The 113,897-nt window shown below is 59.3% G+C and carries 105 protein-coding genes, 1 tRNA gene and 1 riboswitch; of the genes, 58 read left to right on the top strand and 48 right to left on the bottom strand.

Annotated elements, in window-relative coordinates; genetic code table 11:
* Window positions 1-221 precede the first annotated feature (221 nt).
* Window positions 222-1,571, top strand: coding sequence for an MFS transporter (locus CKW17_RS06170; protein ID WP_095119186.1), 1,350 nt, complete (start codon window positions 222-224; stop codon window positions 1,569-1,571).
* Between the two features lie 179 nt (window positions 1,572-1,750).
* On the opposite strand, the gene rapA is transcribed toward CKW17_RS06170, so the two are convergent.
* A complete protein-coding gene (rapA, locus tag CKW17_RS06165; protein WP_095119185.1) occupies window positions 1,751-4,597 on the bottom strand; it encodes an RNA polymerase-associated protein RapA in 2,847 nt (948 codons plus the stop codon).
* Between the two features lie 253 nt (window positions 4,598-4,850).
* Here rapA and CKW17_RS06160 point away from each other — a divergent pair, with 253 nt between their 5' ends.
* The 3 genes from CKW17_RS06160 to ccoM all read left to right on the top strand — a co-directional run bounded on the left by CKW17_RS06160 (window position 4,851) and on the right by ccoM (window position 5,710).
* Window positions 4,851-5,192, top strand: a complete 342-nt coding sequence (locus CKW17_RS06160; protein ID WP_077571425.1) for an aspartate-semialdehyde dehydrogenase — start codon at window positions 4,851-4,853, stop codon at window positions 5,190-5,192.
* A gap of 97 nt (window positions 5,193-5,289) precedes the next feature.
* On the top strand, window positions 5,290-5,451 hold the full coding sequence (locus CKW17_RS30320; protein WP_095119184.1) for a hypothetical protein: 162 nt from the start codon (window positions 5,290-5,292) through the stop codon (window positions 5,449-5,451).
* Window positions 5,452-5,596: 145 nt separating this feature from the next.
* On the top strand, window positions 5,597-5,710 hold the full coding sequence (gene ccoM, locus CKW17_RS30665; protein WP_003222396.1) for a cytochrome c oxidase subunit CcoM: 114 nt from the start codon (window positions 5,597-5,599) through the stop codon (window positions 5,708-5,710).
* Window positions 5,711-6,927: 1,217 nt separating this feature from the next.
* On the opposite strand, the gene CKW17_RS06145 is transcribed toward ccoM, so the two are convergent.
* Both CKW17_RS06145 and CKW17_RS06140 read right to left on the bottom strand, forming a co-directional pair.
* On the bottom strand, window positions 6,928-8,403 hold the full coding sequence (locus CKW17_RS06145) for an inorganic phosphate transporter (protein ID WP_016982821.1): 1,476 nt from the start codon (window positions 8,401-8,403) through the stop codon (window positions 6,928-6,930).
* Window positions 8,404-8,777: 374 nt separating this feature from the next.
* A complete protein-coding gene (locus CKW17_RS06140; RefSeq protein WP_008080067.1) occupies window positions 8,778-8,978 on the bottom strand; it encodes a hypothetical protein in 201 nt (66 codons plus the stop codon).
* Window positions 8,979-9,631: 653 nt separating this feature from the next.
* Here CKW17_RS06140 and pcaR point away from each other — a divergent pair.
* From pcaR to pcaC, 11 genes are all read left to right on the top strand, one after another.
* The gene (gene pcaR / locus CKW17_RS06135) at window positions 9,632-10,474 is read left to right on the top strand and encodes a pca regulon transcriptional regulator PcaR (protein ID WP_007917109.1); all 843 of its coding nucleotides are present in this window, start codon (window positions 9,632-9,634) and stop codon (window positions 10,472-10,474) included.
* Between the two features lie 294 nt (window positions 10,475-10,768).
* Window positions 10,769-12,115 carry an MFS transporter gene (locus CKW17_RS06130; RefSeq protein ID WP_095119182.1) on the top strand — a complete coding sequence of 449 codons (1,347 nt, stop codon included), beginning with the start codon at window positions 10,769-10,771 and terminating at the stop codon, window positions 12,113-12,115.
* 256 nt (window positions 12,116-12,371) lie between these two features.
* Entirely contained in the window at window positions 12,372-13,229 is an 858-nt protein-coding gene (locus tag CKW17_RS06125) for a CoA transferase subunit A (protein WP_064393052.1), read from the top strand.
* On the top strand, window positions 13,229-14,008 hold the full coding sequence (locus CKW17_RS06120) for a CoA-transferase subunit beta (RefSeq protein ID WP_095049151.1): 780 nt from the start codon (window positions 13,229-13,231) through the stop codon (window positions 14,006-14,008). The genes CKW17_RS06125 and CKW17_RS06120 overlap by 1 nt, the downstream gene beginning before the upstream one ends.
* Window positions 14,005-15,210, top strand: a complete 1,206-nt coding sequence (pcaF, locus tag CKW17_RS06115; protein ID WP_176470044.1) for a 3-oxoadipyl-CoA thiolase — start codon at window positions 14,005-14,007, stop codon at window positions 15,208-15,210. The genes CKW17_RS06120 and pcaF overlap by 4 nt, the downstream gene beginning before the upstream one ends.
* 36 nt (window positions 15,211-15,246) lie before the next feature.
* Window positions 15,247-15,951: a protocatechuate 3,4-dioxygenase subunit beta gene (gene pcaH / locus CKW17_RS06110; RefSeq protein WP_095119180.1), complete on the top strand. Its 705-nt coding sequence runs from the start codon at window positions 15,247-15,249 to the stop codon at window positions 15,949-15,951.
* 1 nt (window position 15,952) lies between these two features.
* Window positions 15,953-16,519: a protocatechuate 3,4-dioxygenase subunit alpha gene (gene pcaG, locus CKW17_RS06105; RefSeq protein WP_095119179.1), complete on the top strand. Its 567-nt coding sequence runs from the start codon at window positions 15,953-15,955 to the stop codon at window positions 16,517-16,519.
* A gap of 197 nt (window positions 16,520-16,716) precedes the next feature.
* Window positions 16,717-18,012: an MFS family transporter gene (locus CKW17_RS06100; protein WP_095119178.1), complete on the top strand. Its 1,296-nt coding sequence runs from the start codon at window positions 16,717-16,719 to the stop codon at window positions 18,010-18,012.
* Between the two features lie 46 nt (window positions 18,013-18,058).
* A complete protein-coding gene (locus CKW17_RS06095; RefSeq protein ID WP_095119177.1) occupies window positions 18,059-19,423 on the top strand; it encodes a 3-carboxy-cis,cis-muconate cycloisomerase in 1,365 nt (454 codons plus the stop codon).
* A gap of 12 nt (window positions 19,424-19,435) precedes the next feature.
* Complete coding sequence (gene pcaD / locus CKW17_RS06090) at window positions 19,436-20,224, top strand: 3-oxoadipate enol-lactonase (protein WP_095119176.1); 789 nt, start codon at window positions 19,436-19,438, stop codon at window positions 20,222-20,224.
* A 13-nt stretch (window positions 20,225-20,237) separates the two neighbouring features.
* Window positions 20,238-20,630, top strand: coding sequence for a 4-carboxymuconolactone decarboxylase (gene pcaC / locus CKW17_RS06085; RefSeq protein WP_007917093.1), 393 nt, complete (start codon window positions 20,238-20,240; stop codon window positions 20,628-20,630).
* Between the two features lie 106 nt (window positions 20,631-20,736).
* On the opposite strand, the gene CKW17_RS06080 is transcribed toward pcaC, so the two are convergent.
* The 5 genes from CKW17_RS06080 to emhA all read right to left on the bottom strand — a co-directional run bounded on the left by CKW17_RS06080 (window position 20,737) and on the right by emhA (window position 29,212).
* Window positions 20,737-21,540, bottom strand: coding sequence for a methyltransferase domain-containing protein (locus CKW17_RS06080; RefSeq protein WP_095119175.1), 804 nt, complete (start codon window positions 21,538-21,540; stop codon window positions 20,737-20,739).
* A gap of 266 nt (window positions 21,541-21,806) precedes the next feature.
* A complete protein-coding gene (locus CKW17_RS06075; RefSeq protein WP_095119174.1) occupies window positions 21,807-23,066 on the bottom strand; it encodes an OprD family porin in 1,260 nt (419 codons plus the stop codon).
* Between the two features lie 378 nt (window positions 23,067-23,444).
* On the bottom strand, window positions 23,445-24,905 hold the full coding sequence (gene emhC, locus CKW17_RS06070) for an efflux RND transporter outer membrane subunit EmhC (RefSeq protein WP_095119173.1): 1,461 nt from the start codon (window positions 24,903-24,905) through the stop codon (window positions 23,445-23,447).
* Window positions 24,902-28,051 carry an efflux RND transporter permease subunit EmhB gene (gene emhB / locus CKW17_RS06065; protein WP_016982808.1) on the bottom strand — a complete coding sequence of 1,050 codons (3,150 nt, stop codon included), beginning with the start codon at window positions 28,049-28,051 and terminating at the stop codon, window positions 24,902-24,904. The genes emhC and emhB overlap by 4 nt, the downstream gene beginning before the upstream one ends.
* Window positions 28,052-28,054: 3 nt before the next feature.
* Window positions 28,055-29,212, bottom strand: coding sequence for an efflux RND transporter periplasmic adaptor subunit EmhA (gene emhA / locus CKW17_RS06060; RefSeq protein WP_095119172.1), 1,158 nt, complete (start codon window positions 29,210-29,212; stop codon window positions 28,055-28,057).
* Window positions 29,213-29,478: 266 nt separating this feature from the next.
* On the opposite strand from emhA, the gene emhR reads away from it, so the two are divergent.
* Window positions 29,479-30,111: an efflux system transcriptional repressor EmhR gene (gene emhR / locus CKW17_RS06055; RefSeq protein WP_016982806.1), complete on the top strand. Its 633-nt coding sequence runs from the start codon at window positions 29,479-29,481 to the stop codon at window positions 30,109-30,111.
* 480 nt (window positions 30,112-30,591) lie between these two features.
* On the opposite strand, the gene CKW17_RS06050 is transcribed toward emhR, so the two are convergent.
* From CKW17_RS06050 to CKW17_RS06040, 3 genes are read right to left on the bottom strand one after another with little or no spacing between them, the layout of a single operon-like run.
* On the bottom strand, window positions 30,592-31,641 hold the full coding sequence (locus CKW17_RS06050; RefSeq protein ID WP_095119171.1) for an alkene reductase: 1,050 nt from the start codon (window positions 31,639-31,641) through the stop codon (window positions 30,592-30,594).
* A gap of 28 nt (window positions 31,642-31,669) precedes the next feature.
* The gene (locus tag CKW17_RS06045; RefSeq protein WP_095119170.1) at window positions 31,670-32,836 is read right to left on the bottom strand and encodes an MFS transporter; all 1,167 of its coding nucleotides are present in this window, start codon (window positions 32,834-32,836) and stop codon (window positions 31,670-31,672) included.
* Between the two features lie 34 nt (window positions 32,837-32,870).
* On the bottom strand, window positions 32,871-33,173 hold the full coding sequence (locus CKW17_RS06040) for a helix-turn-helix transcriptional regulator (RefSeq protein WP_007917068.1): 303 nt from the start codon (window positions 33,171-33,173) through the stop codon (window positions 32,871-32,873).
* Window positions 33,174-33,343: 170 nt separating this feature from the next.
* On the opposite strand from CKW17_RS06040, the gene CKW17_RS06035 reads away from it, so the two are divergent.
* A complete protein-coding gene (locus tag CKW17_RS06035; RefSeq protein ID WP_095119169.1) occupies window positions 33,344-33,928 on the top strand; it encodes an ACP phosphodiesterase in 585 nt (194 codons plus the stop codon).
* Between the two features lie 103 nt (window positions 33,929-34,031).
* Here the strand turns inward: CKW17_RS06035 and CKW17_RS06030 are convergent, their stop codons facing one another.
* Window positions 34,032-34,826, bottom strand: a complete 795-nt coding sequence (locus tag CKW17_RS06030) for a 1-acyl-sn-glycerol-3-phosphate acyltransferase (protein ID WP_016982802.1) — start codon at window positions 34,824-34,826, stop codon at window positions 34,032-34,034.
* Window positions 34,826-35,581, bottom strand: a complete 756-nt coding sequence (olsB, locus tag CKW17_RS06025; protein WP_016982801.1) for an L-ornithine N(alpha)-acyltransferase — start codon at window positions 35,579-35,581, stop codon at window positions 34,826-34,828. The genes CKW17_RS06030 and olsB overlap by 1 nt, the downstream gene beginning before the upstream one ends.
* Window positions 35,582-35,734: 153 nt before the next feature.
* Between olsB and CKW17_RS06020 the strand changes: the two genes are divergently transcribed.
* From CKW17_RS06020 to CKW17_RS06000, 5 genes are all read left to right on the top strand, one after another.
* Entirely contained in the window at window positions 35,735-36,613 is an 879-nt protein-coding gene (locus CKW17_RS06020) for an acyl-CoA dehydrogenase family protein (protein ID WP_095119168.1), read from the top strand.
* Window positions 36,614-36,779: 166 nt separating this feature from the next.
* The gene (locus CKW17_RS06015) at window positions 36,780-37,853 is read left to right on the top strand and encodes a serine hydrolase (protein WP_095119167.1); all 1,074 of its coding nucleotides are present in this window, start codon (window positions 36,780-36,782) and stop codon (window positions 37,851-37,853) included.
* Window positions 37,850-38,146, top strand: a complete 297-nt coding sequence (locus CKW17_RS06010; protein ID WP_095119166.1) for an amidase — start codon at window positions 37,850-37,852, stop codon at window positions 38,144-38,146. The genes CKW17_RS06015 and CKW17_RS06010 overlap by 4 nt, the downstream gene beginning before the upstream one ends.
* A 143-nt stretch (window positions 38,147-38,289) precedes the next feature.
* Window positions 38,290-38,880 (top strand): YceI family protein, encoded by a 591-nt coding sequence (locus tag CKW17_RS06005; protein ID WP_095119165.1) that lies wholly within the window; start codon window positions 38,290-38,292, stop codon window positions 38,878-38,880.
* A 1-nt stretch (window position 38,881) separates the two neighbouring features.
* Window positions 38,882-40,039 carry a phosphatidylserine/phosphatidylglycerophosphate/cardiolipin synthase family protein gene (locus CKW17_RS06000; protein WP_095119164.1) on the top strand — a complete coding sequence of 386 codons (1,158 nt, stop codon included), beginning with the start codon at window positions 38,882-38,884 and terminating at the stop codon, window positions 40,037-40,039.
* A gap of 140 nt (window positions 40,040-40,179) precedes the next feature.
* Here CKW17_RS06000 and bglX read toward each other — a convergent pair whose 3' ends face one another.
* A complete protein-coding gene (gene bglX / locus CKW17_RS05995; protein WP_095119163.1) occupies window positions 40,180-42,471 on the bottom strand; it encodes a beta-glucosidase BglX in 2,292 nt (763 codons plus the stop codon).
* A 261-nt stretch (window positions 42,472-42,732) separates the two neighbouring features.
* Between bglX and CKW17_RS05990 the strand changes: the two genes are divergently transcribed.
* The 4 genes from CKW17_RS05990 (at window position 42,733) to CKW17_RS05975 (ending at window position 46,310) form a co-directional block, all read left to right on the top strand.
* Entirely contained in the window at window positions 42,733-43,341 is a 609-nt protein-coding gene (locus tag CKW17_RS05990) for a LemA family protein (RefSeq protein WP_095119162.1), read from the top strand.
* A 13-nt stretch (window positions 43,342-43,354) separates the two neighbouring features.
* Window positions 43,355-44,107 (top strand): YgcG family protein, encoded by a 753-nt coding sequence (locus CKW17_RS05985; protein ID WP_095119161.1) that lies wholly within the window; start codon window positions 43,355-43,357, stop codon window positions 44,105-44,107.
* A gap of 33 nt (window positions 44,108-44,140) precedes the next feature.
* Window positions 44,141-44,758: a TPM domain-containing protein gene (locus CKW17_RS05980; protein ID WP_038358258.1), complete on the top strand. Its 618-nt coding sequence runs from the start codon at window positions 44,141-44,143 to the stop codon at window positions 44,756-44,758.
* Window positions 44,759-45,092: 334 nt separating this feature from the next.
* Window positions 45,093-46,310 (top strand): SAM-dependent methyltransferase, encoded by a 1,218-nt coding sequence (locus CKW17_RS05975; RefSeq protein WP_095119160.1) that lies wholly within the window; start codon window positions 45,093-45,095, stop codon window positions 46,308-46,310.
* A gap of 66 nt (window positions 46,311-46,376) precedes the next feature.
* Here the strand turns inward: CKW17_RS05975 and CKW17_RS05970 are convergent, their stop codons facing one another.
* Window positions 46,377-47,282 (bottom strand): DMT family transporter, encoded by a 906-nt coding sequence (locus CKW17_RS05970; RefSeq protein WP_095119159.1) that lies wholly within the window; start codon window positions 47,280-47,282, stop codon window positions 46,377-46,379.
* A 276-nt stretch (window positions 47,283-47,558) separates the two neighbouring features.
* Between CKW17_RS05970 and CKW17_RS05965 the strand changes: the two genes are divergently transcribed.
* From CKW17_RS05965 to CKW17_RS05955, 3 genes are all read left to right on the top strand, one after another.
* Entirely contained in the window at window positions 47,559-48,140 is a 582-nt protein-coding gene (locus CKW17_RS05965; RefSeq protein ID WP_095119158.1) for a DJ-1/PfpI family protein, read from the top strand.
* A 13-nt stretch (window positions 48,141-48,153) separates the two neighbouring features.
* Entirely contained in the window at window positions 48,154-48,459 is a 306-nt protein-coding gene (locus CKW17_RS05960) for a ribbon-helix-helix domain-containing protein (RefSeq protein WP_095119157.1), read from the top strand.
* 183 nt (window positions 48,460-48,642) lie between these two features.
* Window positions 48,643-48,987: a YegP family protein gene (locus CKW17_RS05955; protein WP_095119156.1), complete on the top strand. Its 345-nt coding sequence runs from the start codon at window positions 48,643-48,645 to the stop codon at window positions 48,985-48,987.
* A 129-nt stretch (window positions 48,988-49,116) separates the two neighbouring features.
* Here CKW17_RS05955 and CKW17_RS05950 read toward each other — a convergent pair whose 3' ends face one another.
* Both CKW17_RS05950 and CKW17_RS05945 read right to left on the bottom strand, forming a co-directional pair.
* Window positions 49,117-49,998 (bottom strand): dihydrodipicolinate synthase family protein, encoded by an 882-nt coding sequence (locus CKW17_RS05950; RefSeq protein WP_095119155.1) that lies wholly within the window; start codon window positions 49,996-49,998, stop codon window positions 49,117-49,119.
* Window positions 49,999-50,020: 22 nt separating this feature from the next.
* Complete coding sequence (locus CKW17_RS05945) at window positions 50,021-50,803, bottom strand: aldolase (protein ID WP_095119154.1); 783 nt, start codon at window positions 50,801-50,803, stop codon at window positions 50,021-50,023.
* Window positions 50,804-50,909: 106 nt separating this feature from the next.
* Between CKW17_RS05945 and CKW17_RS05940 the strand changes: the two genes are divergently transcribed.
* Window positions 50,910-51,452, top strand: a complete 543-nt coding sequence (locus CKW17_RS05940) for a helix-turn-helix domain-containing protein (RefSeq protein ID WP_095119153.1) — start codon at window positions 50,910-50,912, stop codon at window positions 51,450-51,452.
* 97 nt (window positions 51,453-51,549) lie between these two features.
* Here the strand turns inward: CKW17_RS05940 and CKW17_RS05935 are convergent, their stop codons facing one another.
* Window positions 51,550-52,569 carry a DUF4917 family protein gene (locus CKW17_RS05935; RefSeq protein ID WP_095119152.1) on the bottom strand — a complete coding sequence of 340 codons (1,020 nt, stop codon included), beginning with the start codon at window positions 52,567-52,569 and terminating at the stop codon, window positions 51,550-51,552.
* 157 nt (window positions 52,570-52,726) lie between these two features.
* Here CKW17_RS05935 and yiaY point away from each other — a divergent pair, with 157 nt between their 5' ends.
* The 11 genes from yiaY to CKW17_RS05880 all read left to right on the top strand — a co-directional run bounded on the left by yiaY (window position 52,727) and on the right by CKW17_RS05880 (window position 62,584).
* Window positions 52,727-53,875, top strand: a complete 1,149-nt coding sequence (gene yiaY / locus CKW17_RS05930) for an L-threonine dehydrogenase (protein WP_095119151.1) — start codon at window positions 52,727-52,729, stop codon at window positions 53,873-53,875.
* A gap of 68 nt (window positions 53,876-53,943) precedes the next feature.
* Complete coding sequence (locus tag CKW17_RS05925; protein ID WP_095119150.1) at window positions 53,944-54,855, top strand: LysR family transcriptional regulator; 912 nt, start codon at window positions 53,944-53,946, stop codon at window positions 54,853-54,855.
* Between the two features lie 249 nt (window positions 54,856-55,104).
* On the top strand, window positions 55,105-56,298 hold the full coding sequence (locus CKW17_RS05920; RefSeq protein ID WP_095119149.1) for a CaiB/BaiF CoA-transferase family protein: 1,194 nt from the start codon (window positions 55,105-55,107) through the stop codon (window positions 56,296-56,298).
* Complete coding sequence (locus tag CKW17_RS05915; protein WP_095119148.1) at window positions 56,295-57,221, top strand: hydroxymethylglutaryl-CoA lyase; 927 nt, start codon at window positions 56,295-56,297, stop codon at window positions 57,219-57,221. The genes CKW17_RS05920 and CKW17_RS05915 overlap by 4 nt, the downstream gene beginning before the upstream one ends.
* A 172-nt stretch (window positions 57,222-57,393) precedes the next feature.
* Window positions 57,394-58,725 (top strand): MFS transporter, encoded by a 1,332-nt coding sequence (locus tag CKW17_RS05910; protein ID WP_095119147.1) that lies wholly within the window; start codon window positions 57,394-57,396, stop codon window positions 58,723-58,725.
* Between the two features lie 350 nt (window positions 58,726-59,075).
* Complete coding sequence (locus tag CKW17_RS05905; RefSeq protein ID WP_095119146.1) at window positions 59,076-59,810, top strand: hypothetical protein; 735 nt, start codon at window positions 59,076-59,078, stop codon at window positions 59,808-59,810.
* 29 nt (window positions 59,811-59,839) lie between these two features.
* On the top strand, window positions 59,840-60,568 hold the full coding sequence (locus tag CKW17_RS05900) for a hypothetical protein (RefSeq protein ID WP_095119145.1): 729 nt from the start codon (window positions 59,840-59,842) through the stop codon (window positions 60,566-60,568).
* Between the two features lie 4 nt (window positions 60,569-60,572).
* Window positions 60,573-60,989 carry a fosfomycin resistance glutathione transferase gene (gene fos, locus CKW17_RS05895; protein ID WP_095119144.1) on the top strand — a complete coding sequence of 139 codons (417 nt, stop codon included), beginning with the start codon at window positions 60,573-60,575 and terminating at the stop codon, window positions 60,987-60,989.
* Between the two features lie 60 nt (window positions 60,990-61,049).
* The gene (locus CKW17_RS05890) at window positions 61,050-61,688 is read left to right on the top strand and encodes a LysE family translocator (protein WP_095119143.1); all 639 of its coding nucleotides are present in this window, start codon (window positions 61,050-61,052) and stop codon (window positions 61,686-61,688) included.
* Between the two features lie 160 nt (window positions 61,689-61,848).
* The gene (locus tag CKW17_RS05885) at window positions 61,849-62,004 is read left to right on the top strand and encodes a KGG domain-containing protein (RefSeq protein WP_007911485.1); all 156 of its coding nucleotides are present in this window, start codon (window positions 61,849-61,851) and stop codon (window positions 62,002-62,004) included.
* A 76-nt stretch (window positions 62,005-62,080) separates the two neighbouring features.
* Window positions 62,081-62,584, top strand: a complete 504-nt coding sequence (locus tag CKW17_RS05880; RefSeq protein ID WP_095119142.1) for a DUF4142 domain-containing protein — start codon at window positions 62,081-62,083, stop codon at window positions 62,582-62,584.
* 87 nt (window positions 62,585-62,671) lie between these two features.
* Here the strand turns inward: CKW17_RS05880 and CKW17_RS05875 are convergent, their stop codons facing one another.
* The 3 genes from CKW17_RS05875 to CKW17_RS05865 all read right to left on the bottom strand — a co-directional run bounded on the left by CKW17_RS05875 (window position 62,672) and on the right by CKW17_RS05865 (window position 64,369).
* Window positions 62,672-63,082 (bottom strand): low affinity iron permease family protein, encoded by a 411-nt coding sequence (locus CKW17_RS05875; protein ID WP_095119141.1) that lies wholly within the window; start codon window positions 63,080-63,082, stop codon window positions 62,672-62,674.
* Window positions 63,083-63,203: 121 nt separating this feature from the next.
* Window positions 63,204-63,740 (bottom strand): AidA/PixA family protein, encoded by a 537-nt coding sequence (locus CKW17_RS05870; protein ID WP_095119140.1) that lies wholly within the window; start codon window positions 63,738-63,740, stop codon window positions 63,204-63,206.
* A 125-nt stretch (window positions 63,741-63,865) separates the two neighbouring features.
* Window positions 63,866-64,369 carry an inclusion body family protein gene (locus CKW17_RS05865; RefSeq protein ID WP_007911481.1) on the bottom strand — a complete coding sequence of 168 codons (504 nt, stop codon included), beginning with the start codon at window positions 64,367-64,369 and terminating at the stop codon, window positions 63,866-63,868.
* A 377-nt stretch (window positions 64,370-64,746) separates the two neighbouring features.
* On the opposite strand from CKW17_RS05865, the gene tam reads away from it, so the two are divergent.
* Entirely contained in the window at window positions 64,747-65,517 is a 771-nt protein-coding gene (tam, locus tag CKW17_RS05860; RefSeq protein WP_095119139.1) for a trans-aconitate 2-methyltransferase, read from the top strand.
* Window positions 65,518-65,680: 163 nt separating this feature from the next.
* Here the strand turns inward: tam and CKW17_RS05855 are convergent, their stop codons facing one another.
* Window positions 65,681-66,409, bottom strand: coding sequence for a bifunctional 2-polyprenyl-6-hydroxyphenol methylase/3-demethylubiquinol 3-O-methyltransferase UbiG (locus tag CKW17_RS05855; protein ID WP_095119138.1), 729 nt, complete (start codon window positions 66,407-66,409; stop codon window positions 65,681-65,683).
* A 572-nt stretch (window positions 66,410-66,981) separates the two neighbouring features.
* On the opposite strand from CKW17_RS05855, the gene CKW17_RS05850 reads away from it, so the two are divergent.
* Complete coding sequence (locus CKW17_RS05850; protein WP_095119137.1) at window positions 66,982-67,344, top strand: DUF6124 family protein; 363 nt, start codon at window positions 66,982-66,984, stop codon at window positions 67,342-67,344.
* Between the two features lie 76 nt (window positions 67,345-67,420).
* On the opposite strand, the gene CKW17_RS05845 is transcribed toward CKW17_RS05850, so the two are convergent.
* From CKW17_RS05845 to CKW17_RS05830, 4 genes are all read right to left on the bottom strand, one after another.
* Window positions 67,421-68,680, bottom strand: coding sequence for a type II toxin-antitoxin system HipA family toxin (locus CKW17_RS05845; protein WP_095119136.1), 1,260 nt, complete (start codon window positions 68,678-68,680; stop codon window positions 67,421-67,423).
* Entirely contained in the window at window positions 68,673-68,990 is a 318-nt protein-coding gene (locus CKW17_RS05840; protein WP_095119135.1) for a helix-turn-helix domain-containing protein, read from the bottom strand. Before CKW17_RS05840 ends, CKW17_RS05845 begins: the two co-directional genes overlap by 8 nt.
* 144 nt (window positions 68,991-69,134) lie before the next feature.
* Window positions 69,135-69,542, bottom strand: a complete 408-nt coding sequence (locus CKW17_RS05835; RefSeq protein ID WP_095119134.1) for a type II toxin-antitoxin system HicB family antitoxin — start codon at window positions 69,540-69,542, stop codon at window positions 69,135-69,137.
* A gap of 36 nt (window positions 69,543-69,578) precedes the next feature.
* Entirely contained in the window at window positions 69,579-69,758 is a 180-nt protein-coding gene (locus tag CKW17_RS05830) for a type II toxin-antitoxin system HicA family toxin (protein ID WP_095049193.1), read from the bottom strand.
* A gap of 365 nt (window positions 69,759-70,123) precedes the next feature.
* On the opposite strand from CKW17_RS05830, the gene CKW17_RS05825 reads away from it, so the two are divergent.
* Window positions 70,124-70,735, top strand: a complete 612-nt coding sequence (locus tag CKW17_RS05825) for a BRCT domain-containing protein (protein WP_095119133.1) — start codon at window positions 70,124-70,126, stop codon at window positions 70,733-70,735.
* A gap of 360 nt (window positions 70,736-71,095) precedes the next feature.
* Here the strand turns inward: CKW17_RS05825 and CKW17_RS05820 are convergent.
* From CKW17_RS05820 to CKW17_RS05765, 12 genes are all read right to left on the bottom strand, one after another.
* Window positions 71,096-71,169, bottom strand: a tRNA-Gly gene (locus CKW17_RS05820).
* A gap of 158 nt (window positions 71,170-71,327) precedes the next feature.
* Window positions 71,328-72,212, bottom strand: coding sequence for an alpha/beta fold hydrolase (locus CKW17_RS05815; RefSeq protein ID WP_064119706.1), 885 nt, complete (start codon window positions 72,210-72,212; stop codon window positions 71,328-71,330).
* 316 nt (window positions 72,213-72,528) lie between these two features.
* Window positions 72,529-73,221 carry a pseudouridine synthase gene (locus CKW17_RS05810; RefSeq protein ID WP_095119132.1) on the bottom strand — a complete coding sequence of 231 codons (693 nt, stop codon included), beginning with the start codon at window positions 73,219-73,221 and terminating at the stop codon, window positions 72,529-72,531.
* Between the two features lie 33 nt (window positions 73,222-73,254).
* The gene (locus tag CKW17_RS05805; RefSeq protein ID WP_064119704.1) at window positions 73,255-73,485 is read right to left on the bottom strand and encodes a cysteine-rich CWC family protein; all 231 of its coding nucleotides are present in this window, start codon (window positions 73,483-73,485) and stop codon (window positions 73,255-73,257) included.
* The gene (locus CKW17_RS05800) at window positions 73,478-74,965 is read right to left on the bottom strand and encodes a sensor domain-containing diguanylate cyclase (protein ID WP_095119131.1); all 1,488 of its coding nucleotides are present in this window, start codon (window positions 74,963-74,965) and stop codon (window positions 73,478-73,480) included. Before CKW17_RS05800 ends, CKW17_RS05805 begins: the two co-directional genes overlap by 8 nt.
* 281 nt (window positions 74,966-75,246) lie before the next feature.
* A complete protein-coding gene (atzF, locus tag CKW17_RS05795; RefSeq protein ID WP_095119130.1) occupies window positions 75,247-77,019 on the bottom strand; it encodes an allophanate hydrolase in 1,773 nt (590 codons plus the stop codon).
* A 24-nt stretch (window positions 77,020-77,043) separates the two neighbouring features.
* Entirely contained in the window at window positions 77,044-80,676 is a 3,633-nt protein-coding gene (gene uca, locus CKW17_RS05790) for an urea carboxylase (RefSeq protein WP_095119129.1), read from the bottom strand.
* 278 nt (window positions 80,677-80,954) lie between these two features.
* Entirely contained in the window at window positions 80,955-81,596 is a 642-nt protein-coding gene (locus CKW17_RS05785; RefSeq protein ID WP_095119128.1) for an urea amidolyase associated protein UAAP2, read from the bottom strand.
* A gap of 11 nt (window positions 81,597-81,607) precedes the next feature.
* A complete protein-coding gene (locus tag CKW17_RS05780; protein WP_095119127.1) occupies window positions 81,608-82,333 on the bottom strand; it encodes an urea amidolyase associated protein UAAP1 in 726 nt (241 codons plus the stop codon).
* A 25-nt stretch (window positions 82,334-82,358) separates the two neighbouring features.
* A complete protein-coding gene (locus CKW17_RS05775; protein ID WP_095119126.1) occupies window positions 82,359-83,147 on the bottom strand; it encodes an ABC transporter ATP-binding protein in 789 nt (262 codons plus the stop codon).
* Window positions 83,144-83,959, bottom strand: a complete 816-nt coding sequence (locus tag CKW17_RS05770; RefSeq protein ID WP_038358319.1) for an ABC transporter permease — start codon at window positions 83,957-83,959, stop codon at window positions 83,144-83,146. Before CKW17_RS05770 ends, CKW17_RS05775 begins: the two co-directional genes overlap by 4 nt.
* 18 nt (window positions 83,960-83,977) lie before the next feature.
* Window positions 83,978-85,045 (bottom strand): putative urea ABC transporter substrate-binding protein, encoded by a 1,068-nt coding sequence (locus tag CKW17_RS05765; protein WP_095119125.1) that lies wholly within the window; start codon window positions 85,043-85,045, stop codon window positions 83,978-83,980.
* A 63-nt stretch (window positions 85,046-85,108) separates the two neighbouring features.
* A riboswitch (guanidine-I (ykkC/yxkD leader) is annotated at window positions 85,109-85,209 on the bottom strand.
* A 184-nt stretch (window positions 85,210-85,393) separates the two neighbouring features.
* Here CKW17_RS05765 and CKW17_RS29675 point away from each other — a divergent pair.
* The 5 genes from CKW17_RS29675 (at window position 85,394) to CKW17_RS30660 (ending at window position 93,901) form a co-directional block, all read left to right on the top strand.
* Window positions 85,394-85,594 (top strand): hypothetical protein, encoded by a 201-nt coding sequence (locus CKW17_RS29675; RefSeq protein WP_141234553.1) that lies wholly within the window; start codon window positions 85,394-85,396, stop codon window positions 85,592-85,594.
* 57 nt (window positions 85,595-85,651) lie between these two features.
* Window positions 85,652-86,059, top strand: a complete 408-nt coding sequence (locus tag CKW17_RS05760; RefSeq protein ID WP_064388490.1) for a hypothetical protein — start codon at window positions 85,652-85,654, stop codon at window positions 86,057-86,059.
* Between the two features lie 195 nt (window positions 86,060-86,254).
* Window positions 86,255-87,499 carry a glycosyltransferase family 4 protein gene (locus CKW17_RS05755; protein ID WP_095119124.1) on the top strand — a complete coding sequence of 415 codons (1,245 nt, stop codon included), beginning with the start codon at window positions 86,255-86,257 and terminating at the stop codon, window positions 87,497-87,499.
* A 1-nt stretch (window position 87,500) separates the two neighbouring features.
* On the top strand, window positions 87,501-88,355 hold the full coding sequence (locus CKW17_RS05750; RefSeq protein WP_095119123.1) for a hypothetical protein: 855 nt from the start codon (window positions 87,501-87,503) through the stop codon (window positions 88,353-88,355).
* A 2-nt stretch (window positions 88,356-88,357) separates the two neighbouring features.
* Window positions 88,358-93,901, top strand: a complete 5,544-nt coding sequence (locus CKW17_RS30660; protein ID WP_095119122.1) for a calcium-binding protein — start codon at window positions 88,358-88,360, stop codon at window positions 93,899-93,901.
* Window positions 93,902-93,969: 68 nt separating this feature from the next.
* Here CKW17_RS30660 and CKW17_RS05740 read toward each other — a convergent pair whose 3' ends face one another.
* Complete coding sequence (locus CKW17_RS05740; protein WP_095119121.1) at window positions 93,970-95,082, bottom strand: enoyl-CoA hydratase/isomerase family protein; 1,113 nt, start codon at window positions 95,080-95,082, stop codon at window positions 93,970-93,972.
* Window positions 95,083-95,214: 132 nt separating this feature from the next.
* On the opposite strand from CKW17_RS05740, the gene ung reads away from it, so the two are divergent.
* Window positions 95,215-95,907 (top strand): uracil-DNA glycosylase, encoded by a 693-nt coding sequence (gene ung / locus CKW17_RS05735; RefSeq protein WP_026000577.1) that lies wholly within the window; start codon window positions 95,215-95,217, stop codon window positions 95,905-95,907.
* An 85-nt stretch (window positions 95,908-95,992) separates the two neighbouring features.
* Here ung and CKW17_RS05730 read toward each other — a convergent pair whose 3' ends face one another.
* Genes CKW17_RS05730 through CKW17_RS05710 form a run of 5 tightly spaced genes read right to left on the bottom strand, consistent with a single transcriptional unit; the run spans window position 95,993 to window position 101,374 of the window.
* Window positions 95,993-97,027, bottom strand: coding sequence for an AbrB family transcriptional regulator (locus tag CKW17_RS05730; RefSeq protein ID WP_095119120.1), 1,035 nt, complete (start codon window positions 97,025-97,027; stop codon window positions 95,993-95,995).
* Window positions 97,020-98,534 (bottom strand): tripartite tricarboxylate transporter permease, encoded by a 1,515-nt coding sequence (locus tag CKW17_RS05725; RefSeq protein ID WP_007911435.1) that lies wholly within the window; start codon window positions 98,532-98,534, stop codon window positions 97,020-97,022. The genes CKW17_RS05730 and CKW17_RS05725 overlap by 8 nt, the downstream gene beginning before the upstream one ends.
* Before the next feature lies 1 nt (window position 98,535).
* Window positions 98,536-98,994, bottom strand: a complete 459-nt coding sequence (locus CKW17_RS05720; protein WP_095119119.1) for a tripartite tricarboxylate transporter TctB family protein — start codon at window positions 98,992-98,994, stop codon at window positions 98,536-98,538.
* Between the two features lie 56 nt (window positions 98,995-99,050).
* Window positions 99,051-100,028 carry a tripartite tricarboxylate transporter substrate binding protein gene (locus CKW17_RS05715; protein WP_095119118.1) on the bottom strand — a complete coding sequence of 326 codons (978 nt, stop codon included), beginning with the start codon at window positions 100,026-100,028 and terminating at the stop codon, window positions 99,051-99,053.
* A 53-nt stretch (window positions 100,029-100,081) separates the two neighbouring features.
* Window positions 100,082-101,374: an OprD family porin gene (locus CKW17_RS05710; protein WP_095119117.1), complete on the bottom strand. Its 1,293-nt coding sequence runs from the start codon at window positions 101,372-101,374 to the stop codon at window positions 100,082-100,084.
* Between the two features lie 236 nt (window positions 101,375-101,610).
* Between CKW17_RS05710 and CKW17_RS05705 the strand changes: the two genes are divergently transcribed.
* A complete protein-coding gene (locus CKW17_RS05705) occupies window positions 101,611-102,282 on the top strand; it encodes a response regulator (RefSeq protein ID WP_007911422.1) in 672 nt (223 codons plus the stop codon).
* Window positions 102,275-103,660, top strand: coding sequence for a sensor histidine kinase (locus CKW17_RS05700; RefSeq protein ID WP_095119116.1), 1,386 nt, complete (start codon window positions 102,275-102,277; stop codon window positions 103,658-103,660). The genes CKW17_RS05705 and CKW17_RS05700 overlap by 8 nt, the downstream gene beginning before the upstream one ends.
* Window positions 103,661-103,767: 107 nt before the next feature.
* Here the strand turns inward: CKW17_RS05700 and CKW17_RS05695 are convergent, their stop codons facing one another.
* On the bottom strand, window positions 103,768-104,589 hold the full coding sequence (locus CKW17_RS05695; protein ID WP_016984704.1) for an HDOD domain-containing protein: 822 nt from the start codon (window positions 104,587-104,589) through the stop codon (window positions 103,768-103,770).
* Window positions 104,590-104,624: 35 nt separating this feature from the next.
* Window positions 104,625-105,566 (bottom strand): folate-binding protein YgfZ, encoded by a 942-nt coding sequence (locus CKW17_RS05690; RefSeq protein WP_095119115.1) that lies wholly within the window; start codon window positions 105,564-105,566, stop codon window positions 104,625-104,627.
* Window positions 105,567-105,716: 150 nt separating this feature from the next.
* Here CKW17_RS05690 and CKW17_RS05685 point away from each other — a divergent pair, with 150 nt between their 5' ends.
* Window positions 105,717-105,971, top strand: coding sequence for a succinate dehydrogenase assembly factor 2 (locus CKW17_RS05685; protein WP_007911418.1), 255 nt, complete (start codon window positions 105,717-105,719; stop codon window positions 105,969-105,971).
* On the top strand, window positions 105,955-106,407 hold the full coding sequence (locus CKW17_RS05680) for a protein YgfX (RefSeq protein ID WP_095119114.1): 453 nt from the start codon (window positions 105,955-105,957) through the stop codon (window positions 106,405-106,407). Before CKW17_RS05685 ends, CKW17_RS05680 begins: the two co-directional genes overlap by 17 nt.
* On the opposite strand, the gene nadB is transcribed toward CKW17_RS05680, so the two are convergent.
* Window positions 106,376-107,992, bottom strand: coding sequence for an L-aspartate oxidase (gene nadB, locus CKW17_RS05675; protein WP_095119113.1), 1,617 nt, complete (start codon window positions 107,990-107,992; stop codon window positions 106,376-106,378). The genes CKW17_RS05680 and nadB overlap by 32 nt on opposite strands.
* Window positions 107,993-108,549: 557 nt before the next feature.
* Here nadB and rpoE point away from each other — a divergent pair.
* The 4 genes from rpoE (at window position 108,550) to CKW17_RS05655 (ending at window position 112,367) form a co-directional block, all read left to right on the top strand.
* The gene (gene rpoE / locus CKW17_RS05670) at window positions 108,550-109,131 is read left to right on the top strand and encodes an RNA polymerase sigma factor RpoE (RefSeq protein WP_003172477.1); all 582 of its coding nucleotides are present in this window, start codon (window positions 108,550-108,552) and stop codon (window positions 109,129-109,131) included.
* A gap of 30 nt (window positions 109,132-109,161) precedes the next feature.
* Window positions 109,162-109,749: a sigma-E factor negative regulatory protein gene (locus CKW17_RS05665; RefSeq protein WP_007911408.1), complete on the top strand. Its 588-nt coding sequence runs from the start codon at window positions 109,162-109,164 to the stop codon at window positions 109,747-109,749.
* An 8-nt stretch (window positions 109,750-109,757) separates the two neighbouring features.
* Entirely contained in the window at window positions 109,758-110,723 is a 966-nt protein-coding gene (locus tag CKW17_RS05660) for a MucB/RseB C-terminal domain-containing protein (RefSeq protein WP_095119112.1), read from the top strand.
* A 210-nt stretch (window positions 110,724-110,933) separates the two neighbouring features.
* A complete protein-coding gene (locus CKW17_RS05655) occupies window positions 110,934-112,367 on the top strand; it encodes a DegQ family serine endoprotease (RefSeq protein WP_095119111.1) in 1,434 nt (477 codons plus the stop codon).
* A gap of 81 nt (window positions 112,368-112,448) precedes the next feature.
* Here CKW17_RS05655 and CKW17_RS05650 read toward each other — a convergent pair whose 3' ends face one another.
* Window positions 112,449-113,882: a M48 family metalloprotease gene (locus CKW17_RS05650; protein WP_095119110.1), complete on the bottom strand. Its 1,434-nt coding sequence runs from the start codon at window positions 113,880-113,882 to the stop codon at window positions 112,449-112,451.
* Window positions 113,883-113,897: the final 15 nt, after the last annotated feature.

Genomic DNA, 113,897 nt, shown 5'->3' with positions numbered 1-113,897 from the left:
GGGGGGCGCGAAACTATTTTTTTGTGGCAAGGTTTTGCCGCAAAAGCCCCGGTTTTCGGGGGATTGCAGGCTTATCAAGGGCTTACGTTTCGTTACAGTGCCATGGGCCGATATCAGGCAGACGAATGATCACAGACAGCCTCGGCGCGGCTGACTAGATTGCAGGTTCCGGGCTCGGATGCGTTGGCAGTGAAGCCCCATAACAATAAAGAGACGGACCCATGCAGAACTCGACCCAAGCGGCGAATGCCTGGCGCATTCTGTTCCTGCTGTTCCTCGCCAACCTGTTCAACTTCTTCGACCGCACCATTCCGGCGATCATCATCGAGCCGATCCGCATGGAATGGCACCTCAGCGACTTTCAACTGGGCATCGTCGGTACCGCATTCACCATCGTTTATGCCATTGCCGGCCTGCCCTTGGGGCGCATGGCCGATACCGGTTCGCGCAGCAAACTGATGGGCTGGGGCCTTGCGACGTGGAGTGCGCTGACGGCGGTCAACGGTCTGGTCGGCAGTTTCTGGAGCTTCCTGATCGTGCGCATGGGCATCGGCATCGGCGAAGCCAGTTATGCGCCAGCGGCCAACTCATTGATCGGTGACTTGTTTCCGGCGCATCGTCGGGCGCGGGCGATGGGCATTTTCATGCTCGGTCTGCCGCTGGGCCTGTTGCTGGCTTTCTTCACCATCGGCTGGATGGTCAAGGCTTTCGACAGCTGGCGCGCGCCGTTCTTTATTGCGGCGGTGCCGGGTCTGCTTCTGGCGGTCTTCATGTTCTTTATCAAAGAGCCGAAGCGCGGGGCGGCGGAAACCGTGCAGGTTTCGCAAGAGAAAGTCGACAAGCCGATCCGGCGCATCCTCGCGGTGCCGACTTTTCTTTGGCTGGTGATGGCCGGGTTGTGTTTCAACTTCGCGACGTATGCCTGCAACTCGTTTCTGGTGCCGATGCTGCAGCGCTACTTCCTGATGCCGTTGCAGGAAGCGGCGGTGGCCACCGGGGTTATTGTTGGCGTGACCGGGCTGGTCGGGTTGACGCTGGGAGGCTGGATTGCTGACAAGATTCACCAGCGCGTGGCCAACGGGCGGTTGTTGTTCGCCGCGTTCAGTCTGATTATTTCGACGTTGTGCACGGCGTGGGCGTTGCATTCGGGGCGGATCGAGATTGGTGTGTTTGTCGCGGTGTTCAGTGTTGGTTGGCTGTTTGCCTACAACTTCTACACCTGCGTTTACACGGCGATTCAGGATGTGGTCGAACCACGTTTGCGGGCGACGGCGATGGCGTTGTTCTTTGCGGGGTTGTATCTGCTGGGCGGTGGTTTGGGGCCGGTGGTAGTCGGTGGCTTGTCCGATCATTTTGCGCATACCGCGATGGCGGCGGCCGGGGCTGAGCAGATGACTGAAGCGTTCAAAGCAGTCGGGCTGCATGATGCGATGTACCTGATTCCGGTGGCGCTGTTTTTGACCATGGTGTTTCTGTTTTTGGCGGCGCGGTGTTTTGTGCGGGATGCGCAGCGGATGAAAGAGGGGTTGGTTGCGGTGGTTGAGCCAGAAGTGGCTGCGGCGACGGCATGATGATCGTTCCCACGCTCTGCGTGGGAACGCAGCCCGGGACGCTCTGCGTCCCTTTCCGGAGCTGGAACGCGGAGCGTCCCCTGAGGCATTCCCACGCAGAGCGTGGGAACGATCTACGGCAAACAAAAAAGGCCCGCATCGCTGCGGGCCTTCTTGTTTTCAGCGATGGGGCAGGGCGATTAACCCGCCACCAACACCCGAATCGCTTCCAGACGCAATGCCGCTTTATCCAGCATCGCCAGACCCTGCTCACGCTGTTGGCGCAATGCATCCAGTTCGCTGTCACGCACAGTCGGGTTGACCGCTTGCAACGCGGTCAGGCGCGCCAGTTCTTCGTCGGTGTCGGCCGCCAGACGGCGACGGGCCTCGGCCACGCGCTCGGCGTGACGCGGGGCGATCTTGTCTTCACCGGCGTTGATCCGTGGCGTCAGCTGATCGCGCTGGGCCTGGATGAACTTGTTGGCGCTGGCGCGTGGCACGCTTTCCAGTTGATCGTTCAGCGTTTCGAACGAGACGCGTGGCGACAGATCGTTGCCATTGGCATCGAGCAGGCAGCGCAGAGCAGCTGGCGGCAGGTAACGGCCCAGTTGCAGCGAACGCGGCGCCACCACTTCGCTGACATACAGCAGCTCAAGCAGCACGGTGCCCGGTTTCAACGCCTTGTTCTTGATCAGCGCGACGGCGGTGTTGCCCATCGAACCGGACAGCACCAGGTCCATGCCGCCCTGCACCATCGGGTGTTCCCAGGTGATGAACTGCATGTCTTCGCGCGACAGCGCCTGATTGCGGTCGTAGGTGATGGTCACGCCTTCGTCGTCGCCCAGCGGGAAGCTGGCGTCGAGCATCTTCTCGCTCGGCTTGAGGATCAGGGCGTTTTCCGAATGGTCTTCGCTGTCGATGCCGAACGCGTCGAACAGGGTTTCCATGTAGATCGGCAGGGCGAACTGATCGTCTTGCTCAAGGATGTCTTCGACCAGCGCTTCACCTTCGCCAGCGCCGCCCGAGTTCAGCTCCAGCAGACGGTCACGGCCGGTGTGCAGCTCGGCTTCCAGACGCTCGCGCTCGCTGCGCGCTTCGTCGATCAGCGCTTGCCACTCGCTGTCGTCGGCTTCTTCGAGCAACGGTAGCAGGCGCGGGCCGAACTGATGCTGCAAGGCGTTGCCGGTCGGGCAGGTGTTGAGGAACGCGTTCAGCGCTTCGTGGTACCACTGGAACAGGCGCTCTTGCGGGCTGGTTTCCAGGTACGGCACGTGCAGTTCGATGATGTGCTTCTGGCCGATCCGGTCGAGACGACCGATACGCTGCTCAAGTAGATCCGGGTGCGACGGCAGATCGAACAGCACCAAGTGGTGAGCGAACTGGAAGTTGCGACCTTCACTGCCGATTTCCGAGCAGATCAGCACTTGTGCGCCGAATTCTTCGTCGGCGAAGTACGCGGCGGCGCGGTCACGCTCAAGGATGTTCATGCCTTCATGGAACACCGTGGCCGGGATGCCGGAACGCACGCGCAGGGCGTCTTCCAGGTCCATCGCGGTTTCGGCGTGGGCGCAGATCACCAGCACTTTGGTGCGCTTGAGCATTTTCAGCTGATCGATCAGCCATTCGACGCGCGGGTCGAATTTCCACCAGCGCTCTTCTTCGCTGGCGTCCGGTTGCGCCTGGAAGCTGACTTCCGGGTACAGCTCGGCGTGTTCGCCGAGCGGCAGTTCGAGGTATTCGTCCGGGCACGGCAGCGGGTACGGGTGCAGTTTGCGCTCCGGGAAACCCTGCACGGCGGCGCGGGTGTTACGGAACAGCACGCGGCCGGTGCCGTGACGGTCAAGCAGTTCACGCACGAGACGCGCGCTGGCTTCAGTGTCGCCATCGTTGACCGCGGTCAGCAGCGCTTCGCCTTCGTTGCCGAGGAAACCCTGAATGGTTTTGTGCGCTTTGGCCGAGAGACGGCCCTTGTCGAGCAATTCCTGAACGGCTTCGGCCACCGGGCGATAGTTGTCGCTCTCGGCGCGGAACGCGGCCAGGTCATGGAAACGGTTTGGATCGAGCAGACGCAGGCGAGCGAAGTGGCTGTCCTGACCGAGTTGTTCCGGGGTGGCGGTAAGCAGCAGCACGCCCGGAATGACTTCGGCGAGTTGCTCGACCAGCGAGTATTCGGCGCTGGCCTTTTCTTCGTGCCAGACCAAGTGGTGCGCTTCGTCGACCACCAGCAGATCCCAACCGGCGGCGAACAGTGCGTCTTGCGCCTTCTCGTCGTCGACCAGCCACTCCAGCGCGACCAGCGCCAGTTGGGTGTCTTCGAACGGGTTGGCGGCATCGCTTTCGATGAAGCGTTCTTCGTCGAACAGCGCGACCTGCAGGTTGAAGCGGCGGCGCATCTCCACCAGCCACTGGTGCTGAAGGTTTTCCGGGACGAGGATCAGCACGCGGTTGGCGCGGCCCGAGAGCAGTTGGCGATGGATCACCAGACCGGCTTCGATGGTTTTACCCAGACCCACTTCGTCCGCCAGCAATACGCGCGGCGCAATGCGGTCGGCAACTTCACGGGCGATGTGCAATTGGTGCGCGATCGGTTGCGCACGCACGCCGCCCAGGCCCCAGAGCGATGATTGCAGCTGGCGGCTGGTGTGTTCGAGGGTGTTGTAACGCAGCGAGAACCACGCCAGCGGGTCGATCTGCCCGGCGAACAGACGGTCGCTGGCCAGACGGAACTGAATAAAGTTCGACAGCTGGGTTTCCGGCAGGGTGACGGCTTCGTTCTGCCCATTGAGACCGTGATAAACCATCAGCCCGTCGACATCGTCGACTTGCTGCACAGTCATCTTCCAGCCTTCGAAGTGGGTGATGCTGTCGCCCGGCGAGAATCGCACGCGGGTCAGGGGCGCATTCCGTAGCGCGTACTGGCGGGTTTCGCCAGTGGCCGGGTAAAGCACGGTCAACAAGCGGCCGTCCTGTGCCAGAACGGTGCCTAAACCAAGCTCTGCTTCGCTGTCACTGATCCAGCGTTGCCCCGGTTGATACTGCTGCGCCATGCTGCCTGACTCCCACCTTGAAAAAGCGGGCTATCTTAACGGAATGCGCCCGTGAGGCCAAAGGAATACTGGGGTAGGAGCTGCCGAAGGCTGCGATCTTTTGATCTTGGGGAACACTTGGAATCGGTGTTGTCCCATTAAAAGATCGCAGCCTTCGGCAGCTCCTACAGTGCCAACCCGGTCACAAGTTTGCGACCGACGGCTCAAGGCGCCTTTGCCGCAGCCGATAGCCTGCTGACAGGAGACCCTTTATATGTTGCCACCGATGCTCCCCCTGAGCGCTGTGCCGATCACTTCCCAGCAGGATCCGATCCGCCAGCGGCCGGACATTCCTCCGGTGGTGCCGGTGCAGGAAAGCTCCAACGAAAGCACGATCGATCTGCAAAAACGCGATCCGGAAGAGGATCGATTGCTGGCGCGCGAAGAACAGCGTCGCCAGCAAGAACGTGATCGCCGTCGTCGCGAAGCCGATGAAGATCCGGAAGAACACCTGGCCATACCCGGTACCGAGTTGAACGCCGACAACACCGTGCCGGTGGTGCCGCTGATGGAAGATCAGCCGCGTCAGGGTTTGTGGGTCGATATCGAGATCTGATCTTCGGCTGGTCAGCGCTGGTGTGACGTTGCATTATTGACGCGGTCCTGCCGGTGATGTGGCAGTTGTGATCCTTTACTGCGATGTACTGAACGCCATGAGCCAAGACGACAAACTGATCGACCTCAGCACTGAGCGCGCCAAGCGGGTGCATGACATAAAAGAGAAGCGCCTGAACGAAGTGCGCCAGGCTTTCGAGCAGGCGATGCCGTTGGGAAAAGCCAGGAAAAAGTCGAAAAACAAGCCGAAAAAGCGTTGATCTGCCCCTGCATCCTTTGATGCAGGTCATTTAATTCCCCTCCTTTATCTCCCTTCCTTGCTGGTATTGATCCCGGTCAATTTGTGCGCCTGTGTGTTTGGTAACTTAGGTCCATCGCAGCAGAGCAGGGGCCAGGAGGCCAGTCATGTTTTTCGATAACGTGGTGTTTGCCGGGGTCCTGACTGTAGGGCTGATGGTTCTGTTTTTTGCAGGGTTTGGATTTTTTATCTGGAAGGATGCGAATAAGCGCAAGAAGTGATTCTTCTGGATTGATGGGCACGCAAGGCATTTTGGGGCGACTTCGGTTGCCCCTTTTTTTTTGACTTGGCGGCCTTTGGGCCGACCATGTTGTGGGTATTTGGTGTGTATATCCGTTTCTTCGGTAATGGCGGATTAGGGTTTCGCCCTGACGGCGACTCACTTTTTTGACAAACGCCTCAAAAAAGTAAGCAAAAAAACGCTTGCTCCTACGTGCGGCCCGCTCGCTGGGGCTCGGGGTTCCTTCGCTGCGGGATCGATCCGGGCGCAGCGTCTCCGGTTTGCTTCGCTGCACCTACTCCCGCTGTGTTTGGCTGCGCCAAACGGTCGCTGCGCTCCCACCCCCGGATCAATCCCTCCACTCAGCCTTCCGACGTCGCCCGTGGATCAAGATCAAAAGCTGCAGCCGAGCTAACGCTCATCCTGTTGAGTGGTGAGGAGCACAGCTTGGTCGGCTTTGGATTTGTGGTGGATTTGCCCCTCACCCCAGCCCTCTCCCGAGGGAGAGGGGGCCGATTTGTGGGCTTTTCAAAGCTTGAGTTCACCGTGATAGCGCACGCCGGTGTAGCGTGCCCAAACACCTCGATCAGTCCCCTCTCCCGAGGGAGAGGGGGCCGATTTGTGGGCTTTTCAAAGCTTGAGTTCACCGTGGTAGCGCACGCCGGTGTAGCGTGCCCAAACACCTCGATCAGTCCCCTCTCCCGAGGGAGAGGGAGCCGATTTGTGTGCTTTCAAAGCCTGAGTTCACTGTGGTAGCGCACGTCGGTGTAGCGTTCCCAAACACCTCGATCAGTTCCCTCTCCCTTTGGGAGAGGGCTAGGGTGAGGGGCTCTTGATCTTGCTTTGGCTTTTGCTTTGGCTTTTGATCTTTTGCCCCATCGGCAGGCCGAGCGTAGGTGTTCATCCGGGGGTAGGCGCGTAGCGCCGTGCGGCGTAGCCGCATTCATCGAGAGGAGGTGCAGCGAAGCAAACCGTAGGCGATGCCCCCGGATGGACACCGTAGTGAGGGAACACTGAGCCTCAGCGAAGTGCCGTACGCCAGGGGCAAAGCCTTTTGGTTCCTTTTTGGCGTTTGAAAAAGGGACTCGCTGTAAGAGCGAAACCGCCAGCAGCAACACCCGCAGCAATGGATATGCCCCCGATCCCAATCCCAAAACCCCAAACACAAAAAAAGGCGCGATCCTCTCGAATCGCGCCTTTCTCATGTCCCGCTATCTATCAGCTACCCAGCGCCTTCGACGCCAGCCAGAACAACCCGGCCGACAGCGCCACAGTCGCCGGCAAGGTCAACACCCAAGCCAACAGAATGGTGCGCACCGTGCCACCCTGCAGGCCGCTCTTGTTAGCAACCATGGTGCCCGCCACGCCCGAAGACAGAACGTGCGTGGTCGACACCGGCAGGCTGAAGATATTGGCCATACCGATCAAACTGGCCGTGGTGATCTGCGCCGACATGCCCTGGGAATAGGTCATGCCCTGCTTGCCGATCTTCTCGCCAATGGTCAATACCACGCGTTTCCAGCCAACCATAGTGCCCAGGCCCAGAGCCAGTGCAACCGCCAGAATCACCCAGAACGGCGCGTATTCGGTGGTGGTGGTCAGGTCTTTGCGCAGCTTGTCGAGGTCAGCCTTTTCACGGGCTTCCAGGCCAGGCAGCTTGCCAACCTTTTTCGCAGTGTCGTCCAGGCACAGCAGGTAGCGACGAACCTCCACACGGCTCTCCGAAGACAGCGAGTGGTAGTCCGCTACGCCTTTAAGCGTGTGCAGCAGGGCGGTGATGGTCGGTTCGGTCTGCTGCGGGTTGCAGCGGAATTTCTCCGGCAGGTCGCCTTCAACGCTCTTGCCCAGGGCCAGGAATTCACCCAGCGAATCGGCATTGCGTTGGTAGAACTGGCTCAGGTGCAGGGTCGCATCGCGAGTGCGTTCGATCTGGTAGGTGGTGCTGTTCAGATCGAGAACGAACTGCGCAGGCACGATACCAATCAACACCAGCATGATCAGGCCGATGCCTTTCTGGCCATCGTTGGAGCCGTGCACGAAGCTAACGGCCATGGCCGAGATCACCAGTACCAGACGGTTCCAGAATGGTGGGTGCTTCTTGTCGTCGATCTTGCGGCGCTGTTCCGGCGTCTTGTGCATCTTCGACAGCGGGCGCCACCATTTCAGGCCGATCAACACCAGCGCGGCGATCAGGAAGCCGGCCATCGGCGAGAACACCAGCGAGGCGCCGATGTCGATCGCTTTCTGCCAGTTCACGCCGTCAGCCAACGGGATATCGTTGATCAGGGCATTGGCCAGGCCGACACCGAGGATCGAGCCGATCAGGGTGTGCGAGCTGGACGCCGGGATACCGAAGTACCAGGTGCCAAGGTTCCAGGTGATTGCCGCGGCGAGCAACGAGAACACCATCGCCAGGCCATGGCCGGTGTTCACATTGATCAGCAGTTCCACCGGCAGCAAGTGGACAATGGCATACGCCACGCCAACGCCGCCCAGCAGCACGCCGAGGAAATTGAACACACCGGAAAAGAACACTGCCAGATGAGGCGGCATGGCTTTGGTGTAGATAACAGTGGCTACCGCGTTAGCGGTGTCATGAAATCCATTGATGAACTCGAAGGCGAGGACAAACGTCAGGGCGAGCAAGAGGCTCACAAGCACCCAAGCATCCAGTCCGCTGAATAAATCGATCATGAAGGTTTTCTGACCCGGTCGTAAGGGGGCGCGATTATGCCAGAAAAGACTGGAAATCGATGCCCTACCTGCTCATCGGTTACGCACTTCTTCGATTTAATTTGTTGCAGCGCATGAAAACCAAGCGTTGCGCAGGGTTTTCCAATCTATTGATTTTATTGGAAAAAGCCTGATTTTTCGGGTGCTTTCACCCGTGCAAGGTGGTCTCAAACGCTTGTCTGAAATATCTGTGAAACGTGTAGGACGCCCGTCCTCAACCCGCCAGACCGGTTGATGGCCGCTGCCCGCGGATAGCGGGCGCGCAAGGCATCGTCCTTCCACCGCGCTCGTAGCCGGTATGGACGCAAACCTTCAAAAGCAACGAACACCGTAGCTCAAGGCTCTTCGGCTTTGAGTTCCTTTTCGATCTTTTCGATTTCTTGCTTGAAGACCTGATCCTGAACGGTCGGGCGTTTACGCCACGCTTTGCGTTCCGGTTCGGGCTGGGCGGCGTAGGTGGTGACTTCCCCGCCGTAAACTTCCTTGTAACGTTGTTCCTGGCGCTCAAGTTCCGCGCGCAGTTCGTCTTTCGTCACAGTGCTACCTGTATGAGTTGAGTTAAGTGTCTGGTGAAACGCACTGCAACGAATCGATTGAACGAAGCTACCGAGCATCCAACACCCGGACAGGCACTGGTGTAATCGGTGGGGCGATCAAGACTTCCGTGTTACAGGCGGCTACGGCACCAGATAAAAACTGACGCAGCATCAGTTTCCTGTTTCAGCGAGCGCAGGCGTTGCATGAGTGATGCGCGTCAGGCGCTGGCCGGGCTGTTGGCGATGGACATCGCCGCAGCGAGTGAAAACCTCGACGATAAAAAAACGAGGTGCCACTGAGGTGCATTATAGCGGTCGATTCGGGAATGACTATCTTTGCCAAGTTAAAAACGGTTCTGGATGTGTGATTGTTTTGTGACTCGCAACTTTTGTCGCTAGTTGCAGTGCACGCTGGCCCTTATTTGCCGCGCGATCAGTTTTTGGCGTCATTTAGTCGAACAACTTAGGCGGTGATTCAAATAACGTCCGAAGTTGCGCCAACCCCGGAAAGGGTTTGAGGCGACCTGCACAGCTGATTGCGATTATCGGTCGGCGGTTCGATAATCGCCCAATCTTGCAGGCCCGACGCTTGTGCATTGGTCGGCAAGCCGTTTGTATAGCCCATTGATCCGTGCCGTATAGAAGGACAAGAAATGAACGATCAAATGCGCAACTCTTTCACCTCCGTGGCGCCGCCGATCGTCGCCTCACCGGCCAAACGCATCCAGGCGCTGACCGGTGATCCGGACTTCATGACCTCGCTGGCCCGTGGTCTGGCGGTGGTGCAGGCGTTCCAGGAGCGCAAACGCCATCTGACCATCGCCCAAATCAGTCACCGCACGGAAATCCCCCGGGCCGCCGTGCGCCGTTGCCTGCATACCTTGATCAAACTCGGTTACGCCACCACGGACGGTCGCACCTACTCATTGCTGCCCAAAGTACTGACCCTCGGCCACGCTTATCTGTCGTCGACGCCGTTGGCGGTGTCCGCCCAGCCGTACCTCGATCGCATGAGCGAGCAACTGCACGAAGCCTGCAACATGGCCACGCTCGAAGGCGACGACATTCTCTACATCGCCCGCTCGGCAACCACGCAGCGGCTGATTTCGGTGGACCTGTCGGTGGGCGGTCGTTTGCCGGCGTACTGCACGTCGATGGGGCGGATTCTGCTGGCAGCACTCGATGACACATCGCTGCGTGAATACCTCGATCACGCCGAACTGGTCGCCAAGACCAGTCGCACGATCCATACACCCGATGCGCTGCTCGAATGCCTGCAGGAAGTGCGACAGCAGGGCTGGTGCATCGTTGACCAGGAACTGGAGCAAGGCCTGCGCTCAATTGCCGTGCCGGTCTACGATGCTTCCGGCCAGGTGGTCGCGGCGCTCAACGTCAGCACTCACGCCGGTCGCGTCAGTCGCACCGAGCTGGAGCAGCGCTTCCTGCCGGGCCTGCTCAGTGCCAGCCGCGACCTCAGTGCGCAGTTGTTTGCCTGATGAAGCTGTTCGATAAACGCACAGTGTTGCGTTTATCGAATTGACGCTAAAACCCTCGGATCATTAATGTCGCGGCAGCGTCATCCGGCGCTGATGTGAATGAGCCCGCCGGACTGTCGACTCCCATAATAATGACAAGAGGCAACTCACCATGCGCACGCTCCCCGACTGTCTCCGCTCCACCCGCTGTTGCCGGGTTTCCCGCAACGCCTGATCCAGACCTTCTATTCTTGTGACCGTGCCGCGTTTTGGCCGGCCGCCGTTCGACTGCGTTTTTTGCGTGGAATAAAAATAATGAACCAGCCTCAGTCCGCTGTGGGTAACTGCCTCGACGTGCAGACCTTCATCAATGCCCAACCGATCTCGCGCTATCAGTGGCGAGTGGTGATCCTGTGTTTCCTGATTGTCTTTCTCGATGGCCTCGACACCGCGGCGATGGGCTTCATCGCCCCGGCGTTGTCGCAGGACTGGGGTATCGACCGCGCCAGCCTCGGCCCGGTGATGAGCGCTGCGTTGATCGGCATGGTTTTCGGTGCATTGGGTTCCGGCCCTCTGGCTGACCGCTTCGGGCGAAAAGTCGTCCTCGTTGGCGCGGTGGTGCTGTTCGGTGCTTTCAGCTTGGCGTCGGCGTACAGCACCAACGTTGAACAATTGCTGGTGCTGCGCTTTCTGACCGGTCTGGGTCTTGGTGCCGGGATGCCCAACGCCACCACACTGCTCTCGGAATACACCCCGGAGCGCAAGAAGTCGCTGTTGGTGACCAGCATGTTCTGCGGCTTCAACCTCGGAATGGCTGGAGGCGGGTTCATTTCCGCCAAGCTGATTCCGGCATTCGGCTGGCACAGTCTGTTGCTGATTGGCGGGGTTCTGCCGTTGATCCTTGCCGTGGTGCTGCTGTTCTGGCTGCCGGAATCGGCGCGTTATCTGGTGGTGCGCAATCGTGGCACTGACAAAGTGCGCAAGACTCTGGCGCCGATCGATCCGGTCACCGTCGCTCAAGCCTCCAGTTTCAGCGTGCCGGAACAGAAAACCGTCAAGGCACGTAACGTCTTCGCGGTGATTTTCTCCGGCACTTACAGCACCGGCACCTTGCTTCTGTGGCTGACCTACTTCATGGGCCTGGTGATCGTCTATCTGCTGACCAGTTGGCTGCCGACGCTGATGCGCGACAGTGGCGCGAGCATGGAGCAGGCCGCTTTCATCGGGGCGCTGTTCCAGTTCGGCGGGGTATTGAGCGCGGTCGCTGTGGGATGGGCGATGGACCGCTTCAATCCGCACAAGGTCATCGGCATTTTCTACCTGCTGGCCGGGGTGTTTGCCTACGCGGTTGGGCAGAGCCTGGGCAACATCACCTTGCTGGCGACCTTGGTGCTGGTCGCGGGGATGTGCGTGAACGGCGCGCAATCGGCGATGCCGTCGCTGGCGGCGCGGTTTTATCCGACGCAGGGGCGGGCGACCGGGGTGTCGTGGATGCTCGGGATTGGCCGCTTTGGCGCGATTCTCGGGGCGTGGATGGGCGCGACGTTGTTGGGCCTTGGCTGGAATTTCGAGCAGGTGCTGACGGCGTTGGTGATTCCGGCGGCGTTGGCGACTACTGCGGTGGTGATCAAAGGCATGGTCAGTCATGCGGATGCGACCTGAGTTCAGCGCCTGATCGTTCCCACGCTCTGCGTCCGCTTTTGGGACGCGGAGCGTCCCGGGCTGCATTCCCACGCGGAGCGTGGGAACGATCAAAACACGAACCGATAGGCTGACAACAATCTGTTCGATAAACGAACACTCAGTCGATTATCGGATTGTTTGGCGATTTTCTCAGGCTTAATCTGCAGTGACTCCGGCGCTGAACCTCGCGCCTTTTTATCACTGGCGATTCATTACAAAAACAGGAGCCCGCTCCATGGCTGAGATCCTTTCGCTGCACGACGCGGTGAAGCAATTCGTCAACGACGGTGACACCGTCGCACTCGAAGGCTTCACTCACCTGATCCCTACAGCAGCGGGTCATGAAATCATTCGTCAGGGCAAGAAAGATCTGACGCTGGTGCGGATGACGCCTGACCTGATCTACGACCAACTGATCGGTGCCGGTTGTGCACGCAAACTGATTTTCTCTTGGGGCGGCAACCCGGGTGTCGGTTCGCTGCACCGTCTGCGTGACGCGGTCGAGAAGCAATGGCCGCACGCTCTCGAAATCGAAGAGCACAGCCACGCCGACCTGGCGAATGCCTACGTTGCTGGCGCTTCCGGCCTACCGTTCGCGGTACTGCGCGCTTACGCCGGCTCTGACCTGCCGAAGGTCAATCCACTGATCAAAACCGTGACCTGTCCGTTCACCGGTGAAGTGCTGGCGGCGGTGCCGTCGGTGCGCCCGGACGTGACCGTGATCCACGCACAGAAAGCCGACCGCCAAGGCAACGTGCTGCTGTGGGGCATTCTCGGTGTGCAGAAAGAAGCTGCTTTGGCTGCCAAGCGCTGCATCGTCACCGTCGAAGAAATCGTCGATGACCTCAAGGCGCCGATGAACGCCTGCGTACTGCCGACCTGGGCCTTGAGCGCGGTCTGCCACGTACCCGGCGGCGCGCACCCGTCCTACGCCCACGGTTACACCGAGCGTGACAATCGTTTCTATCAGGCGTGGGATCCTATCGCCCGCGACCGTGAGACATTTACCGCGTGGATCAACGAATACATCCATGGCTGCGCTGACTTCAGCGCGTTCCAGGCCAAGTTGGCCGCTGCTTCGGAGGCCAAGTAATGACTTACACCACCAATGAAATGATGACCGTCGCGGCGGCCCGTCGCCTGAAGAACGGCTCGGTGTGCTTCGTCGGCATCGGCCTGCCGTCGAAAGCCGCCAACCTGGCGCGCCTGACTTCTTCGCCGGACGTGGTGCTGATCTACGAATCGGGTCCGATTGGCGCCAAGCCGAGCGTGCTGCCGCTGTCGATCGGTGATGGCGAGTTGGCGGAAACCGCCGACACTGTCGTACCGACCGGTGAGATTTTTCGCTATTGGTTGCAGGGCGGGCGCATCGACGTCGGTTTTCTCGGCGCCGCGCAGGTCGACCGTTTCGGCAACATCAACACCACCGTGGTCGGCGATTACTTCTCGCCGAAAGTGCGCCTGCCGGGTGCCGGTGGCGCGCCGGAGATTGCCGGTTCGGCGAAAAGCGTGTTGATCATCCTTAAACAGTCGGCGCGTTCGTTTGTCGACAAACTCGACTTCATCACCTCGGTCGGCCACGGCGAGGGCGGCGATTCGCGCAAACGTCTGGGCCTGCCGGGCGCCGGTCCGGTCGGGATCATCACCGACCTGTGCATCATGGAGCCGGAGGAGGGCACCCACGAATTTGTGGTCACCGCGTTGCATCCTGGCGTGACCCGCGAGCAAGTGGTCGCGGCCACCGGTTGGGCGATCCGTTTTGCTGACAACGTCGAGAGCACTGCGCAACCGACTGAAGTCGAACTGACCGCGCTGCGCGATCTCGAAGCGCGCACCGCCGCCGCCCACGGCCAGGCACCTGGAGAAGCATGATGCGTGACGTTTATATCTGCGACGCGATTCGCACGCCGATCGGCCGTTTTGGTGGCGGACTGTCCGCTGTTCGCGCTGATGATTTGGCCTCCGTGCCGATCAAGGCCCTGATGGAACGCAATCCCTCGGTGGACTGGAGCGCCATCGACGAAGTGTTCCTCGGTTGCGCCAACCAGGCCGGCGAAGACAACCGCAATGTGGCACGCATGGCGCTGCTGCTGGCGGGCCTCCCGGAAACCGTACCGGGCGTGACCCTCAATCGCCTCTGCGCTTCGGGCATGGACGCGATCGGCACGGCATTCCGGGCGATTGCCAGCGGCGAGATGGAGCTGGCGATTGCCGGCGGCGTCGAGTCGATGTCCCGTGCACCGTTCGTGATGGGCAAGGCTGACGCGGCGTTTTCGCGCAACATGAAACTGGAAGACACCACCATCGGTTGGCGTTTCATCAACCCGCTGATGAAAGCGCAGTACGGCGTCGACGCGATGCCGCAGACTGCCGACAACGTCGCCGACGACTATAAAGTCTCGCGCGCCGATCAAGACGCCTTCGCCCTGCGCAGCCAGCAACGTACCGCCGCCGCGCAGGCTGCCGGCTACTTCGCCGAAGAAATTGTTGAAGTACGGATTGCCCACAAGAAGGGCGAAACCGTGGTTAGCCAGGATGAACATCCGCGCGCCGACACCACGATTGAAGCGCTGACCAAGTTGAAACCGGTCAACGGCCCGGACAAAACCGTTACCGCCGGCAATGCTTCCGGCGTCAACGACGGTGCCGCTGCACTGATTCTGGCTTCCGCCGAAGCCGTAAAAAAACACGGTCTGACCGCCCGCGCCAAAGTGCTCGGCATGGCCAGCGCCGGTGTCGCGCCGCGGGTGATGGGCATCGGCCCGGTGCCGGCGGTGCGCAAACTGATCGAGCGCCTCGGCGTAGCCGTCAACGATTTCGACGTTATCGAACTCAACGAAGCGTTTGCCAGCCAAGGCTTGGCGGTGCTGCGTGAACTGGGTCTGGCGGACGATGCCGCGCAGGTCAACCCGAATGGTGGCGCCATTGCCTTGGGTCACCCGCTGGGCATGAGCGGCGCACGATTGGTGCTGACCGCGCTGCATCAGTTGGAAAAAACCGGTGGCAAGAAAGGTCTGGCGACCATGTGCGTCGGTGTCGGCCAAGGTCTGGCCCTGGCCATCGAACGCGTCTGACGCAAGCCGTGACGAAAAAGAACAGAGGAAAGCGACATGTCTGACAAGCCTGGTTACCGTCGTCCGCAGGAAGGCACTCAGCCTGAGTACCTGCACCCGACGTATCAATCCACCAACCTGCGCTCGCCGTCGAAGCCATTGGTGTTTCTGCCGCACTCGCTGTCGGAAATCACCGGCCCGACTATCGGCGCCGAGCGCGTGGCCGACACCGACAACGACTTGACCGCCCAGCATGAAGGCGAGCCACAGGGCGAACGCATCATCATTCACGGCCGTGTGCTCGACGAAAACGGTCTGCCGGTGCCGGGGATTCTGGTGGAGATCTGGCAGGCCAACGCCGCCGGTCGCTACAACCACAAACGCGACCTGCATGACGCGCCGCTGGACCCGAATTTCACCGGCACTGGCCGCACCGTCACTGACGCCGATGGCTGGTATCAGTTCCAGACCATCAAGCCCGGCGCCTATCCGTGGGGCAACCACCACAACGCCTGGCGTCCGGCGCACATCCACTTTTCGCTGTTCGGGCCGAGCATCCTCACCCGTCTGGTCACGCAAATGTATTTCCCGGGCGATCCGTTGCTGGCCTACGACCCGATCTACAACTGCGTGCCGGACACCTCGGCCAAGGAACGCCTGATCGCCAGTTTCGATCTGGAAAAAACCATTCCGTCCTACGCCCTCGGTTATCGCTGGGACATCGTGCTGCGCGGGCGTGAAGCCACGCCGATGGAGAAATAAGATGACGCTGACTGCGACCACGTCCCACACCGTCGGGCCGTATTACCACATCGGCCTGACCTGGCTGAACCGCGAAAACCTCACCGTCGAGCAGACCCTCGGCGAGCGTGTGGCGATCACCGGGCAAGTGGTGGATGGCAATGGCGATGTCGTCAACGACGCCATGCTTGAAGTCTGGCAGGCGAATGCCGCCGGCAAATACGACCACCCGGAAGACGAGCAGGACAAACCGCTCGATCCGAATTTTGAAGGTTTTGGCCGGGTGCCGGTGGATGCAGAAGGGCGCTTCCGTTTCACCACGATCAAACCGGGTACCGTAGAGGGCTTGAAAGGCTCGACCCAGGCGCCGCATCTGGTGGTGCTGGTGTTTGCCCGTGGCTTGGTCAAGCACTTGCTGACGCGGATCTACTTTGAGGGCGAGCCGGCCAACGTTGATGATCCGTTGCTCGAATGTGTGCCGGCCGAGCGCCGTAGCACGTTGCTGGCCAAGCAGGACGCCTCGGGTGTTTACCAGTGGAATGTGATTCTGCAGGGCACTGATGCCGAAACCGTGTTCTTCGATTATTAAAAGAACACCACCAATCCCCTGTGGGAGCGAGCCTGCTCGCGAAAGCGGTGGGTCAGCCAACATCAATGTTGACTGACACTCCCTCTTCGCGAGCAGGCTCGCTCCCACAGGGGAGAACTGTGTTGCAGATGGAACTGTGGAACGGGACTGTTGCAAAGTATGTCTAGACTCTCACTGTCCCTATCGAGTGAAAAACAATGACAACCACCACCTCCCATTACACTGGTGAAGAGCGCAGCAAGCGCATCTTTGCCATTGTCGGCGCCTCATCCGGCAACCTCGTCGAATGGTTCGACTTCTACGTCTATGCCTTCTGCGCGATCTATTTCGCCCCGGCGTTTTTCCCCTCCGACAACCCGACGGTGCAACTGGTCAACACCGCTGGCGTGTTCGCTGCCGGTTTCCTGATGCGGCCGATCGGTGGCTGGATTTTTGGCCGGGTGGCGGACAAGCACGGGCGCAAGAACTCGATGCTCATCTCTATTCTGATGATGTGCTTCGGCTCGTTGCTGATCGCTTGCTTGCCGACCTATAAGGACATCGGCGTCTGGGCACCGGTCCTGCTGTTGTTCGCACGCTTGCTGCAAGGCCTGTCGGTCGGCGGCGAGTACGGCACCACCGCGACCTACATGAGCGAAGTTGCACTCAAGGGCCAGCGCGGATTTTTCGCCTCGTTCCAGTACGTGACCCTGATCGGCGGGCAACTGCTGGCGGTATCGCTGGTGGTGGTTCTGCAGCAATTCCTCACCGAAGAAGACCTGCGTGCCTACGGCTGGCGGATTCCGTTTGTGGTCGGTGCGGTGGCGGCATTGATTTCGCTGTTCCTGCGCCGCAGTCTGAAAGAAACCACCAACAAGGAAACCCGCGAACACAAAGACGCTGGCAGCATCGCCGCGCTGTTCCGCGATCACAAAGCCGCGTTCATCACCGTGCTCGGTTACACCGCCGGTGGCTCGCTGATTTTCTACACCTTCACCACCTACATGCAGAAATATCTGGTGAACACCGCCGGCATGCACGCCAAGACCGCCAGCTACATCATGACCGGCGCGCTCTTCCTTTATATGTGCATGCAGCCGCTGTTCGGCATGCTCGCCGACAAGATTGGCCGACGTAATTCGATGCTCTGGTTCGGCGCGCTCGGCACGCTGTTCACCGTGCCGATTCTGCTCAGCCTGAAAAGCGTCAGCAGCCCGTTCCTCGCATTTTTGTTGATCACTGTGGCATTGGCGATTGTCAGTTTCTACACCTCGATCAGCGGCCTGGTGAAAGCCGAAATGTTCCCGCCGGAAGTCCGCGCCCTCGGCGTCGGTCTGGCTTATGCGGTGGCCAACGCGATCTTCGGCGGTTCGGCGGAATTCGTCGCCCTGAGCCTGAAGAACATCGGCATGGAAAACTCCTTCTACTGGTACGTGACGGCGATGATGGCGATCGCCTTCCTGTTCAGTTTGCGTTTGCCGAAACAGGCGGCGTACTTGCACCACGATCTCTAACCCGATGCGTGCGGGCCACCTCGGCCCGCGCCGGTAAGGACTGTTTATGACTCAGCGACCGGGCAATCAATTGTTCGATGCCTACTTCACTGCCCGCGATATGCGCGAAGTGTTCTGCGATCAGGGCCGCGTGCAGGCGATGCTCGACTTCGAAGCGGCGCTGGCGCGGGCCGAGGCGCGGGTCGGGTTGATTCCTTCTGCGGCTGTCGCACCGATTGCTGCGGCGTGTAACGCGGGGTTGTATGACTTTGCGGCGCTGGGCGAGGCGATTGCCACGGCCGGCAATTCGGCGATTCCGCTGGTCAAGGCGCTCGGCAAGCAGATTGCTGCCCGCGACGCTGAAGCCGAACGTTACGTGCATTTGGGCGCGACCAGTCAGGACGTGATGGATTCTGGGCTGGTGCTGCAACTGCGTCAGGCGCTGGAGTTGATCGAGAGCGACCTCGCGCAACTGGCTGACTCTCTCGCCACCCAGGCGCAACGTCATGTCGCTACGCCGCTGGCCGGACGCACTTGGCTGCAACACGCGACGCCGGTAACGCTCGGCATGAAAATCGCCGGATGGTTGGGCGCTGTTACTCGCAGTCGCCAGCGTCTGCGCGAACTCAAACCGCGTCTGCTGGTGCTGCAATTTGGCGGTGCTTCCGGGACGCTCGCAGCCTTGGGCGAACAAGCCTTGCCGATTGCCGAAGCGCTGGCTGAAGAACTGCAACTGACCTTGCCGGAACAACCGTGGCACACCCAGCGTGATCGCGTGGTCGAGTTCGGCGCGGTGCTCGGTTTGATCGCCGGCAGCCTCGGTAAATTCGGCCGCGACATCAGTCTGTTGATGCAGACCGAAGCGGCTGAGGTTTTCGAACCCTCGGCGCCAGGCAAGGGCGGTTCGTCGACCATGCCGCACAAACGTAATCCGGTCGGCGCGGCGGTGTTGATCGGCGCGGCGACGCGGGTGCCGGGTCTGGTCTCGACGCTGTTCAGCGCCATGCCGCAGGAGCATGAACGCAGCCTCGGTTTGTGGCATGCCGAATGGGAAACCTTGCCGGAGATTTGCTGCCTGGTTTCCGGTTCGCTGCAACAGGCGCGATTGCTGGCGGATGGGCTTGAGGTTGACGCCGAGCGCATGGGCCGCAACCTCGAATTGACTCAGGGGCTGGTGCTGGCTGAAGCCGTGAGCATCGTCCTCGCCCAGCGTGTCGGCCGCGACACCGCGCATCACTTGCTCGAACAATGCTGCAAACGCGCGGTGGCCGAGCAGCGCCATTTACGCGCCGTGCTGGGTGACGAACCGCAAGTGACCGCCGAGCTGAGCAATGCTGAACTCGATCATCTTTTGAACCCCGCCCACTATCTCGGTCAGGCGAAAACCTGGGTCGAGCGCGCGGTGGCCGAACACAACGCATTGTCTGACTGAAAGGAGAGGGCTGTGGCTTTCGTTCAACTCGCCGATGGCGAACTGCACTATCAAATCGAGGGCCCGGTCGATGCGCCGGTGCTGGTGTTGTCCAACTCCTTGGGCACTGATCTGCACATGTGGGACGCGCAGATGCCAGCGTTCACCGAGCACTTTCGCGTGCTGCGTTTCGACACCCGTGGTCACGGCAAATCGCTGGTGACGCCGGGCCCGTACAGCATCGAGCAACTCGGTCACGACGTGCTCGGTCTGCTGGATGCACTGCATATCGAGCGTGCGCATTTTTGCGGACTGTCGATGGGCGGCCTGATCGGCCAGTGGCTGGGCATCAATGCCGGGCATCGTCTGAACAAGCTGATCGTCTGCAACACCGCAGCTAAAATCGGCGATCCGTCGGTGTGGAACCCACGCATCGAAACCGTGCTGCGCGATGGCTCAGCGGCGATGGTTGCCCTGCGTGATGCATCGATTGCCCGCTGGTTTACCCCGGACTTCTCGGCGGCGCATCCGGCGGCGGCCAAGCAGATTACCGACATGCTCGCCGCCACTTCGCCTGAGGGTTACGCGGCTAACTGCGCAGCGGTGCGTGATGCCGATTTCCGCGAGCAACTGGCGTCGATCAATGTGCCGTTGCTGGTGATCGCCGGGACTGAAGATGCGGTGACGCCGCCGTCTGGTGGGCACTTCATTCAGGAACATGTGCGCGGTGCCGAATACGCCGAGTTCTATGCGGCGCATCTGTCCAACGTGCAGGCCGGTGCAGATTTCAGTGATCGCGTGTTGGCGTTTCTAAACGCCTGATAAGGGGATTTTCGTGGACGAGAAACAACGTTACGACGAAGGCATGCAAGTGCGTCGCGCGGTGCTGGGCGATGCGCATGTCGATCGCAGCCTGACCACGCTGACCGAGTTCAACTCGGAGTTTCAGGAGATGATCACCCGGCATGCCTGGGGCGATATCTGGACGCGTCCGGGCTTGCCTCGGCATACCCGCAGCCTGATCACCATCGCCATGCTGATTGGCATGAACCGCGAAGGCGAGCTGAAACTGCACCTGCGTGCGGCGGCCAATAATGGTGTGAGCCGGGGCGAGATCAAGGAAGTGATCATGCAGAGTGCGATTTATTGCGGGATTCCGGCGGCGAATGCGACGTTTCATCTGGCCGAGTCGGTTTGGGATGAGCTGGGAGTCGAATCCCGAGAATAGTCGTTGGCCGGGCTGACGCCATCGCGAGCAGGCTCACTCCTACATTTGGAATGCGTTCTCCTGTAGGAGTGAGCCTGCTCGCGATAGCGATAGTGGCCGCGACAAATCAGACGGTGGCAACAATAAATATCCGCTTGAACGCAAACAACGTATGCCCATCGCTCTCCTGCGGATAATGCTCATGCACCCGCATCAGATAGCGATAGATAAACCGCGTCTGTTCCTCTGGACTCAGCGCCTGCATCACCGGCCGCAGCGCCGAGACTTTCACCCAGTCATACACCGGTGATTTGCCGTCGACTACCTGCAACTGCTCGGTCTCCCAGATATCCAGCGACGAGGTCAGCGGCGCGAGCAAGCGGTAGTAATCCTCCAGTGTCAACAACGGCCGCGCCGCCATGCGCTGACGCAGCTCAGGTGTGCCCATCGGCGTGCCGCCGGGGCCGCCGTCTTCGAGGGTGTCGAGCATCAGTCGATACCACAGCGCATCGCGCCAGTCTGGCATGTGCGCCGCCAGACAACCGCCGGGATTCAGATAACCGAGCAGGTGCGGCAGCAGCGTTTCATGGCCCCCGATAAAGTGCAGTACGGCGGCAGCGAGCAGCAGATCCGCCGGCTGCTCCGGCCGCCATTCGAGCAGATCGCAACACTTCCACTGCGCCCGGATCGGCAGACAGCGCGCTTCATCGAGCATCTGCGTGGAGCTGTCGACGCCCTGCAACTGCGCGCGCGGCCAGCGTTCGGCCAACAACTGCGTGGCAATGCCGGTGCCGCAGCCGAGGTCGTAAATGCGTTGAGGGTTTTGCAAGTCGACACGGTCGAGCAATTCATTGACCGGGCGTTGCCTGAGACGGAAAAACTGCTGGTACGCCTTGGCGTCCCAGTCGGGTGTTGCGAGACGAGAGATCATTGAGGTGGTCCTCCGGTGATCGTTGGTGTCTTCCGATGACAACCTGGCTCCCAGCTTGAGGACCGACTACGACGACGGAAGCGGAAAGGTGAAGCACCTGATTCCTTCAGGTTTTGTCACTTTACCTGCCGGCCGGCAAAGTGCCACTTCTCCTGACCAATGGCAAAAATCCAATGTAGGAGCTGCCGAAGGCTGCGATCTCTTGATCTTAAAAACAAGATCAAGAGATCGCAGCCTTCGGCAGCTCCTACAGTTTTGATCGGTGTTTAGAGGAGGCTGATCGGGTAACTGACGATCAAGCGGTTCTCATCGAACTCGTTATTGCTGAAATCCCGGCGCATGGTCGAGTTGCGCCACCGGACGTTCAGATTCTTCAGCGCGCCGCTCTGCACGGTGTAGCCCAGTTCCGATTCGCGGCCCCATTCCTTGCCATCGGTGATCGTCCCGGTGTGTACGTTGTCGCCGCTGATGTAGCGGTTCATCAGGGTCAGGCCGGGGATGCCCAATGCCACGAAGTTGTAGTCATGGCGCACTTGCCAGGAGCGTTCCTGCGCATTGTCATAACTGGCGTTGTAGCTGTCGTTGGCCAGCGTCCCGCCGCTGGTGCCGTTGACGCGCATCCAGGCGCTGTCGCCGGTGAGTTTCTGCAGGCCGACGTAGAAGGTGTTGCCGCCGTACTTCGCCGAGAACATGCCGGACCAGGTCTTGTTGTCGAGATCGCCGGCGCGGGCGCTGCCGTCATCCTTGCCATAGAAGAAACCGAGGTTGGCGCCGAGGGTCCAGTCGCCCAGCGGCTGGCTGTGGATCAGGTTGACGTATTGCTGGCTGTAGATGTCCTTGAGTTCGGCGTTCCACAGGCCGATCTGTGTGCGTTTTTCGTTGAAAACGTATTCACCGCCCTGAAAATTGAAGCGATCAGAGGTGAATGCCGCTTTGCCGGTCATCGACATGTCGCTCATGCTGCTGTCGTCGCGCGGGCTGTTGGCGCGGAACTGGCCGCCGTAGAGGGTCAGGCCGTCGATTTCCTTCGAAGTGATCTGCCCGCCACGAAAGGTCTGCGGCAGCGAGCGACCGTCGTCCGAACGCAGGATCGGCAGCACTGGCATCCACTCGCCGACCTTCACTTCGGTCTGCGAAAGTTTGGCTTTGAAGGCGACGTTGGTGCGGCCGAAGTTGTCGGCCGGACGACCGTCGCGATCCAGCGGCAACAGCTGCGTGCCACCCGTACCTTTGCCGCCATCAAGCTTTACCGAATACAGGCCGAGCACGTCCATGCCGAAGCCGACGGTGCCTTGGGTGAAACCGGATTTGGCGTCGAGGATAAAGCTCTGCGTCCACTCTTCAGCTTTGCCCTGAGCCTTGGTCGGGTTGGTGAAATTGCGGTTGATGTAGAAGTTGCGCAGGTTCAGGTTGACCTTGGCCCCTTCGATAAAACCGGCCTCTTCAGCCGCAGCGGGCATCGCCGCGCCGGCCAGGGCCAGGGCGATCAGACCGGGAAATGCGTAAGGCGCAGGGGAGGTTGTCATGGGCTCGGGTCTCTCTTGTTTTTTTAAGGCGAACGGGTGCGCTGCCACCGGTTTTCGGGGTGCAGACCTGGAAAGTATTCAGGGGTGAAACGATGGCAATCAGCCGGACGGGGCAGGGCGCGGGAGCATGGTGTCGAACCTGTTGTTATTGGTTTTGTTGATCGAATGGTGCGGGGGGCGGATGTTCTGATTCAATTGGGAAAAGCGGGTTTTGGGCGATTATCGAACAGCATTGAAGATCAAAAGATCGCAGCCTTCGGCAGCTCCTACAGGGATATGCATTCCAAATGTAGGAGCTGCCGAAGGCTGCGATCTTTTGATTCTCAGGCAACAAAAAGCCCACCAATCGGTGGGCTTCCTGTTTTCACCTGATGATGATCAGAACAACTTCATCTTCGGTGCTTCTTCTTTCAGCGGTTCGTTCTGCGCGGTTTGCGCATTCCAGCCACCGCCCAAGGCCTTGTACAGGTTGACCGCACTGGTCAGCTGCGCGAGGCGGTCGGTGATCAGCGCTTGTTGTGCGCTGAACAGCTGACGCTGGGCATCGAGGAAGGTCAGGTTGCTGTCGACGCCGATGCGGTAGCGACGTTCGGCCAGGCGGTAGTAATCCTGGTTGGCCTGAACGAAGTCACGTTGCGCTTGCAGCTGTTCGGTGTAGGTCTGGCGTGCGGCCAGGCCGTCGGCGACTTCCTGGAAGGCCGTTTGAATGGACTTCTCGTAGTTCGCCACGCCAATGTCCTTCTGGATCTTGGCGTAGTCGAGGCTGGCGCGCAGGCTGCCGGCGTTGAAGATCGGCAGGTTGATCTGCGGCTGGAACAACCACGTCCCCGAACCACCCTTGAACAGGCCGGACAGATCCGGGCTCAGGCTGCCCGCGTTGGCGGTCAGGCTGATGCTCGGGAAGAACGCCGCACGCGCTGCGCCGATGTTGGCGTTGGCCGCTTTCAGGTTGTACTCGGCCTGCAGGATGTCCGGACGACGTTGCAGCAGATCCGAAGGCAGCCCCGGCGGTACGTCGCTGAGCAGGTCATCCGCCAGCGGTTTGGCTGCTTGCAGATTGGCCGGGATACCGGTGCCGAGCAGCAGGGTCAGGCTGTTTTCGTCCTGCGCGACCTGACGGGTGTAACGCGCCAGTTGCGCACGGGCGTTTTCCACCGAGGTACGCGACTGCGCCAGATCCAGTGCCGAAGCGACACCGACTTCGTTGCTGCGGCTGGTCAGCTTGTAGCTTTCTTCGAAGGCACCGAGGGTGTCTTGGGTCAGCTTGAGCAGTTCCTTGTCCGCTTGCCAGGTCAGGTAAGCATTGGCGACGCTGGCGACCAGACTGATCTGGGTGCTGCGGCGTGCTTCTTCAGTAGCGAAGTATTGTTGCAACGCTTGCTCGCTCAGGCTGCGAACACGACCGAACAGGTCGAGTTCGTAAGCGCTGATGCCGACAGTGGCGGAGTAGGAGCTGGTGATGCTCGACTCGCCGGTCTGCGAGGCACGGGCCGGAACCCGCTGACGGCTGCCGTTGGCATTGGCCGAAACCGCCGGGAACAGATCAGCCCGCTGGATGCGGTATTGAGCCGCATAAGCGTCGATGTTCAGCGCCGCGACACGCAGGTCGCGGTTGTTTTCCAGGGATACCTGGATCAGCTGTTGCAGCGCCGGGTCATGGAAAAACTGCTTCCAGCCCTGCTCGGCAGCGGCCTGCGCCGGTGCCTGGGCCGGCGAGTACGCCGGCCCCTGCGGGAACTGGCCTGCGACCGGAGCCTCAGGCTGCTGATAATCAGGTATCAGCGAGCAACCGCTCAGCACGAAGGCGGCGACTGCGATGGAGAGTAGCGACTTGCTCATTGGCCAGCCTCTTTAGGAGTTTCAGTAGCTTCATCCTCGTCAGCGATCTTACGCTGGCCGATGGACGAAACCGTAACGAAGAACAGTGGGACCCAGAAGATCGCCAGGATCGTGGCCGTGAGCATACCGCCAATCACGCCGGTACCGATCGCATGTTGACTGCCTGAACCGGCGCCAGTGGAGATCGCCAACGGTACAACACCGAGGACGAAGGCCAGCGAGGTCATGATGATCGGGCGCAGACGCATTCGGCAGGCTTCGATCGCCGCATCACGCAGGCTGCGTCCCTGTTCATGCAGTTCCTTGGCGAACTCGACGATCAGAATGGCGTTTTTAGCCGCCAGACCGATGGTCGTCAACAGCCCCACCTGGAAGTACACGTCGTTGGACAGACCGCGCAGGCTGGTGGCCAGCAGCGCACCGATGATCCCCAGTGGCACCACGAGCATAACCGCGATCGGAATCGACCAGCTCTCGTACAACGCCGCCAGACACAGGAACACCATCAGCAGCGACAGAGCGTACAGCGCTGGCGCTTGCGAACCCGACAGACGTTCCTCATAGGACAGACCGGTCCAGGAGATACCGACACCCGCCGGCAGCTTCTTGGCAATCGCTTCGACTTCGGCCATCGCTTCACCGGTGGAATAACCCGGCGCTGGCGAACCGAGCACCTCCATCGCTTCCACGCCGTTGTAACGGGCCAGCTTCGGCGAACCGTAGATCCACTCGCCTTTGGCGAACGCGGAGAACGGCACCATGGTCCCGGCGTTGTTGCGCACGTACCATTTCTTCAAGTCTTCAGGGCTCATGCGAGCACCGGCCTGACCTTGCACGTAAACCTTCTTCACACGACCACGGTCGATGAAGTCGTTGACGTAGCTACTACCGAAGGAGATCGACAGCGTGCTGTTGATGTCGGTGAGGCTCAAGCCAAGGGCTTGGGCTTTCTCGTCGTCGATTTCCAGGTGGTATTGCGGTTCATCGTTCAGGCCGTTCGGACGCACCTGATAGAGCACCTTGCTTTGCGCCGCCAGACCGAGGAACTGGTTACGCGCTTCCATCAGCTTTTCGTGACCGATACCGGCGCGGTCTTGCAGGAACACGTCGAAACCGGTGGCGTTACCCAACTCCAGTACCGCAGGCGGGGCGAAAGCGAACACCATGGCATCGCGGAAACTGAAGAAGTGTTGCTGGGCTCGTTGGGCCAGGGCAAACACGCTGTTGTCCGAGTTACGCTCGTCCCACGGCTTGAGCATGATGAATGCCAGGCCAGAGCTCTGACCGCGACCGGCGAAGTTGAAGCCGTTCACGGTGAACACCGAGGACACTGCGCCTGCTTCTTTATCCAGCAGGTAGCTGCGCATTTCGTCGATCACCACCTGAGTACGCTCGGCACTCGAGCCGGCCGGGGTCTGCACTTGGGCGAACAGTACGCCTTGGTCTTCTTCCGGCAGGAACGCGGTTGGAATGCGCGTGAACAGCCAGATCATGCCGACTACGATCAGCAGATAGGCCAGCAGGTACGGCGCTTTGCGCGACAGCATGTTGCCGACACCGCGCTCGTAGCTCTGCACACCACGGTCGAAATTGCGGTTGAACCAGCCAAAGAAACCCTTCTTCGGCGTGCCATGCTCGCCTTTCGGAATCGCCTTGAGCATGGTGGCGCACAGCGCCGGGGTGAAGATCAGCGCGACCAGTACCGACAGGGCCATGGCCGAAACGATGGTGATCGAGAACTGTTTGTAGATCACACCGGTGGAACCGCTGAAGAACGCCATCGGCAACAGTACCGCCGACAGCACCAGCGCAATACCGACCAGTGCGCCCTGGATCTGGCCCATGGACTTTTTGGTCGCTTCCTTCGGTGACAAGCCTTCTTCGCTCATCACCCGCTCGACGTTTTCCACCACGACGATGGCGTCGTCCACCAGCAAACCGATGGCCAGCACCATGCCGAACATGGTCAGGGTGTTGATGCTGAAACCGAACGCCGCGAGGATGCCGAACGTACCGAGCAATACCACCGGCACAGTCATCGTGGTGATGACGGTGGCGCGGAAGTTCTGCAGGAACAGGAACATCACCAGGAACACCAGCACGATCGCCTCGACCAGGGTTTCAACCACACCTTTGATCGACTCGGTCACCACCGGGGTGGTGTCGTACGGGAACACCACTTCCATGCCTTGCGGGAAGAACGGCTTGAGGTCGTCAATCGTCTTGCGCAGCGCCTTGGCGGTGTCGAGGGCGTTGGCACCGTTGGCCAGTTTTACCGCCAGACCAGAAGCCGGGCTGCCGTTGAACTGCGCGGAAATGCTCGAGTTCTCACCGCCCAGACCGACGTCAGCGACGTCGCCGACACGCACTTGCGAGCCGTCCTGGTTAACCTTCAGCAGAATCGCTTTGAACTGCTCGGCAGTCTGCAGACGGGTCTTGCCGATGATCGTCGCGTTCAGTTGCTGGCCCGGCAACGCCGGCAAACCACCGAGCTGACCGGAAGACACCTGGACGTTCTGTGCCGAGATCGCGGTGCTGACATCGCCCGGGGTCAGGTTGTACTTGTTCAACTTGGCCGGGTCGAGCCAGATGCGCATTGCGTACTGGGCACCGAAGACCTGGAAGTCACCAACACCAGCGGTCCGCGAGATCGGATCCTGCATGTTCGACACGATGTAGTTGGACAAGTCGTCCTTGGTCATGCTGCCGTCACGCGATACCACGCCGATCACCAAGAGGAAGTTTTTCACTGCCTTGGTCACGCGGATACCTTGTTGCTGCACTTCCTGCGGCAACAGCGGGGTGGCGAGGTTCAGCTTGTTCTGAACCTGCACCTGCGCGGTGTCGGAGTTGGTGCCTTGCTCGAAGGTCGCGGTGATGGTCATGCTGCCGTCGGAGTTACTTTCCGAGGACACATAACGCAGGTTGTCGATACCGTTGAGCTGCTGCTCGATCACCTGGACCACGGTGTCCTGCACGGTTTGCGCCGAAGCGCCCGGGTAGGTCACGGAGATCGCAATGGCCGGCGGCGCAATGCTCGGGTATTGGTTGATCGGCAATTTCAGGATCGAAAGTGCCCCGACCAGCATGATCACCAGGGCAATTACCCAGGCGAAAATCGGACGGTCGATGAAGAATTTTGACATGGATTACTCCCCTTTGCCGCCGGCGGCTTTGTCAGCTGCCTGAGCGGGGGCCGGGTTCTTGTTGCCGACATTGGTGGCTTCGGACGGGTTGACCTGAACACCCGGGCGCACGTATTGCAGCCCTTCGGTGATCAGACGATCGCCCGCTTTCAAGCCGTCTTCGATCAGCCACTGGCTACCGACGGTACGGCTAGCCTTGAGCTGACGCAGTTCGACCTTGTTGTCGGCGCCGACGACCAGTGCGGTCGGGGTGCCTTTGAGGTCGCGGGTCACGCCTTGTTGCGGCGCCAGAATGGCCGCAGCGTTGACGCCGGCCTGCAACTGGGCGCGGACGAACATGCCTGGCAGCAGGGTGTGATCCGGGTTCGGGAACACTGCACGCAGGGTCACAGAACCGGTAGTCGGGTCGACCGTGACTTCGGAGAATTCCAGCTTACCGTCGAGCTTGTATTGGCTGCCGTCTTCCAGGGTCAGTTTGACCGCTGCCGAGTTTTCACCGGATTTTTGCAGACGACCGCTTTCCAGCTCGCGGCGCAATTCCAGCAGCTCAACCGAAGACTGGGTGACGTCGACGTAGATCGGGTCCAGTTGCTGGATCGTCGCCATTGCGTCGGTCTGGCCATTGCTGACCAGCGCACCTTCGGTGACCGAAGAACGACCGATACGGCCGGAGATTGGCGCGTAAACCTTGGTGTAACGCACGTTGATCTGCGCGCTCTGCAGCGACGCTTCCGATTCCATGCGGTTGGACACGGCGGTGTCGTATTCCTGACGGCTTACGGCCTGCTCGTCGACCAGTTGCTTGTAGCGATCGGAGATCGACTTGGTCGAACGCAGGTTGGCTTCGGCGCTTTTCAGGGTCGCTTCATAGACCGACGGATCGATCTGATACAGCTGCTGGCCGGCTTTGACATCGCCGCCTTCCTTGAACAGACGCTTGAGAATGATGCCGTTGACCTGTGGACGCACTTCAGCGATGCGGAACGCACTGGTGCGACCTGGCAGCTCGGAGGTGAGGGTAAACGCTTGTGGTTGCAGGGTGACGACGCCGACCTGAGGCGGTGGAGCGGCCGGTGCCGCTTCTTCCTTTTTACATCCGCTGAGCAGCGATGCCAGGGCGACGGCAGTGACCAGAGCGGTAACAGCTGGCTTGAATTGCATGAAGATCCTCGGGTCAGGCGCGCAAATAGCGCACAAGAAGTGTGTAAGGGTAAAAAAAGGATACCGGGTGGATAAGTAGCTTGCTAAGGAATATACTTACGTTCATGGTTGTTTGTAAATACCTTGACGTCGTATCCACCCTGTTACAAAACACGTCGCAAGGTTTGAAATTGTAGGCCGGGGAGCTGATCCGTGAGAGATCGCCCCCTCTTTATTCAGCGGATATTCAGCCATCCCTGAAACATCCTGTTTGAGGTTTTACTGTCATGGTCCGTCGTACCAAAGAGGAAGCTCAAGAAACCCGTAGCCAGATTCTGGAAGCGGCGGAGAAAGCCTTTTATGAAAGGGGCGTCGCTCGTACGACGCTGGCCGACATCGCGACAATGGCCGGCGTCACTCGCGGCGCTATTTACTGGCATTTCAGCAACAAGGCCGATCTGGTCCAGGCCATGCTGGATTCGCTGCGTGAGCCGCTGGATGAACTGGCCAGAGCCAGCGAAAGTGAAGATGAGCTCGATCCGCTGGGCTGCATGCGCCAACTGCTGATTCATTTGTTTCATCAAGTTGCGCTGGACCCGAAAACCCGGCGTATCAACGAAATTCTGTTTCATAAGTGCGAGTTCACCGATGAAATGTGCGATTTGCGCCAGCAGCGCCGGGACGTCAGTCTCGATTGCAATGAGCGCATCGCTCTGACGTTGCGTAATGCGGTCAATCGCGGCCAGTTGCCGGAAGATCTCGACACTGCCCGCGCGGCCATCAGTATTCACAGCTATATCGATGGCCTTCTGTATGGATGGCTGCTGGCGCCGGACAGCTTTGAGCTGCATGCCGAGGCTGAGCGTTGGGTCGATACAGGGTTGGATATGCTGCGCCTGAGCCCCAGCCTGCGCAAATGAAACAAATGCGTAATTGGCACAGGTTATGTCAGTTGGCCTGCCTTTAAATAGCTTCGCAGCGGGGGGAGTTTAAACGTAGCGAGCTAGGCATTTTGTAGGGAATTTGTGTCTGCTGTGTGAATGAGTGTGAGCCGCTTGCCCTCACCCTAGCCCTCTCCCAGAGGGAGAGGGGACTGACCGAGGTGTTCTTGCGAGATACGCCGACCTGAAAAACCCAGTCGAACTCCGAATTTGAAAACTACACAAATCGGCTCCCTCTCCCTTGGGAGAGGAGACTGACTGACGTGTTCTTTCGAGATACGTCGACCTGAGCTATCCAGCCGAACTCAGGCTTCGAACATTCCCCAATCGGCGCCCTCTCCCTTGGGAGAGGGCTGGGGTGAGGGGCTACGTACTCAGCCGCGCAATCACTCTCCAGGCGAACACAAAAAAGCCCCCGACTCTCACAAGTCGGGGGCTTTCGCGTTTCTGCGTGATGCCTTACAGCGCTGGATAGTCGATATAACCGACCGGCCCTTTCGCGTAGAACAACTCCGGCCGCGCATCATTCAACGGCGCATCCGCCTTCAAACGCGCCGGCAGATCCGGGTTGGCAATGAACGGCACACCAAACGCGACCGCGTCAGCCTTGCCGCTGGCCAGCCATTCATTGGCGCTGTCCTTGGTGAATTTTTCGTTGGCGATGTACGGGCCACCGAAAGCTTCTTTCAGTTGTGGACCGAGGCTGTCGGCACCTTCTTTCTCACGGGAGCAGATGAACGCGATGCCGCGTTTGCCCAGCTCACGAGCCACGTAGGTGAAGGTTTCTGCCAGGTTGTCGTCGCCCATGTCATGGGAGTCGGCGCGCGGTGCCAGATGCACACCGACACGGCCGGCGCCCCAGACTTCGATCGCCGCGTCAGTCACTTCCAGCAGCAGGCGCGCACGGTTTTCCAGCGAACCGCCGTAGTTGTCAGTGCGCTGGTTGGTGCTGCTTTGCAGGAATTGGTCGAGCAGGTAACCGTTGGCGCCGTGGATTTCCACGCCGTCGAAACCGGCAGCCTTGGCGTTCTCGGCACCGGTGCGGTAGGCGTCGACGATGTCGGCGATTTCAGCGGTTTCCAGTGCACGTGGGGTTGGGTAGTCGGCCAGTGGGCGAACCAGGCTGACGTGACCTTTCGGCTGGATGGCGCTTGGTGCCACTGGCGCTTCACCGTTGAGGTACGACGGGTGGGAAACCCGGCCGACGTGCCACAGTTGCAGGAAGATCTTGCCGCCAGCGCCGTGAATGGCTTTGGTCACGTTGGCCCAGCCGCGCACTTGATCGTTGGACCAGATGCCGGGGGTGTCCGGGTAGCCAACGCCCATCGGCGTCACCGACGTGGCTTCGCTGAGGATCAGGCCAGCCGACGCGCGTTGTACGTAGTATTCAGCCATCAGCGCGTTCGGCACGCGGCCTTCGTCGGCGCGGCAGCGGGTCAGCGGAGCCATGATGATGCGGTTGGCTAGTTCGATGTCGCCCAGTTTGATCGGATCAAAAATAGTTGCCATGTCTACAACCCTCATAAGTAAAAGTTAATCAGTTAGTTGCCGGGGCCAGATCGGCATTGCCGTTCTGACGGAAAGTAATCAGGGTCACCAGCAGGGCGAGCACGGCCAGCGCGGCGGCTGCGAGCGGCACGCTGGTCAGGCCGTAACCGTGGGCGATGACGCTGCCGCCAACCCAGGCGCCGAGCGCGTTACCGACGTTGAAGGCGCCGATGTTCAAGGTCGACACCAGGTTCGGTGCGGCTTTGCCGAAGGTCACCACGTTGACTTGCAGCGCCGGCACGGCGGCGAAACACGCGGTGGCCCAGAGGAACAGGGTGATTTCGGTCGGGATCAGCGCGACGCTGGTCCAGGTCAGCACGGTGGAGACCACGGCCATGGCGATGAACACGCCGATCAGCGTGGCGGCCATGCCTTTGTCAGCCAGTTTGCCGCCGATGATGTTGCCGACGGTCAGGCCCAGGCCGATCAGCATCAGTGTCCAGGTCACGCCACGGGGCGACACGCCGGTGACTTCGCCGAGCAGCGGAGCAACGTAGGTGAACAGGGTGAAGACGGACGCGGCGAACAGCGCGGTCATGCTCAGCGACAGCCAGATCCCGGCACCTTTAAGGGCGGCGAGTTCGGCGCGCATGTCGAGTTTCTCTTCGTCACGCTTGGCTGGCAGGAAGCGGATCAGGCCGATCAGCGCGATCACACCAATGACCGTCACCGCCCAGAAGGTCGAGCGCCAGCCGTATTGCTGACCCAGCGCAGTGCCCAGCGGCACACCGAGGACGTTGGCCAGGGTCAGGCCGGTGAACATCAAGGCCACTGCCGAAGCGCGTTTATTCGCTGGCACCAGATTGGCCGCCACCACCGAACCGATGCCGAAGAAAGCACCGTGGCACAGCGCGGTGATCACCCGGGCGAACATCAGCACGTTGTAGTCACTGGCCATCGCACAGAGCAGGTTGCCGACAATAAAAATGCCCATCAACGCCACCAGTGCTGCTTTGCGCGGCAGTCTGGCGGTGGCCATTGCCATGAACGGCGCACCGATCGCCACGCCGAGGGCGTAACCGGTCACCAGCCAGCCGGCGCCGGGGATCGACACACCGAGGTCGGCCGCCACATCGGGCAGCAGGCCCATGATGACGAATTCGGTGGTGCCGATGGCGAAGGCGCTCAAGGCGAGTATGAGGAGCGAGAGGGGCATGCAGGTTTCCTTGTCGGCTGGCTGACGTTAAGGGTCAGAGCTCTTTACTGAGGGTGCTGAGGAACGCCTGGATCACGTCCTCGTTACGTTTGAAAAAGTGCCATTGCCCGGCCTTCTGGCTGCTGATCAGACCGGCGCGTTGCAACGTCGCGAGGTGTGCCGAAACGGTCGACTGCGACAGGCCGCAGCGTTGATCGATCTGCCCGGCGCAGATGCCGTACTCGTGGTTGTGCAACTGTTCCGGAAATTCGTTCTTCGGGTCTTTCAGCCAGTTGAGGATGTCTCGCCGTACTGGGTGCGCCAGGGCTTTTATTATTTCGTCGAGGTCGAGGTTCATGGCAGGGTGCTCACAATGTGTACAACGCTATATCGCGATGTGGCGAAATATAAATCGTTAGATCGCGATACACCAATATGATTTTGATCTGACGTCAGCATAAATTGGTATATCGCGTTATAACGATACGTGTGTGTATGGCTTATGGGCCGCAGTGCTAAGCTGCGCCCATGAACTATCTCGCACATTTACACCTCGGTGGCCAGCGCCCCGGGCAACTGCTCGGCAGCCTTTATGGCGATTTCGTCAAAGGTCGGCTGCAAGGGCAGTTTGCGCCGGAGGTGGAAGCGGCCATTCAACTGCATCGACGGATTGACGTGTTCACGGATCGCCATCCGTTGGTGGATATCGCCCTGGGGCGGTTTTCCGACACGCGCCGGCGTTACGCCGGGATCGTCCTCGATGTGTTTTTCGACCACTGCCTGGCGCGGGACTGGCGGCTGTATGCCGATCAGCCGCTGGAGGTTTTCACCGCTGATGTGTATCGGGTGCTGACCCGCGAACGGCAACTGCCCGAGCGACTGGCGAAGATCGCCCCGCACATGGTCGCCAATGACTGGCTGGGTTCGTATCAGCAATTTGAAGTGCTGGAGCAGGTGTTGCGCGGGATCTCGCGGCGCTTGAGCCGGCCGGAAGAGCTGGCGGGGGCGATGCAGGAGTTGCGACGGTTGTATGAGCCGTTGAGTGAGGATTTCGCTTTGTTTTACCCACAACTTCAGGACTTCGCACAATCCCCCCAGACATCGCAGATCTAATGTAGGAGTGAGCCTGCTCGCGATAGCGGTACATCAGGCAACATCGATGTGACTGACCCACCGCTATCGCGAGCAGGCTCACTCCTACAGGGGATTTGTGTTTTCAGGCGGCAATCAATTCGCCGGCACGACGCGGTTCAGCCGGTTTCGCCACTTCGCCAAACAACGCCTTCTGCACTGCCTGCTGCGCTTCAAACGCCAGCGCCGCGCGCTCACGCCCCTGACAGGCAAGCGGCTTGAGCAGGTGCACTTCAACATCGCCGCAATCATTGCTGAACAGGCGCATCAGGTGCGAGAGCAGATCATCGTCGCCAATGAACGGCGCCAGCGCATCGATTTCGCCATCGCGTAGATAACGGATCGCCACCGGTTGCAGCATCACCTCGGAATCAATCGCCGCCGCCAGCAAGCGACCATGAAAGGTGCGCAGCGAACGGCCATCGGTGGTGGTGCCTTCCGGGAACATCAGCAAGGCGTGCTCGGTTTGCAGGTGACGGGTCATCTGCTTGCGGATCAATTGGCTGTCACCTGAACCGCGACGGATGAACAGGCTGCCAGCCTTCGCCGCGAGCCAGCCGGCCACCGGCCAGGTACGCACCTCGGCCTTGGACAAAAACGACAGCGGCGTGAGCATGCCGAGCAGTGGAATGTCCGTCCATGAAACGTGGTTGCTGACCCACAGCATCGGCTGTTTCGGTAGCTCACCGTGCACCGTCACGCGAAAGGGCAGGGCATTGCTCAGGCGCGCCATGAAGAAGCGCGACCAGCGCTGACGCCGCTCCATCGAATGCGCCAGACCGATGCGTTCAAACACGCCGAAGACGCTGGCCATGGTCAAGCCCAGCGACACCACCAACAGCACCCGCGCGATCCGCGCGTACACCCGCAACCGGCTCATCACACGGCCGCCTTGAAGTGCTTGGCGTAGCGCGGGCAGAGTTCGTCGCGTTTGAGCAGGATGAAAACGTCGGCGACCTGGAAGTCTTCGTCCCAGCACGGCTCACCGCAGATCTTCGCGCCCAGACGCATGTAAGCCTTGAGCAGCGGCGGCATTTCGGCGATTACGTTCGATGGAATATCCAGCGTCGGCAGCGGATTTTTCGGCTCGGCGCGCAGGTTTTCGGTGCACAGATAACGTTCGCGCAGGCGCTGCATGATCGCGTGCGCCTGGATGCCGCCGTCCTGCATCGGAATGCTCGCGCAACCCATCAAGTAGCTGTAACCGCCCTGATTCAATACTTCGGCCAATTCGCCCCACAACACCGCGATGGTGCCGCCGTTGCGGTACGCCGGGTCGACGCAGGTGCGGCCGATTTCGAGGATCGGGCCTTGCAGATGCGCCAGACCATGCAGGCTGAATTCTTCTTCGCTGTAGAACTTGCCGAGGCTGCTGGCGGCGGTGTGATCAAGCAAGCGTGTGGTCGCGACCAAACGGCCGGTGTTCAGATCACGCACGCCAATATGGCTGCAGTGAACATCATAATCATCCATGTCCAGACCCAGTTCCGCGCCTTTCAGTTTGGCGTTGAATTCGCCGCTGAAGACGTTGAAGCGCAAGGCCTGGGCTTGCTGCAGAGCCTCGGCGCCGATCAGGCGTTCGGCTTGCAGGCGGCGTTCATTGCCGGTGTCGCTGATGCGGGCGATCTGAGTCATGTGAATCTCCGTACGGGCCTTTAACCCGTCGTGGGTTGCAGCCGATCGACTTTCTTTATGCAGCCGTGTTGTGCAAAGTCAGGCTATGTAGCCCCGGTGTCATCGCCATGAAAGTTTGGTGATGCTTATATGACAGCCCCCAAGGAGCCTCTAATGCCCTGGCCAGATCTGCTGCACAGCCGTGACCGATTGCCCGCCGTTGCTGACCTGGCCGAGGGTTTTGCGATGTTGTTGCAGCAACTGGGCAACGTCACGCCGTTCGAATTGGCGGTCGCGGGCGGGCGGCGAATGGCGACGCCGGGGCTGGCGTTTCTGGTCGGTTATCAGGCGGCATTGCGCATGTTGTGGCCGAGTGCGCCGCTGAGCCTGGGCGCTTTGTGTGCGACCGAACAGCGCAGTTTGCGCCCGGCGGATATGCAGACGCGGCTGAGCGATTTGCGCCTGAGTGGACGCAAGGATTTCGTCACGGCGGGCGATGCGGCGGACTGGCTGTTGATCGCCGCTCGCAGTGAAGAGCCCGGTGAAAGTCCGCGTCTGAGTCTGGCCGTGGTGTATCCCGGCGAGCCCGGCGTGACCGTGGAAAAACTGCCGGCGCTGCCGTTGATGCCGGACATCAGTCATGGCCGGTTGCAGCTTGACGGGGCGTTGTGCGAGTTGCTCGCCGGTGATGGTTGGGATGCTTACGTCAAACCGTTTCGCACCCTTGAGGATGTTTACGTACTGAGCGCAATGACCGCGTGGTTGTATGGCGTCGGACAGGACAGCGACTGGCCGCAAGCGCTGCAACTGCGCTTGCTGGCGCTGTTGGCCGGGTGTGCCGAGGCGAGTCGGCAACCGCCGAACAATCCCGCCGGGCATGTGTTGCTGGGTGGGTTGTTTGCGCAGTTTGAGGCGCTGGAGGGGGAGGTGAGTCAGGCGTTGGCTGACGGGCCGGCAGAATGGGCGCAGATGTGGCAGCGCGATCAGGGGGTGATGCAGTTGGCGGCGGGGGCTCGGGCCAAGCGGTTGGCCAAGGCTTTGGCGGCGGGCTGAAGGGCCTCATCGCGAGCAGGCTCACTCCTACAGTTGATCGAGTTTCGTCAGTTGAAATGCGATCCCCTGTAGGAGTGAGCCTGCTCGCGATAGCAATCCCAAGAACACCACACATCTGTCATAAACCCTGACTAGTCTCAGCAGGTTCTCTCCAAGAGCCCTCCCCATGTGCAAAGGCCTGTCGCTGTTTCTGCTGCTGATCAGCTTCACCGTTCACGCCGAACAATGGCCGGGTGAAGAATGGCCAACCGGCACGACGCTCACCGATACAGAGGCACTGGGAAATTACGCCTTCCCACCCCGCGACGATGCAACCCGCAAAGGCATCCGCACCGACGCGCTGCTGATCATCCATGACGGCCAGATCGTCTACGAACGCTACGCCGGCCCGACCACTGCACAAACCCCGCATCTGACCTGGTCGATCAGCAAAAGCCTGATGGCCACGGTCCTTGGTGTGGCGTATGGCGAAGGCCTGTTCAAACTCGAAGACCCCGCAGCGAAGTTCTATCCGCCACTCGCTAAACACCCGCAGATAAAAATCGCCGACCTGTTGCACTGGGCCTCCGGCATCGACTGGCAGGAAGACTACGAGTACGCCCCGCTGAAATCCTCGGTGGTGGCGATGCTCTATACCCGTGGTCATCGCGACATGGCTGCATTTACCGCCGACCACGTCATCTATGCCAAACCGGGTGAGGCTTTCCGTTACTCCAGTGGCGACAGTAACCTGCTCGCGGCGGCGTTGAAGAACATCGTCGGCCCGCAGCACTATCCAGACTATCCGTGGAAGGCGCTGTTCGAACCGTTGGGCATTCGTCATGCCGTGTGGGAAACCGATGCCGCTGGCACCTTTGTCGCGTCATCTTACGCTTATCTGACGGCGCGGGATCTGGCGCGTGTCGGTTTGTTGATGGCCCGCGATGGACGATGGAGTGATCGCCAATTGCTGCCCAAGGACTGGGTCGCGTTCAACCTTGAACCCTTCGCCGGTTACAAGGCCCATCAGGACGAAGCGGTGCCCGGCGGCCAATGGTGGCTCAATCGCCCGGCGGATAGCGCCGCATCACCGTGGCCCGATGCACCGCCCGACACCTTCGCCGCGCTTGGCCATTGGGGCCAGGCGCTGTACGTAATCCCCAGCGCCAACCTGGTGATCGTGCGTTACGCCGATGATCGCGATGGCAGCTACCGCCATAACGAACTGCTCAAACGCGTGCTGAAGGCGGTGCATCCATGAAGCGCTTCTTGCTGTTAGTGCTGGTCCTGCTGCTCGGCTGGGTCGTCTACGAACGAGAAAACCTGTGGGCCTTCCCCGACATCATCAGCGCCTACACCGCCAAGGAATATTGTTCGTGCCGGTATGTGATGAACAACGACGCCGAGTATTGCCGTGGTTATGTGAAGCAGTGGCTGCCGACCAGCCAGTTCACCGATGACCCCGCCAGCAAAACCATTACCGTCAGCGGCATGGGCCGCAGCAACCGCGCCCAGTGGCAAAGCGAACGTCAGGGCTGTCGTTTACAGCCTTGAAAGATCGCAGCCTTCGGCAGCTCCTACAGGATCGGGTCCACCCTGTAGGAGCTGCCGAAGGCTGCGATCTTTTGATCTTGATGTTGCAATAACGGCGTGGGCGGTTAAGGTTCGTGCAGGTTTATCGGCCCCACGAGTGTTCAATGTTCAACCGCCCCCTCTGTGCAACCCTGTCGAGCCTGTTGCTCGCCGCCGTCGCGCTACCGGCGCAGGCCAATTGGTACCTGGACGGCGAGTCGTCGCGGCTGTCGTTCGTCAGCACGAAAAACGCCAATGTTTCCGAAGTGCAGCGCTTTCTGGTGCTGCACGGTAAGGTCGATCCCAACGGTCGCGCCGAAGTCGAAGTCGAGCTGGACTCAATCAACAGCGGCATCCCGCTGCGCGATGAGCGCATGCGCAAGGAGCTGTTCCAGATCGAGCAATTCCCCGAAGCGACCATCACCACCCAGATTGACCTGCGCCCGATCAACGATCTGGCCCCCGGTGCGCAGCTGGAATTACGTCTGCCGCTGACCGTCAACCTGCACGGCAAGCAGCACGAATACCCGGCCGAGTTGCTGGCGACGCGTCTCGATGACCGGCGCTTTCAGGTTGTCACCCTCGAGCCGCTGGTGATCAACGCTGAAGATTTCGATCTCCTGCCGGGGCTGGAAAGCCTGCGCAAACTCGCCGACCTGTCGGCGATCAGTCTGTCGGTGCCGGTGGGTGCGGTGCTGATCTTCACGGCGCGCTGACATGCGCGGCGCGGTGTTCCCGTGGCGGGATGGCAACCGGTTCGAACTGTTGATCGACGGCCCGCAATTCTTTCCGCGCATGCTCGAGCAGATTGCTGGCGCTCAAGAGCAGATCGAACTCGAACTGTACCTGGTCGAGGCCGGCGCCTGTGCTGAAACCATAGTGCAAGCGCTGGTGCTGGCGGCCGAACGTGGTGTGCGCGTGCGGTGCCTGTTCGATGATTACGGCAGCCTGGCGTTTACGCTCAATCTGCGTCAGCGCCTGACACACGCTGGAGTCGAACTACGTTTCTACAATCGCCTGAGCTGGCGGCGCTGGGTCGGCAATTTCTATCGCGATCACCGCAAATTGCTGCTGGTCGATCAGCGTCTGGCGGTGGTCGGCGGCACCGGAGTCACTGACGAGTTCTGGACGCCGGGCCATGACACCAGCGAATGGCACGAAGTGATGGTCGAGATCAGCGGCCCGTTGGTGATCGACTGGCAATTGCTGTTTGATCGTCAGTGGATCGCCAACCGCTATCGCCGCGCCTGGCGCCCGGCCGCGCATTTTGGTCTGCCACGTTTGCCGCGCGTGCCGGACAAGGGCGAGGGCATGGGCCGTGTGGCGTATGCCGACGCCCGCCAGCACCGCGACATTCTGCAATCGCTGTTTCGCGCCCTGAACAGCGGGCAAAAACGCATCTGGATGGCCACGCCGTACTTCCTGCCAACGTGGAAAATCCGCCGCTCCCTGCGCAAAGCTGCGGCGCGCGGTGTCGACGTACGCTTGCTGCTGACCGGGCCGCGCACCGATCACCCGTCGGTGCGCTACGCCGGGCATCGCTACTACCCGCGATTGCTCAAGGCCGGGGTGCAGATCTTCGAATACCAGCCGTGCTTTCTGCATTTGAAAATGGTGCTGGTCGACGATTGGGTGAGCATTGGTTCGTGCAACTTCGATCACTGGAACCTGCGCTTCAATCTGGAGGCGAATCTGGAGGCGCTGGATCCGTCGTTGACGGCAGCGGTAGAGGCGAGTTTTGTGAAGGACTTCGGGCTGAGTCAGCAGGTGAGTCTGGAGGAGTGGCAGCGCCGACCGTTGTGGCGGCGGGTGAAGCAGCGGGTGTGGGGCTGGGTGGATCGGGTGGTGGTCAATATCCTCGACAGACGCGGCTAAAACCGATTCTGAATACACCCTAAATCCAATGTGGGAGCGAGCCTGCTCGCGAAAGCGGTGTGTCAGTCAGCAATTGTTTAGCTGAATGACCGCTTTCGCGAGCAGGCTCGCTCCCACAGGGTTTCGCGGTGTGCTTGCGGTTACAGCAACTCGAAGCTCTGCTGCGTCACGTCCTGGGAATCCAGGCCGATCTGCACGTTGAACTTGCCAGGCTCTGCCGCGTACTTGAGCTGGGCGTTGTAGAACTTCAGGTCATCCTCGGTGATGGTGAAGTGCACGACTTTCTGTTCGCCGGCCTTGAGCATGATTTTCTGGAAGTTCTTCAGTTCCTTCACCGGGCGGATCATCGAGCCGGTGACGTCCTGGATGTACAACTGCACCACGGTTTCGCCGTCACGCTTGCCGGTGTTTTTCAGCATGACGCTGGCGTCGAGCTTGCCAGTGGCGTTGAGGGTGGTCGACGACAGCGCCATGTCGCTCAGGGCGAAGTTGGTGTAGCTCAGGCCATACCCGAACGGGAACAGCGGGCCAGTCGTGTCATCGAAATACTGCGAGGTGTAGTTGCCCGGTTTGCCCGGCGTGAACGGCCGGCCAATGCTCAGGTGGTTGTAGTAGGTCGGGATCTGGCCCACGGAGCGCGGGAAGGTCACCGGCAGTTTGCCCGACGGGTTGTAGTCGCCGAACAGCACGTCGGCGATGGCGTTGCCGCCCTCGGTGCCGCTGAACCAGGTTTCCAGAATCGCGTCAGCCGACTGGTTCTCTTCGAGAATGGTCAGCGGACGGCCGTTCATCAGTACCAGCACCAGCGGTTTGCCGGTGGCTTTGAGCGCACGGATCAGCTCGCGCTGGCTTTCCGGGATGTTCAGGTCGGTGCGGCTGGAGGATTCGTGGGACATGCCACGGGATTCACCTACCGCTGCAACGATCACGTCAGCATCCTTGGCAGCTTTCACTGCTTCGTCGATCAGCACGTTGGCCGGGCGCGGATCGTCGACCACTTCCGGCGCATCGAAGTTGAGGAAGTTCAGGTAGTCCAACACCTTCTTGTCGCTGGTGATGTTGGCGCCACGGGCGTAGATCAGGTTCGACTTGTTGCCGATCACCGAACTCATGCCATCGAACAGCGTCACCGATTGCGCAGGGCGCCCGGCGGCGGCCCAACTGCCCATCATGTCAATCGGCGCTTTGGCCAGCGGGCCGACCAGCGCGACTTTTGCGTCTTTCTTCAGCGGCAGGGTTTCGTTCTGGTTCTTCAGCAGCACCAGACTGCGACGCGCCACTTCACGGGCCTCGGCGCGGTGCAGACGACTTTCGGCGTAGGTGTCGGCCGGATCATCTTCAGCCTTGCCGATGCGCAGGTACGGATCCTTGAACAGGCCCATGTCGTACTTGGCCGCGAGCACTTCACGCACGGCGTTGTCGATGTCTTTCTGCTCGATCTCACCGGACTTGAGCAGCCCCGGCAGTTCTTTGCCGTACAGGGTGTCGTTCATGCTCATGTCGATACCGGCCTTGATCGCCAGCTTCGCCGCTTCACGACCGTCGCGGGCCACGCCGTGCTTGATCAGTTCGAAAATCGCACCGTGGTCGCTGACCGCCAGGCCCTTGAAGCCCCAGTCGCGACGCAGCAGATCGTTCATCAGCCAGGTGTTGGCCGTGGCCGGAATGCCGTTGATCGAGTTCAACGCGACCATCACACCACCGGCGCCGGCATCGATCGCGGCGCGGTACGGTGGCAGGTAATCCTGGTACATCTTCACCGGACTCATGTCGACGGTGTTGTAGTCGCGACCGCCCTCGACCGCGCCGTACAGGGCGAAGTGCTTGACGCTGGCCATGATGCTGTCAGCCGCGCTCGGGGTGGCGCCCTGATAGGCGCGAACCATGACGCCGGCAATGCGCGAGGTCAGGTAGGTGTCTTCACCGAAGCCTTCGGAGCTGCGGCCCCAGCGCGGGTCGCGAGAGATGTCGACCATCGGCGCGAAGGTGATGTCGAGGCTGTCGGCAGCGGCTTCTTTAGCGGCAACGCGCCCGGACTGGCCGATGGCGTCCATGTCCCAGCTCGAGGCGAGGGCCAGCGGAATCGGGAAAATCGTACGGTGACCGTGGATCACGTCGTACGCGAAAAACATCGGAATCTTCAGGCGGCTGCGCATGGCAGCGTCCTGCATCGGCCGGTTTTCCGGGCGGGTGATCGAGTTGAACGTGCCGCCGATGTTGCCGGCAGCGATCTCTTTGCGGATCAGCTCACGTGGCATTTCCGGGCCGATGCTGATCAGGCGCAACTGGCCGATCTTTTCATCGAGGGTCATCTGGTTCATCAGATTGCTGATGAACGCGTCCTTGTTTTCCAAGGGTACCGGGGTCGTGGCGGCCAATACTTGATGACTGGCCAGGCTGACGAACAGACCCAGCAAACACAGCTTCTTCATGAATATTTTTCTCAAGGGCCCAAGCGGCAATGCAACGCCGGCCAGCCAAAATTTAGGGAGCGACTATTGTTGTTCGGGTACGGGCTCAAAGAAACAGAGCCAAAAACGGCAGCCGACACTTGCCAGCATGATCACGCAGGGCACTTTTTAGCCCATTGCCCCGTCGTAATCCAGCGACGCGGCCGATTATGCCCCAAGAGCCCGCTGAGAATGTTTCGCGCTCGGTTTTTATAATGATATGTGCCAAGGAGCATCACCGCGATGAATGTAAGCCCAACCAATCGCTCGCGTTTACAGGTCGCCACGCTGCTGGTGCTGGCCACGCTGTTGACCGCGTGCGGCATCAACAATATCCCGACCCTCGACGAACAGGCCAAAGCCGCATGGGGACAGGTGCAGAACCAGTACCAGCGCCGCGCCGACCTGATCCCCAATCTGGTGGAAACGGTGAAAGGTTATGCAGCTCACGAGCAGGAAACGCTGACCGCAGTGATCGAGGCGCGGGCGAAAGCCACGTCTATTCAGGTGGATGCCAGTACCCTCGACAACCCCGAGAAACTCAAGCAATTCCAGCAGGCGCAGGATCAACTGACCGGCGCATTGAGCCGCTTGATGGTGGTGTCCGAGCGCTATCCGGATCTGAAGGCCAACCAGAACTTCCTCGCCCTGCAATCGCAGCTGGAAGGCACGGAAAACCGCATCGCCGTGGCGCGCCGCGACTTCATTCTGGCGGTGCAGAAATACAACACCGAGATTCGTACCTTCCCCGGTCGGCTCTGGCACAGCGTGATGTACAGCGATCTGCCGATCCGCGAAACCTTCGAAGCCACCACGCCCGGCGCGGAAAAGGCCCCGGAAGTGAAATTCTGATTCGAGGTTGTCCATGCGCGTGTTGAAAATGGGCCTGGTGCTGATGCTGTGGCTGTTCGCCGTCAGCGCCCAGGCCGAGTTGACGTTCCCGGCGCTCAGCGGGCGGGTGGTGGACGAAGCGCAGATGCTCGAGCCGTCGGTGCGCGCGCAACTGGGCCAACAGTTGCAGGCCCACGAGCAGGCGACCGGCGAGCAGTTGGTCGTCGTTACGCTGCCGGATCTGCAAGGCACCACCATCGAAGATTTCGGCGTTCAGCTCGGCCGGCACTGGGGCATCGGCCAGAAGGACAAGAACAACGGCGCGCTGCTGATCGTTGCCCGTGACGAGCGCAAACTGCGCATCGAAGTCGGTTATGGCCTGGAAGACCGACTGACTGACGCGCAGACTTCGGTGATCATCCATCAAGTCATAACCCCTGCCTTCAAGACCGGCAATTTCAGCAAAGGCATCAGCGATGGCATCGCGGCGATGCTGGTGGTGCTGGGCGGTAATCCGCTGGATGAGCCGTCGACGGTGTATGAATCCAGCGGTGATCCGTCCGATGATTTCATCTCGCGGCATCCGGGATTGTTCGTGTTTTTGGTGATGTTGTTCATCCTGACGGTGTTTGTCTGCCAGATGCTCGGTATCCTGCCTGCCGGCCGTGGCGGCTCCGGAGGAGGGGGCGGCTTCGGCGGTGGTGGCGGGTTTGGCGGCGGTGGAGGCGGAGGCTTCAGCGGCGGCGGGGGCAGTTTCGGCGGCGGTGGTTCGTCCGGCGGCTGGTGATATCAGAAGAATAATGAGCAGGCACTTTTCAACATGGCACTACTGACCGAACACGAACAACGCAAAGTCGCCGAGGCGATCGCCCGGGTCGAGCGCGACACCGACGCCGAATTGGTGACGGTGCTGGCCGCCCGCGCCGATGACTACGCGTACATCCCGCTGTTGTGGGCAAGCCTCCTGGCACTGGTGGTGCCGGGCGTCGTGCACTACCTGACCGGCTGGCTGACCCTGCGCAGTCTGCTGCTGGTGCAGTGGGGTGCGTTTATCGTGCTGTGCCTGCTGTTTCGTCTGCCGAAAATCACCACTCATTTGATACCGCGTCGCGTGCGGCATTGGCGTGCGTCAAACCTGGCGCGGCGGCAGTTTCTCGAGCAGAACCTGCATCACACCGTGGGCAGCACGGGGATGCTGATTTTTGTGTGTGAGGCGGAGCGGTATGTGGAGATTCTGGTGGATGAGGGGATTTCCAAACGGCTGGATAATAAATCCTGGGATGCCATTGTCGCGGCGTTTACCGAGCAGGTCAGGCAGGGGCGCACGCTGGAAGGGTTTGTCACGTGTATCGAGGCGTGTGGGGAATTGCTAAAGGTGCATGTGCCGGTGACGCAGGTGAGGAATGAGTTGCCGAATCGGTTGATTGTGCTGGGGTAAGACCTGGATTATTCGTCGACGCTGAGATCCAGTCCCTCACCCCAGCCCTCTCCCGGAGGGAGAGGGGGCCGACCGAGGTGTCTGGTGCTCGACATCGACCTGAAAAACCGAGTCGATTATGGATTCAAAGCAACTCGTTCAAACCTGAGTTCGACTCGGTATTTCAGGTTGGCGTACGCGTGAAAACACCTCGGTCAGTCCCCTCTACCTCTGGGAGAGGGCTAGGGTGAGGGCGCTTCTAACAACCGTTCGGTAAATAAGAGCGTGTCCCCAACCCCTATCCCCCCTAAAATACCCGCCATTCCCGATTTCGCCCGTCCGAGGCCGCTTTTCCATGTCCGTTACTGCTCCTGCCACCCAGCCTGCGCCCGATCACCACGCCCAGTTTATCGAGCTGCTGCAAACCAGCCTCGAACAGAACGGCTTCATCAAACTGGTGCTGGCCAAGTACGTCGGCGAAGAAGTGGATTTGCAGCGGGTCATCATCAAACCGGTGACAGTCAAGGCGCAGCCGAATCTGTCCTTCGTCTATCGCTACAAAACCCGCGACATCACCAAAAACCTGCCGCTTAGCGAAGGCGTGGCGACGATTGCCGCGTTACTGCCAGCCGCGTTCAAAAATGCCCATTTACTGGCGGTGACTGACGAAGCCCAGCTCGAATACAGCAAAAAGGGCAAATCTTCGCTGTTCAAGAGCAAACCTCAGCAATTGCGCGAAGCTCCGTCCGCCGAGCACAACCGCGAGAAAAACCGCTTCCTTGAGCTGAGCCGACCGTTCCTCAAGGATCTGGGCGTGACCAACGCGCAGCACGAGTTGATCCCGGCGATGTCGCGCAAGTGGAAGCAGATCAACAAGTTCATCGAAGTGTTCAGCCATGCCCTGACCTCGTCGCCGCTGGCGCTGGACAAACCGGTGCGCGTGGCGGATTTCGGTTCGGGCAAGGGCTATCTGACGTTCGCGATTCACGATTACCTGCGCAACACGCTCAAGGCTGAGGGCGAGGTCACCGGCGTCGAGCTGCGCGAAGAAATGGTCAACCTGTGCAACTCCGCCGCAGCGAAGCTCGATCATCCGGGCCTGGTGTTCAAGTGCGGTGACGTGCGCAGCGTGGCGCCGAGCGAGCTGGACGTGATGATCGCCCTGCATGCCTGCGACATCGCTACCGATTACGCGATCCACACCGGCATCCGTTCCGGCGCGTCGATCATCATGTGCTCGCCGTGCTGCCACAAACAGATCCGCCTGCAGATCCAGAGCCCGGCGCTGCTCAAGCCGATGCTGCAATACGGTTTGCACCTCGGTCAGCAAGCTGAAATGGTCACCGACAGTTTGCGTGCGCTGTTCCTTGAGGCCTGCGGTTACGAGACCAAGGTCTTCGAGTTCATCTCGCTGGATCACACCAACAAGAACAAGATGATTCTGGCAGTGAAGCGCGCCGAGCCGGTGGATCCGGCGCAGTTGTTGGTGAAGATTCAGGAGTTGAAAGACTTCTACAACATCAGCGAGCACTGCCTGGAAACCTTGCTGCGCGCTGACGGCTACCTCGCCTGACACAAAACCCTGTGGGAGCGAGCCTGCTCGCGAAAGCGGACTGACAGTCAACGATGATGTTGGCTGTTACGGACCCTTCGCGAGCAGGCTCGCTCCCACATTTGATTTCACCGCAGTCTTGCGACCGAGCATGACGGTGGCAATCACGCCACACGCAAACACCCAGGTAATCGGTTCGACATGTTCGCCAAAGAACAGCGCCGAAAACGCGATGGTGAAGAAAATCTGCAGCAACTGGATCTGACTGACCCGGGCAATGCCGCCCATGGCCAGCCCGGCGTACCAGGCGAAGAAGCCGAGAAACTGCGAAAACAACGCCACATAACCAAACGCCCACCAGGTCCTGGGCGACACCGCGCCCTGATGTTGTAGCGCCAGATACAGCACCGGCCCGATCAACAGCGGCGTCGACAGCACCAGCGCCCAGCAGATCACCTGCCAGCCGCCCATCTCCTTGGCCAAGCGGCCGCCTTCGGCGTAGCCCAGTCCACCAACGGCAATCGCGCCGAGCATCAGCAAATCACCCGCCTGAATGCTACCGGCACCGGTATACAACGCATAACCGAGTACCAACGCACTGCCCAGCGCCGCGTAGGCCCAGAAGGCTTTTGACGGGCGCTCATGGGACAACCACGCGGCATACAGCGCCACGCACAGCGGTTGCAGGCCGTTGACCAACGCACCGTGGGACGCCGGCAAGGTTTGCATGGCCCACGCCGACAACACCGGAAAACCCAGAATCACCCCGGCGATCACCAGGCTCAGGCCTTTGACCTGCTGCCAGCTCGGCCACTTCTCGCGGCGCCATAACAGAAGCAGCGCCGCCGGAATTGCTGCGAACAGTGCGCGGCCCAAACCGTTGAGCAGCGGATGCAGTTCCTGCACCACGATGCGGGTGAAGGGCAGGGTGAGGCTGAAAATCACCACGCCGAGCAGGCCGAGGGCCATGCCGGTGTTTTCGCGCGAGGACATGAGGGGAGACCAGAATCGTAGGGAATTGGAAGGTGTCCTCATCTAGCCATAATCCGCGAATTTCGGGATGTTACAGCTAGGCACGGACTTAGGCGTACAGTTTGAAGGCCCCTTCGCGAGCAAGCTCGCTCCCACAGGAGAATGCATTCCAATGTGGGAGCGAGCTTGCTCGCGAAGAACGATGACACGGTCTCAGGTAGTAGCCGGTTGTTACCCGAGCCTCCGGATAAGGTCTACCTTCAATACTCCCAAGCATTCCCCAGAGGAGTCCTCCCCATGGCTGCGAAAAAGATTCTGATGCTGGTCGGCGATTACGTCGAAGACTACGAAGTGATGGTGCCGTTCCATGCCCTGCAAATGGTCGGTCACACCGTCCACGCCGTGTGCCCGGACAAGGCTGCCGGCAAAACCGTGCGCACCGCGATCCATGATTTCGAAGGCGATCAGACCTACAGCGAAAAACCCGGTCACCTGTTCGCCCTCAACTTCGACTTCGCCAAGGTCAACGATGCCGATTACGACGCGCTGCTGATCCCCGGCGGCCGTGCGCCGGAGTACCTGCGCCTCAACGAAAAAGTCCTCGACCTGGTGCGTGCCTTCGGCAAGGCCGGCAAACCGATTGCCGCCGTCTGCCACGGTGCGCAACTGCTCGCGGCGGCGGGTGTACTTGAAGGCCGCGAATGCAGCGCCTATCCGGCTTGCGCGCCGGAAGTGCGTCTGGCGGGCGGTACGTACATCGATATTCCGGTGACGGACGGCCACGTTCAAGGCAATCTGGCCACAGCCCCGGCATGGCCGGCGCATCCGAACTGGCTGGCCGGTTTTCTCGGCTTGCTCGGCACTAAAATCACCCTGTAACGAGGATTCGCCGATGTGCGAGCTCTACGTCAAGGCTGACCCGATTCTCTACGAATCTCGCTCGCGTTCGCTGCGCATCTGCGGCGTGGTGACGACGTTGCGCCTGGAGAATCAGTTCTGGGACATCCTCAGCGAAATCGCCGAGGTCGATGGCATGACCACCAACCAGTTGATCGCCAAGCTGTATGAAGAGGTAATGGATTATCGCGGGGAGGTGGTTAATTTTGCCTCGTTCCTGCGGGTGAGTTGTACGCGGTATTTGAGTCAGCGGCGGGTGAGTACGCCGGAGTTGTCGGTGGTGCGGGCGGTGGTGAAATAGCCAGCATCGCAGTGACCCTTTCGCGAGCAAGCTCGCTCCCACTTTCGACCGCGTTCTGCAACTGGAATGCGGTCCCATGTGGGAGCGAGCTTGCTCGCGAAGGGGCCGGTACAGGCGACAGAAGTCTGGGGCTGGTCTTTACTCATTTGCGCGAAATATCTCAATCGCCAAGGAGCAACGAGCATGTCCGGATGGTACGAACTCAGTAAAAGCAGCAACGGCCAGTTCAGGTTTCTGCTGAAAGCGGCGAATGCCGAAACGATTCTGACCAGCGAGTTGTACACCACTCGCGCTGCGGCCGACGGCGGCATCGCGGCGGTGCAAACCAACAGCCCGCTGGATGAGCGCTATGAGAGGAAGTCGACGAAGGACGGCCATCCGTACTTCAATCTGAAAGCGGCCAATCATCAGATCATCGGCAGCAGCGAATCCTATTCATCGGATGCGGCGTGCGACAAAGGCATTGCCAGTGTGAAGGCGAACGGACCGAGCAAAGTGATCAAGGACAAGACCTTGCCGGTGCTCTAAATTCACCACATTCCTTTGTAGGAGTGAGCCTGCTCGCGATAGCGGTGGGTCAGTCGATACATGCTCAGCTGATCCACCGCTATCGCGAGCAGGCTCACTCCTACATTGTTTTTTGTGGTGTCAGTGAGATCAGCGCAGGGATTTCAGGATCGTTTGCAGCTGCGTTTGGCCCGCTTCACTCAGCGGGAATACCGGCAAACGTGGATCACCCACCTCAAGCCCGGTCTGCCGCAACCCAGCCTTGATCGTCGCCGGCAAGCCACCCTTGAGGATGAAATCCAGCAGCGGCAACTGGCGATAGAACAAATCCCGCGCGCGATCCAGATCCCCAGCCATGGCGGCCTCATACAAATCCAGGTTCAGCTGCGGGATCAAGTTCGGCGCCGCTGTGCACCAGCCTTTCGCCCCGGCGGCAAACGCTTCCAGTGCCAGCGGATTGCAGCCGTTGTAGAACGGCACCTGACCTTCGCCGAGCAATTGCAGTTTGTGCATGCGCTGAATATCGCCGGTGCTCTCCTTGACCATGGTTACGTTTTCCACGCTGTTGACGATGCGCAGAATCAAATCAACCGACATGTCGGTGCCGCTGGTGGCCGGGTTGTTATAGAGCATGATCGGCACGCCGATGCTTTCGCCGATGGCGCGGTAGTGGGCGAGGATTTCTGCCTCAGTGAGCTTCCAGTACGAGGCGGGCAGCACCATCACCACATCGGCGCCGTGGGCTTCAGCGAAACGCGCGCGGCGTATGGCTTTGGCGGTGGTCAGGTCAGACACGCTGACGATGGTTGGCACGCGTTTGGCCACGTGTTTGATGCTGAATTCGGCAACCTGATCCCACTCCGCATCGCTCAGGTAAGCGCCTTCGCCGGTGCTGCCCAGTGGTGCAATGGCGTGGACGCCGCTGTCGATCAAACGATCGATCGATTGGCCGAGCGCGGGCAGATCCAGCCCTTCGCCATTGGCGCCGAACGGGGTGATGGTGTAGCCGATAATGCCGTGAATAGTGGACATGGGAATTTCTCCGTAACAGGTTTCAGTTCAGGCAATCGGCGTGTTGGCGCAGGTTCTGCCGAGCGTAATAGTTGAAGGCGGCGGCGTGGCGTTTCGGCTTGGCGATCCAGTCATGCGCCTCGCGGCCCAGCTCGGGAATGATCGGCTTGATCGTGCCAGCGGCCATCGCCAGCAGTTGCAGTTTGGCCGCGCGCTCGATCAGTTGGGCGATGACACAGGCCTCCTCAATCGTCGTACCGGTCGACAACTGACCGTGGTGCGAAAGCAGAATTGCGCGTTTGTCGCCCAGCGCACCGGCAATCAACTCGCCCTCTTCATTGCCCACCGGCACGCCCGGCCAGCCTTCGAGAAATGCGCAGTCGTCGTACAGCGGGCACAAATCCATGTGGGAAATCTGCAGTGGCACTTCCAGCATCGACAGCGCCGCGACGTGGGTCGGGTGGGTGTGAATGATGCAGTTCACATCCGGACGAGCGCGGTACACCCAGCTGTGAAAACGGTTGGCCGGGTTGGCCATGCCGTGACCTTCGAGAACTTCCAGATCCTCGTTGACCAGCAACAAATTGCTCGCGGCGATTTCGTCGAAGCCCAGGCCCAATTGCTGAGTGTAATAGGTGCCGGGCTGTGGCCCACGGGCGGTGATTTGCCCGGCCAGACCTGAGTCGTGACCGTTCTCGAAGAGAATCCGGCAGGTCAGGGCCAGCTTTTGCCGGTCCGTCCACGTATTATCCGCCAGGCTTTTTTGCATCTGGGTCAGCGCTTGCTTGACCAGTTGGTCTTTGGGTAGTGCTAATGTCTTGGCCATGTCCGTGTCCTTTGGGTGAGAGCAAATGACACGAAAGAGGCTATATGACACAAAGTGTCATTGGCAAGCACAAATCGTCGCTTCCTTGCTGGAATAACCGCCGCGCATGTCTATCCGTTTGAAATTATTGAGAAAAAAACTTGGCGTAACCCTTGAGGCACTGGCCGAAAAATCCGGCATGACCAAGAGTTATCTGTCCAAAGTCGAACGCGGGCTGAACACCCCGTCGATTGCTGCCGCGTTGAAACTGGCGAAAGCGCTGAATGTAAAAGTCGAGGAATTGTTCTCCGAAGACAACGTCAGCCTCGACAGCTACAGCCTGGTGCGCAGCCACGAACGGCAGTCACTGGCAGCGAATGATCAGAGTCCCGGGTATGCCGTGTTGGCCCATCAGGTCAGCGAACGCAACCTGCTGCCGTTCATCATCTACCCGCCGAGCGAGTTCACTGACAAAACCTTCAAGGAGCATATGGGCGAGGAGTTTCTGTTCGTCCACGAAGGGCAGGTCGAAGTGGATTTCATGAACGAGAAGGTGCTGCTGGAGCGCGGCGACGCGCTGCACTTCAATGCGCAGAAACCGCACCGGATCAGATCGGTCGGGGATGTGCAGGCGCAGTTGCTGGTGGTGGTGCACAGCGCCGAAGAATGAACCTTAGAGTCAAAAGATCGCAGCCTTCGGCAGCTCCTACAGGGGAACGCATTCCAACTGTAGGAGCTGCCGAAGGCTGCGATCTTTTGATCTTGCTTTAAACCTCGACGGGCACCGACAACTTCGGATTCCCCAACGCATGGCTCTTCGCATCAAAAAACCGCAACTCCACACCCGTCCCCTCGAACACCTTCGCGTAATGCCGTTTCTGATGCTGAACAAACGCCGCACTGCGCGGATAAATCGAGATCGCCAGCGTCGCAGGTTTCGCCAGGCGCAGCGCTCGCACGATGTGCGCATCCTGCTCGCCCAAGGCATGACCAAAGATGCACAAACCGCCGCCATGTCCCAGCAATTGCGCATAACAGAACGACAAATAATCCGAACTGCGAATGGTCTTGAGCTTGTCCGCACTCGGCCCTTCGGTAACGAACAGCGGCACGTCATCCAGTGTCTTGATCGTGTTGTTGATGGCGAAACTGCCGAGCAGCGTGCCTTCGGTTGACGTCAGTTTGCGCGCGGTGCCGTCCTGATTGCGCACCAGGTGCAGACCGCCATGCAGGTACAGCAAGCGCGGTTTGCCGGTGGCAGTTTCGCTCACATCAAAACTGGCATTCGGGCCGTTGAACAGGTCGTCGATGGCCTCGCTGTGGTGCTGCAGCGCCCAGTAGTTGAGCAAGTCGTAATTGGTGGTGAACACCGTGCGATAGCGCGCCAGTTCTTCATTCAAAACCTTCAGCGTCGAAGGCTTCACCAGTCGCCACGGAATGTGCACGGCGTGCACGGTGTTGATCAGCGCTTCCTTGATCGCGTAGTAACGGTTGCGCGGCGCCGCTGAGCTGACGGCCAACGCTTTGTTGACCCGGCTGGTGGTTTTCAGCGCGCCGAGCACCTGTTCGAAACTGCGCGTCTGCATCGCGTCGAACACCGCCAGTTCCGATGGGCTCAGCGGTTTTTCTTCGACGGTGCGGGCGTTCTCGAACAGCGAGTCATAGCCGAAGTCGTCCCAGACCGCGCGGCTGGCCCCGTTGCCCACCAGCAAGCCACTGAAGTCGGTCGCGGCGCGCAGGGTGTTCCAGTCTTCGAGGCTGGCGTCGACATCGAGAAAATCGGTCATTGCGTAGGCGGTCTCAAAACATAGGGGCTGATGGACGGCGACTTTATCACGAGCGGGCATTGAGCCAGATCAACATCACTCGTGACCGATCGGTCGATGCTGTGTCTATCCGCCGAACCGGAGCAGTCGATTCGGCCCCCTGTCAGGAGATGCGCGCATGACCAGCACCTTTTTCATTCCGGCGGTAAACATCATGGGCAACGGCTGCCTCGACGAAGCCATGGTCGCCATTCGCAACTACGGTTTTCGCAAAGCGTTGATCGTCACTGACGCGGGGCTGGCCAAGGCTGGCGTGGCGACGATGGTCGCCGAGAAACTGGCGATGCAGGACATCGATTCGGTGATCTTCGACGGCGCCAAACCCAACCCGAGTATCGCCAACGTCGAGTCGGGCCTGGGGCTGCTCAAGGAAAGTCGCTGCGATTTCGTCGTGTCGCTGGGCGGCGGCTCGCCGCACGACTGCGCCAAAGGCATTGCCCTGTGCGCGACCAATGGCGGACAGATCCGTGATTACGAAGGCATTGATCAATCGAGCAAGCCGCAACTGCCACTGATCGCCATCAACACCACTGCCGGCACCGCCAGCGAGATGACTCGTTTTTGCATCATCACCGACGAATCGCGCCACGTGAAAATGGCCATCGTCGACCGTAACGTCACACCGCTGCTGTCGGTCAACGACCCGGAATTGATGGTCGCCATGCCCAAAGGCCTGACCGCCGCCACCGGTATGGATGCGTTGACCCACGCCATCGAAGCCTACGTCTCGACCGCTGCCAATCCGATCACCGATGCCTGCGCGCTGAAGGCAATGACCCTGATCAGCAACAACCTGCGCCTGGCCGTGCGCGACGGCAGCGACCTCGCCGCGCGGGAAAACATGGCGTACGCGCAGTTCCTCGCCGGCATGGCCTTCAACAATGCCTCGCTCGGTTACGTGCATGCGATGGCGCATCAATTGGGCGGGTTCTACGACTTGCCCCATGGCGTGTGCAACGCCGTGCTGCTGCCCCACGTGCAGACGTTCAATGCGCTGGTCTGTGCCGAGCGGCTGACCGATGTGGCCCACGCGATGGGCGCCGACATTCGTGGTTGCAGTCCGGAAGAAGGCGCGCAAGCGGCCATCAGCGCCATCCGTTGCCTGGCCAAAGACGTTGAGATTCCCGGTGGCTTACGTGAACTCGGCGCCAAACTCGCCGACATCCCGCTACTGGCCAGCAATGCCCTGAAAGACGCCTGCGGGCTGACCAATCCTCGGGCGGCGGATCAACGCCAGATCGAGGAGATCTTTCGCAACGCGTTCTGAGACGGGTACAGCGATGGCGAACGGCGTTATGCTCAAGGCCCGTTCGCGCCACCCTCGCCGAGTCTCGCATGCTGCAAAAAAGCCTGATCCGCCGCCTTGACCTGATCACCCTGCAACTGTTTGTCGCCGTGCACGAAGAGGGCACGCTGACCCGCGCCGCCTCGCGCGAAGCTATCGCGGTGTCGGCGGCGAGCAAACGGCTGATGGAGCTGGAAGAGGCGCTCGGGATCAGTCTGTTCGTGCGCCAGGCCAAGGGCATGACGCTGACCCCGGCTGGGGAAACTTTGCTGCACCATGCGCGGCAGATGCTGTTCAACGTCGAGAAAATGGGCCTGGAACTCGGCGAACACAGCCACGGTGTACGGGGTTATGTGCGCATGCTGGCGAACCTCTCGGCGATCATTCAGTTTCTTCCCGAAGACTTGCGCGACTTCTCCGCGCAGCATCCGCAGGTCAAGACCGATCTTGAAGAACGGCCCAGCGCCGGGGTGATTCAAGGCGTGCTCGATGGCGTCGCGGATCTCGGTATCTGCTCCAACGACAGCGACATCAAAGGCCTGCACAGCGTGTTGTACCGTCAGGACAAACTGCTGGTGGTGATGTTGCCGGAGCATCCTTTGGCTTCGCGCGAATCGGTGGCGTTCGCTGAAACGCTCGACAGCGACTACGTCGGATTGCATGCCGCCAGTTCAATAAACATGCGTACTCACGCGGCGGCGCGACAGGCCGGCAAAGTCCTGCGCATTCGCATTCATGTGCCGGGGTTCGATGCGGTGTGCCGGATGGTTCAGGCCAACATGGGTATCGGCATCTTGCCGCAGCGCGCGTATGAACTGTTTGGTCAGGCACTGGGGTTGCACGCGGTGCCGTTGACGGACGACTGGTCGGATCGTGCGTTGATTGTGGTGGTGCGCGATGAGGCGCGGTTGTCGCCGGTGAGTCGGTTGTTGTTTGAGCATTTGCGGGGGCGAGCCTCATAGATTTTCGATGAATGGGCCGGCCTCATCGCGAGCAGGCTCACTCCCACAGTGGATGTTTGTTGAACACAGAATCTGCAGCCGCCACGAAACCTGTAGGAGTGAGCCTGCTCGCGATGACTGACTTGAATTCACCACATCACCTTTGAGCGTTCGCATTTGGCGAACGCCCATTGCCGAGAGACGGCTGGATTGCCCGATCATCGTTCCTCTAGCCTTGGTGCATATTCCAAGAACAAGAGGTACCCCGCGATGACTGCCCCTTTGAGTGCGATCAAAGTGATCGAGATCGGCACCCTGATCGCCGCGCCGTTTGCCGCGCGTATGCTCGCCGAGTTCGGCGCCGAGGTGATCAAGATTGAAGCCATGGGTCAGGGCGACCCGCTGCGCAAATGGCGCAAGCTGCACCAAGGCACGTCGCTGTGGTGGTACCTGCAATCACGCAACAAGAAATCGCTGGCGCTCAATCTGAAATCTGCCGAAGGCATCGAACTGGTCAAGCAACTGGCCAGCGACGCTGACGTGATCATCGAAAACCTGCGCCCCGGTGCGCTGGAAAAACTTGGTCTGGGTTGGGACGTGCTCCACGCGCTCAACCCCAATCTCACCCTCGTACGCATCTCCGGCTACGGCCAGACCGGCCCGTACCGCGACCGTCCGGGCTTTGGCGCGATCGGCGAGGCCATGGGCGGCATTCGTTACACCACTGGCACTCCCGGTTCGCCACCGGCACGGGTCGGCGTCAGTCTCGGCGATTCGCTGGCCTCGCTGCACGCGGTGATCGGCGCGCTGATGTCGTTGTTGCGGGTCAAGACCGGGCAGGGCGGCGGGCAGATCGTCGACGTGTCGCTGGCCGAAAGCGTGTTCAACGTCATGGAAAGTCTGGTGCCGGAATACGACATGCAGGGCCATGTCCGCGAACGCAGCGGCGGCGCGTTGCCGGGTATCGCACCGTCCAACACTTACCTGACGGCTGACGGGGCCTATGTGGTGATTGCCGGCAACAGTGACCCGATCTACAAGCGTCTGATGCAAACCATTGGCCGTGATGACCTGGCTGATGCAGAAGAATTCGCCCACAACGACGGCCGCGCCGCCAAGAGCGGTTTGCTCGACGCCGCCATCACTCATTGGACCAGCAGCCTGCCGATCGACGACGTGCTCGCGGCGCTGGAAGCGGCTGAAGTGCCGGCCGGGCGCATCTATTCGGTGGCCGACATCGTCGCTGATCCGCACTATCAGGCCCGCGACATGCTGCTCAATGCCGAATTGCCCGGCGGCGCAACGGTGAAGATGCCCGGCATCGTCCCGAAACTTTCGGAAACCCCCGGCGAGGTGAACTGGTCGGGGCCGACACTCGGTCAGCACACCGACGGTATTCTTGCCGGCCTTGGCCTTACTGAACTCGACATCGAACGCCTGAAAAGCCAAGGGGTGGTGCAATGATCACGGACTATTCGCAAACCCTGATCGTCCAGGAAGTCTCGCCGCGCGACGGTTTGCAGATCGAGCCGACCTGGGTGGAAACCGCTGACAAGATCGCCCTGATCAATCAGCTGTCACTGGCCGGTTTCAGCCGTATCGAGGCCGGCTCGTTCGTGTCGCCGAAAGCGATTCCGGCGCTGCGTGATGGCGAGCAGGTTTTCACTGGCATTGAGCGACAGCCTGGGGTGATTTACGTCGCGCTGATTCCCAACCTCAAAGGTGCGCAGCGTGCACTGGAGGCGGGTGCCGATGAACTGAATCTGGTGATGTCCGCCAGCCAGACGCACAACATGGCCAATATGCGCATGCGCTGTGAAGACTCGTTGGCGGCGTTCGGTGACATCGTTTCGTTCGCCAGCGGTTCCGGTGTGCGCCTCAATGGTAGCGTTGCTACAACCTTCGGTTGTCCGTTCGAAGGTCAGATTGACGAGGATCGCGTGCTGCAAATCGTCGACGCTTATCAGGAACTCGGCATCGCGGGTATTACCCTCGCCGACACCACAGGCATGGCCAATCCGCGACAGGTGGATCGCTTGGTGCGGCGGGTGTTGCAGCGGGTTTCGCCGGCCGATCTGACTTTGCATTTCCACAACACTCGGGGTCTGGGGCTGTGCAATGTGCTGGCTGCTTACGAGGCCGGGGCGCGGCGGTTCGATGCGGCGCTCGGTGGTCTCGGTGGCTGCCCGTTTGCGCCGGGCGCGTCGGGCAATATCTGCACTGAAGACCTGGTGAACCTGTGCGATGAGATCGGCATTCACACCGGCATCGATTTGCCGTTGCTGCTGAAACTCTCTCGTGGCTTGCCGGATCTGCTGGGCCACGAAGTCCCCGGCCAACTGGCCAAGGCCGGACGCAACTGCGACCTGCACCCGATTCCCACCTGAAAACACCAATCCCCTTGTAGGAGTGAGCCTGCTCGCGATAGCGGTGTATCAATCACCGCAAACGCTGCCTGACACACCGCTATCGCGAGCAGGCTCACACCTACAGTTAAAAACGCATACCAGACAACAAAAACAATCGGACGCCCACTGGCAGTCCGCCTGGAGAAAAGCTATGAGCCTCAATGTAATGGAGGCGGGCGCGAGTCCGTCCGTCGATCACGACGCCGAAAAAGCCCTGGTCAGCAAAGTCGCCTGGCGCCTGATGCCGCTGATCATGGTCTGCTACCTGTTCGCCTTTTTCGACCGCATCAACATCAGCTTCGCCAAGTTTCAGTTACAAACCGACCTGAGCCTGAGCGACACCGCTTACGGTCTCGGCGCCGGGTTGTTCGTGGTCGGTTACGTGCTGTTCGAAGTGCCGAGCAACATGATGCTCTACAAGGTCGGTGCACGGCGCTGGATCGCGCGAATCATGATGTCCTGGGGCGTGGCGACGGCAGCGATGGTGTTCGTCAACAGCGAATGGCAGTTCTACGCGCTGCGCTTTGTGATCGGTGCGATGGAGGCCGGTTTCGCCCCGGGCGTGCTGTATTACCTGACGCTGTGGTTCCCGCAGCATTTCCGTGGCCGCATCACCTCGATGCTGTTTCTCGCCTCGGCGTTCGCCGGGCTGGTTGGCGCACCGTTCTCCGGGCTGGTGCTGGAACACCTCGACGGCGTGCTGCAAATGCGCGGCTGGCACTGGCTGTTCCTGCTTGGCGGTGTGCCGTGCATCGGCCTCGGTTTTCTGGTGCTGACGCAGCTCAAGGATCGCATCGAGGATGCGCACTGGCTGACTGCGGACGAGAAGAAGTTGCTCTCCAGTCGCATCGCCCAGCATGAGCCGCACAAGAGTGGTGGTTCGTTGCTTGCAGCGCTGAAGATTCCCGGTTTTCTGACCTTGGGGCTGATCTACTTTCTGATCCAGGTGGCGTCCTACGGTTTGAATTTCTGGGCGCCGCAATTGATCCGCAGCGCCGGCACGGAGAGCCCGGTGATGATCGGTCTGCTGACGGCGATTCCGTACATTTGCGGGGCGATCAGTATGGTGGTGATCGGGCGTTTGTCGGATGCGACGGGCGAGCGGCGCAAATTTGTCGCCGGGCTGGTCATCGTCGGCGCGATCGGCTTTTTCAGTGCCGGGATTTTCGCCAGCCACACCACGTTTTTGATCGTTGCTCTTGGCTTGCTTGGCGCCGGGATCATCGCCTCGATTCCGAGCTTCTGGACGCTGCCACCGAAGTTGCTGGCCGGGGCGGGCGCTGGTGCGGCGGGCGGGATTGCGGTGATCAACACGCTGGGGCAATTCGGCGGGATCGTCAGCCCGGTGATGGTCGGGCGGATCAAGGATCTGACCGGTAGCACCACGCCGGCGCTGTATGTGATTGGCGTGGCGGCGCTGATTGCGGCGGCGCTGCTGTTATGGGGCTTGCCGCAGAAATTGCGCACGCTCGATAGGTTCTGAGATTTGCGGCGCCTGCAATGACGCTTTCGCGAGCAGGCTCGCTCCCACATTTGATCGCATTTCTCCAGTTGGAATTCGGCACCTGTGGGAGCGAGCCTGCTCGCGAAGACTGACTTCCAGACACTGATAAATCACGGATTGGTTCCATCAGTTAACAGCCACCCCATTTTTCTCAAACACACGAATCAACACCACCCTGGCAATCGCCAACATCGTCCCAACACCCGCAACGCCGTCAACGATTTCTCGCTACCAAGCGGGCAATGCACTTTGGTTTACTGATGATTCGGTTGAAAGGGCCGATACAGCAGGGGATAGTGCGCGGCTGAAAAGTGCTCAAGGAGCGGGAAGTGACAGTGAAGTCTGGCTGGATCGGGTGTGCGGCATTGTGCGGGTGGTTGCTGGCGGGGCAGGCAGTTGCCGATTGCACGCCGGCGCCAAAGGCGCATGAGATGGATTTTTCCATCTGTAAGGATTGGCCAGCATATCCAGGGCTGACGCTCACCGCTGCCGCAAACTTCTCGCCCGATCCGGTGTACGGCGAGTCAGATACTATAGGGCTTTACGATCTGCGTTTGGCCTTGGTGGCGAGTGCAGACTCCAAGCCGTTAGCGAGCTTTTATCAGTCCTCGGCATTCTCTGTGGATGCCATTGCGCTTGATGAACTGAAATTCGATACCGCCCGCTATAAGCTCGCGCCGCAATTGCAGGCCTTTGGCGTTCGGGTTCGATTCAAAGGCTCTTCCCGTGTGAATCCTCTGGATGAAACCTGGTTGTCGCTCTATGTGAAAGACGGCAACGCATTGCGTCCTGTCATGGATCGGCTGGTGGTTTATGAGTATGGCGGAGAGTGGGATGGCAATTGTGCGGGAGAGCGCTACGAGACTACGCGAACCGTAGCGCTGGCCAAAACCAGCAGCCATGGCTTTGCCGATCTTATGATCAAAACGATCCGTAGCTCGACCGTTGGCGAGGGCGAAGGCGAGGCGTGTGTATCCAATACCGTCACGCAAAAACCGGTCTTGACGACACTTCGCTATGACGGCAAAAACTACGTAATGCCTGAAGATTTCAAAGGCCTCTAAGACAGATTTTTTCTACTCAAGGAAGAACAATGATTTCGCGTAACACACTGCTGGGCGCTTTCATCGCAATGGGCCTTTTGACGATGGCCGCTCAAGCCCAGGCCGCTTGCGAAGTGAAGAAGTTCGACGGCCATTCCCTTTCGCGCTGCAAAGCGTGGCCGGCGTACAACGACCAGTCGATTGCGGCGAAGTCTTCATTTCTCTCGGACTCGGGCGACGATGAGATGGGGGTATTCGATCTGGAACTGGCGCTCGTCAGTTCGACAAGCGGCAAGAGCCTCGCTACCTATGCAAAGCCGGGTGCCTACAATTCCGATGCCATTAGTTTCGACGATCTGACGATCGATACGGCCCGTTACCGATTGGCAGCAGATGTCCGTGCATTCGGATTGCGTTCGAAATTCGCCAGTCACGGCTCCAGAGCCAATCCTTACGCAAAAACCGATTTGGCGTTATATGTGCGCGAAGGCAACAAGTTGCGCCCGGTGCTGGAAGGCTTGGTGATTCGCAAGGAGTTCGGCGAAGGGACGGATGAGTGTGCCACCGAAGACACGCAAATCCGCAGGACTGTTGATATCGGCGCGACGAGCCACCATGGTTTTGCCGATCTGATCGTCAGCTCGAGTGGTTCAGTTTACAAATCCTTCCTGTCGGGCAAGGAGTGCATCTCGAAAACGATCGATATGAAGAAAACTCGCGTCGTCCTGACCTACGACGGCCAGCAATACATCGTCCCCGAAGACCTCAGAGGTTATTGACCGCATGCTCACCGGCCTCAACCACCTGACACTCGCGGTCAGCGATTTGCACCGCAGCCTTGCGTTCTATCGCGATGTGTTGCAGCTGCGCGTTGAAGCCACGTGGGACGCCGGTGCCTATCTGTCGCTGCCCGGGCTGTGGTTGTGTTTGTCGCTTGATTCAACGCGCTCAAGCGAACCGTGCGCCGATTACACCCATTACGCGTTCAGCCTCAATGCAGCCGATTTCTCAACGTTCGTAGCAAAGCTGAAAGCGGCGAATGTGCAGGAGTGGCGCGACAACCGCAGCGAAGGTGCATCGTTCTACTTCCTTGATCCCGATGGCCACAAGCTCGAAGCCCATGTCGGCGATCTCGCATCACGGCTGGCAGCGTGTCGGCAAAAACCGTACGCCGGCATGCGTTTTTACGACGAGTCATGATCAGACACATTTGTCTGTTATAGACTGGCGGCCACGTGTTCTGGCGCTTGCAGGTTTTCCATGACTCCATCGTTGCTAATGGCCGTGCTGGCCTCGGGTTTCATTTACGGGATAACGCCCGGGCCGGGTGTACTGGCGGTGTTCGGCATCGGCGCAGCCCATGGGCGGCGGGCCGGGGCGGGGTTTCTTTGCGGGCATCTGCTCGGCGATGTGGTCTGGTGCAGCACGGCGCTGATCGCGATTGTCGGTGCCCGGGAAATCGGCAGCACCGCGTTTGATGTGCTCGGTGTGCTCAGCGGCTTGTACCTGTTCTGGCTCGGCTGGCGCGCGGTGCGGACCCAGCGTCGCAACGGCGACGAACCCCAGGGCGCGGCGCGCAAGCCGTTCTGGCACGGCATTCTGTTCGGTTTGACCAATCCCAAAGCTTATCCGGTGGCGGTCGCCACGTTCACCGCGCTGCTGTCGAGCCGCGCCGAACTGCTCAACTGGTCGATGCTGCCGGCGCTGATTGCCCTGAGTTTCCTCGGTGGCCTGCTGGCCTACGCTATTCTGATTGGCGTGGTCGGCGCGCAACGGGTACGCACGCTGTATCAGCGTCATGAGTTGCTTATCACCCGCTTGTGCGGCGTGATGTTCATCGGTTTTGCCATCAACGCGCTGATGCATGCGCTCCCGGGACTGATGCCGAACAAGGCTTGAAGATGTGTGCAGGGATGCACAATCAAGCGCTCAGGCAGGGTAGGTAAAGCGGCGCCGTTCGTCGCGACAACTGCAATTTTTCTAAACCTTTGCCGGCCATAAAATTCTCAATCTAGGCGGGCACCTGCTCGCCACGATCATTACCAAGAGGTAGAGAATCATGCCTAATTCAAGAAACTCGAACTCGGGAAACTTCGCCAACGATCGAACCAAGGCCTCTGAAGCTGGTCGCAAAGGTGGGAAAACCACCACAACGACTGTCGACAAAGAGCCAAAACCAGATATGGGCCGCAAGCCCGCTCAGAAGTCGAAGTAGTCGGTGAAGGTAGTTTTGATTGAGAGGCGGGGGCGTAAGCTCCCGCTTGAATTTCGCAAGTAAGGAGGGCGCGACCATGAGCCGGATGGCCACCCGTATACGCACCATGAGTTTTGCATCGCTGTTGGGCCTGTGTGCCAGCAGTGCTTTTGCCCAGTCGCCCGCCGATTTCATCAACGATGCCTCCGCCAAAGGCATGGCCGACATCGAAGCCAGTCGTCTGGCCCATAGCAAAGCCGAATCCAAAGAGGTCAAGGACTACACCATCGTCGTCATCAACGACCGCACGACGGCCAACCAGCACCTGGCGAAAATCGCCAAGAAGCTCGACCTGCCGGTTGCTCCGCGTGAAGAACTGGCCGACAAGGCCAAGGAATTGATGCCGCAAGTAACCGACGGCGCCTCCTTTGATCAGGCCTACGCCGCCAGTCAGGTCAAAGCCACTGAAGAGGCCATCGAGCAGATTCAGCAAGAGGCACAGAACACTGACGTGCCGGAGATCAAGGCGTTTGCCGACGAGACACTGCCGAAGCTGCAGAGTCATCTGGAGAAGGCTCGCCAGTTACAGGCCAGTCGCTAATCAAGATCAAAGGATCGCAGCCTTCGGCAGCTCCTACACCTGTTTCTGTAGGAGCTGCCGAAGGCTGCGATCTTTTGATTTCAATCCTCAACACTCATTCAAATCCTGCTTCGACTTACTCTTCTCGCCCAGCCCCTCAAGATTGAACACCTCACCCTCGCCCAACGAGCGGTAGTGCCTGCGCAACGCCTCCAACTGCTCCAAATCCAGCGCCTCCAGCCCAAGCATCGCGTTCTGCGCTTCTTTGGTCACCAAGAGCAATTCATCGATCTTCAAATGCAGGATGTCGGTATCGCGGTTCTGCGTGTTCTGGATCAGGAACACCATCAGGAACGTGATGATGGTGGTCGAGGTGTTGATGATCAGTTGCCAGGTGTCGTTGTAGTCAAAGATCGGCCCGCTCAGTCCCCACAACCCGATCAGGATCAACGCGCCCATGAAGGTCTTGGGACTACCGGCCACCATCGCGAGCTTCTGGGAGATTTTTGCGAATTTCATAGCGGTGTTCCTTATTGGGGGAGTGCTTGAAATTCAGACATTGGGGGCGTTATGAAAATTCTATTGATGTGCTAGATGTCCCTGAAAAACCGGCCTCCCGACCGGTTTCAGTATTAGTACTCTAAACCTCGAGTTCGATGTCGATGGTCGAGTGGAAGTAACCCACCACCTCGCACTGCTGATTGACCAGCATGAAACTCAGTTCGCATTGCACATCGCCAGGTTTCTTCGGCGTGCAGGTCCAATAGTGGTCGTCAGCTTTTCGACTGCCCGGGGTGGTCGGGTCGTCCGGGTTGGGCGCGGGCACCGTCAGGTTGGTATGAATTTGCAAGTCAGGTTCGGAAAGCACGCCGCTGTCAGCCACTGTCATGCGGTACACAACCACACTGTGTTCGGCGATCAGGCTGATGGATCGGCCGCGAATGTGCAGTTCGCGGCCAATTTCGACCGGGATTGTTATTGTGCTGTCATTTATGACTATTTCTTTCGAGTTATTACCAATGGCGAAAAAGATAAATCCATCGGTAATGTTCGTCGGCGCGGTAGCGTCCAGACTCGGATTTGGATAACGCGTCAGCACTGATTCGGCATCGACGATCAGCAACACATTGTGTGCGTCGGTGACGGCGGATGAGGAAGGGATCGGTTCGCTGGTCATCATGGATTCCTTTCATGATGTTGGCACAAGACGACAGCCGCTTCGGTCAAGGTAAGACATCCTGTTCCGGGCGCAGCGGCAGCGGATGTGTCGAGCCCTTTGTCACCAAAGGGCTCGACACATCATCAGTTATGGATGGAGATGAACGGATCCCACGAGCAGCAGCCGATGATCTGGCAGTTGCGGTCGACGATCAGGAAGTGGAAGTGATAGGTCACGCGACCACAGTCGAGGGTTTCGGATGACCAATAGTGGTTGTCGACTTTCTGGCAGCTTGGTACGGATGGATTGCTCGTGTTGGGCACAGCAACGCACGCTGTGGCCTTGCGCGGGGAGGGCGGCGAGATCAGGTTCTCTCCGGCGTTGGGGACGAATTTGTAGAAAATCACCGCCTGTTCGAAGCTCTGCGACAGGCTGGTTTCACGCCAGCGGATCAGATCGCCGACCTGAGCCTTGAGATCCAGTTCGCCACCGGCCTGGCCACTGACGACGTTGTCCTGATTGGTGACCATGTACACATGTTTCCAATCGATCAGCGTGGGATTCTTCGGATCCTTGCTGATGTTTGGATACTTTTTCAAAATGGTTTCGGTGTCGATGGAAACCAGAATATCCGTCACTCGAGACATGGTGATGCTCCTTTTTCATAGTGAACGTCGGACTGCAATCCAGGCACGACGACGCTTGCTTGCCGTATGGCTTTTGCCAGCACACTACTGGGGGAACCCACTGATCACGAGAAATGAACAGGCCATGCTCCTTGCACGAAATCGACTGATTCGGGTTCCTTCCGATTGCCGCTCCTTGACTATAGGTACGATTTTTTAGCTGTCAAAATCGCTTTTGTCTGGCTCGACGGACGGTCGTCGAATCCATAAGGTCCGACCTATTGGCTATAAGCAGGCAGGACGGTCTGACACCGTTTGCAATCGAGCCGCTGTGGAACTGCTCGCTGCGCACCCTGTATCGTGACGAACCGCTGAAATGTCCCCGACAGGAGAACGCAATGAGTTGGTCCGCCAAACAATACGTCGCTTTCGAAGATGAACGCACCCGCCCGGCCCGCGATCTGCTGGCGGCGATTCCCACGTCTGACGCGCGAACCGTGGTCGATATCGGTTGTGGTCCCGGTAACTCGACGGAGCTGCTGGTACAGCGTTTTCCCGGGGCGAAAGTCAGCGGGCTGGACAGTTCGGCGGATATGATCGATGCAGCACGCAAGCGCTTGCCGCAGTTGCAGTTCGATGTGGCGGAGATTGATCAATGGGCGGATGAAGGCCCCTTCGATGTGATCTTCGCCAATGCCGTGTTGCAGTGGGTGCCGGATCACGCGACGTTGTTGCCGGCGTTGGCCAGCAAGTTGTCGGCCGGTGGCAGTCTGGCGATCCAGATGCCGGACAACCTCAATGAACCCTCCCACCGCTTGATGCGTGAAGTCGCCGCGAATGGCCCTTGGGCCAGCAAACTCGCGGGTGCAGCGGGCCAGCGTACCGACATGGCGAGCGCCGGCGATTATTTCTCGATGCTGCGGCCACATTGTGCGCGGGTCGATGTGTGGCGTACTACCTATCACCATCAGCTAACTGGCGGAGCGGCGGGGGTGGTGGAGTGGTTCAAGGGCAGCGGGTTGATTCCGTTTTTGAGTCCGCTGACTGAGGCGGAAAAGGCGCAGTACCTGGAGCAGTATCTGGCGGAAGTTGAGAAGGCTTATCCGGCGCTGACGGATGGCTCGGTACTGCTGCCATTCCCACGGTTATTTATCGTCGCGACGCGCTGAAATAAATTGATCCCCTCACCCCAGCCCTCTCCCGAGGGAGAGGGGGCCGTTTGGTGTCGCTTGCAAAACCTGAGTTCGCCTCGATTTTGCACGTCGGCGTAGTTCGTGCCGCCACCGCGGTCAGTCCCCTCTCCCTCTGGGAGAGGGTTAGGGTGAGGGCTTCTCAGCGCTGCACCGCCACCAACATCATCATCGGCCGCTCCCGCTCTTCTGCCAGCGCCGGTTGCGCCGCCACCTCCGCTTCGCTTGGCCCCCATTCATTGACATGACGAATGGTAAACCCAGCATCGATCAGCGAATTGAGCAATGTCCCGACCGTACGATGCTGCTTGATCACGCCCTCAGCCAGCCAGTTGGTCACCCGTTCACCCTCCAACTGATAGCTGTCCAGCGGCCAACGCTTGTTGCCTTCACTATCCACCAGCCAACCCGGATTACGCGGCGCCATGAAGATTGGATGCTCAATGGAAAACACAAGATGCGAACCCGGTTTCAGCGCCGCGTACAGGTGCGCAAACAGCCCCGGCAGATCCTTGATGTAATGCAGCGCCAGTGAACTGTAAGCCAGTTCAAAACTGCAGGCGGGCAGGTCGAGCTGTTCCAGATCGCCGCGCTCATAGCGAATATTCGCCGCCGTCGTGGTCGCACGCGCGCGCTCCAGCATCTTTTCCGAGACATCCAGCCCCAAGACACTGGCCGCGCCATTCTCAATGGCCCAGCGGCTGAACCAGCCATAACCGCAGCCCAGATCCACCACGTTCAAGCCGTGCATGGATGGCAGCAATGCCTTGAGCGCTGGCCACTCCGGCGCCGCGTCGAGGCCGCCGATGGAGCGGTTCATCTGGCTGTAACTCTGAAAAAACTCGGGATCGTCGTAAATGTTTTGCGTCATGGTGAAATGCTCTCTTGAGTTCGATCGTCAGCGGCAAAGTGGCCGCGAGTGGAATCCCTCGAAAGTGATGGCACGTATTCGTCGATGGCCGCGCAGGGGGAGGGTGGTGGTTGATAGGGAAATGCTAGTCGGTCGAGACGAAGGTGAAAATCGATGGAGTGTTGTGGATCTGTAATGTCAGAAAATTCTGCAAGGTTTTTTGCTGCTTAAACGCACTCGGTGGCCAGTGTTTATAAGTGTTCGGTGTTACGTCCTGAAGCCTATAAATCCTTGCGCCGTTGCCTACCGCTACGCCAGAATCCGCCGGCTTGTGCGCTTGGTAGGCGGTCGGTAACTTGGTTCGCGTCACTGATTTCCAGTGATCGGGTTTAGTAGCTCGGCATCCTCAATCTAAATAGCTGCATGAGTACCACTCAGTCAGGCGAATGCTTGCACCTGATGGCGGCTGTGCGCATGGCGCCCTCGGGTGCGCCGGATTTGGATTGGGGTCCGGTCTACTAACTTGCGCACAGCTGCCACCCATCCGTTTAGTAGCGAGATCGGTTGCGGCCTTACTAAAAGGTCTCAATCCAATGTTCAAAGTAACGCCCAATCCGCCGGAAACCGATCCGGCATCCCCCTACGAATCACCCAACTCAAAGAAATTCCACGAAGCCGCCGAACGCGCGCTCGACCACTATCTCAGCCCCACGGCCAGAATCATGGGTTCCACCCACGAACCCGAACCGATGTACCTCGCCAACCCTGTCTACGACACCGAGTCTCTGCTGGCCAACGCCAGCGAAACACTCGGCTCGGCCACCACCATGCTCAACAACTTCGCCGCGCTGCTGGACACCTCACACCGCAAGACTGCACTCGGTATCGCGCAGGTTGTGATCTTGGGCGAATTGGCGGTGAATCAGGCACTGGATAAGGTTGTGCCGGCGGATTAACCCTAACGCTTTAAGAAGCCAAAGAAACCGGCCAATTAGCGCCGGTTTCTCGAGACTGCTAACTGGCAGCACGAACTCAGGCAAGTAGCCCGATGTTTTGGTCGATGCGTTGTTGAATGGTGCGCAAGGTTTCCTGGGTGATCACACCCGGATACAAACTTTCAGCCATGGCTGAGAATCGGCTAGCCACCTCGCAAAATCTGTCAATGATGTCGGCGGCCGTAGCGGCGTCTACTTCAGCCTCCACTGCAAGGTTGAGCAGGTTTTCTCTTCCAATTTCCAAGGCTTCACCCATCACGTCCATCTGGTGATAGCCTCCCGGCCCCTCGCAGAAAGTGACGTCATAGGCCGGCGCTAATTTCCAGTCTCCGCCAGGCGACATGATGTAAGCAAAGTTCTTCGGATGGTCGTCTCGGTTGTTGAATGCGACATTGAAGACGATCCGCTCAAACGCTACGGCTTTCTCTCGTACGTCATTGCTGCACTTATGAGTCGCACGCAGGAAATTGACGTAGTCCAGCGCCCCTGGGGATCTGAAATCCGCACCGGTAAAGGCTGCAAGACTCTGCATGGGCACCCGCAAGTCGTTTTGGCGGTCAAAGCGTTTGGTGGCAAAAGCGGCCAATCCCTCAGACAGGCTGAAATAACGAGTGTCAGGAGTCTGGATACCGCACAAGCGTAAACATTCGGCATAGACCATTTCGATGGCGCACACCTCGGGATGTTCTTGCTGAGCCGGAAACTTCACCAACCAGGCTTCGAAACCGGGAGTGGCAGCCGTAGTAAAGGCGTCAGTGTGCGGATCGCGATACACCAGCGCTTTGGGTCGGGCGCCCTGTGGAGAGCCTCCGACCAGTAGCAGCTTCTGGAGAAGCTCTCCACCTTTACCTTTGAGTACCTCCTGCACTTCGGACGCGAGCAGTTCGATGGGAACATGCATTTGCGGTTCCAGCGCCTCGGGTGCAACAGGTTCAAACGACATGGCCCCCATGGCATTGTTGCCAATGTAGGCTAGCCGCTCCAAAGGGCCTATTCGCGCGGGGTTGAGGCCTCGACGTTTGAACAATCGGTCCATCAGTAACATGCCCCAGCCATCCGGCAGCGAGTCATAAACCGGCCCAGGCAGTCCCAACTGATGTGACGGGAAATCTCGGTTTAACCTGGCTCCCTGTAATGGAAGCCTCAAGGAGGAGAGTTCCAGCCCTCTGTTTTTTGCCTCATCGCTGTACTCAAACATGACCTGCGGGCGACCGGTCAGGGCTTTCGTCGTAGCAAGTGTGCCCCACCGCCAACGTTCACCCCAGCCCGCGTAGTAGACGTCAACTTGTTCAAGCATTGTCGGCTTTCCTTTTGATGCGATGACGCTTGGCCGTTTTTTCGTAGCGAATGATATCGTCCAGAGTTTCGAGCCTTGGCAGAAACAACCCTTCGAGTTCCTTTTCGCGCCCGAGAACCATCGCCACTCGCACCATGTTGTCGAAACTCACATTACGACCGGCTTCAAGGTTTGACACCGTATTCGTCGCAATGCCCGCGCGAGCGGCCACGTCTGCCTGTGTCATCTCCAAAGCCAATCGTTCTGTGCGCAGGCGTTGGCAAATCCGTTTGACGATCTCGCTTGCGGTGGTGAGGCTTAAATCCAGCATGTCGTGTGTACCGTCGGCGTTCAGTTTTGATTCTCAGTACACAATATACTGTGGATTAAACCTAAAAATATCATTTAACTCACAGGAAAATGTAATTAGGTTTAATGCGTAGGATGAGCTCAGCACAGGTTGACGCGACAAGTTTCAACCCTGCTGCAAAACTTTCAAAGCCGCCGACGCCAAAAAGCCGGAGCGGCTTTTTTCTTCCGGGTGGTGCAACACATATTCGTCAATGCGGTTAAGCAAATGCCCCGGCAAAGTGATGTTGAGTTTCTGGGCTTTGCCCAAATACTTGAGCACATCGATATCCACCACGGCCCATGCACAACCGGCGTATTTCGGGTTGGCTACGTGCAGGCTCAGTTTGCTGGCCGCTGGAATGGGGACGTCGTCGTCCGCGAGAATCTCGAAATGACCTTCGATGGCTTCGCGAGCCATGGCGACGGCATCGTCCAGATCCTCTCCGGCGGAAAAGCATCCAGGAATGTCCGGGACTTCTACACCCCAGGCGTGTTGGTCATCGCCAATTGAAATCGCAATCGGGTAGAGCATATTCGTTGTCCTCCATGGCGCAAATGACTCAGAGGGTCAAAGCAGCGCCTGCTGCAAAATACTGATGGCCGTTTTTTTCAGCAGATCCTTTTTCGGATGTGGCACGGTGACCAGTCCTGGTTTGGTCGGATGCTTGAAGTGATGGTGACTTCCTTTGATCCGTACCAGATACCAACCGTCTGCGACGAGTTGGCCGATTAAAAAACGGCTATTCACAACACCTCCCTGTGGTGTGCTTGGTGGGTACTATACCCATTGAATTAATATGATCAACACCATAACCACCGGTCGGTCGTCTTCCGCTGACGGGCGGGGTCGCTTACCGCAGTCTAGGTAAGGCAGACGCGATGGTGAGGTGGGTGTGTTACCGGGTTTTGCTCATGTTCATGTGGCGATCTTTCGCTGCAAAATAATGGAACACATCTTTTTCTGACGTCACTCCCGGGCTGCTAACGTTGAACTCTAATGGGCGAAAGTCATGGACACTCAACGAGCCTGTTGAAAGGAAATCACCTCTCGATAAAGCCAGCGTAGTAATGCATGGAATTTGGCCATGTGATCGTCAGACGGGAGTGAAACGGATGTCGACTCTAAAATTCAGCTATAGAGATGCAAAGGGCGATTTAAGTCAGCGGGAGTTGATTCAATGGTCAGAGAATTCGGTTTACATTCAAGGACGATCGGACAGCGATACCTTTCCTAAAACCTATCGCAAGGATCGCATCATCGAAGTATTGCTTGGGGCTGAGCTGCTCTTAAACGAGGCCGCTCCTCCTTCTCCGAGGCTTCAGCACGATCGAAAGCCACCGGCGCTCGTTGCTTCAGAAGCCGCTTCGCAAACGCCTGATCCGAAAATGTCACCGGGTAGGATCAATCAAATTCTTTTCACTGGGTTCGCAGCTGCACAACGGGCTGAGCTTGAGCAAAAGGCACTGGAATATGGGTTGAAGGTCATGAGTACGGCAGGCAAGACGCTGACGTTTCTTTGTTATGGTGAAAATGCGGGGCCAACCAAAGTTTCCAAGGCACTTGAGGCTGGAGCTTTCATCATCAACTCAGAGCAATTCTTGAATCTGATCAACGGGAGAAATCCCCTGAAGTCATCACGTCGCTCAGCCTGCGCATTGAAACTGCACCAACCGCCGAATGCTTGTTACATGCAGCCAGCATCACCTCATTCTGCTTCTTGGTAGCTGCGGTCAGCACTTCACGGTAAACACGCTTTTTTTCATGGGATTTCGCATTACGGATGAAGTCTGCGAATGGGCTTGCGTACTCCCCTTTGAATCCGATTGTCATGGAATTGCCCCGTCATAGATCCCGAGCATGGGCACCATTTCGTGCCTCGCACGCTTCTCAAGGATTGTCGTTAGAGAGAACAAAAGCGTACAGGGGGAGAGCGCATCTTCAACTAGCGGAGTGTTTCTGAAAGGTTCCGAACTGCCCAATTGGCCAACCTCAAATCCCAGCCACAAAAAAACCGGCCCTATAGGCCGGTTTTTTCTATCCCTGCATCCCCCGTCAAAAAAACCAACGTGAGACCAATATTCGAGTGGAGCGGGTAGAGGGAATCGAACCCTCGTCGGAAGCTTGGGAAGCTACTGTTCTACCATTAAACTATACCCGCTCAGAGCGGCTGACTTTGTACCAGACTCGGCCACGGATTTGAAGTTTTTCTTTTACTCATGAACGCTTTGAATCACTGAAAACGGTCAATCGCGGGCGAGCACTGCGGTGAGAAAAGCAAAATCCCAGCCCGGCAGCCTCGCTCGCGACGACACCCTTTCAAATAGCCAATGCATGTTGATCCTGAACAAACGAGTAACGCGTTCGGCTGGTCTGCTGCGCCGGTTTCAGAAAGCCGAGCAAGGCGTTCTGGCTATCGCGGCACGCGGCCTTGTGTTCCATGTCGAGAAAATGCCCGGTGGCTTGCAGCGTGGTGAACGTGCTCTGCGCCACGTGGTTGCCGAACAGGCGTGCATCTTCGGCAGCGGTGTATTCGTCCCATTCGCCGTTTAGAAACAGCACCGGCACGTTGATCTTTTTCGCTGCATTCAGATAGCACTGCCGATCGCTGTGCAGCACGTCGCTGATGTGGAAGTGCATCTGCCCGTATTCGTGCTCGGCGAGGCTGCTGACGTGACGGTAGTTGAAGCGTTTGAACAGTGACGGCAGGTGTTTGCCGATGGTGTTGTTGACCAGATGGCCGACGCGGTCGCCGTCGCGCTGGCCGAGGTAGTCGACGCCGCGTTCGAGGTAATCGAGCATGTGCGCGTTGATCACTGGCGAGAACGAACTGATCACCGCCCGCTCGATGCGCCGTGGCTGGTGGGCGAGGGCGACCAGGGTCGCGGCGCCGCCCCAGGAAAACGACAGCACGTGTTCGGCGGCGAAGTGGTCGATCAGCTCCAGCAGAATCTGCCCTTCGACGTCCTTCGTCAGATGTTTCTCATGGCGGTTGTGGGCTTTTGACCGACCCGCGTAGGGCTGGTCGTAACAAACCACGTTGAATTGCGGGTGCAGGTTTTTCACAGTCTGTGCAAACGACGCAGTCGTGGCCATCGAGCCGTTGACCAGGATGATGGTCTTTTCTGCGGCGTCTGCGCGATAGAACTCCGTGTAAACCCGATACTGACCCTGTATATCCAGCACAGCGATTTCTGGCCTCATGTCATAAGACTCCTGGCAAGCAAGCGGGTATGCGCGCAAATAGAGATTGCACGAGCTTTGTGACAGGTAGGCATACGCCTGGAATTTGCTTGGCCCATGTCGATCCATGACTGCGGTCGACGGGTATTGTTATTGGCGGGCAGTTTGTCGGCTGAGGCGGAGCCTTGAAGGCTCTCTACCGGCAAAAAGTTTCTTGGATGCATGTTGTGACTCATCGGTCACAATCTGGCCGACGTCCTGATTCAAGCAGGGGAGTCGGGATCACGCAAGTGCCGTTGGTAAATTGTTCGACAACTTCTGCTGAGCGGTCGCCGGCTTAGAACAAATGGATCTCTTCGGTGCGCAAAGCGCGGTACTCGCCCGGTTTTAGCGCGTTATCGAGCAGCAGCGGGCCCATCGATTCGCGGTGCAGGCGCAGGACTTTGTTGTTGAAGAAACCAAACATGCGCTTCACCTGATGGTAGCGACCCTCGACGATGCTCAACCGCGCCGAGCGTGGACCGAGCAGCTCCAGTTGCGCTGGCTGCGTGGTCAGGTCTTCGAAGGCGAAGTAGATGCCCTCGGCAAAAGTGCTCGCATATTGCGCGCCAATCTCCTGCTCGGTCTCGACGTAGTAGACCTTCGGCAGTTTGGTCTTAGGTTGGGTCAGGCGTCGCGACCACGCGCCGTCGTTGGTGATCAGCATCAGACCGGTGGTGTTGAAGTCCAGGCGCCCGGCAATGTGCAGATCGTCCTTGTCCGGCTCATCGATCAGGTCGAGCACGGTCGGATGCTGCGGATCGCGGGTGGCGCTGACGCAGCCCGGCGGCTTGTGCAGCATGAAGTAGCGCGCCGGTTTGCCGCTTTGCAGGACTTCGTCATCGACTTCGACACGGCTGAATTCCAGCACTTCGCTGTGCGGGTCGCTGACGACTTTTCCGTCAATCCGCACGCGTTTTTCCACCAGCAACAGGCGAACCTGCTGACGGTTGTAGCGGGGCAGGTTGCTGAGGAAACGGTCGACGCGCATGTTCAGTGTTCGATGAATGAAGGGGCGCGCATCTTACGGGATCGGCCGCTTGGCCGCTTGCAGTTGCGCCTCGACCTGCGCGCAACGCGGGCACAGGCAGGATTGGTTGCGCAGTTCTGGCGGCAGTGCTTCAAGCACGGCCGGGTCGATGCTGACGCCATAGCACCAGCATTCGCGGTCGGCGGTGCGCGGGTCGGCAAGGCTACAATCGTTGCGGGCGCCGCAGGCCGGGCAGTGGTCTGGTTTAACGTCGGAATCAGGCATAAGTCGAGTGAGGCATTTCCACGCAGGTGCGATTGCGGCCGGTTTGTTTGGCTCGGTACATCGCATGATCGGCCCGCGACAGCAGGCTGTGCAAGGTGTCATCGCGTTGCAGCGTGGTGGCGCCGATGCTCACCGTCAGATGGAGGCGGTGGCCGTCGTAGGCATATTTGTGCTGTTCGACGTGTTGGCGGATCTTTTCGGCAATTTTCTGACCGGTGTCGCCGTCGGTGTCCTTCAGTAAAACGATAAATTCCTCACCACCCCAGCGGCAAACAATGTCGGCTTGGCGCAGGCAACTTTGCAGGTCGCGGGCAAAACCGATCAACACCTGATCGCCGGCCATGTGCCCGTAGGTGTCGTTCAACACCTTGAAGTGATCGAGGTCGAGCAGCAACGCCGTGAGTGGTTTGGTTTCGCGTTGTGCTTCGTGCAGGGCCTGTGCGGCGAGAATATCGAAGCCTCGACGGTTGGGCAGTTCGGTGAGGCTGTCGAGTATGGCCTGCGCCTGGATTTTACTTTGGTAGCGCCTGATCACGCGGTTGAGCAGCGCCAGCACAATCAGCGTCACCAGCAGGCAGATCAGCAGATTCAGGTACAGCGACTGACGGATTTCACTCAACGCGCCGTCTTCGCGTTTATCGACGAATAGATACCAGTTCAGCTCCGGGATAAACCTCACATTGAGGAAATGGCCCTGGCCGTGGGCGGAATATTCGTAGCTGCCGCTGTGCGGTTTCGGCAACTGGCTGACCAGACTCTTCATGCTTTCCAGTTCACTCAGGCTCTGGCCAATGTGCGCGCCTTCCGGACCGCCTTCGGCGCCGGTCAACACCAGTCGGCCAAAGGTGTCGACGAAGTACACGCTGCGTTGATAGCGCTGTTGATACTTGTCGATCAGCTTGATCACGGCGTCCACGGTCAGACCGACACCCGCCGCACCGATGAAGCGGTTGTGGTAGTCGTAAACCTTGTAGTTGATGAAGAAGGTCAGGTTGTCCTTGTTGGCCAGATCCGGGTCGACGTTGATCTCGTACGGATCCTTCATGTCGCGCACACGGAAGTACCAGGCGTCGCGCGGTTCATCGACCTTGACCTGCTTGAGCACGCCTTTGGCGTGGTAGTAAGTGTGGCTGGCGTTGGAGACAAAAAACGCGGTGTAGGCGCCGTAGTGGGTCATGACCTCGTCGAGGTAACGAGTCATCTGCTCGGGATTCTGCTCGCCGTTGACCACCCAGTCGCGCATAAAGGTGTCCCGGGACATCATCGAGGAAATCAGGATCGGCCTGACGAGGTCTTTCTGAATTTCCGAGTAGACCGTGTCGGAGGTCAGCGGCAGTTCGGTGTTGACGATGTTGTCGCGGATCGACGCGCGGGAGGCGTAGTAGCTGAGCAACGACGTGGCAAGGAAACCGGCGCCGAGCAGGGCGATCAGCGTCAGAACCAGTGAGCGTTGCGAGTACAGGGGAGAACGAAGCGGCATGGCGGTTCCGTTGGCAGTGGCCCGATGGCATGCATTCTAGTGGGATGGCCGGGAAAAGACTGCGGGATTCATGCCTGAAATGGCGGGGGATATGACGTTGAGGGAATGTCAGAAGGATCGCTCCCTCCCCCAGCCCTCTCCCGGAGGGAGAGGGAGCTAGATTGTGGTGATTTCAAAACCTGAGTTCGCCTCGGTTTCACCGAATGACAACCACCTGACAAACACCTCGGTCAGTCCCCTCTCCCTCCGGGAGAGGGCTAGGGTGAGGGTTGGTTTCCGGATCAGTTCCGAGTTTCAAGATACGCCCGCCAGCCCCCCAAATGACTGATGTCTTGTGCACCTTCCAAACCATACGGCTCACAAATAAACCCGCTCTCCCAACGCCCATCCGCCAGTTGCACCTTGCCCAATCCCAGCGGCGCCGGAATCCCGGTGAGGAACGAGCCCAACTCACTGCTCGGCAATTCCCACACCTCCACCGCAATCGCCACACCGCCATCCTTGACCCGCACCATCCCCGGCCGTAATGGCGGACCGCCGGCCAACGCGTGCAGTTGATAGTCCGGTGAGCTCAACGTCGATTCCAGCAACCGCCCACCTCGTTGGGTCAGTTGCCAGTTCAACGCCAACCCTTGCAGATGCGCGCCACACACCACGATGCGTGCACGATCATGGCGTGCAACGTTCGTGGGCGTCGGCAAGGTCGGGTCCTGCTGGCGCTGCATCGCATCCGCGAGACTCAACAGATATTGATCGGTAAACGCCCGGCCAAACAGCGTCACGCCCCACGGCAATTCATTGGCCATAAACCCGCTCGGCACGGCGACGGCGGCGTAGTCGAGCAGGTTCATGAAGTTGGTGTAGTAACCCAGTTCCGAGTTGCGCAATACGGGTTCGGCGTGCAGTTCGGCGAGTGTCACCGGGCGGCCAATGGTTGGCGTGAGCACACAGTCGAGGCCTTCGAGGGCCTGATCGCACAGGGCTTTCAGGGCTTGCAGCCGATATTGCGCGCGGAAAGTCTGCACGCCGGTCACCGCCGGCGCCTTGGCCAGTACGGCGCGGATCACCGGTAAAACCGCCTCGGGATTTTTCTCCATCAACTCACCCGCCACGCTATAGCGCTCGGCAACCCACGGCCCTTCGTAAAGCAAACGCGCAGCTTCGAGGAACGGCGAAAGATCCAGCTCAACCGCTTCGCCACCCAAGGCCTTGAGCCGGTCAATGGCATCGCCGAACAGCAGTGGCCCTTCGACGCAACCGAAAAACTCCAGATCCTGTGCGCGCGGCACGCCGAAACGAAACGCCCGTGGCGCACCAAACGCCGAGCCGTCATTCCACGATGGATTGCGACGGCTGTACTCATCGCGCGGATCAGCTTTTGCCGTCAATGCCAGCAACTGACTGGCCTCACGCGCCGTCGCGGTAAACGTGGTCACGCAATCCAGCGTACGACACGCCGGCAGCACACCGGCGGTGGAGATCAGACCTTTGCTCGCCTTCAATCCAACCAGATTGTTCAGCGCCGCCGGCACCCGACCGGAGCCTGCGGTGTCGGTGCCCAAGGCAAAACTCGCCACACCCAACGCCACCGCCAGCGACGAGCCGGCGCTGGAACCGCCGGACGGATATTCCGTCAGCACGCTGTTCGGGCACGCGCCATACGGCGAGCGGCTGCCATTGAGCCCCGTGGCAAATTGATCGAGATTGGTCTTGCCCAGCGGAATCGCACCCAAGGCGATCAACTGCTCGACGAGGGTCGCCGAGCGTTCCGGCACATAAGCAAAGTCCGGGCACGCGGCCGTGGTGGGAATACCGGCCAGATCAATATTGTCCTTGATCGCAAACGGCACGCCGTACAGCGGCAGGCTGTCTAGCTCGCGACCGTCGAGAGCGGCGAGATAGGGCTCCAGTTCGGCGACGCTGAGCAGGTGGATGAACAGGTGATAATCCGGGTTCAGCGCGGCAGCTTTTTCCCGTAGTTTCGGCAGCAGTTGACGTGGTGTGGTGTCGCCATTGCGATAGGCCTTGCGCAGAACATCGAGTTGCAGATTCATGAGTAGATCCTTATCCAATTGGCTTCAGTCGAGTTCCAGCACCACGACCCGTTGTCCGGCGCGCACCGCTGAACCGGGTTGCACGCGAATCTCGCGCACCACCCCGGCCAGCGGCGCGAGTACCGGGATTTCCATTTTCATCGACTCGAGAATCACCAGCACGTCGCCTGCTGCGACGCGACTGCCGGCCTCGACCTGCACCTGCCAGAGATTGCCGGCAATGTGGCTGTCGACGCTGTGTTCACCCTCGGCCAATGGCGCGTCTTCGGCGGATGGCGCCACGGCTTCTTCGCTATCGAAATGCGCCTGACCGCTGGCGATCCAGCGTTCGCGCTCGGCATTGAATGCGCCTTGTTGCTGAGCACGAAACGCGCTGATGCTCTCGGCTTCACGATTGAGAAACGCCTGATACTCGGCGAGGTTGAGTTGGCTGTGTTCGATGTTCAGATCGAAGCGGCCCAGCGGAAAATCGCGGCGGATGCGCAGCAGTTCTTCGGCGCTGACCGGATAGAAGCGAATCTGATCGAAGAAGCGCAGCAGCCACGGTTTGCCGTCGAACGCGGCGACTTCGCGATAGCGGTTCCACATCTGCAAGGTGCGCCCGACAAACTGATAACCGCCCGGGCCTTCCATGCCGTACACGCACAGGTAGGCGCCGCCGATGCCTACCGAATTCTCGGCGGTCCAGGTGCGTGCCGGGTTGTATTTGGTAGTCACCAAACGATGGCGCGGGTCGAGCGGCGTGGCCACCGGCGCACCGAGATAGACATCGCCGAGCCCCATCACCAGATAGCTCGCATCGAATACTGTGCGCTGCACTTCGTCGAGGTTCGGCAGGTCGTTGATACGGCGGATGAACTCCAGATTGCTCGGGCACCACGGCGCGTCCTTGCGCACGGTGGTCATGTATTTCTCGATGGCCAACTGGCAGGCCGGGTCGTCCCAGGACAGCGGCAAATGGACGATGCGTGACGGTACTTGCAGGTCGTTGGCGGCGCACACCGCGTCCCATTCGCCGGCGACGATGCCGAGCAGATCGGCGAGTGGCAGCTGCTCGGGCTGGTAGTGGATTTGCAGCGAGCGGATACCGGGGGTGAGGTCGATCACGCCGTGCAAGGATTTGTGTTCCAGCGCTTGCATGAGGGCGTGGGCGCGGAAGCGCAGGACGAGATTGAGTTCAGGCTCGCCGATTTCCAGGAGTAAATGGGTGTCGCCAGAAACCCGCGCAACAAGCCGCCGATCCCCCTGACCCAAATCCAACACTACAGGTGACAAAAGCCCCTGTAGGAGTGAGCCTGCTCGCGATGAGGCCAGTTCAGGCACCGCATCAACTTCATCGCGAGCAGGCTCACTCCTACATTGATCACATTTCAGGGCGAGATCGCGGGCGTTTGAGAGAGAGACGGGGATGAATTGGATTTTATCGCCGGCCTTGAGCTGCCCCAGTTGCCACAGATCCGCTTCGATCACCGTCACCGGGCACACGAACCCGCCAAGGCTCGGGCCATCCGGGCCGAGGATCACCGGCATGTCACCGGTGAAATCCACCGCACCAATGGCATACGGATTGTCGTGAATATTCGACGGATGCAACCCGGCTTCACCGCCGTCCGCGCGCACCCATTCCGGCTTCGGCCCGATCAGGCGAACACCGGTGCGGCTGGAGTTGAAATGCACTTCCCACTGAGTTTCAAAAAAAGTGCCGATGTAATTTTCGGTGAAATATTCCGGCGCAGCGTGCGGGCCGTAAATCACCCGAATCTGCCGCACCGCCGGCAACTCGAAAATGTGCTGGAGTGCCAGTTGTTGACCGCTGCTACGGTCGGCCAGTGCAGGCACATGCAACACATCCCCGGCGCGCAACGCACGACCACCATGCCCACCAAACTGACCCAGAGTGAAAGTGCTTTTGCTGCCCAGATAATCCGGCACCTGCAAACCGCCGCGCAGACACAGATAACTGCGTGCCCCGGCGCCACTGATGCTGCCCAGATGCAACGTCGCACCCGCCGGGATCAGCAGCGCGGTGTTCATCGGCACGTTTGTGCCTTCAAGCGTCAAGGCAATCGGCGCGCCGGTCACCGCGATCACCGCCTCACAGTTGAAGCGCAGCAACGGCCCGCTCATGGTGATTTCCAGCGCCGCCGCGCCTTCAGCATTGCCAAGCAGACGATTGCCCAGACGCAACGCGCGGCTGTCCATCGGCCCCGACGGCGGTACACCGACCGCCCAGTAGCCGAGGCGACCGGGATAGTCCTGCACGCTGGTTTGCGTGCCGGCGCTGAGTACTTCGAAGGTGTTGGCGCGATAGACCAGACCTTCCAGGCAACGGGTCCACGGCTCGCCGCTGGCGAACGGCGTGTCGAGGAGAATCTGCCGCAGGTAATCGCGGTTGGTTTCCACGCCGTACAACAAACTTTCGCCCAACGCCTGGTGCAACTCGGCACGCGCCTGTTCGCGGGTCGGCGCCCAGGTGATGACTTTGGCGATCATCGGATCGAAGTACGGCGGGATCTCGCAGCCAGCCTCGACCCAGGTATCGATGCGCAGTTGAATGCCGTTGGCCGGCGGAAACTCTACCGCCGTCAGCAAGCCCGGGCTCGGCTGGAAATCGCGGCCCGGATCCTCCGCATACAGCCGCGCCTGAATCGCATGGCCGTCAGGTTTCAACTGGCGATACAACTCGCTCAGCGGCGGCAGCTCACCCGCCGCCAGCTCAACCATCCAGCGCACCAGATCGACGCCCCAGACTTGTTCAGTGACGCCGTGTTCCACCTGCAACCGTGTGTTCACTTCGAGAAAGTAGAAGCGCTGCGCTTCGCTGTCGAAGACGAATTCCACTGTTCCGGCGCTGCGATAGTTCACCGCTTTCGCCAGCTTGATCGCCGCTGTGCACAACTCTTCGGCCATGCCCTCCGGCAGGTTCGGCGCCGGGGTTTCTTCGAGGACTTTCTGATTGCGCCGCTGCACCGAGCAGTCGCGCACGCCGAGGGCGATGACCTCACCGCGACCGTCGCCGAACACCTGCACTTCCAAATGGCGGGCGCGCTGGATGTACTTCTCGATGAACACGCCGGCGTCGCTGAAGTTGTTCTGACCGAGGCGTTTGACTGCCTCGAACGATTCGCTCAATTCGCTGGCGCTGCGGCACACGCGCATGCCGATGCCGCCACCGCCAGCGGTGCTTTTCAGCATCACCGGGTAGCCGACTTGTTCGCCAGCGATCAGCGCAGCGTCGAGGCTGTCGAGCAGTTCGGTGCCTTCGAGCATCGGCACGCCGTGTTGTTTGGCCAAGGCGCGAGCGGTGTGCTTGAGGCCGAATACGCGCAGTTGCTCCGGTGTCGGGCCGATGAAGGCAATGTTCTGCGCCTCGCATGCTTCGGCGAACGCGGCGTTCTCGGACAGAAACCCGTAGCCGGGATGGATCGCCGTGGCACCGCTGTGCTTGGCGATGGCGAGGATCTTGTCGACGGCCAGATACGTGCCGGCGGCGGCGCCTTCACCGAGGCTGTGCGCTTCATCGGCGTGCAGGATGTGCAGGCTGGCGACGTCGGCTTCGGAATACACGGCCACGCCTTTCACCTGCAGTGAAGCGAGGGTGCGCAGAATGCGGCAGGCGATGGCGCCACGGTTGGCGATGAGGACTTTTTCGAACATGGCATAACCCCTGGAGGGGAAGCGGGCCGTCCCGCCGTTTTTCGACAGACATCCGGGCCGTCCCGGATGAAAAAAACACTTCAGAACACCACCGATCCCCTGTAGGAGTGAGCCTGCTCGCGATAGCGTCGGATCAGTCAAAACTCATGTACCTGACACACCGCTATCGCGAGCAGGCTCACTCCTACAGTTTGATCTGTGGTGGTTTCACTTTTTCAGGCACTGCCCGGAACGCGCCTGGCACAGGGCGAAAAGCCAACGGCGCAAACGGCTGATAGTCAGTTCCATACCAGTAGCTCCGCAGGTGTCGGGTTGTAGGCGTTGCACGGGTTGTTCAGTTGCGGACAGTTGGAAATCAGCACGATGACATCCATCTCCGCGCGCAAGTCGACGTACTTGCCCGGCGCCGAAATCCCGTCCTCAAAGGTCAGCCCGCCATCCGCCGTTACCGGCACATTCATGAAGAAATTGATGTTCGGCCCAATGTCACCTTTACCGAGGCGCCCGTCATGAACACAGGCGCGCAGGTAGTTGTCGCGGCAGCTGTGCATGTAACGTTTCTCCAGGGCGTAACGAACGGTGTTGCTCTCTTGCGCGCACGCGCCGCCGAGGGTGTCGTGGCGCCCGCAGGTGTCGGCGACGATGGTCAGCATTGCGTGGCCGAGGTTGGAATACAGCACGCTGCCGGTGCTCAGGTAGACGCTGTTCTGCCGGCGCAGCGTGCGCTGCACGTCATAGCGTTCCTTGGGATTGGTGAGGCTGTAAAACAAGGTATCGACGGCCTGATTGCCTTCCAGGTCGAGAATGCGCAGGGTCTGGCCGGCCTTGACCTCCATCAGCCAGGGTTCACCGGCGGGGATCGTGGCGCGGTACACCGCTGTGTCGGGTTGGTTTTGCGAAGTGGCGATAGCAACGGACATGGCAGCGATCCTCAGGCGAACAAACGGTCGGTGTTGATAAAGCCGCGCTCATTTTCCGGGCGCGAGGTGCGGCAGTGTTCGGCGACGCTGGCGTCGGCGTTCATCCAGCTCAGCTTCAGTGGTTTCGGTGCGTATTCGGGGGACGGGTCCATTGGATGTTGCAGCGCGGTGAGCACCACCAGCGTGTCCATCGGCGCGTACAGTTCGATGTAGTCGCCGGCCTTGGAATTGCCCTCGACGAAGTGGAAACGCCCGGCCTCATCGACGTTCACGCGGCTGAACAGGTTGAGCGTCATCAGCAGATCGGACAGGCCCAGCCCCCACTTGCCGAGCTCCACCAGCAGGTTGTCGGTGCCGTTGCGGAAGAAGCCGTTGCGCAGTTCCTGATAGCGGCCCTGGCCGTACTTTTCTGCGACCTCTTCAGCGCAGAGCACACCGCCGAGGCTGTCGCTCCAGCCGCAGGTGTCGGCGGTGATTGCGGCCAGCACGCGGCCCATGTCCGAGTACAGACAATGGCCACTGGTCAGCTTGGCGGTGTGTTGGCATTTGAGGCTGTCGGGCAGGTTCAGCCGCTCGGTTTTTTCATTGGCGTTGAGCAGGGTCAGGCTGACGTTGGCGCCGCCGCGCAGATCGGTCAGGCGCAGCAATTGGCCGCGCTTCAACACGAAGGAACGGTGGCCGCCGCCGGGGAGCATTTCTTCGGCAAACGGTGGGAACAGTTGAGTCGAATCGGTCATCGGCTTATTCATTGAAGAAGTCCTCTCAAGCGGTGCGAAGGGCGCCTGCCAGTGGCAACGGCAGGGCGTCGACGGCGGCGCGTTGGGCGCGGCGGTCGCTGTTCAAAGGGATGTCGTAGGTGATGCGCGCGCCATAGGCGCCGGGGGCGTGCGGGTCGAGGCGCACCTTGTCGAACACCAGCAGACGCGTGCCGAGGCTGAAGCCTTCGGACAGGTCATGGGTGACCATGAACACCGTCAGTTTGGTTTCGCGCCACAGCTCCAGCAGCAAGGCGTGCATGTCTTTGCGGATGCCCGGATCGAGCGCGCCGAACGGTTCATCGAGCAGCAACACCCGTGGTTTCATGATCAGCGCCTGGGCTATCGCCAAGCGTTGCTGCATCCCGCCGGACAGCTGCGCCGGGTATTTGTCGAGGGCATGGCCGAGGCCGACTTTATGCAGCAATGCCGCAGCCTGTTCGCGCGCCTCGCGTTTGGCGCTGCCGAACAACCGCCCCAGCAACGGCGCACGCGGCAATTCAAGGCCGAGGGCGACGTTGTCCAAAACGCTCAAATGCGGGAACACCGAGTAGCGCTGAAACACCACGCCACGGCTGACATCCGGCTCGCTGGCCAGCGCTTGACCGTCGAGCAGAATCTCGCCGCGACTCGCCGTTTCCTGACCGAGCAGCAGGCGCAGAAACGTCGATTTGCCGCAACCGGACGCGCCGACCAAGGTGCAGAATTCGCCCTCGTTGACGCTCAGGTTCAAGCCTTCCAGCACCACTTGATCGGCGTACTGCTGCCAGACGTTTTTTACCGTGATGAAGCTCATTTGGCCGCCCCCTCATACCAAGGGAATGCCCGGCGGGTCAGGTATTTCAGGCCCCAATCCATCAGCCAGGCGAGGAGGGTGATCCACACCACGTACGGCAGAATCACGTCCATCGCCAGATAGCGCCGTACCAGAAAAATCCGGTAGCCGAGGCCGTCGGTGGAGGCAATCGCTTCGGCGGCAATCAGGAACAGCCACGCCGAGCCGAGCATCAGCCGCAACGAGATCAACAAACGCGGCAGCAGTTGCGGCAGTACCACGCGCAGCATCAGCGTCCAGGTCGAGGCGCCGAGGGTCTGCGCCTTGATCAGCAGTTCGACGGGAATTTCCCGCGCACGTTGTTCCAGATCGCGAGCAAGCGCCGGGGTGATGCCGATGACGATCAGCATGACTTTCGACAACTCGCCCAGACCGAAAACGATGAACAGAATCGGCAGAATCGCCAGCGGCGGCACCATCGACAGCACCGTCAGCAGTGGCGACAACGGCGCGCCGAACAGCGGCAGCGTGCCGGCGGCGATGCCCAGGCACAGCCCGGCCAGTGCGGCGATGCCAAGGCCGATGGCCAGACGCCGCAGACTCGACGCGGTGTCTTGCCACAACAGGTAGTCACCGGTGCGGCTGTCGGCATTCAAGGCCAGGCGTTTTACCGCGTCGCTCATCTGCACGGCGCTGGGCAGCAGTTTGTCGTTGGGGTTGTCCGCCAGGCGCTCGGCCGAGCCCATGAAGTAGGCGAACAGCAGCAAAGCGAACGGCAGGATCACCAGCAACAGGCGACTGGGGCGATCCGGGTGGCGATTGATCAGGCGCATGGCCAAATCCTCCGTGGCTTACAGCTTGGCGTCGGCGGCCATCTGCACGTAGGTCGGATCGAAACGCAGCTTGAGGTTGCCGGTGTCGCCGCTGGTCACGCCGTTGGCGAAGGCCATGCCGACCGCGCTGGTGTCTTTCGCGCCTTCACCGAGCAAGCCGTGCTGAAAGGAGAACTCGGCGACCTTGCGCATGGTTTCCGGCAGTTGCTTGCTGGTGGCAAAGTTCAGCGCTTCGCTTGGCGTGGCGAACAATCTGGTGGTGTCGAGTTGCGCCTGGAATCCGGCCAGATCAGTGCCCGAGGCTTTGGCCATGTGCTCCAGCGCAGCTTTGCTCGCGGCGTTCTTGGCGTTCATCAACTCGACCACTTCGAACCACGCACCGGTCAGTGCTTTGCCCAGCGCCGGGTTGTCTTTGAGGGTGGCGCTGTTGACCACCATCATGTCCATGATCTCGCCGGGGATCTGGCTGGAGTTGAACACTTCGGTCACGCCCGGCTTGGCCTTGATGTCCGAGAGCATCGGGTTCCAGGTGGTCACGGCGTTGACCTGTTCGGTGTTGAAGGCGGCGGAAATGTCGGCGTCGGAGGTGTTGACCACTTTCAGGTCTTTTTCAGTCAGGTCGACCGAGTCCAGCGCGCGGGCCAGCAGGTAGTGCGAGACCGACAGTTCGACCAGGTTGACGTCCATGCCCTTGAGGTCGGCGACTTTCTTGCCGTCGCCCTTGACGACGATGCCGTCGTTGCCGTTGGAGAAATCGCTGACGATCAGCGCGGTGCTGTCGACGCCGCCCGCCGCTGGAATGGTCAGCGCATCCATGTTGGTCATGGTGCAGCCGTCGAACTGGCCGGCGGTGTACTGGTTGATCGATTCGACGTAGTCGTTGAGCTGCACGACGTCGATCTTGATCCCGTATTTCTTCGCCCATTTGTCGACGATGCCCTGGCTGCCGGCGTATTCCCATGGCATCCAGCCGGCGTAAATCGTCCAGCACACGCTGAAGTGGTCTTTCTGGGCGGCGGGGGCTTGGCTGCTGATAAGCGCGGCGAAGGCGGCGGCGAGCAGGGCGGGCAAACGTAGTCGGGTCATGGTGGATTCTCCAGTTGATCAAGGGCGGACAGGAAGGCAACGCGGCACCGCGAACGGTGGCTTGTCTCCCGGGCTTTTGTCCCGCCGTGTAACCTCAACTGGAGGTCGCCAACTCTCGGACCAGCCACTCGCGAATGCGAGCCGGAACCCTAGTCAGCCATTGCAAATTGTGGTGCCGCGAACCTGTGATGACTCCTGCACGGGTTTGCTAAAGCGAGACGCGTGCCAAGTCGCGTCAGGCGCTCTGGCACGGGCGCGCGGGTTGCTTAGGGTTGGCGGCGAGGGCGCTGAGGCGCTTTGTGTTGGTGCGCGGCTGCACCGTGATGCAGCGCGTTTGCCGCTGATCCGATGGTTTGCGCCGTTGGCATCGAGGCGGTTACGGACGGGGTTATCACGGCGGCGGATATCACGGTGGTCACCATTAATCAGCGGCTGAATGACGGCGTTTTTGCGGATGAACAAGGTTTCATCAATCACTTGTTTCAACTTGTTGCAGGAACGCACCAGATGCCGAAAACGCTGTCTGATTTTTCGACAGTCACCGATTAAATGACTGTCGCCTGCCAGCGTCGCTGGTGTGGCCAACCCGCGGTCCAGGAGGCCGCCATGTATAGACGAATTCTTCTGCTTGCTGCGTTGATGTTTTCCGTTGCCGGTTGCGTCCCGTACTCCTACGCGGACTCGTATTACAGCTCAGAGGTTTACACCTCACCCGCACCGGCCTACTACAACACGGGTGGCACGTATTACAACGGTGGCAGCAGGTATTACGCGCAGCCACGCTACTACCAACCAGCCCCGCGGTATTACCAGCAACCGCGCTATTACCAATCGGCGCCGCGTTACTATCAACCGGCCCCGCGTCATTATGAAAGCCGTCGCTGGCACGGCAATGATCGCGGACGTTGGGATGGCCACCGTCGTGGCGGTTGGGATAACGATCACCGCGGTCGTGGCAACTACGACCGACACAGCGGACGTGGCGACCACAATGGACGTGGCAACCGCTGGTAAATCCACACAAATGAAAGCGGCGCTATTAGCGCCGCTTTTTTATGCCCGTCGAAAAGTCGTCCCATTAGCCTTGTCCTAGGGCATTCCCAGACGCTTCCTACAGTTTCATTTCCTTGCATTTGTTAGCGTTTGTTCCTGCCGATCGAGGTGAGAAAAACTCAGTTCAATAGCGGCGAATAAACGGACGATGCCGCTATGAAGCTTCTTGTGATTCGCCAAAACTTTCCGGGCCAGTTCCGTCACGTGGTGCTGGCGGCAATTCACAGGCGTTATGAGGTTTTGGCGATAGGTCGGGATACGGCGCCGGGTATCGCAGGGGTGAAAATATATCGATACCGCGCTGCCAGTCGAGCATCGGGCGATATTCACCCCTATCTGACCCGTTACGAACAAGCGGTGACAGATGGACAGAAAGTTTTTGAAATTCTGAGCCGGCTGAAACATTCGGGTTATCGGCCGGACGTGATTCTCGCTCATCCCGGATGGGGGGAAACGCTCTTCGTCAAGGATGTCTACCCTGACACGCCGCTTGTTCACTATTGCGAATATTACTATCGAGCGCAGGGCGCGGATTCCGGGTTCGACCCTGAATTCCCGCGAGCCCCAAGGGATTCATCAAGGCTGCGAATACTCAATTCGCTGCATCTTTTGAATCTCGAACAATGTGACATTGCCATCGCACCTACGCGGTGGCAGCGCAGCCTGTTTCCTGCAGCTTATCGGTCGGCCATTCGGGTTGTTCATGAGGGCGTCATTCAAAGTCCTTACCTGGCGAAAGCTGGGGCAGTCATGTTGCCCAATGGCGTCGAGCTGAGATCCGGGCAGCCGATCGTTACTTATGTCGCGAGGAATCTTGAGCCTTATCGCGGGTTTCATAGTTTTATGCGAGCGATCCCGCATATTCAGGCTGAGTGTCCCGATGTGCAGATAATCATAGTGGGCGGTGATGACGTCAGTTACGGGTGTAAGCCGGTTGGCTATGCAAATTGGCGCAGCAGGATGGAGGCAGAGGTAAGTTTCGATGACTCCAGGGTGCATTTCACAGGGAAGCTTCCTTACCAGACTTACCGGGCAGTTCTGCAATGTTCGAAAGTCCATGTTTATTTGACGTATCCGTTTGTTTTGTCGTGGTCGTTACTGGAGGCGATGGCGTCTGGGTGTGTGGTAGTAGCGTCGGATACGGCTCCGGTAAGGGAGGTGATCGTTGATGGTCACAATGGGTTGCTGGTGGACTTCTTCGATCATCACGCTATTGCCAAACGTATTGCCAGGGTTCTTGAATCCGCTGGTGAGTACGAACGCCTTCGCAGCGCTGCGAAGTTGACGGCGAGCAGATTTGATGTGGAGTGCGGCACGAAACAATACTTTGAGGTGTTTGAGAGCATGACATCCGGGCATCTCAAGAAACAGCCTGTTCCTCAGTTTGACAGGGAGATTTGAAATGCTCCGGATGTCGCGCAAGCAATGGGTTAAATGGTTTAAGAAGTTGTTGGTATGCGGCTTGTTTATTTATGGCTGTTATTGCGTGGTGGATTTTTATATCCGTGAAGAAGAAGTCGCCGAGGCGATGGCAATCTATTACGCGGATCAGGAGGCCTGCCAAAAGAAGCTGGCGAGCATGAAGCAGGTGCCCATACTGGGCGGTAGCTATGTGGATAAGACTCTGGTGCCGGAGTTTTATGTTGGCATGCCTGAATTGGCGAATAAGAAAGCGTGTCTGGCCAATACGCTCAAGGGGCATTTCTGGTGGACCGGGACGGGTTTGCACCGGTACCAGGATCAGAGCCTGAAGTCGATCCCGGAAAGTTGGCGTCTTTATAAAGTTACCGCCGGGCTTTATACGAGAAAAGAGACTGCCGAGCCTCATGAACGGGGCTATCGACACGTGAACTGGCCGGACGAGTTGATTGTGAAGTTGACTAATTATCCGGGGTTAGAGATTTGGCTGGATGCTCCGCCGCCGCATTTCAAGAATGTAGATTCCGTCAGAACGTTTGTCATTACTGGCTGGCCGCGGCGTGATGGCACCCCTCGGTTGATAGACTGTGACGGTTTGATTCGCCCGGCTTCCGAGGAACAACTGACTGACGAGAAATTGGCAAGACTCAGCAGAGCAGAATTGGAAAATATGGATTTCGGCAAGTTGAACTTTTTCTGCATTGTCAAGCTGGATAGCTTTGACTTTACCGGGGGGCACGGCAGCGTAGACCTCGGTCTATCGTCATTACGCGAAGCACCTGAGATGCTCAAGTTTCTCAGTGATTATCTTTCACGCTCAGTTATTACAAGGAAGTAACGATGAGTTATGTTTTTAGCGATGTGGAAAAAACAGCGATCTTTAACGCAGCCAATATTTGCAAAGGTATGAGGCTTCTCTCAAAAAAAATTGAGTACGAGGCAATGGGAATAGTGGGGGCTAGCTGCGCTCCCCTGTATCAAAAGCTGTTCGATATTATCGGCAGAAGAGTTTCTGAGGTTACCGCTGTCGATCAAGAAGCGGAGAAAATTCTGAAAAGCGCCAGGCTCTGGCTTGCCGTGGCCATTGATGCCAACGGTGGAAACGGTGCCTACTCCGCCCTGATTCGCGGCTACACCTCGCGCCAAGGCGAATTGAGACTGAATAAAATCTTCAGTGAAGACCTGATGCAGCTGTCATCGAATCAGGTCGCCGCCAATTTCATCAATACCTTGATCGACGGATCCCTCGCGGGTCGACTGGCACCCTGGACGGTTCCGTCCATCAGCCAGATTGCAGAGATTGATGCCAGTGCGATCGGCAAGGCACTGTTCAGTGAGGCTTGTGGAGAGAAGGATACAGCCGTGAGCCATAACGCCGGTTGGTCCGGGACCGTCGGATTCAGCCTGTTGGGTGGAGCGCCGCCCTATGAAACCTGGAGATTGATCTCCGCTGGTGATTCGCAAGGGGAAGATGGCGGCCCGCCGACTCAAGCAAAAGCCAACAGGCTCGATGACTATAAAAATATTCTGTTCGCCATCGATTCATACAGTGTCGGCCTGCGAGCGGCGATCAGTAATTTCGGCGTCAACCCACTGCAAAGTCTGCTTTCCGTCGTGCCAGAGCAAATCAATATCGCGCTCGCCAGTGGCAGCCTCAATCCGCTGATTCAGCATGTCGTTCAAGGCACGCCGGTTTCCGTCGTGGTCGACCTGATATTGCGCTATGGCCAGAACGAATTCCTCGACATGTTCAAGCGCACCTACGAAGGCGATTCAGCAGCGCCACCTACCACCAATGAAACCTTCGCCACCAACGCTCACGCATTCTTCTCGGCATTTTCACCCGAGCAGTCCCAAAGCATCGTCACCCGATCAATAGGTGAATACGGAAACGCGAATTCATGGGCAAAACTGGCTGGCGAGTCGACCCCCATTGGCCTGGCGTTGCGCAATTCCCTGAAGCAACTAAGCGAAATCGTCATTGAACGCGATGACGGTTATCCCGGACGCGGACTGGAGCTCTACGATCCGCTGACCGGCGAAGGTTTCATCACCGCGCAATGGCTCGCCGATCGTGCGCAAATGTTGGCCCGGTTGATTGCCCGAACCCAAGGCTCGTTCGGAGAACACTCGCTGCAGAAGTTTTCCTACTCCGATCTCGCCTCAACCAAACAGGTGCCGATGACAACCGGTGTGTTAAATCCGCTGGTGATGTTCGGCGATGACGGCGCGCGATCTTTCGCGGGCGGTGCAAATGCTGATCATCTGTATGGCGGCGCGGGCAATGACACGATCAACGGACTGGCAGGTCACGATGTCATCGAGGGTGGACGCGGCAACGACTTGCTTGCTGGAGGCGACGGCAATGATGCGCTGTACGCAATGGCCGGTGATGATGTTCTGGTCGGAGGAAAGGGTAACGACTCTTTGATCGGCGGCGCAGGCAGCGACCGCTATGAGTTTTCCAGCGGTGATGGCATCGATGAGATCTTCGACGCCAACGCCAATGGGCAGCTGTGGATCAACGGCGCGCCGATTCCTTCACTCAAACGTCGCGCCCCTTTGAGCAATATCTGGTCGACCGAGGATCAGGCCATCACCCTGACCCTCATCGAAGAACTCACTGAACCCACGCTCAACATCAAATATGGCCTGAACGATCTCGTCGTTATCAAGAACTTCCGCCCCGGGATGCTTGGCATCCGACTTCCCGAATACCAAGCCCATACGGTCTCTGCTCCCGATCTGGTTCTCCAGGGCGACTGGAAAGCGAAAGATATCGACCCCAATGTTCCCGGAGATCAGTCTTCATACGATGAGTTGGGCAACGCCTTGCTATTGCCCAACGTAAAACAGAGAAACAAGGCCGATGTGCTTTACGGCTCTGCAAAAGACGACGTCATTCTCGGGCTTGGTGGAGCAGACCGATTGTTCGGCAAGGACGGAAACGATCAGTTGTTTGGTGACAAACAGACGACGCTCGAAAAAGCCATGGCCGCTGGCGACGTTAAAGGGAAAAGAGCTCGAGGTGATTGGCTTGATGGAGGGGCAGGTCACGATTTGCTCATCGGTACGGCATCCCAGGACGTGCTTCTGGGCGGTAACGATCGGGATACGCTGATTGGAGGTGCGGGGGATGACATTTTATCAGGGGATGAAACGACCGGCGCGCTGGAGCAGAAATGGGGATTCACACGCGTCAAAGTGCTTATAGACGGTGGTGTCACCAGTCACCGAACTGTCTTTTCAAAGGCCTCCTTTAATAGTTCGACGGAGGGCGATAACGACGTTCTCTACGGTCAGGGCGGTCGCGATGTTCTCAATGGCGGATGGGGTGAGGATCTGCTTGATGGCGGAACTGAAGATGATCTTCTTTGGGGGGAAGAGGGGAATGACACGCTGGCCGGAGGAAGCGGTAACGACACAATGATGGGAGACAACCTCGACTGGGGCGGTGGACTGCAAAGCAAACACCATGGCAACGATGTATTGGACGGTGGCAGTGGCGATGATTGGCTCGCTGGTAACGGTGGAGCCGATGCGATGTATGGTGGCTCAGGCAATGACACTCTCCACGGGGATGACGTTGTACTGAACGGCGTTGCCGGTGACGCCGCCCACTTTTTTGGAAATGACCTGCTGGACGGTGGTGCGGGAGACGACACACTCTGGGGCGGTGGGGCGGACGATCTGCTGTTCGGAGGTGAGGGTAACGACGTGCTGGCCGGGGATTATGCTGAGCACCCGATTCGTTATCACGGTAATGATTTACTTGATGGCGGAACGGGCGATGACACACTTCATGGAATGGGTGGTTCCGATACCCTGATCGGTGGGGCAGGAGCTGACGCGATGGATGGCGATGTCTCCAACCTGCAGTCAGGTGGAATCAACAATGATTACCTTCAAGGCGATGAAGGAAACGATACCCTTTTGGGCGGCTTGGGCGCCGACACACTTTACGGCGGCGCTGATGATGACATTTTATCCGGCGACTACGAGCAGACAGCCGAAGCCGAACACGGCGCAGATTATCTGGACGGTGGTTCAGGCAACGATACCTTGCTGGGCGGTGGTGGGGATGACACGTTGGTGGGCGGGGAGGGTGTAGACCACCTTCGTGGCGATTCAGGCAATAACGTTTTTGATGGCGGGGCCGGTAACGACGTGATGGAGGGCCATGACGGCGCTGATGTTTACTATTTCGGCGCTGGCGATGGTCTTGACGTTATCACCGATTCCGGTGGCAGCAATATCATCAAGTTCGGCGCCGGGTTTTCTGCGGAACGTCTGAAAGCCGACATCATTGATGTTTCCGTAGGCCGGGTATTGCGGCTGTTCAATGGTGAGGGGGACGCCATCCTTATCAGGAATTATGAAGAATGGAAGAATTCAACGTTCAGCTTCAGCGATGGCGTTGTACTTGGTTATGAGGATGTCCTGCGCAAAACATTGCCGCCGATAAAGGTGCCCGAGTCACCTGTACCGGAAGTTGTAACCGCCTCAGGAATCCAGCAAAGCAAAGTTGAAGATCCGGTTCAGCCAGACGATGTAACCACCGCGGCGCAACGTCCTGTGGCATCTGATCACCCCGTTGACTGGACTGAAAAATTCCTCGCGCAAATCAAATCCAGGCGCTACGCCCGCAAACATGCCACAGGTTTCACCTTGAGTGATCAAGGCGTCTGGGTTCGCAGTCATATCACGACTAGCGACACCGGTTACATCACTCACACCGAGCTGAGCGATGACAGCGTCGAAGCGGGAACACTGTCTGAAACGCCGCCATGGATGAAGGTTGATGCGGGGCATGCCGTGGTCAGTGAAAGGCAGTCGAAAACCACAACCCGTGTCGAACATAAACAGGTGAAAGCCGGTGGGGCGATAGCCTCTTCAAGTCAGGCGCCTCGCTATTATCGATCCGGCTCGGCCACCGGCTTTTCATTCAATACGGGAGATGTATTGGTTGAAGACCGTAAGGAATCCGGCGCGCTTGAGGGCTGGTACATCTATCCGGCAGCAAGCTTCGGTTCGGGGGAAACGGTGCCCAAGGCGTTTCGCTGGGATGTCACAACTGAAACGATCAAACGCAAAATCGTCCCTGGCGACGATGCCGGCGGGCGAGTCAATGTCGAAGTGGAAAACGTTTTCCACGGCGGCGCGGGAGACGATCTGATTGTCGCTTATGCAGGCTCCCCACTTGACTACGGCACTGTCGGCGACAGAACACCGGGCGCGTTTTTATCCGCAGGTGCAGGTGACGACATCTTGCTGGGCTCCGAGGGCGCCGACTATCTGGTCAGCGGGGCAGGGGATGATTGGCTTTACGGTGAAGACGGTGCCGACACCTACATCGTGCAAGCGCACGCCGGAGCAACTACCACGATTGCGGATGTGCCGAACCCTGTTTTCCACCGAGCAGAAGTTGGCGCAGCGGGGTGGAAAGACGAGTACGGGTTGATCGATCAGGACACGGTCGTCCTTCCAGCAGATGCGCAGCGCGATGCACTGCAATTGAGCTGGGGTGCTGCGCTGATAGAAACCACACATGTCGAGCTGGAACCCAACCCAGCTCGCGGGGCACACCGCAATCCGCCAAGAGCGAAAATGCTCCATCCGACACTCGATATCAATTGGGGCGGGATGCAGAAAGTTCGCATCGTCTTGCCCCTCAACGGTGAACTTGAGGGGGCCGGGATTGAGCTCTTGAGTTTCGCCGATGGGTCGGTCGTGAGTTTGAAACAACTCTTGGAGTCAAGTCAGCTGGGCCCTGCGCCCGAGACTTTTCATACGGGTGTAACCGTTAACAATTCAACGCGTTTTACGTCTCTGCGAGACGGACGGGCGCTGCCGTTAGTCGGTGGTCGAGGCAACGACACGATAAGCGGCGCGGGGGAAATCCGAGGCATGGAAGGGGATGACGTGCTCACCGGCAGCCCCGGTGATGATCTGCTGTTAGGTGGGCCGGGCAATGACACGCTAACCGGCGGCGCCGGAAATGATATCTACCGATACGATGGCCTCGGCAGGGACGTGATCATCAATCGGGGAGACGGCCTTGACGGGATCGACTTTTCCGAACGCAGGCTGAAGATCGACAACTTGAAGTTTCACCGTGAGCGCGATGATCTGGTGATCGTGGTGGATTACGGCATGGCACCGAAAATCCGGGTTTCCAATCATTTTGCCGCAGGCGAAAGCGCTATCGGCTTCATAAGAGTCAGCGAAGGAACAGCGACTCAAGACTACAGCGCGATGCAGATTGCTGAACGTCTGCATCCTCTTCCGCCATTGAGGGATGTCGAAGACATTTTGATAAAGGGCGACGAAGAAGCGCAGCGGGCGATGACGGAGATTATTCAGTTTTACGAGCTGAATGTCTGAGTCGTATGGCGACCGATTGAGCCAGCTCGCGATGGGAATCCAGTCGTCATCGCGAGCATCGCGTCAGTTCAATACTGCGTCAGATCCGCTAATGGATGCCGCCCCTCCCATACCTTGTGAAAGTGCGCCTCGACCACCGCATCTGGCACGTTATTGATATCCGGCCAATGCCAGTGCGGCTTCTGATCCTTGTCGATCAACCGTGCGCGAACCCCTTCGCTGAACTCCGGATGCCGGCAGCAATTGAGGCTCAGGGTGTATTCCATCTGAAAGACTTCGGCCAGCGACATGTGCCGGGCGCGGATGATCTGTTCCCAGACCAGATGCGCGGTCAGCGGCGAGCCTTCGCTCATGGTTTTCGCTGCCCGTGCGATCAACGGATCGCTGCTGTCGCGCTGCAGGCTGATGGCTTTCCAGGCGCAGGCCACGTCGCTGACGTCGAGCAGTTCGTCGATCTGCTGGCGACGCGGTAGCCACTGCGCCTCGGGCATCTGCGCCACGGCTTCCTGCTGCAACGCCTTGAGCAAACTGTTGAGTTGCACGTCTGTCTGTTCCTGCCAATTGAGCTGCAGCAGGCCTTCGATCAATTGCGGCTGCTGTTCGTCAAGCAGGAAGCGGTCGGCCAGGTCCAGATCGATCGCATCACGAGCGTTCATGTGCGCACCGGTCAGGCCGAGGAACAAACCGAGCTTGCCCGGCAGCCGGGCGAGAAACCAACTGGCGCCGACGTCCGGATACAAACCAATGCTGATTTCCGGCATCGCCAGGCGGCTGCTCGGCGTAACAATCCGCGTACTGGCACCTTGCAACAGGCCCATGCCGCCACCGAGCACGTAACCATGGCCCCAGCAGATCAACGGTTTCGGATAGGTGTGCAGGCTGTAATCCAGACGATATTCCGCGCTGAAAAACTGCGCGGCCAGCGGTGGTACTTCGCCGGGATGGGCGCGACAGGCCTCAACCAGGCTGCGCACCTCGCCGCCAGCGCAGAAGGCCTTGGCGCCATTGCCGCGCAGTAGCACGCAGACGATTTGCGGATCCTTGGCCCAGGCGTTCAACTTGTCGCTGAGGGCGTTGATCATCGGCAGGGACAGCGCATTCAGCGACTTTTCAGCATCGAGGCTGGCGATACCGATGCGGGCGCCGTCGGTGCCGGTGAGTTCTTCGAAGTGCAGATTCATCGTGACCTCGATCGGGAATTTGAACGATCAGTATGATCGTTGTGTGGGAAAGTGCCGGATCTGCATCAGATCAATTGACAAGCGTGGTCGGCTTTCCTAGGGTTCGCCCCATTGTTTTTGCCGGGTATGACCATGACTGCTGACGACCGTATCAAACTCGAACCGAGCTGGAAGGAGGCACTGCGTGCTGAGTTCGACCAGCCTTACATGGCAGAGTTGCGCCAGTTTCTGCAGCAGGAGCGGGCGGCCGGCAAGGAAATCTATCCGCCGGGGCCGATGATTTTCAATGCCTTGAACTCGACGCCGCTGGATAAAGTGAAGGTGGTGATCCTCGGCCAGGACCCGTATCACGGCCCGGGCCAGGCCCACGGCTTGTGCTTCTCGGTGCAACCGGGCGTGCCGGCACCGCCGTCGCTGGTCAACATCTATAAGGAGTTGAAACGCGACCTCAACATCGACATTCCCAATCACGGTTACCTGCAGAGCTGGGCCGATCAGGGCGTGCTGATGATCAACACCACCATGACCGTCGAGCGCGCCAATGCCAATGCGCACAAGGACAAGGGTTGGCAGTTCTTTACTGATCGGATCATTGAACTGGTCAGCGAGCGCCAGCCGCATCTGGTGTTCATGCTTTGGGGCGCCCATGCGCAGAGCAAGCAGAAGCTGATCGACGCGACCAAGCATCTGGTGCTGACGTCGGTGCATCCGTCGCCGCTGTCGGCTTATCGCGGGTTCCTGGGTTGCGGGCATTTCAGCCGGACCAACAAGTTTCTCGAACAGAATGGCGAGACGCCGATCGAGTGGCGTTTGCCGTCGATCTAAAAAGCATCGCGAGCAGGCTCACTCCTACAGTTGAAATGCGCTCCCCTGTAGGAGTGAGCCTGCTCGCGATGGGGGCAGCTCGGTTTTACTCGGGATTACGATTCCAATACTTGAACAACGGCTCCGCCAGGAACAGCACAAACAACAACCGCATCACCTGCATCGCTGTCACCAGCGGCACCGACAGTTGCAGCGTCTCCGCCGTCAGGCTCATCTCGGCAATCCCGCCGGGCATCATGCCGAGCGTTAGCGAACGCAAATCCAGATGAGTCAAAGCACTCAGCCCCAACGCCGCCAACGTCGCGATCAACATGGTCAACGCCGTGCCGATCAACGTCCGCCCCATGAATGAAGGCGCTCGGCGGAAAAACTGCCGGTTGAAGTGACATCCCAAACCGCTGCCAATCAGCCACTGGCCAATCTGACTGCCGCCATTGGGCAAGCCAATGTGCAGATCCCAGCCAATACTCACCGCCGCACTCACCAGCAACGGCCCGAACAGCCACGGATTGGGTTGGCGCAAACGCTGCCAGAGCCAGGCGAGCAGACCGCCCGCCGGAAACAGAATCGCCAGCCAGCGCCAATCGACGCTGCCGGCATGAGAAATCGGATTGCCATCGCCGAGCAGGTACTTGAACGCTGCCGGCACACACAGCACCACCACCAGCACCCGCAAACTCTGTCCTGCCGCGACATGACTGAGCATCGCGCCATTGCGCGCGCCGAGGTTGACCATCTCCCCGGAACCGCCCGGCATGCTTGAGAAAAATGCGGTGGCGCGATCCTCACCGGTACGGCGCATCAACCACACGCCCACTACCGCCGAGACACTGGTGACCAGCGCACCGAAGAAGATCAAACCGAAATGACTGAGCACCTGCTCCATCACCACCGGGGTGAAGTGCAGGCCGATGCCGATGCCGACAATCCACTGGCCGCACTTGCGGCCGCCAGGGATTTCGGTGAGTTGCCACGGGGTCAGGCAGCGCACGAGGATGATCGCCAGCAACGAGCCGACCATCCACGGCAGTGGCCAGCCGATCTGGCTGGCGAGGTAACCGCCGAGCAGACCGACCAGCGGGGTACCCCACCAGGATTTCAGTGAGGCGCGATCAAACATCGGCGATGGCGCGACGCGCGACCGAACGTTTGCGCCAGATGCGCAGCAGTGGCATCAGCAGCATGATCGCGGTCAGCACCCAGACACCGAAGGTGATCGGGCTCGACCAGAGGATCTCCAGCGCACCGTTGGAAATCGACAGCGCACGACGCAGGTTCTGCTCCATCAAGCCGCCGAGAATGAAGCCCAGCAACACCGGCGACAACGGGAAGTCGAGCTTGCGCAGGATGTAACCGAAGATGCCGATGCCGACCATCAGGAACAGGTCGAACGTGGTGGCGTGCACCGCGTAGACGCCGATCCCGGTGATGATCGCGATCACCGGCACCAGTGCCCAGTTCGGCACGGCAAGGATGCGGGTGAAGATGCGGATCATCGGGATGTTGAGGATCACCAGCATGATGTTGGCGATGAACAACGAGGCGATCAGCCCCCAGACGATGTCCGGTTGTTGCTGAAACAGCAGCGGGCCCGGGGTGATGTTGTACAGCGACAGGGCGCCGATCATCACCGCCGTGGTACCCGAACCTGGAACGCCCAGCGTCAGCATTGGCACCAGTGCGCCACAGGCCGAAGCACCGATGGCGGTTTCCGGCGCGGCAAGGCCACGGGCATCACCCTGACCGAATTTGCCGCTCGCACCAGCGATGCGTTTTTCGGTCATGTAGGCCACGGCGCTGGCCAGCGTCGCGCCGGCACCCGGCAATACACCCATGATGAAACCGAGCAGACCGCAACGGATGTTCACCACGAACACCGACGACGCTTCCTTGAAGTTGAACATCATCCGCCCGGTGGCTTTCACCGCTTCCTGGCCGCGATGGGTTTTCTCCAGCAGCAACAGAATCTCACTGACCGAGAACAGACCCAGCACCAGCACGACGAATTGAATGCCGTCAGTCAGGTGAATGTTGTCGCCGGTAAAGCGGTAAACGCCGCTGTTGGCATCGATGCCGACGCTCGACAGGAAGAGGCCGATCAATGCCGCAATAAAGGTTTTCAACGGTCGATCCCCGGCCATGCCGCCGAGACAGACAATCGCAAACACCATCAGCACGAAGTATTCCGCCGGGCCGAAGGCAATCGCCCATTTCGCCAGCAACGGGGCGAACAGGACCATGCCGCAGGTGGCGATAAACGCGCCGATAAACGAACTCCACGCCGACAGCGACAGCGCCACACCGGCCAGACCTTTGCGGGCCATCGGGTAACCGTCGAGGGTGGTCATCACGGTCGATGCTTCGCCCGGGATGTTCAGCAGGATCGAGCTGATCCGGCCACCGTATTCGCAGCCCAGATACACCGCTGCCAACAGGATCAATGCCGACTCCGGCGGCAGGCCGAGCGCAAATGCGATCGGGATCAGCAGTGCCACGCCATTGATCGGGCCAAGGCCCGGAAGCAGGCCGACGACGGTGCCGATCAGTGTGCCGGTCAGGGCTGTGACCAGGTTGTACGGGCTCAGCGCGACGCCGAAGCCTTGACCCAAATAACCGAGGGTATCCATATCAGTTCTCCAGCACGTCGAGCAGGCCAAGGGGCAGCGGAACGTCCATCACACGGTCGAACAGCAGGTACAGACCGATGGCCATCAGCGTGGTCACCACGATGCTCGGCATCCAGCGACCGCCATACAGGCGCGCCATCGGAATGCCGATGAGGATGCTGCTGAGGATGAAACCCAGCGGTTCGAACAGGCCGGCGAACACCAGTAGCAGTGCGACGCAAATGGCAATCTTGGTCAGGGTTTCGCGATCCAGTGGCGGCTCGTCATCGCTGTGCTTGATCGGCGCCGGGCGAAACACCATGTACAGCAGCGCCGCGCCCATCAGGCCGAGCATCAGCAGCGGGAAGGCACGCGGGCCGACCGGTTCATAGGAAAAAGCCGCTTGGTACGGCCACGCCATCAGTGCCAGGCCGGCACAAACCAGCAACAGCACGGAGGCGAAAATGCGTTGAATAAGCATGGGAGCTCCTGTGCCGCGTCCCCGTCAGCGGGAACGCAGCCGCTAGACAGGGACGATCACTGGATCAGGCCGAACTCTTTGGCCAGCACTTTGTAGTCCGCGACCTGCTTCTTCACGTAGGTGTCGAGTTCCGGGCCGGTCATGGCGAACGGGAACAGTTCACGCTGATCGCGCAGCGTGGCGAACTCATCGGAGGCCAGCAGTTTGTCGAACGAGTCTTTCCACCAGGCGTAGTCTTCATCGCTGACTTTTGGCCCGAGGTAGAAGCCGCGCACTACTGGCCAGACAATGTCATAGCCTTGCTCGCGAGCAGTCGGGATGTCTTTCATTTCCGGCTCGTCGAGACGCTTGTCGGCGAACACGGCGAGCAGGCGCATGTCGCCACTCTGGATGTGCGGCATGGAGTCGGAAATGTCGGTACTGCCGACCTGAATGTGGCCGCCGAGCAGCGCCGTGGCGATTTCGCCGCCACCCTCAAGCGCCACGTAACGCAGGTCGCGCGGGTTGATCCCGGCAGCCTTGGCAATCAGTGCGGTTTGCATCCAGTCCTGGCTGCCAACAGTACCGCCGGAACCGATCACCACCGAGCTTGGATCTTTCTTCAGTGCCTGAACGAGATCGTCGAGGGTCTTGTAGGGCGAATCGCTTTTCACGGCGATGGCGCCGTAGCTGGTGCCAACGGCTGCGAGCCAGCGCACGTTGGTTTCATCGAAACGACCGAACTTGCCCTGGGCCAGGTTCAACAGCGAACCGCTCGACCACGCCACCAGCGTGCCGGCATCCGCCGGACGTTGCGCGACCACGGCGTTGTAGGCCACCGCGCCGACACCGCCGGGCATGTAGGTCACACGCATCGGTTTGCTCAGCAGTTTCTGGTTGACCAGTGCGCTCTGCACCAGTTTGCAGGTCAGGTCGAAACCACCGCCGGGGGAGGCCGGTGCGATACATTCCGGACGTTTCGGTTCGGCCATCAGTTGGCCGGCAAACAGGATGCAACTGGCGGCCAGTGCAACTTTACGCAGTGACAGGTTCATTCGATTCTCCACGGGCATTGTTGTTATTCGACGTGTTTTTCACTTACGGGCATTTACCAAAGTGCAACGCTGTAGCTCACCAGCAAACGCACTTCGTCTGCATCGCGAGCCGAGTAGTTGGAGCGATAAGTGGCATTACGCAAACGCACGGCGACATCCTTCAAGGCGCCGCTTTGTACTACATATTTGATCTCGGTGTTGCGTTCCCACTCCTTGCCTTCTTCACCGTTCTTGAGCTTGATGTTGTCACCGCTCAGGTAACGACTCATGAAGCTCAGGCCTGGAATGCCGAGCTTGGCGAAGTCGAAGTCGTAGCGAGCCTGCCAGGAGCGCTCTTCAGCGCCGGCGAAATCGTTGATCTGCACGAAGTTGACCAGATACGGGTCGCTGCCATCGACGTAAGGGAAAGCGCTGTCGCCAGACATGTGCTGATAACCGGCGCTGAATTTGTGCCCGCTCAGCGCGTAGCTGACCAGACCGTTGAGCGAGCGGTTGTCGATCTCGCCGCCACGGGCCGCGCCCTGATCATCACTGACGGCAAAACGCAGGTCAGTGGCAAACGTGCCCGGGCCCATCGGCCGCGAAGCAACCAGGCCGAAGAAGTGCTGGTTATAGACTTCGTCGAGTTGCGCGAAGTGGTAACTGCCGGTGATTTTGTCGGTGAACTTGTAGTCGACGCCGCCAAAGTCGAAGTGTTTGCCGGCCGCGGTACCAGCGAAACGGCTGTTCTTGTTGTTCAGGGCGATGTCTTCGAAATCGGTGCTGTCGCGATCCTTGGCTTTCTCCAGACGGCCGCCGGTGAAGGTCAGGTTCTTGATCTCTTTGGAGGTCAGCAAGCCGCCCTCAAAGGTCTGCGGCAGAATGCGCCCGTCGTTGGGTTTGAGGATCGGCAGTTCAGGAATCAGGCTGCCGATTTTCAGCTCGGTGGCGGAAATTTTTACTTTGCCGGTCAGGCCGACTTTCGAGTATTCATCGGCGGCGCGCCCGTCATCGTGGGTCGGCAGCAGGCCGGTACCGGTGCGGTCCGGGCTTGAATCGAGTTTGACCCCGAGCATGCCTAAAGCATCGACACCGAACCCCACGGTGCCATCGGTGTAGCCCGATTGCAGATTGAGCATGAAGCCCTGAGCCCATTCGTCACGCTTGGATTGCTGGGCGCTGGTGCCATCGCGAAAGTCGCGGTTGAAATACATGTTGCGGGTTTCGAAGGTGGCGCTGCTGTCTTCAATGAAATCGGCAAAACTCAACGGCGAAAAACCGGCAAGGGCGGCGGCACTGACGAGGGCGGTGTGGCTGAAATGGGAAGGGCGAACAGGCGTGGACGCCTGAGGCTGCATGGACGGCATGCGGGTGTACTCCGTTTATTGTTCTTATTGGTCGAAAACGCTTCGAGGCGTTTTTCTTTGCGCTGTGTGGCATCAGCGACGGCAGTCGGAACTGTCCGTGGGCCGACTGTAACCAGCTAACCTTTCGCTAACCTTTCAGCAGACTTTCAAGGTTTTCGGGCTTCACAGCGGCGGTTGCGGCTGTAAACTCCGCGGCAAAGCGTGGCGTTGGCCATCCCTGAACGAGGTAAAAATCCATGCGTGTCCTGCTCGTCGAAGACCATCTGCAACTGGCCGAAAGTGTCGCTCAGGCGCTCAAGAGCACCGGTCTGACCGTGGATGTGTTGCACGATGGCGTGGCCGCCGATCTGGCGCTGGGCAGTGAGGAATACGCCGTGGCGATCCTCGATGTCGGCCTGCCGCGCATGGACGGTTTTGAGGTGCTCGCGCGTTTGCGCGCTCGCGGCAAGAATCTGCCGGTGCTGATGCTGACCGCGCGCAGCGATGTGAAGGATCGCGTCCACGGCCTTAATCTCGGTGCCGACGATTACCTCGCCAAACCATTCGAACTGACTGAACTGGAAGCACGGGTCAAAGCCTTGTTGCGCCGCAGTGTGTTGGGTGGTGAACGCCAGCAGCGCTGCGGCGTGCTGGCCTACGACCTCGACACCCGGCGTTTCACCCTTGGCGAAGAATTGCTGACGTTGACCTCTCGCGAACAAGCGGTGCTGGAAGCTCTGATCGCCCGGCCGGGGCGGGTGATGAGCAAGGAGCAACTGGCGTCCCAGGTGTTCGGCCTCGACGAAGAAGCCAGCCCCGACGCCATCGAAATCTACGTGCACCGCTTGCGCAAGAAACTCGATGGCCAACCCGTCGCCATCGTGACTTTCCGTGGTCTTGGTTACCTGCTGGAAAGCCGCGATGCATAAGCCCAGCAGCCTGCGCTGGCGCTTGCTGTGGAACCTCGCGTTGCTGCTGGTGGTGTTGATGCTCGCCAGCGGATTGAGCGCGTACTGGAACGGTCGCGAAGCCGCCGACACGGCATACGATCGCACGTTACTGGCCTCGGCGCGGACCATCGCGGCGGGGCTGTCGCAACGTGACGGCACACTGAGTGCCGATGTGCCTTACGTCGCACTCGACACCTTCGCTTATGACAGCGCCGGGCGCATTTACTATCAGGTCAATGACATCCATCAGAAGCTGATTTCCGGCTATGAGAACCTGCCCGGGCCGCCGCCGGGGACGCCGCGCACCGACAGCTATCCCGCATTGGCGCGTTTCTACAACGCCACCTACAAAGGGCAAAACGTACGCGTGGTCAGCCTGCTGAAAGCAGTGACCGAACCGAACATGAACGGCATGGCGGAAATCCGCGTCGCCGAAACCGACGAGGCGCGGGTGAGCATGGCGCGCAGTCTGGCGGCGGATACGTTGCTGCGTTTGGGTATGTTGGCGATCGGTGCGTTGCTGTTGGTGTGGTTCGCGGTCAGTGCTGCGTTGCGACCACTGGAGCGTTTACGCACGGCGGTGGAAGAACGTCAGCCCGACGACTTGCGCCCGCTGCCATTGGTTGAAGTGCAGCATGAGCTGTGGCCCTTGGTGCGCGGACTCAACCATTTCACCGAGCGTCTGCGTGGTCAGTTCGAACGACAGGCGCAGTTCATCGCCGATGCGGCCCATGAGTTGCGCACGCCATTGGCGGCGCTGAAGGCGCGGCTTGAATTGGGCCTGCGCTCGAACGAACCCGAGACGTGGCGCACGACATTGGAATCCTCGGCGCAAAGCACCGATCGCCTGACCCATCTGGCCAATCAGTTGCTGTCGCTGGCGCGCGTCGAAAACGGTGCCCGGGCGATTGCCGAGGGCGGCGCACAGTTGCTCGATCTGAGTCAGTTGGCCCGGGAATTGGGCATGGCCATGGCGCCATTGGCACACAAGCGCGGGGTGGCGCTGGCGCTGGAGGCGGACGAACCCGTCTGGCTGCGCGGTGAGCCGACGTTGCTGAACGAGTTGTTGAGCAATCTGGTGGACAACGCTTTGGCGCATACGCCACCGGGCGGTAACGTCATTTTGCGCGTGACCGCTCCGGCGGTGCTTGAGGTAGAAGATGATGGGCCGGGGATTCCGCTGGAAGAGCGCGATCGGGTGTTCGAACGTTTCTACCGGCGTAATCAGCAGGTGGCAGGTTCTGGGCTGGGGCTGGCGATTGTCGGCGAGATCTGCCGGGCGCATTTGGCCCAGATCACTTTGCACGATGGCGAGCAGGCGGGGTTGAAGGTGCGGGTCAGTTTTATTGCCGGGTGACTTGCAGTGTTTTTGTTGGCCTCATCGCGAGCAGGCTCACTCCTACACTGGAATGCGTTCTCCTGTAGGAGTGAGCCTGCTCGCGATGGCCACAATAAGGTCTCGGATCAGTAAAACATCGTCCGCGACTCTTCCAGATCTTCACACAGCGCTTTGTTCTCAGGATCAATCCCGAGCTTTCTGAACGCCGGAACAGTCATTGGATCAATCCGCGCAAACGGATGATCCGTGTCCTTGTGGCAATACAGGCTCGCCACTTGCACCAGATCGACGTAATCAATGGCCGTCGAATCGCGCTTGAAGTCCTGATAGCGCCCCGGCAATTCCACCAGTCGCTCCGGGAACTCCCAGACGCGCAACAATTTGTCGCCCAGCAACGGATGAATGTGATCGATCACATGGTTGAGGCTGACCGGGTCTGACAACAGTTCGTAGTGATCCTCGGCGTAAGTCAGAATCGGCAGCACGCCAATCTGATGCACCAGCCCGCCGAGCGCTGCCTGATCGGGTTTGAGCTGGGTGTAGCGGCGACACAGCGCATAACTGACCCCGGCAATTTCCAGACTCTTGCGCCAGACTTCGCGCATCTTCTGCTCGACCACTTCGGAGCGGGCGTGGAAAATCTGCTCCATCACCAGACCGATCGCCAGGTTGCTGCTGTAGTTGATGCCCAGCCGGGTGATGGCGGTGTGCAGGTCGGTGACTTCCTGTGCGGCGCGCAGCAGCGGGCTGTTGACCACTTTGATCAGGCGCGCCGACAGCGCCGTGTCCCGGCCGATCACTTTGCTCAGGTCGCTGACGCTGATTTCCGGGTCTTCAGCGGCCTTGCGAATCTGCAGGGCCACTTCCGGCAACGTGGGCAGAACCAGGTCATCGTTATCGATGGCCTCAACCAAATCCTGTTGGACTTTTTCCGCCAGTTCGCTCATTTAAACTCTCTAGGGTGTTGCAACAAATGCTGCGATCAGCGCTGGATTTCGCGGTCGCGATCCAGTTCGTAAGGCAGGTCGAGCAGATGCAGCGCGGGACCTTCGAGGGTGCCCAGATGCAAATCACCGGCTTCGGCAGCTTCGGCCTGCAGCACCGCCAGGAGTTCAATGTTTTGCCCGGCGTTGGCGGCCAGCACCACTTCGCCGATGGCGCTGTTGTGGCTCGGCGCAAACAGTTGTGTGCCAGGTTCCGGCAAATCAGCAGCGTCCAGGCTCAAGCGATACAAACGACGTTTGAGTTTGCCCAGGTACTGCATGCGCGCAACGATTTCCTGGCCGGTGTAGCAGCCTTTCTTGAAACTCACGCCGCCAACGGCCTGCAGATTGAGCATTTGCGGGATGAACAGCTCGCGGGTGCTGGGCATGACCTGACCGATACCGGCGCGGATCTGACCCAGCAGCCATTGATTCAGCTCGGCTTCAGGCAGGGCCGCGGACAATTTGGCTTTGATCGCGTCAGCCTGATCGGCCGGTGCCCAGAGTTCGGCGCGATTCGGCGAGATGCGAATCGCGATCAGGCTTTCATTACGCACGAGGCTGTCGGTTTCTGCCGGCAGGTCCAGACCGAGGCTGGTCAAGGCGTTATCGCCATGCTCCAGGCCAAAACGTACCCAAGCGGCACTTTCGTCGGTCAGTTTCGATTTGGAGAACACCGCGTACTTTTTCAGGTCCGCCAGTTGCGGCTCCAGCAGTTCGCTGGCCATCGCCAGCACCACGCCGTCACCTTCGAGCAGAATGCGGAAGCTCGACTGCATCCGGCCCTTCTGCGTGCAGCGGGCGCCGAGGCTGGCGCGGCTGTCGCTGAGGTAATTGAGGTTGCAGGTCAACTGGCCTTGCAGGAATTTTCCGGCATCCGCGCCGCGAACCGCGAGAACGCCTTCATGAGACAGGGTGCAGAAAAAAGCAGAATCGGCCATGGGTCTTCGCAGGGTAAATAGACTGGGGCACATCATAAGGGCGCGTTGGTGAAATGGGTAGTTGATAAAGGATCGGTGGTGCCCGACCAAAGCCGACTGTGCGACCCGCGCCAGGGCTGTATACTTGCCGGCAAATTTGAGGAGGGCTCCATGGTCGAACAAGTTGAACTGAATCGCCTGTTTTGGCACAGCCGTCGCGGCATGCTTGAGCTTGACGTGTTGCTGGTGCCGTTCGTGCAGGAGGTTTACGCGACGTTGAACCAGGTGGATCGCGATCTGTATGTGCGTTTGCTGACGTGCGAGGATCAGGACATGTTCGGCTGGTTCATGGAGCGCAGCGAGTCTGAAGATCCGGAACTGCAGCGCATGGTTCGCATGATCCTGGATCGTGTCCAGCCCAAGTAACACGTTCGAATGCCGCTGGCATGCCTCGCGGCAGTTGCTGGCGGCGTATCTGTTGGCCCAGGCGTTCGCACTGGGTGCTTTGTTTCTGCTTTCGATTCCACTCTGGGCCAGCGTGCTCGGGGCTTTTGGCTGTCTGCTGCATGGCTTTTGGGCGTTGCCAAGGCAGATTCTGTTGAATCATCCCAAGGCGTTTCGTGGATTGCGTCGGGACGCCGATGGTTGGCAGGTGTGGAATCAGGCGGATGGTTGGCAAGCGGCGCAGCTGCGTCCTGACAGCCTCGCGCTGCCCTTGATCGTGGTGCTGCGTTTTCGTCTGCGCGGGGAATGGCGGGTCAGATCGGTCTGCGTGCCACGGGACTCGCAAACGGCGGATATGCACCGACGTCTGCGAGTACGGCTCAAGTTCAGCCGACGTAGGTGGGTGGCACCAGAATAGTGTCGAGTGCTTCGGGCAGCATGTCCGGGTAGTCGAGGGTGTAATGCAGGCCGCGACTTTCCTTGCGCTCCATGGCTGAGCAGATCATCAGTTCGGCGACTTGCGCCAGATTGCGCAACTCGATCAGATCGCGGCTGACTTTATAGTTGCTGTAGAACTCGTCGATCTCGTCCAGCAGCAGACGCACGCGGTGTTGCGCCCGTTGCAGGCGCTTGTTGGTGCGCACGATGCCGACGTAGTCCCACATGAATCGCCGCAGTTCATCCCAGTTGTGCGCGATGATCACGTCCTCGTCGGAGTCGGTGACCTGGCTGGCGTCCCAGGCGGGCAGGGCGCTTGGCGCGGCGACATCGTCCAGTTGCGCGAGGATGTCGGCTGCTGCCGAACGGGCATAGACAAAGCATTCCAGCAACGAGTTGCTGGCCATGCGGTTGGCGCCGTGCAGGCCGGTGAAGCTGGTTTCGCCAATCGCGTACAAGCCCGGCACGTCGGTGCGACCTTGTTGATCGACCATCACGCCACCGCAGGTGTAGTGCGCGGCGGGTACGACCGGGATCGGCTGTTTGGTGATGTCGATGCCGAACCCCAGACAGCGCTCATAAACAGTCGGGAAGTGACTTTTGATGAACGCTTCGGGTTTGTGGCTGATGTCGAGATAGACGCAGTCGACACCCAGACGCTTCATTTCATGGTCGATGGCCCGGGCGACGATGTCGCGTGGTGCCAGCTCGGCGCGCTTGTCGAAGCGGGACATGAAGCGTTCGCCATTGGGCAGCTTCAAATGCGCGCCTTCGCCGCGCAGGGCTTCGGTAATCAGAAAACTCTTGGCCTGCGGGTGATACAGGCAGGTCGGGTGGAACTGGTTGAATTCCAGGTTCGCCACCCGGCAGCCCGAGCGCCAGGCCATGGCGATGCCGTCACCGCAGGCGCCGTCGGGGTTGCTGGTATAGAGGTAGACCTTGGCGGCACCTCCGGAGGCCAGAATCACGAAGCGTGCGCCGTAGGTGTCGACCTCGCCGGTTTTGCGATTGAGTACATAGGCGCCGAGGCAGCGCTCGCCGTCCATGCCTAAACGGCGTTCGGTAATCAGATCAACGGCAACCCGCTGCTCCAGCAATTCGATGTTCGAGCGCTCTTTGGCCTGGGCCAGCAGGGTTCTGAAAATCGCTGCGCCGGTAGCATCAGCGGCGTGGATGATGCGCCGATGGCTGTGGCCGCCTTCTCGGGTCAAATGGAATTCGAACCCGCCGTCTTCAGTGCCTGACTGATCGTCGCGGGTGAAGGGTACGCCTTGGTCGATCAGCCACTGGATGGCTTCACGGCTGTGCTCCACGGTGAAACGCACGGCGTCTTCATGGCACAGCCCGCCACCGGCGTTGAGGGTGTCCTCTACATGGGATTCGACAGTATCAGTGTCATCGAGCACGGCGGCGACGCCACCCTGGGCCCAGAAGGTCGAACCGTTGGCCAGATCGCCTTTGCTCAATACGGCAATGCGCAAATGACCCGGCAGGGTCAGCGCGAGACTCAAACCGGCAGCACCGCTGCCTATGACCAGAACATCATGTTGGAATTGTTGGCTCATTACAGGATTCCGCTCAAAGCGACCCGGGTCGGGGGTGGCGCAAGACAGCTGGATCGGCGAGTCAAGACAGCCACACAGCCCACTAGTATATAGAGGGGGGGGACGGCACAATAGCCGCGCCGATATGGCATTGTGAAACTACTGTGACGGGAAAAACGGGTGCTTCGTCGGAAGTTTTTTTCCCATGTTGGGGGAAAAGGCGACTGTATCGGCGCTGAAACAGACTTTTTCTGCACAGGGTTGCCCAATGTCGGGTGGCGACGGCTATAAATAATTGGAACTTTTGCCAAAGGCCCAAGATCAATAGTCGGTGCCAGAGATAAGGGACAGTGTCGGCTTCAGTGCGGAATCTGTGGTTGGATTCCTGCCGGCGAAACCGATGACAAGATTATTCGCGCAGCCGGTTTATCCCGAGCTGCGTTTTTCGTGCGTGCCAAATCAGAGCCCGCAGGAAACTTGCCTGGAGGGGGAGAACTTTTGCGAAAAGCCCGAGTCTATGTTTGCAAGTCTGGTCGTTTAGTTATGCAAGTCTCCTTCGGGCTTATCGAGGAGTGTTCATGCTAACCCAGGAAGAGGATCAGCAGCTGGTCGAGCGCGTTCAACGCGGCGACAAGCGAGCTTTCGATCTGTTGGTGCTGAAGTATCAGCACAAGATTCTCGGGTTGATCGTGCGTTTTGTGCACGACACCCATGAAGCCCAGGACGTGGCTCAGGAAGCCTTTATCAAGGCGTATCGAGCACTTGGAAACTTTCGCGGCGACAGTGCGTTTTATACGTGGCTGTACCGTATTGCCATCAACACGGCAAAGAATTACCTGGTTTCACGCGGCCGCCGGCCGCCGGATAGCGATGTAAGTTCCGAGGATGCAGAGTTCTATGATGGCGATCACGGCCTCAAGGATCTCGAGTCACCAGAACGTGCACTGCTGCGGGATGAGATCGAAGGCACCGTCCATCGAACCATCCAGCAACTGCCAGAGGATTTGCGTACGGCTTTAACTTTACGTGAATTCGATGGTCTGAGTTACGAGGACATTGCGAGCGTCATGCAATGTCCGGTGGGTACCGTGCGCTCCCGGATTTTCCGCGCTCGGGAGGCCATCGATAAAGCCCTGCAGCCGTTGTTGCAGGAAAACTGAGACAGCGGCGACAGCCAAGAGAGGAACGCCATGAGTCGTGAAGCCCTGCAGGAATCGCTGTCCGCAGTGATGGATAACGAAGCGGACGAACTGGAATTGCGTCGGGTGCTCAATGCACTGGACGACGTAGAAACCCGTGAGACCTGGGCTCGTTACCAGATCGCTCGGGCAGCCATGCACAAGGATTTGCTGCTGCCACGTCTGGATATCGCTGCGGCAGTGTCTGCTGCACTGGAAGACGAAACGGCTCCGGCCAAAGTATCTCGCAGCCCATGGCGCAACCTCGGCCGTCTGGCTGTTGCAGCCTCGGTAACTGTTGCCGTGCTGGCCGGTGTTCGCCTGTACAACCAGGACGAAATCGCTGGCGTCGAACTGGCTCAGCAATCCAATCAGCCAACCCTGGCGACCCCACAGGTCAAAGGTCCGGCTGTTCTGGCAGGCTATAGTGAGAGTTCGGAAGCCACTGGCCCAATGGCCAATGGCGTATTGCAAGGTCAACCAGGCTGGCATGATCAGCGTCTGCCAGGTTACCTGCGACAGCACGCTCAACAGGCTGCACTGAAAGGCACTGAAAGCGCACTGCCATACGCACGTGCAGCAAGTCTGGAAAACCGATAAGGAGGATCATGCGCGCCATACCTCTACTTTCGCTTCTGCTCAGTGGCTGGTTCGTTGTTCCAGCCCAAGCTGATGAGGCCCAGGACTGGTTGACCCGTCTGGGCCAGGCCGAGCAGCAGCAAAGCTTTCACGGCACATTCGTTTACGAGCGTAACGGTAGCTTTTCTACCCATAACATCTGGCATCGCGTCCAGAATGGCCAGGTCCGCGAGCGTTTACTCCAGCTCGACGGTTCGGCACAGGAAGTCGTGCGCATTGATGGACATACTCAATGCGTCAGCGGCACCCTGATTGCCGGGCTGGGGGATTCTCCCAACTCAGCCGCTCGTCCTCTCGATCCGCAAAAGCTGAAAAACTGGTATGACCTTGCCGTCATCGGCAAATCGCGCGTGGCCGGGCGAGACGCAGTGATTGTATCGCTGACGCCTCGCGATCAGCATCGTTACGGTTTTGAATTGCATCTGGACAGGAAAACGGGTTTGCCACTGAAGTCGTTACTGCTGAACGACAAGGGGCAGTTGCTCGAACGTTTCCAGTTCACCAGTCTTGATACTGATGACGTCCCTTCGGACAAAGACTTGCAGGCCGACGCCGACTGTAAAGCGATTACGCTCGACAGCGACAAGGCTTCGGCCGTCAAGACCGCTCAGGTCTGGCACTCTGAATGGCTGCCGCCGGGTTTTGAATTGACCAGCAGCACCTCGCACAAAGATCCGGAAACCAAGACCCAGGTCAACAGCTTGCTGTATGACGATGGTCTGGCGCGTTTCTCGGTGTTCCTTGAGCCGTTGAACGGTGCAACAGTGACCGATACCCGGACTCAACTTGGCCCGACTGTCGCCGTTTCTCGTCGCCTGACTACCCCCGAGGGCGAAATGATGGTCACGGTGGTTGGCGAGATTCCGATTGGCACCGCCGAACGAATTGCTCTGTCGATGCGTAATACCGATGGCGCTGCGACCAGCAAGCAGTGAGCTGATTTCAATCATTACCACCTATTCATCGAGACGTAGATGAAATGTTTGCTGAGCATTTTCATTTGCAAATACCCCGAAAATTTTTTATAGGTCAGAGCCTCACGGCTCTGGCCTTGTTTGTTGTTCCTGGAACAAAAATGCCGGTCGGTGGTTTCCGGTGTTCCTTGCTCCATATCGCTTAACCCTGCTCGTCGTAACGGGAGCTGTATGTCGATACCAAGTTTGAAATCTTATCTCTCCATTTTCGCCACCGTGCTGTTGCTCGGTCAGGCGGTGCCTGCTGCGCAAGCGGCCGATCTGCCTGACTTCACCCAATTGGTCGAACAAGCTTCGCCAGCCGTGGTGAACATCAGTACCACGCAGAAGCTGCCGGATCGCAAAGTGAACCAGCAGATGCCTGACCTCGAAGGTCTGCCGCCGATGCTGCGCGAGTTCTTCGAACGTGGCATGCCGCCTCAGCAGCGTTCGCCGGGCGGCGGTGGTCGTCAGCGTGAAGCGCAGTCGCTGGGCTCGGGCTTCATCATCTCTTCCGATGGCTACATCCTCACCAACAATCACGTGATTGCCGATGCCGACGAAATCCTCGTCCGCCTCGCCGACCGCAGTGAAATGAAAGCCAAACTGATCGGCACCGACCCGCGGTCCGACGTGGCGCTGCTGAAAATCGAGGGCAAGGACCTGCCGGTGCTCAAGCTCGGCAAGTCCCAGGACCTGAAAGCCGGTCAGTGGGTCGTGGCAATCGGTTCGCCATTCGGTTTTGACCATACCGTGACTCAGGGCATTGTCAGTGCTGTCGGCCGCAGTCTGCCAAATGAAAATTACGTGCCGTTCATCCAGACTGACGTGCCGATCAACCCGGGCAACTCCGGTGGTCCGCTGTTTAACCTGAACGGTGAAGTGGTCGGCATCAACTCGCAGATCTACACCCGCTCCGGCGGCTTCATGGGTGTGTCTTTTGCGATTCCTATCGATGTCGCGATGGATGTTTCCAATCAACTGAAGAGCGGTGGCAAAGTCAGCCGAGGCTGGCTGGGTGTAGTCATCCAGGAAGTGAACAAGGATCTGGCCGAGTCGTTCGGTCTGGATAAACCGGCCGGCGCGCTGGTTGCCCAGATTCAGGATGACGGCCCGGCAGCCAAGGGCGGCCTGCAAGTCGGTGACGTGATTCTGAGCATGAATGGCCAGCCGATCGTTATGTCCGCTGACCTGCCGCATCTGGTCGGCGCACTGAAGGCTGGCGCCAAAGCGAATCTGGAAGTGATTCGTGAAGGCAAGCGCAAGAACGTCGAGCTGACCGTTGGCGCCATTCCGGACGAAGACAAAGAACTGGATGCACTGCCGAAGTCCGGCGCTGAAACCACCAGCAACCGTCTTGGTGTTGCTGTGGGTGAGCTGACCGCCGAGCAGAAGAAAACCTACGACCTCAAAGGTGGTGTGGTGATCAAGGAAGTGCAGGACGGTCCTGCGGCCCTGATCGGTCTGCAGCCAGGTGACGTGATCACGCACCTGAACAACCAGGCCATCGGCTCCAGCAAGGAGTTCGGCGAGATCGCCAAGGCGCTGCCGAAGAATCGTTCGGTGTCGATGCGCGTTCTGCGTCAAGGTCGCGCCAGCTTCATCACCTTCAAGCTGGCTGAATAATCCAGCGGCAGGGTAAAAAAGAAACCGCCTCGATAGAGGCGGTTTTTTTATGCCTGAAGCTTTTGTCGTGGCGGGTAACGATCAGCCCATCATGTCCTTGATCATCCGCTCCTGCTCCATCAGCTCACGCTGGCGGGCATCGATGCGTGAGGACAGCGGGAAGTTGCTGCCAGCCTTGCGCTTGGCAAAATCGAGCTGCTGAATTGCCTGACGATAATCGCCAACCAGTGCGAAGTACTCGGCACGAGCCTGGTGCAGGCCGATGATGTTGCCCGACAAGCCACGGGTTTCGGCGACCTGATACCAGACGTCCGGATCATCCGGGCGTGACTTGAGTAGACCTTCGAGTGCCTTCTCGGCATCGGCAGCGCGATTCTGTTTCAGCAGCAGATCAACGCGCACCTGATTGAGCGGATAGTTGCCCGGATACTGCGTAAGCATCCGGTCTACCCGCGACTGTGCGTCAGGCAGGCGATTGTTGGTGATGTCCAGATCGACTTGAGCGAGGTTGTAGATGATCTCGTTGGGTGACTTGGCCAAAAGCTGTTTGAGGTTCTCCCGCGCTTCATTCAATTGGCCGCCCTTGATCTGGGCGATGGCGAGCCCGTAACGAGCCACATCGTTCTGCGGGTTCTCGTCCAACTGCGCACGGAAGCGCTTGCCGCCCAGCCCCGGAGTTTCTTCGTAGATCAATTGCACGCGCGCACGAATCAACTGATAGCGCTTGGAGTCTTCGATACCGCCCTGTTTGGCCTGTTCGGCACGGTTGCGGGTGTCAGCAATACGCGATTCGGTCACCGGGTGAGTCAGCAGGAATTCCGGTGGTTTGGCGTCGAAGCGATACTGACGCATCAAGCGTTCGAACATGGTCGGCATCGAGCGCGGGTCGTACCCGGCTTTTTCCAGATTGAGAATGCCGATGCGGTCAGCTTCCTGTTCGTTCTGCCGGGAGAAAGTGCGTTGCGATTGGATTGCCGCCGCTTGAGTGCCGGCAATGGTCGCGATCCCGGCGTCACCGCCGCCGGCTGCCGCAATGACAATCCCGGCCAGCAGCGCGGCCATCATCGGCACCTGCATCCGCTGCGAGGCCTCGACGCCACGAGCAAAGTGGCGTTGCGACAAGTGAGCCAGTTCGTGCGCCAGTACCGAGGCGTATTCGCCTTCGGTCTGCGCATTGAGAAACAGACCGCCGTTGACCCCGACCACACCACCCGGCGCCGCGAAGGCGTTCAGTTGCGGGCTGTTGATCAGGATAAATTCGAGGCGCCGGTCAGTGACCTGGCTGGTCTCTACCAGCTTATAGACGCTGGATTCGACGTAGTCCTTGAGCTGCGGGTCGTTGAGTTGTGAAACCTGGCTGCGCAACATGGCCAGCCAGGCACGACCGAGCTGATATTCCTGTTGCGGCGAGACAATGGCAGAACTGGCGTCACCGAGTGACGGCAGATCGTCGGCAAAGCCTGGTGAGGCGAGCAGGCAAGCGAGCGTCAGCAGGGTAGGGCGCAGAAAAGTCATGCACAAAGCCTTAGA

Source organism: Pseudomonas sp. Irchel s3f10 (genome assembly GCF_900187515.1).
GTDB lineage: Bacteria > Pseudomonadota > Gammaproteobacteria > Pseudomonadales > Pseudomonadaceae > Aquipseudomonas > Aquipseudomonas tensinigenes.
This window is presented reverse-complemented; position numbering and strand designations above follow the sequence as displayed.

Coding starts and splice junctions, on each gene's coding strand:
- emhB (WP_016982808.1), bottom strand. CDS start 28,051: ATGTCAAAATTCTTCATCGACCGTCCGATTTTCGCCTGGGTAATTGCC.
- CKW17_RS05920 (WP_095119149.1), top strand. CDS start 55,105: ATGACTGCCCCTTTGAGTGCGATCAAAGTGATCGAGATCGGCACCCTG.
- CKW17_RS05955 (WP_095119156.1), top strand. CDS start 48,643: ATGTCCGGATGGTACGAACTCAGTAAAAGCAGCAACGGCCAGTTCAGG.
- CKW17_RS05815 (WP_064119706.1), bottom strand. CDS start 72,212: ATGAGGCCAGAAATCGCTGTGCTGGATATACAGGGTCAGTATCGGGTT.
- CKW17_RS05910 (WP_095119147.1), top strand. CDS start 57,394: ATGAGCCTCAATGTAATGGAGGCGGGCGCGAGTCCGTCCGTCGATCAC.
- pcaF (WP_176470044.1), top strand. CDS start 14,005: ATGATGCGTGACGTTTATATCTGCGACGCGATTCGCACGCCGATCGGC.
- CKW17_RS06015 (WP_095119167.1), top strand. CDS start 36,780: ATGTGCAAAGGCCTGTCGCTGTTTCTGCTGCTGATCAGCTTCACCGTT.
- pcaR (WP_007917109.1), top strand. CDS start 9,632: ATGAACGATCAAATGCGCAACTCTTTCACCTCCGTGGCGCCGCCGATC.
- CKW17_RS05655 (WP_095119111.1), top strand. CDS start 110,934: ATGTCGATACCAAGTTTGAAATCTTATCTCTCCATTTTCGCCACCGTG.
- CKW17_RS05935 (WP_095119152.1), bottom strand. CDS start 52,569: ATGACCGATTTTCTCGATGTCGACGCCAGCCTCGAAGACTGGAACACC.
- CKW17_RS05705 (WP_007911422.1), top strand. CDS start 101,611: ATGCGTGTCCTGCTCGTCGAAGACCATCTGCAACTGGCCGAAAGTGTC.
- CKW17_RS06130 (WP_095119182.1), top strand. CDS start 10,769: ATGAACCAGCCTCAGTCCGCTGTGGGTAACTGCCTCGACGTGCAGACC.
- CKW17_RS06100 (WP_095119178.1), top strand. CDS start 16,717: ATGACAACCACCACCTCCCATTACACTGGTGAAGAGCGCAGCAAGCGC.
- CKW17_RS05870 (WP_095119140.1), bottom strand. CDS start 63,740: ATGACCAGCGAACCGATCCCTTCCTCATCCGCCGTCACCGACGCACAC.
- CKW17_RS06020 (WP_095119168.1), top strand. CDS start 35,735: ATGCCCTGGCCAGATCTGCTGCACAGCCGTGACCGATTGCCCGCCGTT.
- CKW17_RS06125 (WP_064393052.1), top strand. CDS start 12,372: ATGGCTGAGATCCTTTCGCTGCACGACGCGGTGAAGCAATTCGTCAAC.
- CKW17_RS06145 (WP_016982821.1), bottom strand. CDS start 8,403: ATGATCGATTTATTCAGCGGACTGGATGCTTGGGTGCTTGTGAGCCTC.
- CKW17_RS05650 (WP_095119110.1), bottom strand. CDS start 113,882: ATGACTTTTCTGCGCCCTACCCTGCTGACGCTCGCTTGCCTGCTCGCC.
- emhC (WP_095119173.1), bottom strand. CDS start 24,905: ATGAGCAAGTCGCTACTCTCCATCGCAGTCGCCGCCTTCGTGCTGAGC.
- CKW17_RS05780 (WP_095119127.1), bottom strand. CDS start 82,333: ATGACCGATTCGACTCAACTGTTCCCACCGTTTGCCGAAGAAATGCTC.
- CKW17_RS05785 (WP_095119128.1), bottom strand. CDS start 81,596: ATGTCCGTTGCTATCGCCACTTCGCAAAACCAACCCGACACAGCGGTG.
- CKW17_RS05950 (WP_095119155.1), bottom strand. CDS start 49,998: ATGTCCACTATTCACGGCATTATCGGCTACACCATCACCCCGTTCGGC.
- CKW17_RS05970 (WP_095119159.1), bottom strand. CDS start 47,282: ATGTCCTCGCGCGAAAACACCGGCATGGCCCTCGGCCTGCTCGGCGTG.
- CKW17_RS06080 (WP_095119175.1), bottom strand. CDS start 21,540: ATGATCTCTCGTCTCGCAACACCCGACTGGGACGCCAAGGCGTACCAG.
- CKW17_RS05700 (WP_095119116.1), top strand. CDS start 102,275: ATGCATAAGCCCAGCAGCCTGCGCTGGCGCTTGCTGTGGAACCTCGCG.
- CKW17_RS05760 (WP_064388490.1), top strand. CDS start 85,652: ATGTATAGACGAATTCTTCTGCTTGCTGCGTTGATGTTTTCCGTTGCC.
- CKW17_RS06000 (WP_095119164.1), top strand. CDS start 38,882: ATGCGCGGCGCGGTGTTCCCGTGGCGGGATGGCAACCGGTTCGAACTG.
- CKW17_RS05980 (WP_038358258.1), top strand. CDS start 44,141: ATGGCACTACTGACCGAACACGAACAACGCAAAGTCGCCGAGGCGATC.
- rapA (WP_095119185.1), bottom strand. CDS start 4,597: ATGGCGCAGCAGTATCAACCGGGGCAACGCTGGATCAGTGACAGCGAA.
- CKW17_RS05765 (WP_095119125.1), bottom strand. CDS start 85,045: ATGACCCGACTACGTTTGCCCGCCCTGCTCGCCGCCGCCTTCGCCGCG.
- CKW17_RS05875 (WP_095119141.1), bottom strand. CDS start 63,082: ATGAAATTCGCAAAAATCTCCCAGAAGCTCGCGATGGTGGCCGGTAGT.
- CKW17_RS06040 (WP_007917068.1), bottom strand. CDS start 33,173: ATGAACCTCGACCTCGACGAAATAATAAAAGCCCTGGCGCACCCAGTA.
- CKW17_RS06035 (WP_095119169.1), top strand. CDS start 33,344: ATGAACTATCTCGCACATTTACACCTCGGTGGCCAGCGCCCCGGGCAA.
- CKW17_RS05810 (WP_095119132.1), bottom strand. CDS start 73,221: ATGCGCGTCGACCGTTTCCTCAGCAACCTGCCCCGCTACAACCGTCAG.
- ung (WP_026000577.1), top strand. CDS start 95,215: ATGACTGCTGACGACCGTATCAAACTCGAACCGAGCTGGAAGGAGGCA.
- CKW17_RS05850 (WP_095119137.1), top strand. CDS start 66,982: ATGTTCAAAGTAACGCCCAATCCGCCGGAAACCGATCCGGCATCCCCC.
- CKW17_RS05925 (WP_095119150.1), top strand. CDS start 53,944: ATGCTGCAAAAAAGCCTGATCCGCCGCCTTGACCTGATCACCCTGCAA.
- CKW17_RS05770 (WP_038358319.1), bottom strand. CDS start 83,959: ATGCGCCTGATCAATCGCCACCCGGATCGCCCCAGTCGCCTGTTGCTG.
- CKW17_RS06010 (WP_095119166.1), top strand. CDS start 37,850: ATGAAGCGCTTCTTGCTGTTAGTGCTGGTCCTGCTGCTCGGCTGGGTC.
- CKW17_RS05825 (WP_095119133.1), top strand. CDS start 70,124: ATGTCGACTCTAAAATTCAGCTATAGAGATGCAAAGGGCGATTTAAGT.
- CKW17_RS05740 (WP_095119121.1), bottom strand. CDS start 95,082: ATGAATCTGCACTTCGAAGAACTCACCGGCACCGACGGCGCCCGCATC.
- CKW17_RS05985 (WP_095119161.1), top strand. CDS start 43,355: ATGCGCGTGTTGAAAATGGGCCTGGTGCTGATGCTGTGGCTGTTCGCC.
- CKW17_RS06030 (WP_016982802.1), bottom strand. CDS start 34,826: ATGAGCCGGTTGCGGGTGTACGCGCGGATCGCGCGGGTGCTGTTGGTG.
- olsB (WP_016982801.1), bottom strand. CDS start 35,581: ATGACTCAGATCGCCCGCATCAGCGACACCGGCAATGAACGCCGCCTG.
- CKW17_RS30320 (WP_095119184.1), top strand. CDS start 5,290: ATGAGCCAAGACGACAAACTGATCGACCTCAGCACTGAGCGCGCCAAG.
- CKW17_RS05990 (WP_095119162.1), top strand. CDS start 42,733: ATGAATGTAAGCCCAACCAATCGCTCGCGTTTACAGGTCGCCACGCTG.
- CKW17_RS05835 (WP_095119134.1), bottom strand. CDS start 69,542: ATGCTCTACCCGATTGCGATTTCAATTGGCGATGACCAACACGCCTGG.
- CKW17_RS06095 (WP_095119177.1), top strand. CDS start 18,059: ATGACTCAGCGACCGGGCAATCAATTGTTCGATGCCTACTTCACTGCC.
- CKW17_RS06045 (WP_095119170.1), bottom strand. CDS start 32,836: ATGCCCCTCTCGCTCCTCATACTCGCCTTGAGCGCCTTCGCCATCGGC.
- CKW17_RS05685 (WP_007911418.1), top strand. CDS start 105,717: ATGGTCGAACAAGTTGAACTGAATCGCCTGTTTTGGCACAGCCGTCGC.
- CKW17_RS06170 (WP_095119186.1), top strand. CDS start 222: ATGCAGAACTCGACCCAAGCGGCGAATGCCTGGCGCATTCTGTTCCTG.
- yiaY (WP_095119151.1), top strand. CDS start 52,727: ATGACCAGCACCTTTTTCATTCCGGCGGTAAACATCATGGGCAACGGC.
- CKW17_RS05960 (WP_095119157.1), top strand. CDS start 48,154: ATGTGCGAGCTCTACGTCAAGGCTGACCCGATTCTCTACGAATCTCGC.
- CKW17_RS05900 (WP_095119145.1), top strand. CDS start 59,840: ATGATTTCGCGTAACACACTGCTGGGCGCTTTCATCGCAATGGGCCTT.
- CKW17_RS05890 (WP_095119143.1), top strand. CDS start 61,050: ATGACTCCATCGTTGCTAATGGCCGTGCTGGCCTCGGGTTTCATTTAC.
- CKW17_RS05660 (WP_095119112.1), top strand. CDS start 109,758: ATGCGCGCCATACCTCTACTTTCGCTTCTGCTCAGTGGCTGGTTCGTT.
- CKW17_RS05720 (WP_095119119.1), bottom strand. CDS start 98,994: ATGCTTATTCAACGCATTTTCGCCTCCGTGCTGTTGCTGGTTTGTGCC.
- CKW17_RS05945 (WP_095119154.1), bottom strand. CDS start 50,803: ATGGCCAAGACATTAGCACTACCCAAAGACCAACTGGTCAAGCAAGCG.
- emhR (WP_016982806.1), top strand. CDS start 29,479: ATGGTCCGTCGTACCAAAGAGGAAGCTCAAGAAACCCGTAGCCAGATT.
- CKW17_RS05845 (WP_095119136.1), bottom strand. CDS start 68,680: ATGCTTGAACAAGTTGACGTCTACTACGCGGGCTGGGGTGAACGTTGG.
- CKW17_RS30660 (WP_095119122.1), top strand. CDS start 88,358: ATGAGTTATGTTTTTAGCGATGTGGAAAAAACAGCGATCTTTAACGCA.
- CKW17_RS05800 (WP_095119131.1), bottom strand. CDS start 74,965: ATGCCGCTTCGTTCTCCCCTGTACTCGCAACGCTCACTGGTTCTGACG.
- CKW17_RS05665 (WP_007911408.1), top strand. CDS start 109,162: ATGAGTCGTGAAGCCCTGCAGGAATCGCTGTCCGCAGTGATGGATAAC.
- CKW17_RS05695 (WP_016984704.1), bottom strand. CDS start 104,589: ATGAGCGAACTGGCGGAAAAAGTCCAACAGGATTTGGTTGAGGCCATC.
- CKW17_RS05975 (WP_095119160.1), top strand. CDS start 45,093: ATGTCCGTTACTGCTCCTGCCACCCAGCCTGCGCCCGATCACCACGCC.
- CKW17_RS05715 (WP_095119118.1), bottom strand. CDS start 100,028: ATGAACCTGTCACTGCGTAAAGTTGCACTGGCCGCCAGTTGCATCCTG.
- CKW17_RS05755 (WP_095119124.1), top strand. CDS start 86,255: ATGAAGCTTCTTGTGATTCGCCAAAACTTTCCGGGCCAGTTCCGTCAC.
- ccoM (WP_003222396.1), top strand. CDS start 5,597: ATGTTTTTCGATAACGTGGTGTTTGCCGGGGTCCTGACTGTAGGGCTG.
- atzF (WP_095119130.1), bottom strand. CDS start 77,019: ATGAATCTGCAACTCGATGTTCTGCGCAAGGCCTATCGCAATGGCGAC.
- emhA (WP_095119172.1), bottom strand. CDS start 29,212: ATGCAATTCAAGCCAGCTGTTACCGCTCTGGTCACTGCCGTCGCCCTG.
- CKW17_RS05885 (WP_007911485.1), top strand. CDS start 61,849: ATGCCTAATTCAAGAAACTCGAACTCGGGAAACTTCGCCAACGATCGA.
- CKW17_RS05880 (WP_095119142.1), top strand. CDS start 62,081: ATGAGCCGGATGGCCACCCGTATACGCACCATGAGTTTTGCATCGCTG.
- pcaH (WP_095119180.1), top strand. CDS start 15,247: ATGTCTGACAAGCCTGGTTACCGTCGTCCGCAGGAAGGCACTCAGCCT.
- nadB (WP_095119113.1), bottom strand. CDS start 107,992: ATGAGCCAACAATTCCAACATGATGTTCTGGTCATAGGCAGCGGTGCT.
- CKW17_RS05915 (WP_095119148.1), top strand. CDS start 56,295: ATGATCACGGACTATTCGCAAACCCTGATCGTCCAGGAAGTCTCGCCG.
- CKW17_RS05840 (WP_095119135.1), bottom strand. CDS start 68,990: ATGCTGGATTTAAGCCTCACCACCGCAAGCGAGATCGTCAAACGGATT.
- rpoE (WP_003172477.1), top strand. CDS start 108,550: ATGCTAACCCAGGAAGAGGATCAGCAGCTGGTCGAGCGCGTTCAACGC.
- CKW17_RS05940 (WP_095119153.1), top strand. CDS start 50,910: ATGTCTATCCGTTTGAAATTATTGAGAAAAAAACTTGGCGTAACCCTT.
- CKW17_RS06075 (WP_095119174.1), bottom strand. CDS start 23,066: ATGACAACCTCCCCTGCGCCTTACGCATTTCCCGGTCTGATCGCCCTG.
- fos (WP_095119144.1), top strand. CDS start 60,573: ATGCTCACCGGCCTCAACCACCTGACACTCGCGGTCAGCGATTTGCAC.
- CKW17_RS05865 (WP_007911481.1), bottom strand. CDS start 64,369: ATGTCTCGAGTGACGGATATTCTGGTTTCCATCGACACCGAAACCATT.
- uca (WP_095119129.1), bottom strand. CDS start 80,676: ATGTTCGAAAAAGTCCTCATCGCCAACCGTGGCGCCATCGCCTGCCGC.
- CKW17_RS05775 (WP_095119126.1), bottom strand. CDS start 83,147: ATGAGCTTCATCACGGTAAAAAACGTCTGGCAGCAGTACGCCGATCAA.
- pcaG (WP_095119179.1), top strand. CDS start 15,953: ATGACGCTGACTGCGACCACGTCCCACACCGTCGGGCCGTATTACCAC.
- CKW17_RS05805 (WP_064119704.1), bottom strand. CDS start 73,485: ATGCCTGATTCCGACGTTAAACCAGACCACTGCCCGGCCTGCGGCGCC.
- CKW17_RS05725 (WP_007911435.1), bottom strand. CDS start 98,534: ATGGATACCCTCGGTTATTTGGGTCAAGGCTTCGGCGTCGCGCTGAGC.
- CKW17_RS06005 (WP_095119165.1), top strand. CDS start 38,290: ATGTTCAACCGCCCCCTCTGTGCAACCCTGTCGAGCCTGTTGCTCGCC.
- CKW17_RS29675 (WP_141234553.1), top strand. CDS start 85,394: ATGGTTTGCGCCGTTGGCATCGAGGCGGTTACGGACGGGGTTATCACG.
- tam (WP_095119139.1), top strand. CDS start 64,747: ATGAGTTGGTCCGCCAAACAATACGTCGCTTTCGAAGATGAACGCACC.
- bglX (WP_095119163.1), bottom strand. CDS start 42,471: ATGAAGAAGCTGTGTTTGCTGGGTCTGTTCGTCAGCCTGGCCAGTCAT.
- CKW17_RS06160 (WP_077571425.1), top strand. CDS start 4,851: ATGTTGCCACCGATGCTCCCCCTGAGCGCTGTGCCGATCACTTCCCAG.
- CKW17_RS05750 (WP_095119123.1), top strand. CDS start 87,501: ATGCTCCGGATGTCGCGCAAGCAATGGGTTAAATGGTTTAAGAAGTTG.
- CKW17_RS05730 (WP_095119120.1), bottom strand. CDS start 97,027: ATGTTTGATCGCGCCTCACTGAAATCCTGGTGGGGTACCCCGCTGGTC.
- CKW17_RS05710 (WP_095119117.1), bottom strand. CDS start 101,374: ATGCCGTCCATGCAGCCTCAGGCGTCCACGCCTGTTCGCCCTTCCCAT.
- CKW17_RS05965 (WP_095119158.1), top strand. CDS start 47,559: ATGGCTGCGAAAAAGATTCTGATGCTGGTCGGCGATTACGTCGAAGAC.
- CKW17_RS05690 (WP_095119115.1), bottom strand. CDS start 105,566: ATGGCCGATTCTGCTTTTTTCTGCACCCTGTCTCATGAAGGCGTTCTC.
- CKW17_RS06120 (WP_095049151.1), top strand. CDS start 13,229: ATGACTTACACCACCAATGAAATGATGACCGTCGCGGCGGCCCGTCGC.
- CKW17_RS06050 (WP_095119171.1), bottom strand. CDS start 31,641: ATGGCAACTATTTTTGATCCGATCAAACTGGGCGACATCGAACTAGCC.
- CKW17_RS05855 (WP_095119138.1), bottom strand. CDS start 66,409: ATGACGCAAAACATTTACGACGATCCCGAGTTTTTTCAGAGTTACAGC.